Consider the following 93,030-nt stretch of genomic DNA (forward strand, 5'->3'; position numbering starts at 1 on the left):
GTTTTATATTAATCGGATTATTGATTACTACTTTAAGCCGAATCTTTTTATTTTTTCTTTTTAAAGAAAGAGTAGTGCAGACGCCAGATTTCTGGTATATTTTTCCAATCGGTCTTCGAATGGATTTGATATTGCTTTGTTATTTGTCGTTTCTTCCAGCATTGCTAATTACTTTTCTGCCGAATAAAGCGATAAAGTTTACCAATAAATTTCTGGTAATTTACAGTTTTCTGTTTCTGTTTTTAATTCTTTTTGTAGAATTAGCATCGCCAGATTTTGTAAAACAATATGACACACGTCCAAATAAGATTTTCTTAGATTACCTTATTTATCCAAAAGAAGTAGTTGGAATGCTTTTAAAAAGTTATCTGACTTCAATCATTGTGACTTTTCTAATTCTTGGTGTTGTACTGTATTTTGCTTTCAAAAAAGGAAAACAACTTTTCTACACTACTAATACAGAATACAAATTCAAATTAATGGTATTTCCATTAGTGGCTTTTTTATTGTTTTTTGGAGCACGTTCAAGTCTGACTTCAAAACGTCCTATTAATGCTAGTAATGCTGTTTTCTCAACAGATCAGCTTACAAATACTTTGGGATTAAATTCATTTTATACAGTAGCTTTTGCGGCTTATTCAATCAAGAATGAAGGAAATACAAAAATGTATGGTAAAATGGATGAAGCCGAAGCGATTGCTCGTGTAAAAAAATACATGATCGCAGGTCCAAACGATTTTACCGATAAGGATATTCCGTTTTTGCATGTTCAGCAACCAGATTCTGTCATGAAAAAGCCATACAATTTGGTGATTTTTCTACAAGAAAGTTTAGGTGCAGAATATGTTGGGATTTTAGGAGGAAAACCATTAACTCCTGAATTTGATAAATTATCTAAAGAAGGATTACTGTTTACGAATTTGTATTGCACAGGAACTAGAAGTGTCCGCGGAATTGAAGCGGTTGTGACTGGATTTTTACCTTCACCATCAGAAAGTGTTGTAAAGCTTGGAAACTCGCAACAAGGATTTTTTACATTGGCAGACGCATTAAAACAAAAAGGCTATGACACGAGTTTTATTTATGGTGGAATGGCCAATTTTGATAACATGGCTTCGTTTTTCAACGGAAATGGTTTTACAGATATCGTAGACCAATCCGATTTTGAATCAGACGGGAATAAATATGCTTTCAAAGGAACTTGGGGCTATTCTGATGAAGATTTAGTTACTAAAGCCAATCAGTATTTCAAATCAAAAGGAGACAAACCGTTTTTCTCTTTAATGTTCTCAACTTCAAATCACGAGCCTTTCGAATATCCGGCAGGAAGAATTAAACCTTATGATAAAAAGCCTAATACGGTGAACAATGCCATGAAATATGCCGATTTCTCAATTGGGAAATTCTTTGAAATGGCAAAAAAAGAACCGTATTTTAAGAATACGATTTTCATTGTAATTGCTGACCACAATACAAGAACGTACGGTAAAAATTTAGTTCCAATCAATAAATTCCATATTCCAGCATTTATCATGGGACCAGGAGTTCCAAAAGGAGCTATTTATGATAGATTGGCAAGTCAGATTGATATTCCACCGACATTACTAAGTTATTTAGGACTTCCATTCGAAACTCCAATGGTTGGAAGAAACTTAAGCAAATTGGATCCGAAAGTTCAAGGAAGATCTATTATGCAGTTTAATGATATCAATGCATTTAGAGTGGAAAATCAAGTTGTGATTATGCAACCAAATTTGAAACCGTTGCAATTTGAAATCAAAAATGATACAACTTTAGTTCCTGTAAAACTAAACGAAGATTTAGCAAAAGATGCTTTGGCACACGTTATTACAGCAGGAAATTTGTATAAAGAAAGCAAATATAAGCTTAGAGCTAATAAAAAATAGGCTCAAAGGCTCAGAGTTACAAAGGTTCAAAGGTTTTACTTTGGACCTTTTCTTTTTTAGTGAAATTGATATGCTTTGTGGGTTCTCGACTCCGCTCGAACTGACAAGATTGAGTATAGAGATTGTTGAGGTATTAAAAAGAGCAAAGCGACTTTTTTCTACTCTGAACCTTTGTCACTTTGAGCCTTTGCACCTTTATTAAAATACAATTTTAATAACTCAGAAGCAGCGGCAAAAGATGAAATTTCATTGTTTTGCACTGCTTTTTTGTTTTCTTCCAATAAAGAAACAATTTCAGGCTGATTATAAAAATTCTGTTTCAATTGTTCGTTGATCGTTTCCATCATCCAGAAATGGTTTTGTTCATTTCTTTTTTCTTGGAAGAATCCTGTTTCTTTGGTCATTTCAAAATAATCAGAAATTGTATTCCAAACTTCAGAAATGCCATCTTTTGTGAGTGAACTGCAAGTCGTCACTTTGGGTTGCCAGTTTGATTTTTTGGGAGGAAATAAATGCAAAGCGCGATTAAATTCTACTTTCGCCTGATTAGCTTTTTTTACATTATCGCCATCAGCTTTATTAATGACAATTGCATCTGCCATTTCCATAATACCGCGTTTAATGCCTTGAAGTTCGTCGCCTGCACCAGAAATTTTCAAAAGTAAAAAGAAATCGACCATGCTATGAACAGCAGTTTCGCTTTGGCCAACACCAACAGTTTCAATAATAATAGTATCAAAACCTGCGGCCTCACAAAGAATTATAGTTTCTCGGGTTTTTCGAGCTACACCGCCTAAAGTTTCTCCAGAAGCACTTGGTCTGATAAAAGCATTTTCATCTTTAACCAGTTCTTCCATTCGGGTTTTATCACCCAAAATACTTCCATGAGAAAGCGAACTGCTTGGGTCAACTGCCAAAACCGCTACTTTTTTTCCTAATTGTGTCAGATGTTTTCCAAATGCCTCAATAAAAGTGCTTTTTCCCACTCCAGGAACTCCTGTAATTCCAATTCGAATTGATTTGTTGGCATGAGATAAACAGCCTTGAATGACTTCGCCTGCTTTATCAAAATGGTCAGGATTAGTGCTTTCAATTAAAGTAATCGCACGGCTAAGAGAAGTTCGGTTTCCTTCTAAAATACCATCAATTAATTCTTGAGAAGTAGGCTGTTGTCTGCGTTTGCTTTTAATTTGATTGATAGCCGAAATATTGGTGATTTCGGGTGGTGAAATTCCAGCTTTTTCAGATATGCTGCCAGTTTGTTTATTAGAATTTGACAAAACGCACTTTTTAGAAATGTAAAAGTACAGAAAACAAAAACAGTTTCAAAAAGTTAGTTTGCCATGAATTACACGAATTTCCGCTAATTTGTTATTCTCGAACGACGTAAAAAAGTTTGCCACGAATTCACGAATTTTCTTTTTAAAATCTTTGTCTAAATATTATTCGAATTAATTCGAAAAAATAATCTCAAAGATTTTAAAAATAAAATTCGTGAATTCGTGGCTGAAAAAAATTAGTAACCCGCGGTAAATCTAACTTGATGATGTTTTGGAGTTTCTACTTCATCAGCAATAACCACCGCTAAATCTTCTACAGATAAAATACTTCTTTGCTCGTCATTGAAAACAGGATTTTCTAAGCCTAAACGGTATTTTCCAGTTCTACCTGTTTTAGTTCCAGCATGCATTTCAAAAGCAGGACTAAAGAACGCCCAGTCTAAATCTTTTTCTTCTTTGATAATGTTTAAATAATGTCTCGCTGCATTAGCTCCTGGGAAAATCTCTTTTGGAAAATCTGGAGTGTCAACTGCTTGTAAGTCTGGAGCAACATATAAACTTCCAGCTCCACCAATAGTGATAAAACGTTTAACGCCTGATTTTTTAACCGCTTCCTGAATAGCTTTAGAACCTGCTAAAAAGTCATCGTAAATATTAGGATTAGTCCAACCTGGATTGTAAGCATTGACAACAGCATCGTGACCTTTTAAAATTTCTGCCAAAGCGTCAACATTAAAAATATCTGCAGTAACCCAAGTAGCGTTTGAGGTGTCTTTTGGAGTTCTTGCAATAGCAGTGATTTCATGTTTTCTGTCTGCTAATTCATTTAAAATTGCTGAGCCAACAAATCCTGTAGCTCCGATAAGTGCGATTTTCATAATATATAAATTTATTTAGTAATAAAAAATGTTACAGTTTAGGTTAAAAAAATAGTTTTAAAACTGATTCGAAAAATCTTCCAATGAAATTCCTTCCAGCTGTTTGCTGACGTTTTGATTCATTTCGCTGTATAAAACTTCCAAATGCTGATTGATGTTTTTTCCAACAGGACAATCAGGATTCGGTTGATTTTTTGCAAAACCTAAACCAATGGTTTCAAAGGTCATTTCGAATATTTGTTTTAAAGTCAGATCAGCAGCGTTAACTGCCAATTTTGTACCGCCATTTTTTCCTTCTTTACTTTCTACTATATGATGCGCTTTTAGGTTGGCAATTTCTTTTCGAACCAAAACAGGATTTAGATTAATACTTCCCGCAATATATTCCGATGACAGATAATCATTTGGGAATTTATGGAGCAAAGTAAGAATGTGAATCGTTATGGCAAATTTACCTGAAATCATACTGTAATAAAATATGTTACAAATTTACATCTTTTTGTAACTCAAAAAACAATTTTAACTTAAAATTAATTAAAGTAATTCGAAATATAAAATAAAAGAAAATTGCACATCATTAATTATCAATGATGTGCAGTTTATTTATTGACTATTTTGATTTTTGATTGATTCCTAGTGAAGAAAAATATACCCATGCTATAAAAAGAAGTTGCATAGGTATCCTAATCCATAAATACGATACGCCTTTGCCGGTATAGTCGGCACTCTGTAAATTGATATTATGGCTTGCGGCATAAATGTTAGCTGGAAGCAATAAGATAAAAAATAAAATCAGCAGTTTTCCTGTAAGGACTTTGGTATTTGGCAATAGGAGTCCAATTGCAGCAATTAATTCTATGATTCCTGTTACCAAGACAATAGCATTTGCCCAAGGCAAAAAAGAGATCATCATTGCCATTCCTTTAGCAAAAACAAAATGTCCAATAGCAGTAAATACTAGCATAACTGCCATAGCGACTCTGCCAGCAAATGCTAATTCAAGCCGTTTAGCTGTGAGCCAGATAATAAACAGTGTTGCGATAAAAACTCCAAAAAGTATAATTAAGGTTTCCATATTTCCATATCTTTTTTTATTGTACAAAGTTGCACAGGAAAGAAACCTTAAACAATGAACTTGGGTTAATAAATACGTTTTCTGATTCGGCTTAAAGCTTGCGGAGTAATACCAATATAAGAGGCAAGATATTTTTGCGGAATTTTTTGTATTAAGTGAGGCTGTTCGGTGAATAAATTAAGATAACGCTGCTCAGCAGAATCGTTTAGCAAAGACAGTTCTCTTTTTGATTTTTTAATAAATAATCCTTCGCTTGCCAATCGGCCAATGGTATTGCCAATTTTAGTTTTGGCATAGATGTCTTGAAGATCATTATAAGAAATGCGCCAAAGTACTGTGTCGGCAAGAGTTTCGATGGTATAGTTTACAGGTAATCTTGTAATAAAAGAATCATATCCACTTGTAAATTCGCCATCAAATACAAAAGTAAAAGTTAGGTCTTTATTTTCGGAAGGAACATAATATCTAAGAATTCCTTTTTCTATAAAAGAAAGATAATTTTCTATGTGGCCGGTTTGAAGTATTGCTGTTTTCTTTGAAAATTCCTGACGAATAAGTTTTGAGGAAAAGATGTTCCAGTCTTCATCAGAAAGTTTGGTCATTAGTTCAAGATTATCCCTTATTTGTTGCATAGATTTTTTAGAATTACATATTAAAAGTAACAAAAAACTCAAAGAGAGGCGATAATTTGTTCAGCGCATCAATATATAATTTCCTATTTTTGTCTTGAAGCCATGATATGAACAACTTTATATTAATATTTCTCTTTCTTTCGCTGGGTTTAGCTCTACAGCACGTAAAGCAGTTTCCTACTCATATCTATAAGACGTTCAATAAAATTGTTATTTATGTCTGTCTTCCTGCAATTACTTTATATCATATTCCGAAGATAAAGTGGAGCAGCGAATTGCTATTTCCGATTGGAGCGGGGTGGATTACTTATATTCTGGCTTTTATTTTTTTTCATTTTTTAGGAAGAAGAAATGGCTGGTCTAATAAATTAATCGGATGTTTGATTTTAACGGCTGGCTTAAGTAATAGCTCTTTTCTTGGATATCCGATTATCGAAGCTTTATTTGGAAAGAAAGGTTTAGAAACGGCCGTGTTGGTTGATCAGCCAGGAACTTTTGTGGTGGTTTCGACACTTGGCGTTTTCACCGCGGCTTTTTATTCTAAAGGAAGTCCGAATGCATTAGGGATTTTCAAAAAAATCATCACGTTTCCGCCATTTCTGATGTTTGTTTTGGCATGTATGATGAATATTTTCGATTATAATTTAAATGAAAACTTTCAATCTGTATTATTAAAAATCGGAAGTTTGGTAACGCCTTTAGCTTTGCTTTCTGTTGGTTTACAACTGACTTTTGATCGAAAAAGCCAACATTGGAAATTTTTGCGCCTTGGACTTTTCTTTAAACTACTTTTAATTCCTTTTGTAATTTTTGTGCTCTATGTTTTCATTTTTAACCAGCATTCTGAAGTTATAAAAATCACGATTATGGAAACTGCTATGGCGCCCATGATCACAGGAGCAATCTTAGCTTCAACTTATGGATTAAAACCAAAATTAAGCAGCATGATGATCGGTTTCGGAATTCCTATTTCCTTTGTAACTCTTGCGATTTGGTACTTTGTAGTAAGTTTTATTTAATCTATTACTTATTTTTTTAATCTCGCAAAGACGCCAAGTCGCTAAGTCTTTTCTTTTTAAGTTTTTCTTTTTTTTAATTTTTTATAAAACTTTGCGTCTTTGCGTCTTTGCGTCTTTGCGTCTTTGCGAGCAATTTTTACTATGAAAAAGAGGCTTATAAAATAATTCAGGTAACATTACAAAATCTATGTTTCTATGTGCTAAAATCAGATTAAAACACTAACTAGATAGAGAATGTAGAATTTTAACTTTTTTTTACCTTTTGAATGTTTTCTAAATGCATTTTTTAGTTAATTTTAGATGAACTAAAAAAATGAAATTATGTCAACATTACGATTAGGCGATATAGCTCCAGACTTTCACGCAGAAACCACGCAAGGACCAATTAATTTTCACGAATGGTTAGGTGATTCGTGGGGTGTTTTATTTTCGCATCCAGCAGATTTTACACCAGTTTGTACAACTGAATTGGGAACTGTGGCGAACTATGTGCCAGAATTTAAAAAAAGAAATACTAAAGTTATTGCTCTGAGTGTAGATGGTTTAGACTCGCACAAAGAGTGGATTAAAGATATCAACGAAACTCAAAATACAGAAGTAAATTTCCCAATCATTGCAGATGAGGATAAAAAAGTAGCAAATTTATATGATATGCTTCATCCAAATGCAAGTGATAAATTTACAGTTCGTTCTGTTTTTGTTATCGGGCCAGATAAAAAAATCAAATTAACGCTGACTTATCCAGCTTCAACAGGAAGAAATTTTGATGAATTGCTTCGTGTAATTGATAGTTTACAATTGACAGCAAACTATAGCGTTGCTACGCCAGCAAACTGGAAAGATGGAGAAGATGTTGTAATTGCACCAGCAATTCCAGACAGCGACATTCCAGCAAAATTCCCAAAAGGACATACACCAATAAAACCTTATTTGAGATTGACACCGCAACCGAATAAGTAACTTTAAGTGACAAAGGTTCAAAGAGTCAGAGGGACAAAGTTTAAAGGTTGGGATTTTTCCATTTGGAAAAATCCCAACCTTTTTATTTTCTACGAGATCTTTGAACCTCTGTCTCTTTGAATCTTTGCACCTTCAAAAGCCATCAAAGCATTCATTTTTTTCTTATCTCCTACAACCCACAGAATATCATTTTTCTCTAAGATCAAACTAGATTCTGGATTTAGGATACGGTTTCCGTTTCGTTCAATTCCTACGACCATTCCGTCTGTTTTGGCTCTGAATTGTCCGATGCTTTTTTGAATAAACTCATCTTGAGAAACTTCAAGCTGTCGTAAAACAATATCGGTTTCTTCTACTTTTGTAGGAGGTTCGGTTTCGTTTTGAGTTAAGAATTTGGTGAATTCTGCAATTTGTGCGTCAGTTCCAATTACACAAATTTCATCGCCTGGAAATAATCGTTCTGTTTTAGTAGGAATCGGAATGGTGACTTCTCCTCGTTTTATGTAAGCAATATTAATTCCTAATTGCTCGCGGATCTTCAATTCCTGTAAAGTTTGGCCCACTAAATTAGATTCTTTTTTAATTTCGAAGAAAGACATGTGTCCATCCCAAGGCATCAAATTGGCATATCTTCTGTCGATCTTTTTGTTTTCACGATCGTTGAGGTTTTTCAAAAAGTGATTTTCAATTTTATGGTATTGCTCATTTAGTTTTTTAGGAAAAATTTGATAAGCTCCGATTGCAATAATCAGTGCTACGAAAGCCACTAAAGGAGAGAAGAAAATATTCAATAAAAACCCAACAAAGAATAAGCCAAGACTCATTCTTATCAAGATAAGCATTAAAAGTGCACCACGGTATTTGCGTTCTTCCCACAGTGCTTCAACTTCATCTACTTTTACGCGACGAAGCGAAAGTGCCCATAAAAAAGGTGCAATTACAACCAGAGTCAATAAAGCTGCCAGCGTATTTCCGAATCTTGTGTCGGCAACCAAAGGCGCTACAAATTTTGAAGACAATAATATAATGGCAGTAATAATGATTGTATGCAGAATAATTTGCGTAATCGAAGAGCGAAGTACAATCTGCCAAGTACTGACAGATTTAATTGCTTGGGCATTCACACTATAACGGTTAATATTTTTGACCCATCTTTTCGGCATTTTTGCTTCTAAAAAGAAAGCAAAGCGCTCTGAATATTTAATTAAGAAAGGAGTAGTAAATGTGGTAATTGCAGATACAGCAACGATAATTGGATACAAGAAATCGCTCGTAACTTTTAGTGACATTCCGAGAGTGGCAATAATAAACGAGAACTCTCCGATTTGTGCCAAACTCATTCCGGTTTGAACCGATTGTTTTAATGGTTGACCAGAAATCAAAGCTCCGATCGAAGAACTAAAAGCTTTTCCGAATATGGTCAATAAAGTAATTATAGCCACTGGAAGTGCATAATTTATCAATGTTACAGGATTGATTAACATCCCGACTGACACAAAGAAAACAGCACCGAAAAAATCTTTTACAGGCTGAATTAAATGTTCAATTTTTTCTGCCATCGTAGTTTCAGCGATAATAGATCCCATGATAAAAGCACCCAAAGCTGGAGAGAAGCCTACATTTGAAGCAAAAATTACCATCATTAAACATAATGCCAATGAAATAATCAGCAGCATTTCGTCGGTTAAGAGATGTTTTGCTTTTTTGAAAATAGTTGGAATGATAAAAATTCCGCCTAAAAACCAGATAATTAAAAAGAAGATTAGTTTTAAGACAGATTGCAGCAATGCAGTTCCCGAAACCTGATCGCTTACGGCAATAGTTGACAATAAAACCAACATTAAAATAGCAACAATATCTTCAACGATTAAAGCTCCGAAAACAATTCCAACGAACTTTTTTCCTTTTACACCCAATTCATCAAAAGCTCTGATGATAATTGTCGTGGACGAAATAGAAAGGGTGGCGCCCAAGAAAATACTGTCCATTTTCGCCCAGCCCATCCATTGTCCAACTGCATAACCAATTATGGTCATAAACATAATCTGGGTTATGGCGGTGACAGACGAAGTTCCTCCAACCTTCATTAGTTTCTTAAAGCTGAATTCGAGTCCTAAACTAAAAAGTAAAAATATAACACCAATTTCTGCCCAAACTTCAACACTTTTCATGTCGGTTATAGATGGGAAAAAATCAAAATGGTTTCCAGCCAAAAATCCTGCAATCAGGTAGCCCAAAACCAAAGGCTGTTTCATTTTTCTAAATAATAGAACGGCAATTCCGGCAGTCATTAGAATTAATCCTAAATCACTAATTAAAGGTTGTAAGTGGTGTGTAGTTTCTGCAGCGGCATTTAATGCAATCATATAAATACGTGGTATTTTTTTTCAGGAGCTTCATCCAGCTTTCCATTTCAAGCTTTTACTCAAAACGCATATTTTTTAAGCAGTTCCAGGAGCTTCCGTTGGTCGCTCTGTACCTGCAAAAAAATAATGCTTTTTTCGCAAAAGGCTTTCCATTTCAATCTGGGCTAGAAACACTATGTTAAATAAAAAAAGCTATCTCGATAAAGATAGCTTTTTTTGGTAAAATATTTAGTGTTTTTCTTAGATTCCTGTGTAATTACTAGGAGTTATAGCCAATAATTCTGCTCTAACAGCATCTGAAACTTCTAAAGTTGCAATGAAATTATGAATCGCATTTTTGTCAATTGCTTCATTAGTTCTTGTTAAACCTTTTAAAGCTTCGTACGGATTTGGATAAGCTTCGCGACGTAAAATAGTCTGAATCGCTTCAGCGACTACGGCCCAGTTTTTTTCTAAATCTTCAGCAAATTTGCTTTCGTTTAAAAGTAATTTGTTTAAACCTTTCAAAGTTGCCTCAAAAGCAATAACTGTATGTCCGAACGGAACGCCAACATTACGCAAAACGGTACTGTCAGTTAAATCACGCTGTAATCTTGAAATAGGTAATTTTGCTGCTAAATGTTCAAAAATAGCATTTGCAATTCCTAAGTTTCCTTCAGAGTTTTCAAAATCAATTGGATTTACTTTGTGTGGCATTGCAGAAGAACCAATTTCTCCAGCTTTGATTTTTTGTTTGAAATAATCCATAGAAACATACGTCCAGATATCGCGATCTAAATCGATGATAATAGTGTTGATTCTTTTTAAAGCATCAAAGAAAGCTGCAAAATGATCGTAATGCTCAATTTGAGTAGTTGGGAAAGAATGTTTTAAACCAAGATCAGTTTCAACAAATTTGTTTCCGAATTGTTTCCAGTCAATTTGCGGATATGCTACGTGATGTGCATTGAAATTTCCTGTTGCTCCACCAAATTTAGCTGCAAACGGAATGTTGAACAACAAACGCATTTGCTCTTCTAAACGCTCTACGAAAACCAAAATTTCTTTTCCTAAAAGAGTAGGAGAAGCAGGCTGTCCGTGAGTTCGTGCTAGCATCGGAATGTCTTTCCATTCAACGCTTAATTCTTTTAATTTTGCAATTACAGCAATTAAAGTTGGCATGTAAACTTGCTCAAACGCTTCTTTTGTAGAAAGCGGAATTGCAGTGTTATTAATATCTTGAGACGTTAATCCGAAGTGAATGAACTCTTTATATTGAGATAAACCTAATTTCTCAAAAGCATCCTTAATAAAATATTCAACCGCTTTTACGTCGTGATTGGTTACTTTCTCAGTTTCTTTAATCCAAAGTGCATCTTCAGTTGAGAAGTTTTTGTAGATGTTTCTCAAGCTTTCAAATAAACTAGAATCAATACCTTGCAATTGTGGTAATGGAATTTGGCATAAAGCAATGAAGTATTCCACTTCAACCAAAACGCGGTATTTTATTAAAGCTTCTTCAGAGAAGAAAGGTGCTAAATTTTGAGTTTTATTTCTATATCTTCCATCAATTGGCGATATAGCATTCAATTCGTTTAGAGTAGTCATTGTGATGTTGTTTTTTCGAAAGGTGCAAATATAAGGTATTGTTAAAACTTCTGAAAGCTATATTGACGCTTAAATTATGGTTTTGAAAATTTTATCCCAAATTGTAAAGTAAAAACCATAATTGTGAGACTCATTTTTATGATGATCATTATGAAATTTAGTGGTAGAAATCCATTTTGTAAAGTAATTGCTGTACCAGAAAGATGGAAAAATGTCTTTTTTTAAATGCCCAAATATTCCATAAGAAAGATTTAGAACCAAATAAATAATGATACTCAGATAATTAAACTTCAAAATTGTAATTAAAAATAGCCATATAAAACCAAAGCCTAGAGTTTCTATCGGATGAAGAACATACAAACTATACACGTTGGTTTCTACATGCGTGTGATGTAGTTTATGAATTGGGTAAAGCCATTTTAAGTGATGAACGAGAAAATGAAAAATAAACATGAAAAGATCCATCAACAAAATCAATAAAAGCGTATCAAAAACGATAAGTTTGAGAGATGCAGAAAAATCTACTTTCATAATTCCGTAACGATACAATTCAAATCCGATTAAAGTGATGAAAGTGTTGCAAAGTAGGGTAGAAATTACCCATTTTTGATCTTTATGCTTTAAAAAAGTGTTTTCAGGTTCCAGTATTTTTCCAATCAAAACGGATAAACCAATCAACACCGAATTTTCTATTAAAAAGAAAACAAAGAGCCAGAATATATTAAACGGAAATAATTGCTGTAACCAACTTTCAAAAATCATGTTGTTTTTTCTAAGTTCAATAATTTTTCTCTTAAATCGGCAACTCCTTCAGAAGCAAATTTGGCAATCGTTTCGACTTTATTTCTAAGATTCGGAATCGAAATAGGTTTTGGATCAATATAAAAAACGGGCGTTGTACTTGGCGTATAAGCAATTAATCCAGCAGCGGGATAAACTTGCAAAGAAGTCCCGATTACAGCAAAATAGTCTGCAGTTTCGGTAATGTCAATAGCTTCTTCAAGTGCAGGAACTTCTTCACCAAACCAAACAATATGTGGGCGCAATTGATGTCCGTTTGCATCCAAATCTCCTGTAAGCAAATCTTCTGTCCAATCTAAAATCAGGTTTTTATTTTGAGTGCTTCGCACTTTTAGCAATTCTCCATGCAAATGCAAAACGTTTGTGCTTCCTGCACGTTCATGAAGATCGTCAACATTTTGAGTGATAATCTGCACGTCGAAGTCTTTTTCTAATTCAGCCAAAATCGTGTGACCAAGATTCGGATTTACTTCTTTTAACTGTTGGCGTCTTTTGTTGTAAAAATCTAGAACCAATTCCTGATTTTTATGCCAGCCTTCTGGCGTTGCAACTTCCATCACATCATGTCCTTCCCATAGACCATCGCTATCGCGAAATGTTTTTATGCCGCTTTCGGCGCTGATTCCTGCTCCTGTTAAAACAACAAGTTTCTTTTTCATTTTAGTTTTATTAAAAGATAAAAATAGTGATTTCTTTATTCAAATGTTTAGTAAATAGTAAGGATTGCCAATGCTTTTTTTAGATAAAAGAATGGGGGTTTATACGCTTTGTCTCTCTTTCTGAATTATTTAATTTTAATGTTCTATTTGGTAAAAGCGTTTCTAAATGATTTTAATTCAATTTACAGGGCTTTCTGGTTCAGGAAAAACGACTTTGGCAGAAAATGTCAGGCATCTGCTGCTTCAGAATAATTACGAAGCAGAAATAGTAGATGGCGATGTTTATCGGCAGACTATCTGTAAAGATTTGGGGTTTTCTAAAGAAGATAGATGCGAAAATGTACGACGTCTTTTTAACGTTGGGCGAAGCTTGATTGAAGAAAATAAAATTGTTCTGATGTCAGTTATAAATCCGTATGAAAATGTTAGAAGTGAACTAAGAGCTTTTGAATTTGTGAAAACAGTATTTCTAGATTGTTCTATTGATAATTTGATTGAAAGAGATCCGAAGGGTTTGTACAAAAGAGCTTTATTGCCAGACCATGATCAAAATAAAATTAGAAGTTTTACGGGTATAAGTGATGTTTTTGAAACTCCAGAAAAAGCGGATTTAATACTAAAAACAGATTCAGAAACGGTTTCGGTTTCTGCTGATAAACTTTACAATTTTATAATTAGCAATTTAAATTTTTAAGGCTATGAATTCTTCTTCTTGCCAACTTCCGATTTCTTTTTCGATAGAAAAACTGCAAAATGATTTACAGACTTGCGAGACTAATTTGTGGACACCGCATTTTAATACCTATCGATACGAAGGAAAATGGACAAGTGTTTCTTTGCGGTCGCAATCAGGTTTAGAAAATGATATTCTTTCTTTTCCAGACAAAGAATATAAAAATACGCCTTTGCTCGAAAGCTGTCCTTATTTTAAAGAAATAATGGATTGGTTTAAATGCGAAAAAGAAGCAGTGAGATTATTAAGACTTGGCCCAAATAGTGAGATTAAAGAGCATGTTGATAATGATACTTCATATGAAGATGGTTTTTTCAGGATTCACATTCCTATTATTACCAATTCTGAAGTTTATTTTTATGTAAATCATCAATTAGTTCCAATGAAAATGGGAGAGTGCTGGTATGCCAATTTTCAATTGCCGCACAGTGTTCAGAATAAAAGTTCAGAATCTAGAATTCATTTGACTTTGGATTGCATAAGAAATGATTGGTCTGATAAATTGTTCTCTAAAATGGGTTTTGATGTGAATTTTGTACCCAAAATAAAGTATTCAGATGAGGTAAAGCATAAAATTATTGCAGAGCTCTCAAGAAATCCATCAGAAACGAATGCTAAAATTATCGCTGAACTTCAATCGCAAATGAACTCATAAAAATGGAAAAAATACCACATCTTATTTCTAATTGGCTTCCAATTAAATTGATTGAAAGTGAGAATGAAGTTTATTTTGAGTGGCTTTATTTGTCAGATATCCCTTTTGCAGATCCTTTTTTTGAAGAAACGATTGCGAAATGCAGAAGTCATAGTTATAATTCAAAGCGGTTTAAATTAATAAGCACTGCAGAAAATCTGATTGATTGGTCGAAAGAATTGGATTTTGTTGACTTAAAAGGATTGGTTTTTCATGTATCAAGATGCGGATCTACGATGCTGAGTCAGTCTCTTGCAACTTCACCAGAAAATATAATGGTTTCTGAAGCTCCTATTATTGATGAGATTTTAAGGAGTGATGCTTTTGATGAGGATACAAAAACAATTTTGCTCGAATCGGTTATCAGATTGCTTGGACAGAAGAGATTTCCAGAACAAAAGAATCTTATTATAAAATTGGATGCCTGGAGTATTTTTAAAGCTTCTTATTTAAGATCGGTTTTTCCTGAAATTCCATTTGCTTTATTGTATCGGAATCCGGGAGAAGTTTTAAGATCGCACCAAAAAATGGCAGGAATGCATATGGTTGCAAGTATAATTCCGCCAAGTGTTTTCGGAATTACTTCTAAAGAGATTGAAGAAGTGAATTTTAGACAATATCAAGCTTTGGTTTTAGAAAAATATTTTCAAGGTTTTTTAGATTTTTATGAAATTGACAACAACGTGATTATGCTTAATTATAATGACGGAATGAAAAACGTTATAGAGCGATTTATATCTTTTATCGATGCCGATTTTTCCGAAAGCGAATTAAATATAATGCTGGAACGTCTTAAAAAACATTCTAAAAATGAAAATGCTGTTTTTATTGGAGATTCATATAAAGATGATGTTTTGTCTGTCGATTTGAATGAAGTGAATTTGCTTTACGAAAAACTTAATGCTAATTTTAGGAAAGATTTGGTAGGCTTAAAAAACAGTTGAAGTCTTCTTTCTCTTTTATTTATTATTTTTGGCATCAAATAATAAAGAATGCCTTCAGAATTAAAAGTAAAGATTAAAAGAAGTCTTTTAGATAATTATCAAAGAAGTCTCCATCTTCATCCAGATTTTATCAAATTTGAAGATAAAGATTTAGCTAACGATGGTTTTACATTTTTTAAAGCAGATGAAATAAAAGAATTTCGTTATGGTATTACCTTTTACCAATACAAATTTGTTTTTGGAAGAGAATACCAATTATTTATTAAGAATTTTGACAATCAAGTTTTAAAAATAAATTTCAACACTTATTTAGGTATAAAGAAATATGAATGTCATGATTTATATTCTAATATACTAAGTTCTCTTTGGGATTTATATTTTAAAGATAAAACAGTTTCTTTTATTGAAAAATTTCAAACCGGTGAATCTTTTTTTATTGGAGATGTAAATGTTAATTCGGAAGGTGTTATTATTGAAGTTTCTCGACTTTTTAAACAAGAAAAAAAACTTATTCGTTGGCATGATGTTGCTGTAAAAAAATACAGTACGTATATCTCTATTTATTCCAAAGAAAATCCTTTAGACTTTAATCGTGGCTATTCATATAAAAATGATTGGAATACCTTTGTCTTGTATAGCGTTATTAATAATATAATTGAAAACAAAAACACTAATAATGATTGATTTAGATTACCTCGCATTCTTAGAAAACATATTAACTGATAATAGAAAAGCTAATTTTTTAAAAGTACTAGAAAATAGAACAAAACATTTTACAGTTGCAGTAGAAGATGTTTATCAGATGCATAATACAAGCGCGGTAATGCGAAGCTGCGAAGTTTTTGGAATTCAGGAATTGAATGTAATCGAACAGCGTTTTGGAAAAAGAATCGATAAAGAAATTGCTTTAGGTGCACAGAAATGGGTTGATATTAATCGATTTGATTCAGTTTCAGGATGTCTTTCTGATCTAAAAAGTAAAGGATATCAAATTATTGCAACAACACCTCATGAAAAAGATTGCATGTTGGAAGATTTTGATATTACAAAACCAAGTGCTTTATTCTTCGGAACTGAAAAAGAAGGTTTATCAAAAGAAATTATGGACAATGCCGATGGTTTCTTAAAAATACCGATGGTTGGTTTTACAGAAAGTTTAAATATTTCGGTTTCCGCTGCAATTATCATTCAAAGCTTAACTAACAGACTTCGTAGATCTGATATCGATTGGAAATTAACCGATGAAGAAATTTTAGCAAAACGCTTGGATTGGGCTAAAAATTCGATACGAGATATAAAACGAATTGAAGAACGTTATTACCAAGATAACCCAAGATGATTTTTTTGAGGTTCTGGGGGACTAAGGAGCTAAGGTTCTAAGAAAAAAAACTTAGTATCTTAGAACCTTAGAATCTTAGCATCTTAAAATTTACTTTTTCAGGAAAAGAACAAAACCTAAAATACTAGCAATTAGAATCGACAACGCAGCTAAAACTGTTGCCAGATCGCGAATATTTTTTCCAGCCCAATCCATAAATAGAAATTTATGAAGAATGGCAAAAGAATAGCCTTCAACCCGATTTGAATTATTGACAACTGCAGCCAATCGTGATGTTGAAGTTTCAATAAAGTAAGTTGTTCTTTCTGGCGTATCATAAGCCAATTTCACGACAGGAAGCCTTTTGTTGACAAAACCATATTCTCGGCTATCAAAATCGGTTAGCACTTTTGATTCCAACAATTTTATGTTTTCGAATGAAGGTTGAGAATCATCTTCAGAAGTGTCGATCATTTCACAACAAGAAGCTTTTGGCGCTCCATCGGTAAAATAATACGCTAAAAATTCAGCATATTCTAAATCCAGATTTGGTGCAACTTTATTTGTTGTTGCATTAATGTAAACCGCTTCAGATTTTGAATCTTCTTTTTTATTCCATTTTGAATCTGATTTAGGTATTTTGAACCTTTTTGTTTCTTTTTCAAGCAGTTGACATCTGTAGTAAGTAGTGTCATTCAATGTAATTAAACTGATATTTTGAAAGCGAGACCAATCTAAATTTAAATCATTATTTGCTCTAGGAATTTCTTTGGTTACAAAAGTTGGTTCGTAAACCATTTGCGATAACGTGTAAGGTGCCCATTTTGTAGTAGCATGATAAGCACCGCTGAAAGCAAAAGTCAATGTGAAAAGCGAAATCCAAATTCCAATTTGGCGATGGTATTTTCTCAAACCTTTTTTGGGCGTTATACTATCAGTTTTTTTGAATTGTTTCCAAAGCAAACCATAAATTAAGATACCGCTCAAAGCAGAAAATCCAATAATTGACAGCAAAAAAATCATCGTAATAATTCGGATGCTATTGTTGCTTATGGCATCGATAAAAGACCAGTTATGAAAAGTATCAAAGAACCAAATAAATGCTTGTCTAGAAGTTGGATTATAAGTCGCCAGTTTGCTAGATGAGGTTTCTACATAAATTTGCATGCCATCGGGGCGGTCAAAACTTAATTTGTAAACTGGCAAATAACGGTTGACATATTTGTATTGCGACGTAAATTCCGTTACAACTTCGCTGTTTTTTATTTTGCTTTTTTGGTCATCTAAGAAATAACGAGAAAGCCATTCGGCGTATTTCTGATCTCCGTTTTCCAGTTTTTTGGCAGTCAAAGCATCATAATACCAAAGTTCGCCAAGAATAGTTTTTACTTGATAATAAGTTGAATTATTAAAAGTGACAATTCTAAAATTTTTGAATTGAGATATTTCATTTTTCAGTAAAACCTCTTGAATAGAATAATGCAATTGGCTTTTATCAATAATTGATTGTTCAATTTTATCATGAGCAATTTCAGGTTTGAAAAAGTGCGCCATAAAAGGATGCATCAAACCAGAAAATGTCCAGAAAATTACAGGAACAATTGTAATCAATCCAATAACACGATGCCATTTGTACATGTGTTGTTTGATTTTTTTGATGAATTTTGAATCTTTCTTTTTAGAAGTTTTTCTATTGATTTCTTTACTCATAGTCTAAATTTTTTGTCGCAGATTTAAAAGATTAGAAAAGATTATTTAATCTGTGTTAATCATTTTAATCTGTGGCGAAATTTTATTTTATTTTTTTAATGAGAAATTATATTGGATTCCGAATACAAAAGTTCTAGGTGCTGCTGCAGTATAAGTTGGCTGTGCATTGGCAACATTAGTTCTGGTAACATTGTAAGCATATAATTTGTCAGTAAGATTTAAAACGTTTCCATAAACCTCAATTTTTTTCCATTGATAACCAATTCGGGCATTGAAAATATTATAGCCATCATATTTCACGGTATTGATTTGATCTTGATAATAGCTGCCTACAAGTTGCCATTCCAAAGACGTTCTTAAGTTTGGAAGCCAATTTGGATAATAACTAACTTCTGAATTTCCTGACCATTTTGGAGCTGAAGGCATTTCTTTTCCGTTTAAATCCTGAATAGGATCTGATGGTTTGTCCGAAAGTTTAAAATCGATATACGTATGTTGCGCATAAGTACCGCCAAGTCGAATATTGAATTGTTTTGATGGTTTGTATGACGCGCCAAACTCGATTCCTTTATGGCGTGTTTCTCCAGCCGAGCGATAATCGGTTGAATTGTCTGGAAGTTTGACGTTTAGTAATTCATTTTTGCCTTCCATATAATAAAAAGCATAATCAAAATTTAGTTTGTTTTGGAAGAGAGAAAGCCATCCGCCAATTTCATAATTATTGAAATCTGCAGGTTTTAGATTGTAATAAAATTGGGCAGGAACGCCTGATGTACCGCCAGTTCCTGGTTTAGCTCTAAAAATTGAAGTAATTCCCGGAGGAGCAAAACCTTGAGAGTAATTGCCGTAAATACCAGCAAATTCTACAGGATTATAATTGGCTCCAGCTTTAAAAGTAAATTTGTCATATACTTTGCTTCCTGTAGAAAGATCAATTGCATTATCATAATTCACTTTCATATTGTCATAGCGTCCTCCAAAAGTGATAACTAATTTTTCAATAGGATTAAAACTAATTTGCGCATAACCCGCAGTGTTAAAAATATCAGCCGTGTAATCCGAAAGTTTAGAGTCTGGATGTTCGGCAATGATTTCATACGAATCTACTGTTTGTTTTCCTGGCTGTCCTGGATTCAAATTGGCTTTTAAATCAATTACATACGACCAATAAGTTACAGGAGAATAATCATATAAGGCGCCAGCAACAATTTTGGTATTCAAGAAATCAAATTTTTGAGTGTGTTGTCCGATTGCACCATAACTTTTAAAGTTGTTCGAATTTACTTCGCCTTTAGCCGTCGTAGGATTTACAGTTGGACTCCATTTAATTCCGTATGATGGATTTTGTCCTAATTTATTGTCGCGCAAATAAGCGGTAATATAACTGCTAGAATTGCTGTTCCAGTCATGTTCTAATGTTAAACGAGTTCGTAAAGCATCCGATTTTCTATACGTGAAATCAGAAGTGCTTTTGTAAGTTCTGTTGTTGAAAGCTTCTTCATTGACAGTTCCGCTCATGTCTGAATAATATTTTCCGTACATTGTATTGCTGATCAATCGGGTAGAAGGCGAGATGTTGTAGTCAATTCTTGCATTCAGATTATCTTTATTGTAATCAGAATAGGTCATCCAGCCATTTTCCTGTAAGCTTGAAATTCCTGCAACATGAAAACCAACTTTTCCAATTGTGGCGCCACCTGCGGCTTGAAATCTTCTGTAGCCATAATTGTCAGCTTGAATTCCGAATTTAAACTCAGGATCAACAGGAGGTTTAATCGAAATTAAATTGATAGTTCCGCCAACAGCTTCTGGTCCGTATAAAGAAGAAACTGGACCTTTTACAACTTCAATACTTTGCAGATTGTATTGGTTTATTTCCAATAATGCATTGTGATTGAAAATTCCCATTGGGCGAATTGGCAGTCCATCTTCCAGATATAAATAATAAGCATTTGTGGTCATAGGCTGACGAATAGACATCATATGCTGTTCGTTTCCTAGGTTTACCATTAAGACTCCAGGAGTTTTATTTATGATTTCGTAAACTGCTGTCGCTTTGGCTTCGTTAATTGTTTTTGCTGTCAATTTACTTATGGCAACTGGAGTTTCCTTTCTTAAAGTTGCCGTACGATTTGCCGTTACAAAAACATTTTCAAGTTCTTGTTTTGTTGTGTCTTGCGCTGTTTTGTTTTGTGCAAAAACACATTGCCCTATGATTAATAGGGTAAAGTATATTTTTTTCATTTTGAATTATATAAATTAAAGCTGTTAGCTATAGGCTTTAGGCCGTAAGCGAACTGCAAGTCTTAGAATTTTGACTTTTTAAAATTTATATAAAATAGGATGGAGGGTGAAAAATTGAATTTGCGATTGCAATAGGCTTTTTATCAAACGAAGCGAAAATTTTTGCTTTTGATTCAATAATGCCCGTTAATTTGAAATTGTTTAAGATTGAAGTCTGAATGTAAACTACTTCTGCTTTTTCTTTCAGATTATTTTGCATTCTTTTTTCGTTGTCTGCGTATTTTTTTAAGCTTTTTTGAAGTTCACAACGACCATTACAGCTGTTGAAAACCATTTTGCGCTGTACACAGATTGTTTTAGAAATTTCTTCCTGATTTAATTTGAATGAGGTATAAACAAAGAAACTGCCAAAAGAAGGGACTAATAGCATGCAAGAAAGAAATATGACGAAAAGTCGTTTCAAAATATGTTTCGTTGTTTTCGAGAGCAAAAATACATTTTAAATTTATTTACAAGAACGATTTTTGTCATTTAATGTAAAAAAAGAACAACTGGAGGCATTAGAAAAGAAAAACCCGACAGATTTTTGAGTTCTATCGGGTCTACTTATGTTTACTATTTGAAATAGAGATTATTAGTTAATTAAAATCCAAGTTCCTTCAGCAATTAAAGCTTCAGCTTTTTTGTACTTCATTGTTTCTGTTTTACCAGTAGCAACTTCTTGAACTACAACAGTATCGTTTCTGTTGATTTTTGGCATATCTCTAACGATAGTTTCAGTAACTTGACGTTGTTGAGTTTCTCCAGCCTCACGATTCATGCTTTCGCTATTTGGAATTTCGTCTTTACTTAATTGTAAGTTTTCTTTTTGACGAACTTCTCTTGCTTCGTGAATTTCAGGAACGTTTTGAGCTGGTAAATCACCTTTGAATAAGAATGAAATAACTTCTTTGTTAACGTTGTCTAACATTCCTCTAAACAAATTGAAAGCTTCTAATTTGTAAATAAGCAATGGATCTTTTTGCTCGTGAACAGCCAATTGAACAGATTGTTTCAATTCGTCCATTTTACGTAAGTGTTTTTTCCAAGCTTCATCAACAATAGAGAGAGTGATGTTTTTCTCGAAATCAGCAATTAATTGAGCACCTTCGCTATCGTAAGCTTTTTTCAAGTCGGTTACAACATTCAAAGTTTTGATTCCGTCTGTAAATGGAACGACAATTCTTTCAAAATGATTGTTTGGCTCTTCGTAAACTCCTTTGATAATTGGGAAAGCTTCTCTTGCGCTTCTTTCTGTTTTTTCAGTGTAGAATGCTAAAGCTTCTTTGTATACTTTTCCTGTAACTTCGATATCGTTTAATTTTGCGAAATCAGCTTCAGAAATTGGAGATGTAATTCCGAAATAACGAATTAAATCAAATTCAAATCCTTTAAAATCATTAGCCACTTTATTGTTGCTTACGATTAACTCGCAAGTATCATAAAGCATGTTCGCGATATCTAGTTTCAAACGCTCTCCGAACAATGCGTGACGACGACGTTTGTAAACTACTTCACGTTGAGAGTTCATTACGTCATCATATTCTAATAAACGTTTACGAACACCAAAGTTGTTTTCTTCTACTTTTTTCTGAGCACGCTCGATAGATTTAGTCATCATAGAATGCTGAATAACTTCACCTTCTTTCAATCCCATTCTGTCCATTACTTTAGCAACTCTTTCAGAACCGAATAAACGCATTAAGTTATCTTCAAGAGAAACGTAGAATTGAGAACTTCCTGGATCTCCTTGACGACCAGAACGACCACGTAACTGTCTGTCTACACGACGAGAATCATGACGCTCTGTACCCACGATTGCTAAACCTCCAGCAGCTTTTACTTCTGGAGACAATTTAATATCGGTACCACGACCAGCCATGTTTGTTGCAATAGTTACAACTCCAGCTTTACCAGCTTCTTCAACGATTTGTGCCTCTTGCTTGTGCATTTTAGCATTCAATACGTTATGAGTGATTCCTCTCATTTTAAGCATACGGCTTAATAATTCTGAAATCTCTACAGAAGTTGTTCCAATCAATACTGGTCTTCCAGCTTTTGATAATTCAGTAACATCTTCGATTACAGCGTTGAATTTCTCACGTGTTGTTTTATAGATATAATCTTCTTTATCGTGTCTTGCAATTGGACGGTTTGTCGGAATTTCAACAACATCTAATTTATAGATTTGCCATAACTCACCAGCTTCAGTAACAGCAGTACCTGTCATACCAGCCAATTTGCTGTACATTCTAAAGTAATTCTGTAATGTTACAGTAGCAAAAGTTTGAGTTGCAGCTTCGATTTTTACATTTTCTTTTGCTTCGATCGCTTGGTGAAGACCGTCTGAGTAACGACGTCCGTCCATGATACGACCTGTTTGTTCATCGACAATCATAATTTTGTTGTCCATGATAACATACTCTACATCTTTTTCGAATAAAGCGTAAGCTTTTAAAAGCTGAGTAAGAGTGTGGATACGCTCGCTTTTTACTCCAAAATCTTGGAATAATCTTTCTTTAGCTTCCGCTTCAGCGTCCTTGTCTAATTTTTGTTTTTCAATTGCAGCGATTTCTGTTCCAATGTCTGGTAAAACGAAGAAATCTGCATCTGTATCTCCAGAAAGGTATTTGATACCATTGTCTGTCAATTCTACTTGATTATTTTTCTCCTCAATCACGAAGTATAAAGCCTCATCAACTTTATGCATTTCGCGATTGTTATCCTGCATGTATTGATTTTCAGTTTTTTGAAGCAATTGTTTAATTCCTTCTTCACTTAAAAATTTAATTAATGCTTTATTTTTAGGTAAACTTCTGTAAGCTCTCAACAATTGGAAACCTCCATCTTTTGTATTACCTTCTTTGATTAATTTTTTAGCTTCAGCCAAGAAACCATTTGCTAACTGACGTTGTTGCGCAACTAAGTTTTCGATTTTTGGTTTCAATTCGTTGAATTCATGACGATCTCCTTGAGGAACTGGTCCTGAAATGATAAGCGGTGTTCTAGCATCATCAATTAGTACAGAGTCAACCTCGTCGACAATGGCGAAATTATGTTTTCTTTGCACTAAATCGCTTGGCGAATGCGCCATGTTATCTCTTAGGTAGTCGAAACCAAACTCGTTGTTGGTTCCGTAAGTGATATCAGCATCGTATGCTTTCTTTCTTTGCTCTGTACTTGGCTGGTGGTTATCGATACAGTCAACAGATAAACCGTGGAATTCGAATAAAGGAGCTTTCCACGTGCTATCACGTTTTGCCAAGTAGTCATTCACAGTTACTAAGTGAACTCCGTTTCCTGTCAAAGCGTTTAAGTAAAGCGGAAGCGTAGCAACCAAAGTTTTACCTTCACCCGTTTGCATTTCGGCAACTTTACCTTCGTGCAATACCATACCACCAATTAACTGAACATCATAGTGAATCATGTCCCAAGTGATATCTTTTCCAGCAGCATTCCATTTGTTTGCCCAGATCGCTTTGTCGCCATCAATAGTAATATATGATTTTGTTGCAGAGAATTCGCGGTCTTTTGGAGTTGCCGTAACTTCGATATGAGAGTTTTCTTTAAAACGACGAGCCGTTTCTTTTACAACAGAAAATGCTTCTGGAAGAATTTCCAATAAAGTTTTTTCAGAGATTTCATAAGCCTCTTTTTCAAGAGCATCTATTGCATCATAAATATCTTCTCTTTTATCGATGTCTTCGATGTTTTCTACTTCTGCTTTAAGCGAAGCAATTTTAGCATCTTTATCAGCTCTAGCTTCTTTGATTCTATCTTTAAAATAAACCGTTCTTCCTCTTAACTCGTCGTTTGAAAGACTCATTAAAGGAGCTTCGAATGTTTTAATTTTGTTTAAGTAAGGTTGTAAAGCTTTGACATCTTTCTGCGACTTATCGCCGACAAAGACTTTAATAATACTGTTTATGAAACTCATGATTTATTGTATTTCTTTATTATATAATATGTATTTGAACCAAAAAAAAAGTCTCTATGATGAGACTTTTTCCTTTGGTTTATTTTTTAATATTCATCCTCATTCCAAAGATAATCTTCGTCTGTTGGATAATCAGGCCAAATTTCTTCCATTGATTCATATATCTCGCCTTCATCTTCAATTGACTGAAGGTTTTCTACTACCTCTAATGGAGCACCAGCTCTAATGGCGTAGTCAATAAGTTCGTCTTTGTTAGCAGGCCATGGCGCATCACTTAAATAAGATGCTAATTCTAATGTCCAATACATCTGTTATCTGTTTAGTTTGTGCAAAAATAAATTTTTTACTGAAAAAGACAAGTAAATTTTGATTTATTTTAATAAAATTTAAGAACGTCCTTATTAGTAATCAGTTTTCGGTGCCAGTTTGCAGTATGAAAACCGATGTTTGCTACTAATTACTGTACTTTTAAGTATTCAGTTTTCTTGTGAGTTTGCAGTTTGAAAACTGAGATTGTTTACTTACGCGGTATCCATTTCACTTCCTCCGCTTTTAAGTCTGAGGACAACTTTCGTGCCAAGACAAAAAGGTAGTCAGAAAGTCGGTTTAAGTAGGTAATTGCTATTTCTGGAACATGTTCATTATGACTTAAATGCACGGCTAAACGTTCTGCTCTGCGACAAATGCAGCGTGCTATATGACAATGTGACACAGTTGGATGCCCTCCAGGTAAAACAAAATGAGTCATTGGCGGAAGGCTTTCGTCCATTCTGTCAATTTCATTTTCGAGTAATTCAATATCCGAATCAATTATGCCTAGGTTTTCTAAACGAAGTTTTCCGTTTTTTAAAACTTCTTTCTCTTGCGGAGTTGCCAAAATGGCACCAACAGTAAAAAGGCGGTCTTGAATTTCAATTAAAATGGTTTTATAATGCGAATCCATTTCCTGATCACGGATTAATCCGATGTAAGAATTTAGTTCGTCAACAGTTCCGTAACTGTCAATTCTAATATGGTCTTTCGGTACGCGAGTCCCTCCAAAAAGAGATGTTGTGCCTTTGTCGCCGGTTTTGGTATATACTTTCATTTTTTTTAAAGGTGCTGAGATTCTAAGTTTTTCTTTGCGATTAAACGATTAACCAAATAAACGGTTAAACAGTTTTTTTCGTGTCACTTTCAATTAAACCATCTCTTAAACGAATAATTCTATGTGCATAAGCAGCAATATCTTCTTCGTGAGTTACTAGAATTACAGTGTTTCCTTGCGCATGAATGTCTCCAAAAAGCTTCATGATTTCTACAGAGGTTTTACTGTCTAAGTTTCCTGTTGGCTCATCGGCCAAAATTATTGAAGGTTTGTTTACCAAAGCTCTTGCAACTGCAACACGCTGACGCTGTCCTCCAGAAAGCTGATTCGGTTGGTGATCCATTCTGTCTGCTAGGTTAACCTGTTTTAAAACTTCGGTGGCACGAGCCATTCTTTCAGATTTTCCATGACCAGCATAAATCATTGGCAGGGCAACATTATCTAAAGCAGTTGTTCTGGGTAAAAGATTGAAGGTCTGAAAAACGAAACCAATTTCTTTATTTCTGATTTCAGCCAGTTCATCATCTTTCATTTTGCTGACATCTTTTCCATTTAAAATATAGCGACCAGAAGTTGGTGTATCTAAACAGCCTAATAAATTCATTAATGTAGATTTTCCTGATCCAGATGGTCCCATTAAAGCAACATATTCACCTTTTTGTATTTCTAGATCTATTCCTTTTAAAACATAAACGATTTCGTTTCCTAAAGTAAAATTTCGTTTAATGTCGGTTATTTTAATTAATGGTTCAGCCATTTTAGTTTACAATTTTGGATTTAAAAGTACAAAACACTTTTGAATAAGTAGTTGATAATCGGTTTTTGTTACAAAAATCACTTTGATTATAAAAGCTTAGAATCGCTTTCGTAAAATACGTTTCTTAAAAGTAAATCAGTTATATAATTCAGGTTTAAATTTGTTTAATTCTCATTATTTTGTGTGTTTTATAGTTTTAAAATGTTTTTTGTTTTTAAAATATGATAATAATGTAATTTTTTGATTTATGGTTTAAGTAAATTTGATATGTAATTAATTAAATAACTAAGATTATGAAAAATATAAAAATAGCTACAGGAATTGCATTGTTAGTATTAGGGCTTACATCGTGTAAAGATGAAAAGCAAGAAAGAGCTCAGAAAACAGTAGAGAGTTATGTTACATATGTCGACTCTGTTAAAAATGTCGCAGCCACAGATTTGAAAGACAATTGGAAAAGTGTAGAAGCCGAATATGATAGAAGATCTCAAGAAGCTCAAGCCGCTTTGGCAGATATTAAAGACAATGTTGCCGCAACTGAAAAAGTAAATGCAAGTAAAATTAAATACGAGGAATTTAAAAATGAAATGACCGCCCAATTTGCCCCTCCAGCTCCTAGCCCAAAACAACAATTAAGAGATGCTTTGTTTGGTGCAGGAAAAATTGGTGATGATATGAGTTTTAGTTGGGTTAACGCCCAAAACATTCATAGCGTTTATCAGCAGTTTGTTCATACTGTAGAAAATAATAAGGACAAATATTCTAGAGAAGACTGGGATGAAATTAAATTAATGTACGAAGCTCTAGATAGCCGTAAAAATACAGTAGAAAAAGAAGGGCTTACAGCTGAGGATAACCGAAAAATTGCTGGTTTGAAAATCAAGTTTGCACCAATGTATAAGATAAACAGAATGGGAGCTAAATCTGAAGAAAACAAAGAAGCTAAGAAATAAGATTTTTAAATTTTTGAATTAGAAATAAAAAGAAAGCCGATCATTAATGATCGGCTTTCTTTTTATACTCGTATTGTAAAATGCTCTTTCGGCTGTTCTCTTCTAAAGAATACAAATCCCCATTGAAAAGTATCAATTGTGACTTTTACTTGAGGATGATTTTTGATTATCTCCCAAGCCTCTTCCATATCTTCTGACCAATGAATGTCATCGAAAATCCAAACAGAATCATTATCTATAGTTGGCAATAAAAGTTCAAAATATTCTAAAGTTGCTTTTTTAGAATGATTTCCGTCAAAATATATCAGATTATAATTTGTTGCTTGAATGTTCTCAGAAATTAAAAAAGATTCAAACTCGGAAATTACATTTTCTACATTATTACAATTAAATTCAGCCAATTGATTTTGAGCAACATTTGCGGTATTTGGACAACCTTCAATTGTAACCACTTTTGCTTTCGGATTTCCTAAAGCCAACGCGGAAGTTGCTAAACCTAAGGATGTTCCTATTTCGAGTATGTTTTCTGGCTGAAAATAATTGGTAACTCGAAACAATAATTCGGCTCGTTTTGGCGAAATTCCTGCTGTTTGCGCAATTTTAGAAATCTGTCTTCGATTGGATTTGAAAACTCTGGAGCCTGCTCCAAAATCAGTCACTTCTATAAAGTTTTTATTTTCTAAAAGAGATTTTCTGTATTTTTTTAAAATTGCATATTCCGATTTGGTTTTCTTATCATAAAAACATTTTGTGAGCAGACTGAAAACAAAGGGCGAATGAACTGCGTGTTCGTTTTTAGAATGCCAAAGAAAGGTTAGATAAGATTTAATTTGAAACAGCATTTTTACTTTTCAGATTGCAATATTAATTTACTGAAATTAGTTCAATGTCAAAAATAAGTACAGAACCCGCAGGAACACCTCTTGGGTCGTCATAACTTCCATAACCTAAATGTGATGGTATCAGCAAAATTCCAGATCCACCCTCTTTAAAAAATGGAATTCCTTCTTTCCAGCCTTGAATTACTTTATTTAATGGGAAGGTAGCGCCAGCTGCATCTTTACTCTGGTCAAATGTTTTTCCAGATGTAAAATATCCTTTGTATTTAACAGTTACAGTAGATAGTATACTTGGCTGTTTTCCTGTGCCTTCTGTTTTGATTATGTAATATAATCCTGTGCTTGTTTTTGTTGCTGTTAAATTGTTTTTAGCAAGATAATCGGTAATTTCTTTGTCATTTTGTGCCGTATAATCCTTTGGTGGTGGTAGGATATCGTCAGGAGTTGGACTAGAACATGAAACGAAAAGTGTCAATGTAAATAATGCGATTAATAATTTTTTCATGTGGTATTTATTTTAAAAGCTGTAAATATATAAATTAGTTTTTGAGTCGCTGTGATGGTTTTTAGATATTAACATTAATTGCTGAAAATCAAAAGTATAATCTATCCTTCCAATTTAGCAGATAGTTCAAACCAGCGTTCTTCTTTTGCGTCTATTTTATTAATTATATTTTGAAGTTCATTTGCTTTTTTCTCGATGTCAGCATCGGCAACTTTTCCGTCAGAGAATAACTGCTCGATTTTAGCTTTGTCAGCTTCAAGGTCTTTAATTTCTCTTTCAATTTTCTGATATTCCTTTTGCTCGTTGAAAGTTAAGTTTCCAGATGTATTGTTCTGTTTCCAATCTTTCTTTTCAGCTTTGGTTTCTTCTTTTGCAACAGATATGTCCGCACTGTCTTCGTAAGCTCTGAAATCAGAATAGTTTCCTGGGAAATTCTCGATTTCTCCTTGACCTCTAAAGACAAATAAATGATCGACAATTTTATCCATAAAGTAACGATCGTGAGAAACTACCAATAAACATCCTGGATAATCTAAAAGGAAACTTTCTAAAACGTTAAGTGTCACAATATCCAAATCGTTTGTTGGCTCATCAAGAATCAAAAAGTTTGGATTCTGAATCAAAACTGTACACAAATACAAACGTTTTAATTCACCTCCACTCAATTTTTCGACATAATCGTATTGTTTTTTCGCATCAAAAAGAAAACGCTCCAATAACTGCGAAGCTGAAATAATTTTTCCTTTTGCCAATGGAATATATTCTCCGTATTCTTTAATGACATCGATAACACGCTGTCCCGGTTTTGGATTAATCCCAGATTGTGTATAATATCCAACTTTTATAGTATCACCTTTTACAACGCGACCACTATCTGGCGGAATTGTTCCTGTCAGCAAATTTAAGAAAGTCGATTTTCCTGTTCCGTTTTTACCAATAATTCCAATTCTTTCACCACGTTGAAAATCAAAGCTGAAATTGTCTAGAATAACGCGGTCTTTGAATTTTTTTGAAAGTTTATGAAGCTCAATAATTTTGCTTCCCATTCTTTCCATATTAATTTCAAGTTCAACTTTATTTTCTTTTCGTCGGCTTTGTGCTTTTTCTTTAATAATGTAAAAGTCGTCTTGACGAGATTTAGATTTGGTTGTTCTCGCTTTTGGCTGGCGGCGCATCCATTCTAATTCTTTTACAAAAAGGTTTTTTGCTTTGTCAACACTGGCATTTTCAGAAGTGATTCTTTCTTCTTTTTTCTGCAGATAATAAGAATAATTTCCTTTGTATTGATACAATTTTCCGTTATCCAATTCGATGATTTCGTTACAGACACGTTCCAAAAAGAAACGGTCGTGCGTTACCATAAACAGCGTAATGTTTTCTTTAGCGAAATAACTTTCAAGCCATTCGATCATTTCTAAATCCAAATGGTTGGTTGGCTCATCCAAAATCAATAAATCTGGGCGATTGATTAGAATTATGGCTAATGAAAGACGTTTTTTTTGTCCTCCAGAAAGATTTTTCACTTTAAGTTTAAAATCTTCCAGTTTTAATTTGAATAAAATCTGCTTGTATTGAGTTTCAAAATCCCAAGCATTATGCTGATCCATAGCATCAAAAGCTTTTTGATAGGCTTCTTCGTCTGAAGGATTTTCTAAAGCTTTTTCGTAAGCTTCAATAACTTTCAGCGTTTCATTGTCTGAAGCAAAAATACTTTCTTCAATCGTAAGTTCATCCTGAAGTTTATTGTCTTGTGAGAGAAATGCCATTCTGATTCCCTTTCTTAAAACAACTTGACCTTTATCTGGTTCTTCCAACCCGTTAATGATGCTCATCATGGTGGTTTTTCCAGAACCATTTTTAGCAATAAAAGCGATTTTTTGATCTTTGTTGATCCCAAAAGAAATGTTGTCAAAAAGGACTCTTTCGCCAAATGACTTTGATATATTTTCTACAGATAAGTAATTCACTTTGTAAGTATAAGTTATAAATTATGAGTTATGAATGTTTCTAAAACATAACTTTCTGCAAAAGTAAACTATTATCTTGCATTTGCGAATTATTTATGGAGATACAAACTGAGGACAGAACTCAAATCAAAATAATGAATTTGCTGCGGATTATTTAAAATAGGTTTTCGAACCAGAGATTCATTTGTAATAAAGTAGTGAAGTCCATCTTTTGTTGCGATTCCTTCTATTTGATGAAAGGGAAGTTTTATATCTATTCTTCTTTTGCTTCCAGATAAAAAATCATAGTTTTTAAAATCGTAAAGCAGATATAAAAACGGTTTTCCAACTTTAGTATAGCCGCACAAAGTAATTAGTTTTTTATCTTCTAAATAGGTTGCGCCAGTAACCAAGCCTTTGGTGTCGAGTGTTGCTTTAAATTTTGCAGTTTGCGTTCCTTCCTGTTTGGGCAAAGCATAAATATTGGTTTTAGACGATTTCCATTGTTTGGTAAACAGATAAATACTGTCTTTAGAAACAATAAAAGCCTCACAGTCAAAATCGGTTTTGTTGGGTTTTGAAGGAGAAAAATCAGTTTGATCCGAATAAGAGAATGAAATCGTTTCAATAGTTGGACTGCCTTCCAGAAAAGATTTTTTTTCGATTTTGAGAATTTTCAAATCCGATCGGTTTCCAGAATAGTTGTTTCCAAAATCTCCAATATAAATATGAGTGTCATCTTGCGAGATTTCTTCCCAGTCGTGATTTACCGCTTGTTCCAAAACGATTTTCTTTTTAATTTTTCCTAAAGAATCTAATCCGTAAATAGTTTTATCGTGATCGTCGTTGTGTGTCCAAAGCAGATTTTTGAAAGCGATCAAACCCGAAGTTTCTTTTATAGAATCGCTTAGTTGAAAAGAATAGTTGGGTTTTAGCTTCAGTTTTTTTTCATGAATTTGAGAATAAACGGAATTCGTGATTATTAAAAAGAAAAATAAAATTTTTAGCATGAGCGAAATGTTAAGTATGCATAAGATAAAAGTAAAGTTTTAAATAATAGAAAGAAATAAGTATTTAAAAAATATAATTTAAGTGTTATTTTGCATCACTTTAAGTGTAAAAGTTTTTTTTATTCTTTTGGATAAAACGAAGCCACGCAATGAAAATTTTACAAAAATTATCGCACTACCGAATTTCTCGTTATTACAAGCTTTTGTTTGTAGTTGTTGATGTTGTATTGTTAAATCTTGCGACAATTCTTTCTGCATTGGCTAGATTTGGCAATTTAGATAAGCTATTATCTAAAGACGAAAGAACCATTTCGCTTTTAGCCATTTTTATATGGGTTGCTTTACTGCTTCAAAAAGATTCTAATCGAAGCGTGAGAGTTGAACCGATTGAATCAATATTATGGAGAACAATTAAAAAGATTTCTATTCATGCCGCTTTGGTCTCGATATTTGTCGTTTACTTAAAATACGTTGATATTTCAAGACTTCGTTTGGTTTATTTTTATCTGATATTTTTTGGACTCTTGATGATTTCGAGGTATTTATCAATGAAGCTCTTAAAATACGTTCGAGCAAAAGGATACAATTTTAAGACTTTTATCATTGTAGGAGCCAATAAATCGGGTGAAAAAATTCGTAAAGTGCTGGCAAAAGACTTAACGTTTGGTTATCGTTTTTTAGGTTTTTTTGATGAAACAAATAATAATCAAGATGTTGATTCAGATTTGATTATTGGAAAATTCAATGACGTTGAAAAGTTTGTTATCGACAAAAAAATTGACGAAATGTATGTGGCATTGCATATTGACAATATCGAAATCATTAATGAATTGACCAGAATTTGCGAACAAAATATGATTCGTATCAAATTCATTCCAGATTTTCAGCTTTACACAAAAGCTAGCAAAGTAGAAGTTGCTTTTTATGAAAATACGCCCGTTTTAATGTTTCGTCCAGAACCTTTAGAATTTGCTTCAAACAGACTTTTAAAGAAGTTTTTTGATATTTGTTTTTCTGGACTTGTCATTTTGCTCATTTTTCCTTGGCTGTTCCCGATTATTATGCTCATTATAAAATTGGAATCGCCAGGACCTGTTTTTTTTAAACAAGAAAGATCCGGAAGAGACAACAGATCTTTTATGTGCATAAAGTTTAGAAGTATGCATGTAAATGGTATGGCTCATAAAAAACAAGCTGAAAAAGGTGATAGCCGAATTACCAAATTTGGAGCTTTTATCCGTAAAACAAGTATAGACGAACTTCCTCAGTTTTTTAATGTTTTTCTAGGAGATATGTCTGTCGTAGGACCAAGACCTCACATGGTCAATCTTACAAAAGAATATAGTGATCTTATCAATAATTATTTGGTGCGCCAATATGCAAAACCCGGAATTACAGGCTGGGCGCAGGTAAACGGTTTTAGAGGAGAAACAAAGGTTCTAAGCGATATGGAAAACAGAGTGGAATATGATATTTGGTATATCGAAAACTGGAGTTTTCTGCTTGATATTAAGATTATCGTAAAAACGGTTATCAATATTTTTAAAGGTGAAGAAAACGCCTATTAAGTTTTCTTAGAATTTAAAAAACTGATTATTCTTAATGACGTCTTTTAAAGAATCAATATTTTTAATTTTTATTTTATCGTCAAGAGCTGCAATATGCTTTTTATGATGAACATCGGTTCCGCAAAAATCATACATTCCTTTTCCTAAAAGTTCATCAACTATTTTGGCGATTGGAGCTCCATAATATTCTACAGTAGAAAGCAGATTCAGTTGAAAAACACAGCCCGCATTTTTTAATTTTTCATATTCCGAAAACTTGTTGTGGTAAAAAACATATCTTTCAGGATGTGCCAAAACTGGAATGTAGCCCGCTACTTGTATTTCAAAAATGGTTTTGTAAATATTTAAAGGCGCACTTTGATACGACATTTCCACCAAAACATAATTGTCTTTTAAAGTAAGAAGTTTTTCTTCTTTAAAATGATTTTCGAACCAGCTATCTATAAAATATTCGGCGGCAGCTTGAACAGACATTTTAATTTTATTTTCTTCTAATGCTTTTTGGGTTTCCTGAAGTTTAGATTGAATAATTTCAGGAGAATTATTCCAAACATGATGCTTGATGTGTGGAGTTGTTATAATTTGAGAAACCCCAAGCTTTTTCAAAGCCGAAACCAGTTCACTTGATTTTATTATGTTCTGAGCTCCGTCATCAATTCCGGGTAAAATATGAGAATGGATATCTACAAAACTGCCGTCAAACAGTTCTTTTAATGCGGGTTTCGATTTTAGGAATGAAAGCATGTAACAAAAATGTATAAATCAGTTTTATATCGCGCAAAATTAATCGAGAATTTGTAACAAGACATTTTAGAATTATGCTATATTTGATTTTTAGTAAAAAAGTAAAAAATTATGAAAATAAAAGAGAATTTGTTTAATAAGCGTATTGTTTCTATTGATGCTTTGCGCGGAATTACCATTTTTGTAATGATTTTTGTAAACGAACTTGCGAGTATTCAAAACGTACCGCAATGGATGAAACACATGCCCGCTGATGCCGATGCAATGACTTTTGTTGATTTAGTTTTTCCTGCTTTTTTATTTATTGTCGGAATGTCTATTCCGTTTGCTTTTAATGCCAGACTCATAAAAGGTGACAGTACAAAAACAATTTGGATGCATACTCTAAAAAGAGCCATTGCGCTTATTGTAATTGGTGTTTTTATGGTCAATGCCGAATATGGTTATGATGCTGCAAAAATGATTATCAAGCCTGCATTTTGGGCACTTTTGGCTTATAGTATGCCAATTCCGATTTGGAATAAATACCCAAAAGATTTTCCTTTTTGGTTAAAAAATGTATTGCAATACGGAGGTATTTTAGTTCTCATCACGCTCTATTTTATATACATTCAAGATACGGGAGATCGCGGAATGACGCCAAAATGGTGGGGAATTCTAGGATTAATAGGTTGGGCATATCTTTTTACAGTAATTTATTATTGGTTGGTTTCAGGAAACTTATGGGCAATGATTGCTTTTTTAGTTTTTGCCGTTGCTATGAATTCTCTAAATTTAACAGAGAACTCTTTTGTTAGAAACACTTCTTGGCTGAGTTTTATAGCGGGACATCTTACACATGTTTCTCTAACTTCCGCAGGAATTATAATTTCTTTATTGTTTTTTGATCGAAAAATAAGTTCCAAAATCAACTGGCCAGTAATTGGTTTTATTGCTTTATTTACTGCAACTGCAATTTTGCTTCGTCCGTATTTCGGAATTTCAAAAATAAAAGGAACGCCATCTTGGACGATGTTTTCTGCGGCAATTTGTACCGCTTTGTTCTATTTTCTTTATTGGCTGATGGAAGTTAAAAAACAAACCAAATGGAGTGAATTCTTCATGCCAGCAGCCGCAAACCCATTATTGATTTATATCTTGCCGGGCGTTATTTATTATTTCTGTAAAGCTATTAATTTTCATATTATACCAGGATATTTCAGAGTAGGTGTTCCTGGAATTTTATGGTCTTTGGTGTTTTCAATAATTATGCTTTTTGTTATGAAGCTTTTGAACAAATATAAAATTCAGCTGCATCTTTAGCGCTTTAGTCTCGTCACAGTTTTTGAGTTTTCAGTATGTAAACTGAGACCGAAAACCGCAACTGAAAACTTTCCTTAAAAACGACCTTAATATTCTTAATAAAATTTTAAATTTGTAAGAGACGGTTTTTAAGATATTGTTTGTGAGTGGTTTAAAAATTAAATGCATCTTAATTTTACTTTTAATAGGATCGTTTTGTCAGGCTCAAAATGATAGTACAGCTGTGGGAACTCGAGATATCTTAGATGTTATTCATAAAATTTTTGATAAACAGGATACTATTCGTCCAGATAGAAAACGAAAACTAACTTTTTCCTTATTGCCAGTTCCCGTTGGCGTTAATTCCAGCAATGGTTTGGTTGTTTCTTTTCTGACTACTTTTTATTTAGGAGATGCCGAAAGAACCAAAATGTCGCAGATTACCTTTTCGCCTTATTTCAGTTTCAGCAATCAATTTGTATTTCCGATCCAATCTTATATCTATACAAGTGATAATAAATGGAATCTTATCGGAGATTATCGTTATATGATTTATCCGCAGGATACTTACGGATTGGGAGAAGAAAATACAAAAAAGGAAATCTCTACGCTCGATTATCAGCAATGGCGTTTTTATCAATTTATAACAAGGCAAATTGTTGGAAATTACCGTTTGGGAGTTGGTTTTCTTTTCGATAATTATAAAAATATTTCTGAAGAATCTTATATAGACGGAGAAACAGATTATTATAAATATATGAATGGCGATTATTCTGATGAGACTTCGTTCGGATTTGCCATTCAAGGTTTGTACGATTCGAGAGAAAACATAATCAATCCAGAACAAGGTTTGTACGTCGAAGCCGATTTACGACTCAATACCAGTGGAGTAGAAGGCGATAAGTGGCAGTCTATATATTTTGATGCTCGTAAATACCATTCTTTCAGTAAAACCAAACATCGGGTTTGGGCATCAAGAGCATTTTTCTGGTCAACTTTTGGAGGAAAACCGCATTATCTGGATTTGCCGAGTATTGGCTGGGATCGTGAAGGAAAAACGGGTCGTGGATTTACTAAAAACAGGTATAGAAGCAATGCTTTAGTTTATTTTGAAACCGAATACAGGACCGATATCAGTCGTAACGGATTTTTTGGTGCTGTTTTTTTTACTAATATTTCTTCGGTTTCCAAACTTGACACCTATGAATTTAAAAAATGGAATCCTGCCGTTGGAACAGGAATTCGCATTAAATGGAATAAACGCAACGGCAGTAATTTGGCTTTGGATTATGGAATCAGTAAAAACGATTGGTCGTTGCGCCTAGGGTTATCAGAAAATTTCTAACTTCGGCCAAAATCTACAGACTCAATTATTCATGCAATTATCGGTTGTTATTTTAAATTACAATGTGCGTTACTTTCTCGAACAATGCCTTTTAAGTGTTCAGGAAGCAATTGCGTCAATCGATGCAGAAATTATTGTAGTTGATAATAATTCATCAGACGAAAGTGTTTTGATGATGAAAGAAAAGTTTTCAGACGTAAAACTGATTGAAAACAAAGAAAATTTTGGTTTTCCAAAAGGCAATAATATTGGTGTTCGTCAAGCGAAAGGAAAGTACGTTTGTATTTTAAATCCTGATACTGTTGTTGCAGAAGATACCTTTACAAAGATTCTGGCTTTCGCCGAAAGGCAAAATAATCTCGGAATCATTGGTTGCAAATTAATTGACGGAACTGGAGAATTTCTTCCAGAAAGCAAACGCGGCATTCCAACGCCTTGGGTTGCCTTCACTAAAATTTTCGGATTGTATAAAATATTTCCCAAAGTAAAACTTTTTAATAAATATTATGCTCAGCATTTAAGCGAAAATGAAAGTGGAAAAGTAGCTATTCTCGTAGGAGCTTTTATGTTTTTAGAAAGAAAACTATATGAAGATTTAAACGGTTTTGATGTAAACTGTTTCATGTATGCCGATGATATTGATCTGTCGTATCGCGCTTTACAAATGCAAAAAAGGAATTATTATTTTCATGAAACTACCGTTTTGCATTATAAAGGAGAAAGTACAATAAAAGACGAAAAGTATATGATGCGTTTTCAGGAAGCCATGAATTTCTTTTATCAAAAGCACTTTAAGAAATCATGGTTTTTTAGTTTTTTTATTCAAATTGGCGCTTTTTTGTTTTCAAGTGCTAAAATGTTTCTAGGAAAACCAAAAGAAAACCCATTGCCGGAAAGTTATTTTTTATACTCCGAAAATGAGAATTTCGCTAAAAAACTGGCTTCGATTTTGGAAAATAAAGTTGGATTTTTAGATTTCAAAGGAGAAAAAATGGTAAATTCGTGCCTAATTTTAAAGGGTAAAAAGGCAGAGATCATTTTGGATAATCACTATGTTTCATTCAAAAAATGTATCGAAATCATAGAAACTCTTAAAGATAAGCGGGTTACTTTTAAAATTTTTCCCAAAAATACGGGTTTTATTATTGGAAGTAATTCAAGGAATGACAGAGGGCAAATCGTGAAAATTGAGTAAAAAATTATATTAAATGAAATTTATATTTAAAATTTTCATTAATTTCGCAATCTGAAAATCAAAAACATCTTTTAGATTAACAATATGGCAAGATTTGAATTAAAGCTTCCTAAAATGGGAGAAAGTGTCGCTGAAGCAACCGTAACAAACTGGTTGAAAGAAGTTGGAGACAGAATTGAGGCTGATGAAGCCGTACTCGAAATTGCAACAGATAAAGTTGACAGCGAAGTGCCTAGTGAAGTATCAGGGATTTTAGTTGAGCAATTGTTTGGTAAAGATGATTTAGTGCAAGTAGGACAAACCATTGCTATTATTGAAACTGAAGGCGGAGAAACAGCAGCGCCAGAAACTGTAAATGCTGTTCAAGAAACTGCCGCTCCTGCAGAAGTTGCCGAAATCGAAAAAACAATCGAAGCGGTTAAAGAAACGGTAGCTTCTCAAGATTTTTCAGGATCAGATAAATTCTTTTCTCCATTAGTAAAAAATATTGCAAAAGAAGAAGGTCTTTCTTTAAACGAACTTGAAAATATTGCAGGTTCTGGAAAAGACGGACGTGTGACTAAAGAAGATATTCTAAAATACGTAGAAGATCGTAAATCGGGTGCTGTTCAAGCTCCTCAAACAGTTGAAGCTCCAAAAGCAGTTGCTGAAACTCCGAAAGTTGAAGCTCCGAAAGCAGTTGAGCCAATTGTTCAAAAAAGCCAGCAAGCGGTTCCAGTTTCTGTAAACGGTGCTGACGAAATTGTAGAAATGGACAGAATGCGTAAATTGATTTCAGGTTATATGGTAGCTTCGGTTCAGACTTCGGCTCACGTACAATCTTTTATTGAAGTTGACGTAACAAACATTGTGAAATGGAGAGATAAAGTAAAAGCTGCATTTGAGAAAAGAGAAGGCGAGAAATTGACTTTTACTCCAATTATGATGGAAGCGGTTGCTAAAGCTTTAAAAGATTTTCCTGGAATGAATATATCTGTTGACGGAGATTATATCATTAAAAAGAAAAATATCAATTTAGGAATGGCGGCAGCGTTGCCAAACGGTAATTTAATTGTTCCTGTAATTAAAAATGCAGATCAGTTGAATTTGGTTGGAATGGCAAAAGCGGTTAACGACTTAGGAAATCGTGCGAAAGCTGGAAAACTAAAACCAGATGATACTCAAGGCGGAACTTACACGGTGACAAACGTTGGTACTTTTGGAAGTGTTTTCGGAACGCCAATTATCAACCAGCCACAAGTAGGTATTCTAGCTCTTGGTGCAATTCGTAAAGTGCCTGCTGTTATTGAAACTCCAGAAGGTGACTTTATCGGAATTCGCCAAAAAATGTTCTTGTCGCACTCATATGATCATAGAGTTGTAGATGGGGCTTTAGGAGGAAGTTTTGTGAAAAGAGTAGCAGAATACTTAGAAGCTTTTGATGTTGATAGAGATTTCTAAAATCATTTGAAAAATAAAATCAAATCCGATAGGTTTAAAACTTGTCGGATTTTTTTTCTTTTGTAAGAAAAGAATTAAGTGGAAATGCGTGGTAAGGTTGTAGGCTTATTTTAGAAAAAGTTAAAATCACGAATTGAAAGCTTTTTTTGGGCAAAAAAACTCAGAATAAAGGAAGATATTCCGCTTTAAAAATTACATTTGTAAACTTATAAAAATTAGAAATGGAATTAAAACTTAACAAACCAATTTGCTTTTTTGATCTCGAAACAACGGGAATTGATATCGGTAAAGATAGAATCGTAGAAATTTCAATATTCAAAGTTTTTCCTAACGGAAACAAAGAAAGTAAAACCTGGCTGGTAAATCCAACAATTCCAATTCCTCCACAAACAACTGCAGTTCATGGTATCACTGACGAGAAAGTGGCCAATGAACCAACTTTTGCAGAACTTGCTCCGCACATTCACAATATGATAAAAGACAGTGATCTTGGCGGATTTAATTCAGATCGTTTCGATATTCCGCTTTTGGCAGAAGAATTGCTTCGCGCAGGAGTCGATTTTGACATGAAAAATAAAGTTTCTGTAGACGTTCAAACAATTTTTCACAAAATGGAAGAGCGTACATTAAGTGCGGCTTTAAAGTTCTATTGCGGAAAAAGTTTAGACAATGCGCATTCGGCAGAAGCTGATACCATGGCGACTTACGAAATCTTGAAAGCGCAGTTAGATCGTTATCCAGAACTGGAAAACGATATAAAATCTTTATCTGAATTTACAACACGTAAAAAAATAGCAGATTTTGCCGGAATGATTGCTTTTGATAAAGATGATGAAGAAATTTTTACTTTTGGAAAACATAAAGGTGCAAAAGTGGAGAAGGTTCTAGAAACAGAGCCAGGATATTTCAGCTGGATCCAAAATGCCGATTTTCCATTGTACACCAAAAAAGTTTTGACAGCAATTAAATTAAGAAAATTAAATACGAAGTAAGCTTCTAAGGTGCTAAGTTTCTAAGGTTCTGAGTTTTTGCCTTAGAAACTTAGCGTCTTAGCATCTTAGAACCTTAAAAGAAATGAAAATCATTTGTGTCGGCAGAAATTATGCCAATCATATAGAAGAGTTGAAAAACGAACGTCCCAGTGAGCCTGTTGTTTTTATGAAGCCAGATTCTGCGGTTTTGCTGAAACAGCATCCGTTTGTTATTCCCGAATTTTCCGAAGATGTTCATCATGAAGTTGAAATAATCGTAAAGATTAACAAAGTCGGAAAATATATTGAACCAAAATTTGCTCATAAATATTATGATGAAATTAGCGTAGGAATCGATTTTACAGCACGAGACTTGCAAAGTAAATTGAAAGAAAAAGGACTTCCGTGGGAAAAAGCCAAGGCATTTGACGGTTCTGCGGTTATTGGAGATTTTTTGCCAAAAACTGATTTTGTTTCTGTGGAAAATCTTAATTTTGAATTAAGAAGCAATTCAGAAGTGGTTCAAAAAGGAAACTCAAGTATGATGCTTTGGAAGATTGATGAATTAATCGCTCACGTGTCTCAGTTTTTTACTTTAAAAATTGGAGATATTATTTTTACAGGAACACCGGCAGGTGTTGCGGCTGTAAAACCAAATGACATTTTAGAAGGCTTTTTAGAAGATAAAAAATTATTCAGAATACAAGTAAAATAATGGCTTTAAAGTACAACCTTTCGAAAGTTTATGCGCTTTCAGATAACGATCCTGAATTTGTAAATCAGATTTTAACTTTATTTGTTACAGAAGTTCCGGAAGATTTAAAACAAATTAAAGAAGGAATTAAAAAGAAGGATCATAAATATGCATATTCGTATGCGCACAAAATAAAGCCAACATTAGATTTAATGGGGTTAAATGTAGCTTTTGAAGAAATCTTGCAAGTAGAGGCGTGGACAAAAGCTGAAGGCAAGAAAAAAGATATTATTGAAACTTTTAAAAGTATTAAAGTACAAGTAAAAGAAGCGATAAAAGAAATTAAAAAAGATTTTGATCTTTAATATAAAATTTGACTTATTCCTGATTTTTTTAAAATTAAGGAATAAGTCAAAATCATTTTTTAAATTTTGTAAGCGGCTTATAGTCTGTAAAAGCTGTTAATACCTTCCTCCAAGACAAAATTTAAATTTTCTACTTATAAATTATAGTCTTGCTTAATGTAAGAATCAAAAAATATTTTACTGATATGAAAGCAGCAATTATTACTATTGGAGATGAAATCTTAATTGGCCAAATCGTCGATACAAATTCGGCTTTTATTGCTAAATCACTCGATAGAATTGGAGTTGAGGTGGCAGAAATGCTGTCGATAAGCGATGATAAAAAACATATTTTAGACACTTTTGCGCAATTGCAAAACAAAGTTGATGTTGTGATTGTAACAGGTGGACTAGGTCCAACAAAAGATGACGTTACCAAGAAAACATTCTGTGAGTATTTTAATGACGAGTTGGTTGTAGATCAAAAAGTTTTAGCTCACGTTACAGAACTGATAGAAGGTTTTTATAAAAGGCCAATTTCTCAAATGAACAAAGATCAGGCTTTGGTTCCGTCAACTTGTACGGTGTTGCATAATAAAGTGGGGACGGCTCCGGGAATGTGGATGAAGAAAGAAAATACCGTTTTTATTTCGCTTCCAGGAGTTCCGTATGAAATGAAATATTTGGTAGAGGAAGAAATAATTCCAAAAATTGTCCGAGAATACAAACGCCCTTATATTATTCACAAAACCATATTAACGTATGGTCAAGGCGAAAGTTTAGTTGCAGAACGTATTGAGCAATGGGAAAACAATCTTCCAGAATTTATAAAATTGGCTTATCTGCCAAATCCAGGACGAGTTCGTCTCCGTCTAACAGCCCGTGGAACGAATAAGGAAGACTTAGAAGAGGCTATAGAAAGTAATGTGCAATCATTGGACGCCATAATTCATGATATAATTGTGGGCTACGACGAAAATGAAACTATCGAAACCGTAATTGGCAAATTGCTTTCTAAACAAAATAAAACAATCTCAACTGCAGAAAGTTGTACAGGAGGAAGAATTGCTTCCCTGCTGTCGTCTGTTCCGGGTTCGTCAAGCTATTTCAAAGGTAGCGTTGTGTCTTATGCAACAGAAACGAAAGTAAATGTTTTAGGGGTAGCTCAAGATTTGATAGACCAGTTTTCGGTAGTTAGTGCTGAGGTGGCATCAGTTATGGCTTTGAATGTTAAAGCGTTGCTGAAAACCGACTATGCGCTGGCAACGACGGGTAATGCAGGGCCTTCTAAAGGAGATTCTGATGCCGAAATTGGCACTGTTTTTATCGCTTTAGCGACGCCAGACGGAGTAATTGTGGAAGAATTTAACTTCGGACAACCGCGTGAAAAAGTGATAGATAGGGCAACTGTTAAGAGTTTGGAAATATTACAGAAAGAAATTTTAAAATTTGTGCAATAATTTTTTGCTACAATGGTTTATTTTTCTTTTCTTTGCACCCTGATTTTGAATAACGATAAAAGATAAGTATAATGTCAAGAGTTTGTGACCTTACAGGTAAAAGAGCGATGGTAGGAAATAACGTTTCTCACGCTATGAACAAAACTAAGAGAAAGTTTTCTGTAAACTTAGTTAAAAAGCGTTTTTATCTTCCAGAAGAAGATAGATGGATTACTCTTAGAGTAGCAGCATCTACGATAAAAACAATTAATAAAAATGGAATCACTGCAGTTTTGAAAAAAGCGCAGTCAGAAGGATTTATCAAATAATCTTTTCCTAAATAAATATATAGCAAGATGGCAAAGAAAGGTAATAGAATCCAAGTAATTTTAGAATGTACTGAGCACAAAACTTCTGGTGTTCCAGGAACTTCTAGATATATTACAACTAAGAACAAAAAAAATACTCCAGATAGATTAGAGATTAAAAAATTTAATCCAATCTTAAAAAGAGTAACTGTTCATAAAGAAATTAAGTAATAATTAGAGATTTTGATAAAATCTCAAATGGTTTTTCATTTGAAGATTTATTGAATTTCAAATAACATTTGAATCATGGCAAAGAAAACCGTAGCATCGTTACAAACAGCTTCTAAGAGATTGTCAAAAGCCATCAAAATGGTAAAATCTCCTAAAACTGGTGCATATACATTCGTAGAATCTATTATGGCTCCTGAAGAAGTTGATGAATTCTTGAAAAAGAAATAATTACAATTACATTATATAGAAAAGCTACTTTCATTCGGAAGTAGCTTTTTTATTACCTATATTTGTCTAAAAATTTAAAGAATCGTAACAATTGGCTCTTTTTAAGGAAACCATTGCACTTTCTTTAAAGATTTGGATTTCTTGTATGGAAATCGAGAAATCTAATAATCTAATAAACTACAAAAAATGAGTTTTTTTAAAAAATTATTCTCTAGCGAAAAAAAAGAAACTTTAGACAAAGGTCTTGAAAAAACAAAAACTACTTTTTTCTCAAAATTAAGCAAAGCCGTTGCTGGAAAATCTAAAGTTGACGATGATGTTTTAGATGATCTTGAAGAAGTTCTGGTTGGTTCTGATGTTGGGGTAAATACAACATTGAAAATCATTCAAAGAATTGAAAAACGTGTTGCTGAAGATAAATATCTAGGAACAGACGAATTAAATCAGATTCTTCGTGATGAAATTGGCGCTTTGTTGTCTGAAACGAATACAGGTGAAGCAACAGAATTCGAAATTCCGAAAGATAAAAAGCCATATGTTTTAATGGTTGTTGGAGTAAATGGAGTTGGAAAAACAACTACGATTGGTAAATTGGCTTATCAATTTAAAAAAGCAGGTCATAATGTAGTTTTAGGAGCTGCAGATACATTTCGTGCGGCTGCGATTGATCAGTTGCAGGTTTGGGCAGATCGTGTAAATGTGCCTATTGTAAGACAGCAAATGGGTAGTGATCCTGCTTCTGTAGCTTTTGATACTTTGCAATCTGCTGTGGCTCAAAATGCAGATGTTGTTATTATTGATACTGCTGGCCGTCTTCATAACAAGATCAATTTGATGAATGAGCTTACAAAAGTAAAACGTGTAATGCAGAAAGTGGTAGCAGACGCGCCTCATGACGTACTTTTAGTTTTAGACGGATCAACAGGACAAAATGCTTTTGAACAAGCAAAACAATTTACAGCTGCAACAGAAGTTACTTCACTTGCTGTAACTAAATTGGACGGAACTGCAAAAGGAGGAGTTGTAATTGGTATTTCTGATCAATTTCAAATTCCGGTGAAATACATTGGTGTCGGCGAAGGAATTGAAGATTTACAAGTCTTTAATAAATATGAATTCGTTGATAGTTTCTTTAAATAATTTATAATGAAAAATATATCGGCTCTAACGTTCTATTTTGCTAGTGTAATATCTTTTGTTCTGGCAAATGTTTTAAAGGATAAAAATATTTCAGTATACTATATTCTATTGGTTTTGGGTATTGTTTTATTCTTTTTAGGAGTTCTTAAAAGAATAAAAAATAACCGATAGGTCGTATGATTCAAAAAGAAAAGAGTTTTGGAAAACTAAAGTTTGGACTGCTTTTAATTTTTCAAAACTCTTTTCTTTTTGGTTTGTTTTTTTTGTTTGAATATATAATAAAAGTTTACTTTCTTTCGAATTTATTCTTTTCAAGTCCTTTTAATAATGGATGGCTAAAATCTTTATTAAGTTCCCATTTAGTACCATCAGTAAAAACGATATGATAAGCTCTGATTTCAATGATTTTATCTGCATCTGTGGAAAAATCTTCCCAAAATTCAGTTCTCAATTGACCAGGCTTTAATAAATGGGTCGAATTTTCTGTAAATCTTCCTTCTCCATAAAAAGACCTTCCACTTGCAGGTTCTTCAAATGAATTGATGCAGAACCATTCAAGTTTAATGGCTTTTATACTTTTTTGTCCTGTGTTTTTAAAAATTAAACTAATATCTTTATGTTGGGAATAGTCATTTTTGTGCAGTGTTGCTCTTATGATTTTTATTGGTGATGTCTGATTGTTTTTTTTAGCCAGTGTATCTTTGGGTTTTAAAATTGGTGTACTATTGGTTAGGCTTTTTGCTAATTTTGAATTTTTTTGATCTTTTTTTGGCTGTATTGGTTTGTTGCATCTTATAAATAGAGCAAAAATGCTAAAAAGCAGTATCAATATGTTTTTCATTTTTAATTCTGAAATTTAGGTTTGGGTTGTGAATTTATTTTTATGGTAAATTTGATGATTTATTTTTGAGACTAAAGTTCTCTAAAATTTATTGAGATTTTGACTCTTTATAAGTTTTTATACTGTTAGAATAAGTTTTTTTATTATGAAAAAGTTGTTGTTTTCATGAAATAATTAATGAGTAAAACATTTTATTTGATAATTATAAAATTACCTTTGTAGTTCAAGAAAAATTTCTTTTGAAAACGGGAGCCCTAGTCCTGATGGGAGCGGCATCCTTTTGTGTCCGCCGCGCCGGATACAAAAGATACAGCGGACAGCAGGAATCAGCTCCTAAATCTTCAATTTCATTTTTAAAGAAAAAAGAATAAATTTTATGAAAAATGCTTTCATAGTTTTGTTTTGTTCGCTTTTGTTTGTGAGCTGTAAACAGGAAATAAAACCTACGGATATTGCTAAATTGAATGGCTATTGGGAAATTGAAAAGGTCGTTTTTGAGAAAGGAGAAGAGAAAGAGTATAAAATGAACGAGACTTTTGATTTTTTTCAAATTAAAAATAATAAAGGTGTCCGAACGAAAGTGATGCCGCAATTTGATGGCACATTTTTGACAACAGATACTTTTGAGAATGTATCGGTTCGTTTTGCTGGAGATCAAGTTTTCTTAGATTACAAAACGAAATATGCCAAATGGAGCGAAGAAATTATTTCGCTTTCTGATGACAAATTAGTGGTGAAAAATCCGCAAAAAATAGAATATCATTATAAAAAAGCTGGACCAGTAAATCTTTTAAACGATGGCGAAAAGACTAAATAGCGAAACAACAATTGGTGCTGTTTTACAGCAAATTATTCAGGTGAATAAATTACAGCCTGGAATGGATCAAATCGATGTTCGTGAGGCTTGGAGGCAGCTTATGGGAAATGGTGTAAATACGTATACTAGAAATGTTGTTCTGAAAGGCAGTACGCTTTATGTTGAGTTAGGTTCTTCTGTTTTGCGTGAAGAGTTAACTCACGGAAAATATAAAATCGTGAAAATGATCAATGAAGAATTGGGCCGTGAAGTGGTGAAAGACGTAATTTTGCGGTAGTTTTTTTAGTAAGATAAATTTTAAAAAATAATTAACACTTCTATTGTGAGGTGTTTTTTTTTACGATACATTTGGGCAGTTATTTCTTTAAAATAACATCTTTTTTATAAACCCAAAACAATAAAAAATCAATGAAAAAAATTTTACTAATTTTAACCGTACTATGTACGTTAACTGGTTATTCACAAAAGAAAAAAGTTGCCGTTGTTGCTTTTTACACTGACAAAACAATTGATCTTTCAGATCTTGGTTTAAGTGCTGTTGCTGCAGTAACAGATTTAGGAAACAATCCAAATTTTAACCTGCAACCAATTTTGGAAAAGTATCACAATGCTTTTTTTAATGATTATTCTAAAAAGTTTCCATTCGATTTGCTTCCTGAAACAGATGTAACTCAAAAACAAGAGTATATTGATTATGTTCCTCATTTTGATAGAGAGGGAGAAAAGGGAAAATATATTATCAATTACCCTGGATATAAATATATCTATGAGGGAATAAATGGTTCTGCAAATGAAGTAGCGACAGCTACTATGTTTAAAGATAATGCAGATGGTGTTTTGTTTACAGAGATTCACTTTGCTGTGGTAAAAGGATTTGCAGTTGGTGGAACCGGAACTATTAAAATGAGAGCTTATGCAAGAATTGCTTTGTATGATAAAAATGGAAAGAAAGTTTTTGCTTTTAACGAAGGAGCAAATTCAAAGAAAACTGGAACAATAGTAGGGGGAATTCCTGTTTTATCTTTTGATAAAGTATTACCTATGTGCGAAAGTGCATTAGAAGAGCTTTTAAAAGATTTGGATGGCAGAGTTGAGAAAATGGTAAAGAAGACTTCAGAGAGTCTTTAATTATTTTAAGTAAATAAAAAAAACCGCTTCAGTTATGAAGCGGTTTTTTTATGATTTAAGAAGTCTTAGAATTGCTCTCTTCCTGCAAAGTGGAATGCGCTTTCGATAGCAGCGTTTTCGTCGCTGTCAGATCCGTGAACTGCATTTTCTCCGATTGAAGTAGCGTATGCTTTACGAATAGTCCCTTCAGCAGCTTCAGCTGGGTTTGTAGCACCGATTAAAGTTCTGAAATCTTCTACTGCGTTGTCTTTTTCTAAAATAGCCGCAACAATTGGTCCACGAGACATGAATTCAACTAATTCCCCGTAGAAAGGTCTTTCTGCGTGTACTGCGTAAAATGCTTTAGCATCAGCTACAGTTAATTGAGTTAATTTTAATGAAACGATTTTGAAACCACCATTAGTAATCATTGCTAAGATATTCCCGATGTGTCCGTTTGCAACAGCATCTGGTTTAATCATTGTAAAAGTTCTATTTGTTGCCATTTTATATTTTATTAAATTTTGTGCAAAAGTATACTTTTTTTATGAATTGATTTTAATAAAATCATAATTAAAACGGTTTAGAATGATGTTTTGGATAAAAATTGTGTTTTTTGGTGATTAGTAGATGTGGAGATGCATTGCAGTGCATTTAAAGGCGAATAAATGATGGCAACGAAAAGACACTGCGTCATCGGCGGCGGCTCCGTCTCTACATATATGGTTAAAAATTTAAACTTTAAAGATTAATTTGTTTCTATAGAAAATCCATAAAATGAACGTCCATATTGCAACATAAGTTAATGCTCCAGCTAAAGAAGCTGTCATCGCATTGCTAAAAAATGGCGCAATACCAAATCGGTACAAATAATCTAATAAATTGATTTGTTCGCTTGGAAGTGACGGATTTTGAAAACGAATCATTACCAAAGCCTGCGGAATAATCTGCGAAGCAAAGAAGACAATCATTGGGTTTACTCCCCAGATTACAAATAATTTGAATCCTTTTTTGTATTCGGCAATGTCTATTATGTAATACAATACGGTTAAACATACTGTTGCCAATCCTGTAGTATACAAAACATAACTGCTTGTCCAGATGGATTTGTTTATTGGGAAAACTAAATCCCAGATTAATCCAAAAAAGATTAATGATGTACCAATCATTCCCATTCTTTGAGCTTTTTGGATTTTGGTTACATTTAAAAGTAAAATTTGACCAATAAATAAACCGATAATTCCATTTACAATTGAAGGAATTGTGCTTAAGATTCCTTCTGGATCCCAAGTTTTGGTTTCGTGATACATATGTCCTTTTAATAGAACACTGTCAATCCATGCTGCTAAATTGGTTCCTTTTTCTAAACTGGCTTCCCCAAATCCTGGAACAGGGATTAAAGTCATAATAGCCCAGTAGCCAAAAAGCAAAACGATTCCTGTAATAAGTTGTGTTTTTCGAGATGTTTTTAAGTATAAAAGCGAAACTACAAAATAAACAATAGCAATACGCTGTAATACTCCGGGAAGTCTAACATCTGCGTAATTTTCAAAACCTCCGTAAGCTAGAACGAGATATATAACTAATATGCTAAAGGCAAAAATGTTTTTTAGTTTATTGCTAAAATTTCCCATTAAAGCATAACCAACTGCAAAAGTAATAACCAATCTGCCGATTAAAAGTGGAATTCCATCTAAACCAAATAGCTGAATCTTACCAAAGAAATTAAAGAAAATACCTAAACAGAACATTCTTAAAGAACGAATCAGGATTTTGTTGAATGTTGTTTCGTCGTATTTTTTTTCTGGCATTGCAAGCGGTACGGCAACTCCCATTATAAAAATGAAAAACGGAAATACAAGATCTGTTGGCGTACAACCGTTCCATTGTGCGTGTAAAAGCGGCGGATAAACATTTCCCCAATCACCGGGATTGTTTACAATAGTCATCAATAGAATAGTCAGTCCGCGAAAGACATCAAGCGAAATTAGGCGTTCTCTTACCATTAGGTTAGTTCATTAAATAGGTTATAAAATATAATTCTATTTGGTTTGAGAGAGCAATAATTTCGGAAATGAGCTGGTTATTTGTTCCTAAATTATCGCTTTTGAATTTCTAAAGATAATTATTTTAGATTATTATGATGTCAAAATTATGTTCTAAAGGTTTTAATTTCTGAATTAAAAGCGGGATCAATTGTTCTCCTTTTTCTAAATAAAATTCAGAAAAATTCGCTTGACGTTCTTGAAGACTATTGTTTGGAAATAATTCGCATTGCAAATCGGTAACACGTTCCAATTGATCTGCTAGTTTTCTTTTTTGTGCTTTTAATAAACGCTTTTCTAGATTTTCTAAGCCTTTCTTTTGTTTTACTTCTTGTGCTTTTACAGCGCCAGAGAAAGATTTATCTGTTTTTTCGGCCAATTCAAAAAGATAAGCAAACTGTTTTTCTAGCGTTTCTTTTTGAGGAGTTAAATCTATCGGGAAAGGAGAAAGTTTATGAGTGATTTCATTAACTAAATTCTCTGATTTACCGAATAAATCTTTCCAGCTTAAACCTAAATTATCTGCTTTTTTTGCTTGTTTTTCGGTTGCTAAAAGAACAGAATTTCGAACTAATAAAATTGGAAAAGTAATATTTACAGCCTCAAAAAAAGCTTTTAGTTCTAACCAATAAGCAATTTCTCCACCTCCGCCAATGTAACAAAGGTTAGGAAGAATAATTTCCTGATACAATGGACGCATAATTACATTTGGACTGAACTTTTCAGGACTGCTTTCTAGTAATTTGAAAATTTCATCCTTAGAAAATGAGATTTTGGTGTTGTTCACGAAATATTTATCATTCTCAAAAATGATTCTTTCGCGCAGTTTATCTTCAATATAAAATAAATTAATCTCACGCGGATTTACCTGAACGGTATAATCGGCAAGTTCTTCAATAGATTTTTGAACTGCTTTAAACGAAGTTTGATTTTCCAATTCTTCTTTTGCAAACGGAATGAAAGCACGTTTTAAATCGGCATCATCTGCATCTATAATGACCAAGCCGTAATTTGCGAAAAGGGCGTTGGCTAAATAGCGCGTTGCATCGGCAAGATTTGAATGTTTTAGATAAGCATCTTCAAAAAGTTTTTTAAGCGCATTTGCGTTTGTACTTGACCCTAATTCTTTAGAATAAACTTCAAATAAATCTTCTAAACCATCAGTTGCAAGTCTTCCGACTGGACCAGTGCTTTCAGCGTTCCAGCGGATTTTTTTTCCTTTAAAATTAAAATAATTAATTTCCTCAAAATCGTGATCTTCTGTCGCCATCCAATAAACTGGAACGAAATTGTACGAAGGATACTTTGACTTTAATTCTTTAGTCAAATTAATTGTTGAAATAATTTTATATAAAAAATACAGCGGCCCACTAAATAAATTTAGCTGATGTCCAGTTGTGATGGTAAACGTATTTTCGAGTGCTAAAAGCGAAATATTTTGTCTGGTCAAATCAGAAATTTCAATGTCTTGATATTGCTTATGCAAAGTGTCAACCAATGCTTTTCGGTTGCTATGATCAAAATTGGCTGATTTTTCAGCAATCTGTTTTTCGAAATTTTCTAAGGTCGGAAAATTATTGTACAGCGGTTTTAATTCTGGCTTTTGATCTAAATAATCCTGCATTAGTTTAGAGAAATATCCAGAAGATTGAAAGCTGATACAGTCGGTAGGCATAATTTTAAATTTATTTTTGACAGCTGTAAATTTAATGAAAATATATAGTTAAAAACGCTATTAACAATTGCTTAAGAATTGATTTTTTTCTGATGCTTTTAAAAACGTTGTAATCAGGATTTTAAATTTTGATTATATGCGATCGTAGAAAATTGAAAATTTAGATAATTTGTTAAAAATATAAAGTAGTGCTAAAAGTAATTTGTTTAAATATGAATTATTAATAATGAAACTCTATTTTTGCAAATAAAAAAGATATCAGTTTTCATGAAAAATAACCCGAATAAAAAGAATTCTTTAAAACATGTTCTTTTTGGAAGCCTTATAGGCACTACAATCGAATTTTTTGATTTTTATATTTATGCCAATGCGGCCGTATTGGTTTTTCCGCAATTATTTTTTCCAAGTTCAGATTCGACGATGGCGACCTTAGAGTCTTTAGCAACATTTTCTATCGCTTTTTTATCTCGTCCGTTAGGTTCTGCTTTTTTTGGGCACTACGGCGATAAAATTGGACGTAAATTTACTCTTGTTGCTGCTTTGTTGACAATGGGAATTTCTACAGTGACGATTGGCTTTCTGCCAAGTTATGAAAGTATTGGAGTTGCAGCTCCGTTGTTATTGATGCTTTGCCGATTCGGACAAGGTGTTGGTTTAGGAGGAGAATGGGGAGGAGCTGTTTTGTTGGCGATAGAAAATGCGCCACCAAATAAACGTGCATGGTACGGAATGTTTCCGCAATTAGGCGCTCCAATCGGATTATTGCTTTCTGGAGGAACTTTTCTATTGCTTACCGATTCGATGAGTAATGAAGATTTTATGAATTATGGATGGAGAATTCCATTTATTGCAAGCGCGCTTTTGGTAATTGTTGGCTTTTATATTCGAACAAAAATTACTGAAACGCCTTCATTTGAAGAGGCTAAAAAGCATGAAGAAGAGGTAAAAGTGCCATTTTTAGAATTGGTGAAATCCTATAAAAATCAGTTGATCTTTGGAACTTTTGCTGCAATTACAACATTTTTGGTTTTCTATTTAATGACAGTTTTCACTCTAAGTTGGGCAACCTCGGATTTAGGAATTGCGAAAAGAGACGGATTATTAATACAATTATTTTCAGTATTATTTTTCGCGCTGTTTATTCCGGTTTCGGCTGTAGTTGCTGATAAAATTGGACGTCGAAAAATGCTGATTTTAGCGACAGCAGCTATTGCTATTTTTGGATTTTTCTTTTCGTTTTTCTTAAATGAAGGTAATATTCCAATGGTTGCTATATTTGCCTGTATCGGAATGTCTTTGATGGGATTTACATACGGACCTTTAGGAACTTTTCTATCAGAACTGTTCCCGACAAACGTTCGCTATTCTGGAGCTTCTTTAACTTTCAATATGGCTGGAATCCTCGGAGCGGCTTTTGCGCCAATGATTGCAATTTGGCTAGCTAAGACATATGATGTAAGCTATGTAGGTTATTATTTGGTTACAGCCGCTTTTATTTCTTTGATTTCATTTTTGGTAATTAGTAAAGATGAACATAAGTTTTAAAGCTTGATTAAGATTCTGATAGCTGTCATAAAAAATATTAGAGTCCGCAATCTATAACAATAGTTGCGGACTTTACTTTTATAATTATCTTTTCAAACTAAAATGCCCTCGAAATTCTGTTCCATTTATTCTGGTTGCAGTAAACCAATAATCTGATGCTGGCAGCTGATTTCCTAGATAAGTTCCGTTCCAAGAAGTATTTAATGCCAATTCTTTAATTAATTTTCCATAACGATCAAAGATTCTAATAGACGAATTAGGAGCCAAATAATCAGGATCGATCATCCAAGTGTCATTGTGGCCATCACTATTTGGAGTAAAGAATTTTGGATACGGAATTTCATTAACCAAATGAATGCAATCTCCAGCTGTTGCTTCTAAAATGTTTATTGTAACAGGAATTCTATCACTTTCGCAATTACTGATTGTTTGAGTCGCATAATATGTGATTCCATCTTCTAGTGAAGTTGATTCGGATAAATTACTTGTTGAGGAAGAACTTTCATACCATTTAATATTTTGACCACCAATAGTAATATCACTAATTTTTGAGCTTTTCTGAATACAGAATTGCTGCAGAGAATTGGCAATTGGAATTTGAGTGTCTTGAATTTTTACCGTAATTGCGAATCTTTCGCTTTCGCAGTTATTTAGTGTTTGACTGACATAGTACTTCCCGTTTTTTAATAAAGTTGTTTCTTGTAAAGAATTTCCATGTACAGGAGCATCATACCATTTGAGTGCAGTTCCAGCTATATTTAGATTTTCAATTGTTGCTATTTCATCAATGCAAAACTGCTGATTATTATTTCCTGTTGGCAAAGGTGTGTTATATACATGAACAAGAATTGGTGTTCTGTCACTATCACAGCCAATTGTTTGTGAAGCATAATAGGTTCTGTTGTTTTCTAACAAAGTGGTATTGAGTAATGTTGATGCAGACATCATGGTATCAAACCATTTTATGTTTTGCCCCGTAATTTGAATGTCATTAAGCGTTTTGTTTTCTTGCTTGCAAAATGATTGTTCTGGATTTCCCGATGGAGCTGAAGGAGTATTTACGATTGAAACCCTAACCCCAAATCTAGGGCCTTCGCAATTATTTATGGTTTGAGAAGCAAAATAGGTTTTCCCATTTTCAAGCGTAGTTGTTTCTGCCAATAAAGATCCATTTGTTAATGCATCGTACCATTTTATGGAAGTTCCTATAATTTCGATATTGGCAATCGTTGAATTTTGTCCTGTGCAAAATTGCTGATTTGTATTTCCCGTTGGAGCTAATGTATTCTGAATATTAATAGTTACAGGAGTTCTTTCGCTTTCGCAACCATTTACAGTTTGAGAGGCATAATAAGTTATTCCATTTTGAAGTGGAGTTGTGTTAGACAAAATTGTTCCAGCAGATTGTGTGTCGTACCATTTTATATTTTGTCCAGTAATTTGAATGCTTCCTAAAGTTGCATTTTGCTGTATACAGAAAGATTGTGGAGAATTACCTGCAGGATTTTGCGGTTTAGTAATTATAATTAGTTTAAAATCTTTCTCTACAAAACAAGAGGGATTTGTTCTGAAATAACTTTTTACAGTTATAATTTCTTCATTTTTTACAGAATTTGTGTAAGGATTTGGTAGCGGACTTGGCAAAGAGACTCCATTTTGATTCCTATATTCTACAATTAAATCTGATTGATTTCCTATCACGGTTGAATGTATGCCAGAGGTGTCAAAAGAATTTGAAATGCCAGATCCAGAATTTGCTTCGCAAGAATAAATAGAGTTTAGCGTAAAGTCATTAGGACTATTGGTAATTTTGATTTCCTTAGTTATAGTTTGAGTTTCGCTTCCGCATTTTATTGCCGCAGTAACATTGTATGTTCCTACAGCAGTAAATTGATGCTGAGGATTGTTTATTGCTGCAGTATTGTTTCCATTTGAATTTGGATCATCGAAATTCCAAAGTATCGAATCAAATGTACCTTTCACATTAAAATTAACAGCTTTATTAAAACAAGTGTTTTCTGCTAGTATTTCACCTTTATTAGGCGGAGATGTACTGGCTTTAAGCTTATAAAGCAATCCATTTGCTTCATTGTTTCCGCTATTGCCATAAATAACAGAATTATTAATTATTAAAGGCTCGCTTTGAAAATTTGCGGTTAAAAACAAATCATCTTTGTCAAATCTAATTGGTCCCGCCGCATCTAGAGAAAGGCTATTAGCATAATGGTTTGTACCAGATGATTTTAGAATATACTCTGGTTCAAAATTATCTAAATTCATTTTAAAGAGGACGAGATCTTCGCCCCAGTTCCTTGATGTAATAGTTGCATTAGGAAAAATCATTGTATTGGAGAAACTGGTAAAAACAAACAATTCATTACCTTTTCCAGCCATATATGCTTTGTTTAAACTACTTGGTCGAAGATTGGCTTCTCCAGGATATTCAAGCATTGAATTGTTATTAATTTGTTTAAATCGTTCCAAATTTCCGTTAGAAGGATCAAATTCTGTCAAAATAGATTGTGTGACATCATTTCTTGGGGAATTTGTATTAAAGGTATTTCCCATAACATTTACATCTCGATCAAAACAGCCCCATAAATATAATTTGTCATTTATTGGGTTATAATGTAATATCGTTGGTCTATAAACGGTTTTATTAAGGACATTACCATTATTAGAAATCTCTTTACTCCATACCATCTCTAAGTTTGAATTGATTTTGAAAATAGTCGAAGAAGTATAGTTCGGACCAATTTTACCAAAATATATATTTCCATTTTTATCGATTTCAGAAGTTTTAAGAATCTCTAAACCAGATCCATATTTTTTAGCATCAATTAAATTTCCTCCAACATCAAATTTCGCAACAAAAGCTCGTCCATAATAAGCATTATCACTTAATAAAATTTGATTATTGATATTGATAGAATTATTAAATGAGCCGGTGACATAAATGTAGCCATTATTGTAGTAAACGTTTTTTGCTAAGTTGTTCATTATGCCAATTTTGCGATTCCATACAACATTTCCGCTTGGAGATAATTTATAAAGTGTAACGCCAAAATAAAAGTCTAAACCATCAAGAACAAATGGCTCTCTCCCAGAATTGTAATTTCCTCCTAAAAGTTCTTTTACTAAAACGTACGAATTTCCCTGATCATCAGCACAGAAATAGTCAGCAATTGTATAATTAGGAAATTCCTTTTTCCAAAGAAGATTACAATTTAAATCATATTTGTAAAGTCCTGGCCTGTCGGTTCTATTGGCACCAGATAAGTGGGTTCCTATAGTTACAAACACGGCATTGTCTGTTTTTTCTAAATCAAAAACAGCACCTCCAATCCAACCAGCATATACTTTTGCGCAATCAAAACATTGACTTTGCATTAAAAAGGAATAAAAAAGAAAAAAGAAAAGTAATTTTTGTTTCATAAAAGAAAATTAAGCCATTTCAAATGTAATTAAATATCTACAAATCCAAATTAAAAAGTCCGAAGTGAAGTGAATAAAATCTTTTCAGTAATAAATCCACAATATCCCGTATTTTTGCAAAAAAATAATTTCCTTTTGAAAACAAAACTTTTTGTAATTACACCGCCTTTTACCCAACTGAATACACCGTATCCGGCAACGGCGTATATAAAAGGTTTTCTGAATACGAAAAATATCGAATCGGTTCAGGCTGATTTGGGTATTGATGTGATTTTGGAATTGTTTTCTAGAAAAGGACTTATTGATTTGTTTGAAGTTTCAGATTCCAAGTTTCAAGCTGATTCTGAAATCTCAGATAATTCTAAGCGAATATTTGCTCTTCAAGACGAATACATCAAAACGATTGATTCTGTAATTCAGTTTTTGCAGGGAAAAAATCCGACTTTGGCTTTGCAGATTTGTCAGGAAGATTTTCTGCCAGAAGCTTCTCGTTTTGCACAATTAGAAGAACTCGATTGGGCTTTTGGAACAATGGGAACTCAAGATAAAGCAAAACATTTAGCGACTTTGTATCTTGAAGATATTTCAGATTTTATTGTAGAATGTGTCGACGAAAATTTTGGTTTCAGCCGCTATGCCGAACGATTAGGGCGAAGTGCAAATTCTTTTGATGAATTATATGAAGCTTTGCAGCAAAAAACAACTTATATAGATTCAATTTTAATTTCGCTTTTGAAAGCTAAAATTGAAGCTGTAAAACCGACTTTGTTTTTAATTTCTGTTCCTTTTCCAGGGAATTTGTATAGTGCATTTAGATGTGCACAATGGATAAAACAAAATCATCCTGAAATAAAGATCTCAATGGGTGGCGGTTTTCCGAATACAGAATTGCGTTCGCTTTCAGATAAACGTGTTTTTGAGTTTTTCGATTTTATTACTTTAGACGATGGCGAAGTGCCAATTGAGGAGTTAATTTTCAATTTGGAAAATCCAAATTCCAACTCTTTTAAAAGAACATTTTTATTAGAAAACGGAGAAGTCGTTTACAAAAATAATTCTTTAAAGCACGATTATAAACAATCGCAAGTTGGAACACCAGACTATTCAGATCTGCCTTTGGATAAATATATTTCGGTTATCGAAATTGTAAATCCAATGCATAGAATGTGGAGTGATGGTCGTTGGAATAAACTCACAATGGCGCACGGATGTTATTGGGGAAAATGCACTTTCTGTGATATTTCTTTAGATTATATAAAAGTTTACGAACCTGTTGCCGCAAGTCTTTTATGCGACAGAATCGAAGAACTAATAGAGAAAACAGGTCAAAACGGATTTCATTTTGTAGATGAAGCTGCGCCGCCAGCTTTAATGCGTGCTCTAGCGCTTGAAATCTTAAAAAGAAAACTAGCTGTAACTTGGTGGACAAACATTCGTTTTGAAAAAAGTTTTTCAAAAGATTTATGTTTGCTGCTAAAAGCTTCTGGATGTATTGCCGTTTCAGGCGGTTTAGAAGTAGCTTCAGATCGATTATTAAAATTAATTGACAAAGGAGTTACAGTAGAGCAAGTGGCAAAAGTAACCCGAAATTTCACCGAAGCAGGAATTATGGTTCATGCCTATTTGATGTATGGATATCCAACGCAGACAATTCAAGAAACTGTAGATAGTCTTGAAATGGTTCGCCAATTGTTTGAAGCTGGAGTTTTGCAATCAGGATTTTGGCATCAGTTTGCTTTAACCGCTCATAGTCCAGTTGGATTATATCCTGAACAATTTGGCGTGACTAAAAAAACGGAAGCGATCGGAACTTTTGCAAATAATGATATTGAATACACCGATGCAACGGGAATTAATCACGATAAATTTAGCTTTGGCTTAAAAAAGTCACTTTTTAATTTCATGCATGGAATTTGTTTTGATTACGAATTGCAGGAATGGTTCGATTTCAAAATTCCGAGAACTAAAATTCATCCCGATTTTATTTTTAATGCTTTAGAAGAGCAGAATGATTTCAATACAAAACCAAATGCAAAAGTGGTTTGGCTTGGAGGAAAACCTACTGCGGAAGCCTTTACGAAATCAAAAAAAGGAAGAAGCTGGGAAATGATGTCGCTAACTTTTCATGATAAAAAAGAAAGTTTCGATATTCAGACTAGTAAAGAGGAAGGTGAATGGCTACTTTCAATTTTGTCAAAAATAGCCGTTTCTGGTTCTAAAGGTTATACTTTTCAAGAAGTCAAAAATGATTTTGAAACCGAATTGGAAGATTTCGAATTATTCTGGTATTCTAAACCTGTAAATACTTTGCGTGAGTTTGGGTTATTGGTACTTTAATATTCAATGCACTCACCATCATTGGGAATAGAAGTCTTAGTTAAAAGTCCATGATCTGAAAGTGCAGTTCTTAACTGTAAACGAGTTGTTGGACAATGATTCAAAGCTTCTAAATGATTGGCAAGAACTTTTCCTGGAGCAAGTGTCACAAACTTCAAAATATCATCCATTCGCATTAATAAAGGCTGGCCAAAATCTAATCTTGCAGTTCCGCAAGCAACAATCGAAATATCGGGTTTAAATTGTGTCAGAACTTTTTCGACGTGTTCTGTGTAAATGGTGTCTGAACTAATATAAATAGATTTTTGATCTGCCAATTCGATAAGAAATCCCATTACATTTCCCATTAATTTGGCAACAAATCCGTAACCGTGTCTTGCTGGAATTCCTGTAATTTTTCCGTCTAGAAATTTTTGAGGTTCCCAATATTCTAAAGTCTGAATTACGCTTAATCCTCTTTGTACAAGTGCCTTTTCATCTTTAGAACTGCAAATAACCGGAATGCTTTTTCTTCTCAAAAAAACTTCGCCAGCTTTATCAATATGATCAGGGTGTAAATGTGTAATCAAACAATGTGTTACACGACTCAAGATATCACGACTGTTTTTTGGCAAAGCCACTAGCGGATTTCGTTTGGGTTTATATCTGAAAATAGTAAAAGGCGGAATTGTTTTTCTTTTACCTAACATTGGGTCAACTAAAATGACATGCTTTTCTGTTTCAATTACCAAAGAGGCATTTCGCAAATGATGTAATTTCATATCCAAGAAAATTAGATATTAAAAATACAAAGTTTTTCGAAGAATAATTTACAGATTTTTCTTTATTTTTAGCAGAATTGTTATTATTTGAATTTATGCATTTACAAGAGGGTTTTCATACGTATTTTATTTATATTTTGACTAATAAAGCAAAATCTGTATTTTATGTTGGGGTTACTAATAATTTGAAAAATAGATTAATAAAACATAAAGACAATATTGCTTCTCGGAACAACACTTTTGCTTCAAAATACAATGTTGAGTTTTTATTATACTATGAAAAATTTACTTGGATTCAGGAAGCAATTGCAAGAGAAAAAGAGATAAAAGGCTGGAGAAGAGAGAAGAAAATTGCTTTAATTAAAACGATGAATCCTAATTTAGAATTTTTAGATTATTAATTGTAGACAAAGTATTTCAAGTCTAGTTTGTCATTCGTGACAGATCTTTGTGGTTACGGTATGTTACGTAAAGTATTCAAGGCTAGTATGTCATTCCGAGGAACGAGGAATCTCCGTAAGAAGCTCGCCAAAGATTAGAATCACTTTGCGGAATCTCCGTAAGAAGCTCGCCAAAGATTGGAATAGCTTTGTAGAATATTGTCGCGGAGATTCCTCGTTCCTCGGAATGACAAAACTTTGTGGTTACGGTATGTTATGTAAAGTATTTCAAGTCTAGTATGTCATTCCGTGGAACGAGGAATCTCCGTAAGAAGCTCGCCAAAGATTGGAATAGCTTTGTAGAATATTGTCGCGGAGATTCCTCGTTCCTCGGAATGACAAAACTTTGTGGTTACGGTATGTTATGTAAAGTATTTCAAGTCTAGTATGTCATTCCGAGGAACGAGGAATCTCCGTAAGTAGCTCGCCAAAGATTGGATTGACTTTGCGGAATATTGCCCCGGAGATTCCTCGTTCCTCGGAATGACAAACTGTACGTTTGTAGAACTCAAGAACGTTTTATCCTATAGAAAATCTAAATCCAATTCCGTGCAGGTTTTCTATCGAAATCCCTTCTTCGTTTGCTAAGATTTTACGCAGACGCGAAATAAAAACATCCAAACTTCTTCCCATAAAATAGTCGTCTGTTCCCCATAAAGAAGTTAAGATTTGTTCCCTTTTCAAAACAGAATTTTTGTGATCCAAGAAAAGCTTCAATAATTCTGCTTCACGTTGTGTTAATCCTACTTTTTCTTCGTTATTAAAAAGAATAAAGTTTTTGGTGTCAAACTGGTATTTGCCAACTTCATAAATAGTTTTAGCAGTCGGAATATTTTTCTGAGAACGTTTTAAGAAAATCTCCACCTTTAAAAGCAATTCTTCTATACTAAAAGGTTTAACCAAATAATCATCGGCACCTAAACGAAGACCTTTTATCCGATCTTCTTTTAAAGTCTTAGCCGAAAGAAAAATAATAGGAACATCAAGATCAATTTTTCGAACGGCTTCGGCAAGTTCAAAACCGTCCATTTTTGGCATCATAATATCAAAAATGCAAATATCAAATTCTTCTTCTTCAAAAATTTTCAAAGCTGATTTTCCGTCTGAACAATGAATTACTTCATAACGGTTTTGCTCCAAATTGTCTTTGGTTAAAAACGCTAAGGTTTCATCGTCTTCGGCATATAGTATTTTGAAATTTCTCATTTTTTGTAAGGAATTGATAAAGTTATAGTGATACCTTTTTCTTGATTATTTTCGGCTTTTATTTTCCAGTTCTGCAAACTGCAGATTTCTTTTACATAATATAAACCAAGTCCAAATCCGTTAACTTCGTTACTTTTTTCATTCTGAACTCGATAAAACTTATCAAAGATAAAAGATATTTTTTTAGGATTAATCCCAATTCCGTTATCAATAAATTCTAGTTTTAAGCAATTATTATTTTCGCTAATTTTTATAGTAACTTCTGGCTCTTCATTACAGTACTTTATCGCATTATCCAATAAATTGTAAACTAAATTAGCAAAATGAAAAGTATCAGTTTCAAGTAAATATTCTCTAGTAACAGTCTCAATTGTAATTGTTGCCTCAGGATACTTTAATTTGATATTTTCTATCGCCTCTTCAATAATCGGAACAATTAAAACAGTCTCTTTTTTAAGTTCTAAAGGAGCATAATCGGCTTTTGCAACGTTTAGTATTTTTTCGATATGACCATTTAATTTATTTCCCTGATTGATAATTATATCTGTATAAGTATACAATTTTTTATCTTCTTTAATTGGTTTTTGCTCAATCAAATATTTTGAAGCAATTAATATAGAAGCCAGCGGAGTTTTAAACTCATGCGTCATATTATTGATGAAATCACGCTGCAATTCCGAATATTTTTTATGCTGTAAGAGGGTAAAAATCGAGTACACATAAATCAACAAAATCAGAATTAATGCGGTTGAAAGTACAAACCAAAAACGCATCGAACTAAAAAGATAAGTCGTTTCGTTTGGAAAACGCACAGCAAAATAATAAACCAGATTTTTATGTTTAGGGAAATAAACGGTTTTCTTGCATTCTGCTTTTTTCTTATAGAGCGAAATATAATCACCATAAATCATTTCGTCGCTTTGGCAATTATACATCGCATATTCAAAGTCGGTGGTGATATTCATTTTTTTGAATTCTGTTTTCAGATAAAATTCTAAAATATCGGGCTCAAATTCATTGTCGACATTTACGATATAATAGTCATTTGCAATTTTCTGAACTGGATTCTGGACAGGCAATTCATGATTAGTTCCTTCATATAATTTTTTAGCTACTTCCAGTAACGCAATATGCGCTTTCTGGCTGAGCTTTTTTTGTTCTATAGTAAAAGCCTCTTTTGTCCATAGCAATTGCGCTACCAAAATACTAATGATAGCCACTAATCCTAAGAGAATGATGCTGTTGAGTTTATTAATTTTCAAGAATAAAAAATTTTGAGAGTGTAATATTAATCAATTTTAGCCTAAAAACGGGCGGTTAACAAGTCATTAACAAACGTTTGAAACCAGTTAACAGCGACTTGAATTTGTCTGAATTACCTTTGTAATATCAAAATGAACTATAAACCATTTTAAATATATCAGTTATGAAAATGATCAAAATTTCGATGTTAGCTCTGGCTTTAGGCCTAATGTCTTTTTCAGCAATTGCTCCGGTACAATCTTTAGTTTCAGAAACAGAAGTTTCAGAACTTGCAGGATCTACAATTGCTTGGAAAGCAGAAACAATTGATGTTGGACAAATTCCGCAGGGAACTCCAAAAGCGATTGTTTACGAATTTAAAAATACAGGAAAAACGGCTGTAGTGATTACAAACGTTCAAGGTTCTTGCGGATGTACAGCTACAGATTATACAAAAGAGCCAATTCAGGCTGGAAAATCTGGAAAAGTTACTGCAACTTACAATGCTGCAAATAAAGGTGCTTTTACAAAAACTGTAACAGTTACCACTAGCGCAGAAACTACACCAAAAGTACTTACTCTAAAAGGGACAGTTATTTAATTAGAATTTTAATAGGTTGGTTATATGGCGAAAGCTCCAGACATGCAAATTGTTTGGAGCTTTTTATTTTATTAACCGGTTAAACTTCAAAAAAATAAGGTTTAAGATTTATTGTTGAGTGCTTTGTTTTAATAGAATTTTTTCTACTTTTAATCAAAAATTTTGAGTTATGAAAATCTGGTATACGCCTATTATTGCTATCGTTTTTTTTACTGTTTTTTCGTGTAATTCGAAAGCTGATAAAAAAGAGGAAAACTCGATAAAAACGGTTGAAAAAGTCCCTGAATTAAAACTTACCATTGACAGTGTTCGCATTGCGAAGTTTTATGAAAATTATCCAAAACTGGATAAATTTAAATATGATGTAACTGCTTTGTATCAAAAAAATAAGTCGACTCAATTGTGGCAGGATAATAAAGGAATTGTTGAATTTGCTAATACACTTTTCAATCAATATAAAAATCTGGATCAGGAAGGATTAAAAGCCAATTATCCTTATAATGAGCAGTTAAGTGCTGTTTTTGATAATAATGCCAATACTAAGCTTTCAAAAGAAGATACCGATTTACTGCTTTCTAATTTATATTACTATTATGGTGAAAAAGTAGGAGGCTTTGACGAAAAAACTGTAGTTTCTTTAGAATGGCTTTTACCCCGTAAGAAGCTCAATTACCAAGTGCTCTCAGATTCTATCTTTAAGAAATCAACCATTTTGGATGATAAAAAAAGAAAGATGTTCAGCCAGTATTACAAACTGCGTGACGCACTGAAAGAGTATAGAGAAATTGAGAAAAACGGTGGTTGGAAAACTATTGAAACAGATGAAGATTATAAAAGCCTGAAAGTAGGAGATTCGTCTGCTGTTGTGGCGCAAATCAGAGAGAGACTTTTTGTGACCAAAGACATTAAAGAAGACAATAAAAGTGCTATTTGTGATACAACCTTAATCAAAGCCATGAAAAACTATGAATTGCGTCATGGTTATACTGCAAAGAACACGATTCTTCTGGAACATATAAATGATTTGAATATTCCTGTCTCAGATCGTATCAAGACCATTATTGTTAATATGGAGCGCTGTCGTTGGATTGATCCAGAATTAGAAAAAGGGCAGAAGTATATAGAAGTTAATATTCCTGAATTTAGACTGTATATAGTCGAAGATGGTAAAATTGCTTTTGTGTCGCCAGTTGTTGTGGGAAGAGCTATGACAAAAACCGTTATTTTCAGTGGAATGATGAGCAATATTGTTTTCAATCCGTATTGGAATGTGCCGCCAAGTATCATCAAGTCGGAAATTAAACCTGGAATGGCCAGAGATAAAAACTATTTGCAAAAGAAAAATTTAGAATGGAATAATGGTGCTGTTCGTCAGCTTCCAGGAAAAAATAATTCTTTAGGATTGGTGAAGTTTTTATTTCCAAATTCAAGCAATATTTATCTTCACGATACGCCATCAAAAAGTTTGTTTGAAAGAGAAAGTCGAGCTTTTAGCCACGGTTGTGTGAGAGTAGCAAAACCAAGAGAATTAGCTATTGAATTATTAAAAGTCGATCCGCAATGGAATCCCGAAAGAATTGATAAAGCCATGCATGCTGGAAAGGAAAGCTGGTACACGCTTAAGAAAAAAGTTCCAGTTTATATTGGCTACTTTACTGCTTGGGTTGATAGACAAGGCAATTTAAATTTCTATAAAGATATTTACGGAAGAGATGAAAGTATGATTAAACTCTTAACTGAAGAATAAAAACTTAAATTCCAATTTTTAAATTCCAAGTTCCAAAACCGAATCTATTCAATTGGCATAAAAAAAATTAAAGCCACAGATTAAAAAGATTAGCACAGATTTTTTGTAATCATTTCTAATCCTTTAATCTGTGGCAAAAAAAATAAATTCGTGAATTGCTTCGCCAGTTCGCTATCGCTCGGGTCGTGGCTAACAGAAACTATTCCGACAAAACATCAACACATTTATAAAAACGTTTAGTGTAATGTTCTGTATCAAGAGATGTTATAGTTACTTGCTGTGCTTTTCCTGAAGAAGCATGAATAAATTTTGACTGCATTCCGTTGGCTTCGCAAATTATGCCAACGTGACCAACTACATTTCTGTTTTTATATCCATAGAAAACCAAAACATCTCCAACCTTAAAATCTTCTGGCTTTAAAGCTTTACCTAAATTTTTATAACCGCTTGAACTTCTGGGAAGTGTCATTCCAAAATTTTTAAATACATAACTCACAAAACCCGAACAATCAAAGCCTTTTTCAGGATTACTACTGGCATATACATAAGGAGTTCCTAAATACTGTTTGGCGTAAACAATAATAGAATCTCGATTGATTTCGGTTTGAGATGGATTGTTTTGAATTTGCTTTTTTTCTTTTTTTAAGTTGAAAGAGGAAAGAGTGATAAAAAACAATAAAGAAGTTATGGCTAAGGTTTTCATTTTGACAGATTGTAAAAGTATAAAACGGCAAAGATAGATCTAAATTGTAATTTCTTTTTATAAATGTAAGAATTGACATCTGTAATTGTCCGAATGATGGGTTTATGTGGTGTTTTTTTATTACTTTTTGACATTTTAGTATCTTTTTGGATAATCTCTTTCCAATATATTTGTGAATAGTATTTATATTTTAACAAATAAATTATGTTTCCCAAAAAAATGGCACTTTTAATTTTGTTTTTGCTGATTTCGACGGTTTCGAATTCGCAAACTCAAAATTCTAATAAAACTTTTTTATATCAAGGACGAATTGATAAACTTCAAAATGATCAGGTTATTTTAATCGGAACTGCTTCTTCAGTTTCTTTTAATTTTACAGGAAATGAGTGTTCTATTTCATTGCAAAGCCTTGAAGATCATCATAATTATGTTCAGCTAGTTTTGGATGGAAAATATATTGGGAAGATTAGAATAGAAAAAGGAGCTGTGCAGTTATTTCCAATAAAAGTGACTTCGAATAAAAAAGAGCATCGATTAGAAATCTACAAAAATACAGAAGCGCAGAGCGGAAATATTTTGTTTGCTGGAACAACTGCAAAACTGATTCCGACTTCATTTAAAAAGAAAAAGAAAATTGAATTCATTGGCGATTCCATTACTTGTGGCGCAGCAAGCGATCCGTCTGATGTTCCTTGTGATATAGGCGAATATATGGATCATCATAATGGTTATTATGCTTATGGACCAACACTTTCCAGAGCAATCGATGCTGACTATTTAATGAGCTGTGTTTCGGGAATCGGAATGTACAGAAATTGGAACGATGAGCATAAAGACGAAGCCATAATGCCAGACGTTTATCCTAATTTATATCTGACAAAAGATGCTTCAAAACCGAAATATAATTTTGCGTTTCAGCCAGAGATTATCAGCATTGCTTTAGGAACAAATGATTTTTCTGGAGGAGATGGAAAAAAAGAACGTCTGCCTTTTAATGCTGAAAAATATATTTCAAATTATCTCAATTTTATAAAAATGCTTTACAAACACAATCCGAATGCGCAGATTGTAATTACAAACAGTCCGATGGTTGGCGGAGATAGAGCAGTAGTTTTTGAAGATTGTTTGAATAAAGTTAAAAACGCTTTCGCGAATGATAAAACACACAAACCAATTCAGATTTTCAAATTTAAACCGATGACTCCAAATGGATGTTCTGGTCATCCTGATGTGGCAGATCATAAGGTTTTGGCAGAGGAATATGGCCCATTTTTAAAGAAGTTGCTAAATGAAAAATAATATTTTTAAGTTTGTTTTCTTTCTATTGATTTCCAGTACTATGATGGCAAACGTTTCGCTTCCGAATATTTTTAGTGATAATATGGTTTTACAACGCAACTCTGAAGTGAAAATTTGGGGTTGGGCAAATCCAAAAGAAGAAATTAAATTGGTTTCGAGCTGGAATAATCAGGAATATAAAACCGTTGCCAATAATCAGGCAAAATGGGAAATTACGATTAAAACTCCTGAAGCAGGCGGTCCTTTTACCATTTCGATAAAAGGCTACAATGAAGTAGTCTTAAAAAATATTTTAATTGGCGAAGTTTGGCTTTGTTCGGGACAATCAAATATGGAAATGTCTGTAAGCTGGGGAATTGACGATGGGGAAGAAGAAATGAAAAATGCCACAAATCCAAGCATTCGATTTTTTACTGTTCCGAAATTGACAGCTGAAAATGCGCAGAATAATTTACTGGGAAATTGGACAGAATCGACTCCTGAAACCATGAAATATTTTAGCGCTGTTGGTTATTTTTTTGCGAAACGTCTACGCGAAGATTTAAAAAATGTCCCAATCGGATTAATATCTTCTAACTGGGGAGGAACTCCTGCAGAAATATGGATGTCACAAGAAGTTGTAAACAGTGACCCTGTTTTATTAGAAAACGCTAAAAAACTCAACGAACAAGAATACGGACCAAGACAACCTGGACGAGCTTACAATGCCATGATTTATCCAATAATCGGATTTAAAATTGCGGGAACGCTTTGGTATCAGGGCGAGTCGAATGTTGGTTCTTTGGTTTATGATAAAACTTTGGGAGCTTTAATAACTTCTTGGAGAAAAGAATGGAAAGACGAATTTCCGTTTTACTATGTTCAGATTGCGCCATTTAAAACGGGAAAGAATAATTTCTCAAATGTAACAGTTAGAGATTCGCAGAGAAAATTATTGAAAGAAGTTCCGAAAACAGGAATGGTGGTCATCAGTGATATTTCGGATATAATTGATATTCATCCAAAAAATAAAAAATCGGTGGGAATTCGTTTGGCGAATTTGGCTTTGGCTGACATTTATAAAACCAACAATAATTTAGTTAATGGACCACTCTTTAAATCCATTAAAATTGACGAAAATAAAGTAACCGTTTCTTTTGACTACGGAGACGGATTATATTTCAAAGACAACAAATCGAATCAATTTGAAGTTGCGGGAACAGATGGAGTTTTCTATTCAGCCGAGGCTTCAATTCAAAATAACGAAGTGATTTTGAAAAGTAAAAAAGTGGCTTCTCCAACAAAAGTGAGATTTGCATGGGGAAATACAACGCAATCGGATTTGTTTAATAAAGTAAATTTGCCGGCTTCTTGTTTTGTTTCTGAGTGAGTGTTTAAAGAATAAAGAAACAAGATTTTAGATTTTAGTTTTTTTGTCAGGCTGAGCGAAGTCGAAGTCCCGCAAAGTGATACGCAAAGTTTGTCATTTCGAGGATCGAAGGATCACACTCGGGATTTGACAAAGATTGGTGAATTTCTGTGTGGAATTTCTAGTGTGATCCTTCGTTCCTCAGGATGACAAGATAACCAAAAACGCTCTTTTGAAAACGATTTGCGTGAGGGATAGAGGCGGTATCCTTTTGTGAAGAGAAACGGAACAAAAGATATAGCCGAAAGCCCGACCCGCCTTTTTCGGCGGGACACGCCCAAAGGAAAACTTAGAATCTCAGTATCTCAGAACCTTAGCAACTAAAAAAAAAACTAACTAAACCACTATATGAAAAATAAACAAATACTAATTATTGGGGTATTTTCCCTTTTTACTGTTGGAAATATGAATGCACAAAAAAAGCCATATCTGGATAAGAATAAAACTGTTGAGCAGCGTATCGATTTGCTTTTGCCGTTTATGACGCTTGAGGAAAAAGTAGGGCAAATGAATCAATACAATGGTTTTTGGGATGTTACAGGACCAGCACCAAAAGGTGGAACGGCGGAATTAAAGTATGAACATTTAAGAAAAGGATTAGTCGGATCAATGCTGACAGTGCGCGGTGTAAAAGAAGTGCGTGCCGTTCAGAAAATTGCGGTTGAAGAAACCCGTTTGGGAATTCCGCTGATTATTGGTTTTGACGTAATACATGGCTATAAAACGTTAAGTCCGATTCCGTTGGCGGAAGCAGCGAGTTGGGATTTGGAAGCGATTAAGAAATCTGCGGCGATTGCGGCAGATGAAGCTTCGGCATCTGGAATTAACTGGACTTTTGGGCCAAATGTTGACGTGGCAAATGATGCCCGTTGGGGACGTGTGATGGAAGGTGCTGGAGAAGATCCGTATTTAGGAAGTAAAGTGGGTTATGCCAGAGTAAAAGGTTTTCAAGGGGAAACTATTGCCGACTTGGCTAAAGTAAATACGATTGCAGCTTGTGCCAAACATTTTGCTGCTTACGGTTATGTTGAAGCGGGATTGGAATATAATATTGTGGATATCAGTAATTCTAAATTATATAATTCGGTTTTGCCTCCTTTTAAAGCAACTGTAGATGCTGGAGTTCGTACGTTTATGAATTCGTTTAATACTCTGAATGGCGTTCCGGCAACTGGAAATGCTTTTTTGCAAAGAGATATTTTGAAAGGGAAATGGAAGTTTGACGGATTTGTAATTTCAGATTATGCTTCGATTCGTGAAATGATTGCACACGGTTATGCAAAAGACGAAGCCGATGCAACGGCAAAAGCGGTAATCGCGGGTTCTGATATGGATATGGAATCGTATCTATATGTGGCAAAATTGGTTGATTTAGTAAAATCAGGAAAAGTAAAAGAATCTTTGGTTGATGATGCGGTTCGCAGAATTCTTCGAGTGAAATTTGAATTGGGATTATTTGATGATCCGTACAGATATTGTGATGAAAAACGCGAAAAAGAAGTTGTGGGAAGCAAAGCCAATAATGAAGGCGTTTTGGATATGGCAAAAAAATCTATCGTTTTATTAAAGAACGAAAAGAATTTGCTTCCGCTAAAGAAATCTGGACAGAAAATTGCTTTGATTGGCGCTTTGGCAAATGATAAAAATAGTCCGCTAGGAAGCTGGAGAATTGCAGCTTCTGATGATACTGCGATTTCGGTTTTAGAAGGAATGCAGCAATATAAAGACAATCAATTGACTTTTGAAAAAGGTGTTGATTTGTTGAAACAAAAAGCAACATTTTTAACGGAAACGGTTTTCAACACTACAGACAAAAGCGGATTTGAAGCGGCGAAAAAAGCAGCAAAAAATGCCGATGTTGTGGTAATGGTTTTGGGCGAATATGGTTTCCAAAGCGGTGAGGGAAGAAGCAGAACTGATTTGAACTTGCCAGGATTGCAACAGGAATTATTAGAGGAAATCTACAAAGTAAACCCGAATGTAGTTTTGGTTTTAAATAATGGCCGTCCGTTGAGCATTCCGTGGGCGGCAGAGAATGTTCCGGCAATTGTAGAAGCTTGGCATTTAGGTACTCAGGCAGGAAATGCAATTGCGCAGGTTTTATACGGAGATTATAATCCGAGCGGGAAACTTCCAATGTCGTTTCCTAGAAATGTAGGTCAGGAGCCAATTTACTACAACAAATACAGTACTGGAAGACCAATTGACAGCGATAAAAATGTTTTCTGGTCTCATTATATGGATGTGGAAAAAACGCCTCAATTTCCGTTTGGTTTCGGATTGAGTTATACAACTTTCGATTATAAAAACTTGAAATTGAATAAAACGGCTTTCGAAAAAGGTGAAAAAGTTCAAGTGAGCGTTGAGGTTACAAACTCTGGAAATTATGACGGGAAAGAAGTAGTACAATTGTATATTCATGATGAATACGCAAGTATTGTTCGCCCAATAAAAGAATTGAAAGGTTTTGAATTGGTTGATCTGAAAAAAGGAGAAACTAAAACGGTAAATTTTACTTTGACAGATAAAGAACTTGGTTTTTATAATAACGAAGGAACTTATTTAGTTGAACCGGGAACTTTTAAGATCATGGTTGGAGGAAGCTCTGATAAAGGGTTGCAGAGTGGGTTTGAAATTAAAGAATAGTCGTTAGTTTTTTTAGGAGCAAAGGGACAAAGTAACAAAGGTTCAAAGTTTTTTTTTCGCCACGAATTCACGAATTAATTGATTTATAATTCGTGAATTCGTGGCGACTTTAATTTTGCTTATTGTGATAGTAAGTGTTTATATGTCAGTATTTTATTGTTTAAAACGGTTTTGCTTTAAGCTTTTGTCTTATCTTTGATAAACAGCCATTTAAATGGTTTTAATTGGTGATTTAAGGTAAGCTGAAAACTTTATAGAGTAGGCAAGATTTTAAAACAGTATTATGGAACATTCTTTATTTAAAAAAGTGAAAGCAGCAATTGATTATTGGTACATTCCGTTATTAGTGGGAATACTTTTTGTAATCATCGGATTTTGGTCTTTTGCCACACCTCTAAAGGCATATTTAACGTTGGCCTTTTTATTTAGTGTGTCATTTTTGGTCAGCGGAATTTTTGAAATTATTTTTGCACTTTCAAACAGAAAGAAAATTGATAATTGGGGCTGGACACTAGTATCTGGTATTATAGGTTTAGGTGTCGGGATAGTATTAATTGCTAATCCGTTAGTTTCAATAACACTTTTACCACTTTATGTTGGATTGGCCATTTTATTTCGTTCTGTAATGGCTATTTTTATGGCTTTTAATTTAAAAAGCTATTCTGTGCCAGATTGGAAAAATCTGTTGGGATTAGGGATTTTGGGAGTGTTGTTTTCATTTCTGTTATTATGGAACCCGGTTTTTGCAGGACTTTCAATAGTATATTGGACTGCTTTTGCTTTCATTGCAAGCGGATTTTTCTATATTTATTTTTCTTTCAAGCTGAAAAGAATACATGATCTAGGTTAAAAAAATAAGATTTGTTTGAACTTTTTACTATAAACACAAAACCCGAAAGGTTTTAAAAACATGTCGGGTTTTGTGTTTATGTTAATTGAATAAAGAAAGGGCTCTAACCAAACTTTGGAGTTTTGGCTAAAGCCCTTTTGATTGTCTTATATCTTCATCCAGCTAAAGCTGGACGCTATTGATTTTTTTGTTTTCTAAAAGCTAATGCTCCAAGAATATGCTCTTTCTTTAATTCAGGAAAATCCTCAATGATTTCTTCAAAAGACATTCCTGTAGATAACCATGAAAGAATATCAGAAACACAGATTCTAGTTCCTGTAATTATAGGTTTGCCAAACCGAATATCTTGGTTTATCGAAATTAAATTTTGCCAGTTATTTTCCATAATTTTATTATTTAAACAAATTTACAAAAATTAAAATGAATGATATTTTTAATTTTCTCGCAGATTCGCCAGATTTTTTTATCTCCTAAATCCGCTAAATCTGCGGGAGTTTTTTGTATTTTTAAAATCTATTAAAACTCCAACTTTTAAATTAAAACAATGAAATATAATAGATGTGGAAAAAGCGGTTTGCTGCTTCCTGAAATTTCTTTAGGATTATGGCATAACTTCGGTTCAGTTGATAATTTTGAAAATGCCGAAAGTATTGCTATCGAGGCTTTTGACAAAGGAATTACGCACTTTGATTTAGCGAATAATTACGGACCAGTTCCAGGTTCTGCCGAGGAAAACTTTGGTAAAATCTTATGGCATAATTTTCAAGGAAATCTTCGTGATGAAATCGTAATTTCTACTAAAGCGGGCTATACCATGTGGAAAGGGCCTTATGGAGATTGGGGCTCGCGTAAATATCTTTTATCTAGCTTAGACCAAAGTTTAAAACGAATGAGTATTGATTATGTCGATATTTTTTATTCACATCGTCCAGATCCAGAAACTCCGATTGAAGAAACTATGATGGCTTTAGACCACACTGTTAGAAGCGGAAAAGCTTTGTATGTTGGAATCAGTAATTATTCTGCAGAACAAACACGTGTTGCGGTTGATGTTTTGAAACAATTGGGTACGCCATGTTTGATTCACCAAGCAAAATATTCTATGTTGGAGCGTTGGGTCGAAAATGGTTTATTGGATATTTTAGAAGAAAAAGGAGTAGGGTGTATAGCGTTTTCACCTTTGGCACAAGGACTTTTAACAGATAAATATTTAAACGGAATTCCTGAAAATTCTAGAGCGCATAATCCGAACGGGCATTTGAGAGAAGATGAGGTTACGCAAGAACGTATTCAGAAATTAATTCAGCTAAATGAAATTGCTCAAAATAGAAATCAGTCTCTGGCACAAATGGCTTTGGCTTGGTTGCAAAAAGATAAACGAATTACTTCTGTGTTAATTGGAGCGAGCTCTGTAAAACAATTGTGTAATAATATTGATTGTTTGCAGAATACTGAATTTTCGCAGGATGAGTTGAATGCGATTGAGAGTATTTTATCTTAATATCAAACCTAACAGGTTTTTAAAACCTGTTAGGTTTCTACTTTCTTTCTTAATTATTTAATAATCATCGCCAATCCACCACCGCTTGCTAAAGGATATTTTACTTTAGTTGTCGAGTCAACGGTTATGATTTCCTTTTTATAATCGGTTGCAGCTTTATCTGCGTTTAGTCCGTCGGAGAAAACTTCGGCTTGGAATTTTTTGCCTTTTTCAAGGAAAGAAAAATCTATTGTAATAGCTCTAGAATCCCAATTCGTTATTGCACCCAAATACCAAGTGTTTCCTTTTCTTCTGGCAATTGAAACGTATTTTCCAACTTCGCCATCAAGAGCAACTGTTTCATCAAAAGTAGTTGGAACTTTTGCTATAAAATCAGTGCTTTCCTGCTCTTTCATAAAAGCGGTCGGGCTGTCGGCCATCATCTGCAATGGAGCTTCAAAAATCGTGTAAAGCGCTAATTGATGGCATCTTGTTCCCTGACTCATTGGCGTAGAATGACTTGGCTTGAATTCGCTTTTTGTAGCATTTCGCATCGCGCCTGGAGTATAATCCATTGGTCCAGCCATCATTCTAATAAACGGAATTGTTACATCGTATAGCGGAACATCATCATTTGGTGTCCATTTATTGTTTTCCAGACCTTTTACACCTTCAAAATTTAAAATATTTGGATAGGTTCTCTGAATTCCCGTTGGTTTATACATCCCATGAAAATCAATTATCAATTTATGATTGGCTGCTTTTTGCGCAATATCATAAACCGAATTGACCATTTTAGCATCGTCACGATCTATAAAATCAACTTTGAAACCTTTTACGCCTAATTTTGCATAATTGTCAAAAACGGCGTCTACTTTATTGTTTATTGCCATCCACGAAGCCCACAGAATGATGCCAACGTTTCTTTCTTTCGCGTAAGCAATCAAATCTTTCAAATCTACATTCGGATTGTGTTTCATAATGTCCGCTTCAACACTCCAGCCTTCGTCCAAAACCACGTATTCAACTTTATTTTTAGAAGCAAAATCAATATAGTATTTATAGGTCTGCGTATTGATTCCTGCTTTAAAATCAACGTTGTAAATATTCCAGTCGTTCCACCAGTCCCAAGCTACTTTTCCTGGTTTTATCCACGAAATATCTTTTATTTTTGATGGTTCGGCTAATTTCTGAACCATATCGTTATTGGCTAAAGCGGCATCATTTTCAGAAATTACAATTGCTCTCCACGGAAAAGTTCTCGTTCCTTTGGTTTTAACCAAATAATCGGCTCTTTCGGTAATTAATTTGTTGAGGTAATTAAATCCGCCATTGGTTTCTTGTGTTGGATATTTCGAAAAACGAGATTCAAAACCTGTTTTGTTTTTATTGTTCGTTACAAATAATCCAGCATAATCTTCGAGATCAGCTTCTAAGAAAACGGCTTTTTTATGGTTTTTATAATCAATTAAAAATGGAAGAAAAGCTAAAGTATCTTTTGCAAACTCACTTATTTTTTTGCTCTCATAATGCGATTCAAATGAAGAAATAAACTGATCTTTCGGATTTCTTAAATCTCTCACATATGGCATTAAAGTGTTGTAATCTTTATCGAAATTTAAAACCACTTCTTCATCATTAACCGTAATCTCTTTTTTCTTTTTAGTTGTAAAACGATAAGCCGCGCCATCATCAAAAACACGAAATTCGATAGCAAAATCATTTTTAAAATTAATGGTCAATTTATTGTATTGATCTTTTACATTTTTCTTTTTGTAAAAAGGTGTTTCAAAAGAAGTATTCACACTTTCTTTCTTTGAATTTAAAACAATCGGATTTTTTCCTAAATCCTCATTTTGATTTAAAGTCATTGACATTTCAGACGGAGCCAAAATCAAATCTTTTTCGTGTGAAATAGACCAAGAGATTTTATCATTTACAGCAATTTTAACTTGAATTTTTCCATTAGGAGAAATTACTGCAAAATCTTGTTTCTTTTGAGAAAAAGAGATGTTCAGAAATAAAAAACAAAAAAGAATGAGTGTATTTTTCATGTTGTATTTTTTATCAAATTTCGATTTTGTTATTCTGTAGAGACGCACAGCAGTCTATGGCCAGTTTACATCGTATATATTCGTTGAGCATAAGACGCACTGCAGTGCGTCTCTACAGAAAATTGGAATGAATGATTCTTTTATTTCTTTAATTCTGAATTGTATTTTTTGACAATTTCTAATGTCGATTTATCTTCATTAAAAACAGAATTCAGCCCTTGAGGTTCTTGCGGTGGATCTGTTGTGAAAGGTTCTCCGGGATTCCATTTTCCGTCTGAGTGAATTGCTTTTCCCTCACCGCCAAAACCCCAGAAATTGGCAGCTTGCAACGGGCCGCCGCTTTTAACGCTTTCTGCAACTCTTCTAAAAATATAACTGTAGAATTTATCTCTGTAAACCGAAGGAGCTCCAGCATTTAGATTTTCATTTTCTCTCGGAAGTCCGAATTCTTCAATAATTATTGGACGTTTTAAATTATTAGCAACTTTAATATGATCATCAATGTATTTGCCAGCATTTTCAATAGTTTTAGGCATTGTAGCCTCAGCATTATCAGCTTTAAACCAATTCCAGTTTTTAGGCCAAATATGCATCGTCAGATAATCGATATTCGGATTTTGATGTGTTCTTTCGAAGATTTCCATGCTGTCGTTTGAACTGTTTTTTCCTTCAGAGCCTGTAGAAACCAGATGATTTTTATCTAAACTATCAATCAAATCCACAATATTATTAAGCCATTTTGTGAATTTTGCCTCGTTTTCAACTGTAAAAAGTCTAGGTTCGTTTCCAACTTGCCAAGACATAATCGTATTATCTTCGTTGTATTTCTTTTTAGAATACGCATTTGTTCTTCCAATAATAAACTTCACATGATTATTTAAAGCTTTCATGCAAGGCTCACAGCTATGAAATTGCTCTGTATACGACATAAATTGCGGCCAAGTATTCGGCGGAATATTCGGAACCGGAACTGGACCTTTGCCATTCCATTCCAAATATTGCGACATTCCACCAGACCATTCCCAGTTATTAGTCAGATATAAAACGGCATACATATTTCGTTTGCCCATTTCGCTAATCAGAAAATCCAATCCGTCCAATAAATCTTCGTCATATTTCCCTTGTTCATATTGCAATGCGGGACGAACTGTAAAATCATATTTTCCGCCATCGGCACCAACCAAAACGCGCAAATTATCGATTCCGTTTTTCTTCATTAAATCCAACTCGCGCAAAAGCCTTTTGCGATCGCCTATTTTTTTAGAAGCCAACATACTTCCGTACCAATAATTGGTTCCAATGTAAGCGTACGGTTTATCACCTTTGTAAAATTCATTTCCTTTTACGGTTATTCTTTCCTGCGCCTGACAAGCAATTGCAGTAAAAATTAAGGCCAATGAAAGTGTTTTAAAAAATCTGTTTTTCATAATTTATATTTTAAGGAGCTAATCCCGCTATCCGTTCCAATCTTTTTGTGCTGAACCCCAGCACAAAAAGGATTTCCACTTCTATCGGGGCTAGGGCTATACGTTCTGTAAGACGTTTTGATTTTTATTTGAAACCTTAATTCTCAATTCGATGAATAAGCTCTAGGCAAGCACGGCCATTATGATACGGACATTTCCAAAATCCAGCTTTGTCTTTTTTCATTACACTATAATCCTCAGAAACTCCCCAAAACCATTCTCCATTCTGCAGATCTATGATGTGTTTTTTTATGAATTTCCAGTTTTTGTAAACGATATCCAGATATTCTTCTTTTTGGGTTAATTGATAAGCATTATAAAAACCAATTAAAGCTTCTGCCTGTGGCCACCAATGCTTTTCAGCGATTAATTCATTTTTTTCAGGATCAAATTCATACCATAAACCGCCATCAGAATCAAGACCTTTTTTGGTAGCCTCTGCCATCTGAATGGCATATTTTTGATAGTTGGCAATCAGAGTTTCATTTCCTGAAATTTCGGCGCATTGCTGTAAAAGCCAAGCTGCTTCAATATCATGTCCGTATGAAATAACATCTGGTTTTTCTTTCCAGTTTTCATCAAAAAACAAACGCAAATGTCCTGTTTTGGTATTGATGAAATACTTTTCGATGGTTTCAAGTAATTCGATTATCGTAGCAAGCAATTTTTCATCTTTCCAAACCTTGTATAAATTCGCATACCCTTCAATAATATGAAGATGCGTATTCATAGTTTTCTTTTCGTTGGCATCTTTTGCGCTTAAACGTAAATCTTCAATGGGTTGCCAATCTCTCGTGAAAGCTTCCAAATAACCTTTATTTACAGGATCGTAACTGTATTCTTGAATTTTTAGATATAAACTTTTAGCTATTTCTAAAGCTCTTTTTTCATTTGAAATCGAATAATATTCAGACAATCCATAAATCGCAAAGGCTAAAGCATAAATTTGGTTTTTGGTATCTTTTGGAGTTTTATCCTCATTTATGCTCCAAAAAAGACCTCCAAATTGTGTGTCATAAAAATAAGCTGCAAGAAACTCAAATGCCCTTTCTGCCAGTTTTTTGTGGTTTTCATTTTTTGTTGTTTTGTAGCTGGCAGAAAACGTCCAAAGGATTCGGGCATTTAGAACCGAACCTTTTTCTGCATTGGCAATCAGATGATCGTTAAAATCAATTTGCCCAACAAAACCTCCATTTCGATCATCAATAGTACGTTCTGACCAATAGTCTAGAATGGAATCCAGTTCTGCGGTTAATTCTGATTTTAAAAGCTTGAGTTGTAATGACACGGTATTTTAAATTGCGTTATTTTTTTCGATTTGATTAATGATAGTCTGCACCGAACCAGCAGAAACAAAAGTATCTGCAGGCGTGTTGATTACATAATCGACTAATTTGTCCACGGTTGAAACGGCCACGTGCATTCTCGTATCAGATGAAGCGTAATAAATGTAAACTGTTCCGTTTTCGTCCTCAATCCATCCGTTAGAGAATAAAACATTCGAAACGTCGCCAACTCTTTCGATTCCTTCTGGTCCCATAAAATGTCCAGCAGGAACGTGTGTAACTTTCGAAATATCATTCAAATCGGTCATAAACATATATAGAGTATAGCGTAATCCTGCAGCAGTATTACGAACACCGTGTGCTAAATGTAACCATCCTTCTGAAGTTTTAATTGGAGCAGGACCCAAACCATTTTTCAATTCATAAATAGTATGATATTGTTTTCCGAAAATGATTTTCTCGTCTTTAACAATTGGGTTTTTCATGTCTTCAACATAACCCAAACCAATTCCGCCTCCAGAACCAACATCGATAAAACCATCTTGCGGACGCGTGTATAAAGCGTATTTTCCGTTTACGAATTCTGGATGTAATACCACATTTCGCTGCTGTCCTGTATTCGAAATCAAATCAGGAAGTCTTTCCCAGTTTACTAAATCTTTAGAACGAACAATTCCCGCATTGGCTACAGCCGAACTTGTGTCGCCTTTTGGAGCATTTGGATCTTTTCTTTCTGTACAGAAAATTCCGTATACATAACCGTCATCGTGATTTATTAAACGCATATCGTACACATTTGTATCAGGCTCTTCGGTTTGTGGGATTACGCAAGGTTTATCCCAAAATTTGAAATTATCAATTCCGTTTGGGCTTTCTGCAATGGCAAAAAACGATTTTCTATCAATTCCTTCTACACGAACGGCAAGTAGATATTTTCCGTTCCATTTCATTGCGCCAGCGTTGAAAGCGGCATTTACACCGATTCTTTCCTGTAAAAAAGGATTTGTTTTTTCGTTAAAATCAAAACGCCAGTTTAACGGAATATGCGCCGCAGTAACAACAGGATTTTTATAGCGCTCATAAATGCCATTTCCTACAGTTTCCTGCGGCTCGTTTTTTTGTTCAATAAGTGTTTTATGTTCGTTTTCTAATGCCGATTTTCTTTCTTGAAAATTGACTGAAGATGTTATTGTTGTCATATAAATTGATTTCTTTGTCTTTGGTTTTTTATTGATTTTGATCTCTCTTTTCGTTTAAATCCTGTTCTATAATCTGTAATTTTTCTTCTGATAAAGGGTAAAATGCGATAAAAGCTACTGATATTGCGGCCGCAATTGCAGGTAGTATACTTAACATTAATTGAATTCCGTTTTGTGCTGTTGCAGTTTGTTCAACATTAGCTTGAAAACCGAAATAACCCAAAAGCCATCCAGCTCCAGCACCGCCAATGGTCCAGCCAAATTTTTGAGACATTGAGGATGCTGAAAATACTAATCCTGTCGCTCTGCGTCCTTGTTTCCATTCCGAATAATCGGCGCTGTCGGCATACATTGACCAGATTAATGGGAAAATACATCCCGCACAAATACTGATTAAAACTTGGAAACTCATGATTAAGAAAACATCTTCTTTTCCGAATAAATAGAAAATAAGACTTAAGATTGCTGCCAAAGCCATTGCACCAAAAAAGGTTTTCTTTTTACCGATTTTATTGGCAATAGGAGTTGCAATAATGACTCCGATGATGTTTGCTGCTTGTCCTAAAACCAAATAGATTGACGTTGGCGTCATATGAAAATCAGTTCCGAAAAGCGAAAAATCAAAGTTTACAGAACTGCTTACATAATATTTAAAATAATAAACCGCCGCTCCGTCGCGAATAGAATTGAATACTAAGGCTCCGATTCCTGCTCCAAGTAGAATCCACCACGGTTTATTTTTCCAAAGATCTTTTAAGTCTTCCTTTAAATAATTTTGTTCATCTGCAATTGGTTTGATTCTTTCTTTGGTGAATGCAAAACAAGCCCAGAAAAATATAGTTGTAATGAATCCGAAAACGGCAATTGTTGCCAGCCAGCCCGATTTAGAATTTAGATTTCCTCCAAAATAATTTACCAAAGGTTCAATTAGCCAAAGCGCCAATAAACTTCCTCCGAAAGCAAAAACCATACGGTAAGATGAAAGTGTGTTTCTTTCTTTTCGATCAGAAGACATTACGCCCAAAAGTGATGCATAAGGAACATTGATTAAAGAATAAATCATCATCATTAAAGAATAAGTCACATAAGCGTAGATGATTTTTCCTTTTTCATCAAAATCTGGAGTGTAGAAAGTTAAAACTCCAATCACGGCAAAAGGTATGGCAACCCAAAGAAGATAAGGTCTGAATTTTCCCCATTTGCTTTTGGTTCTATCGGCTAGAATTCCAACAATTGGGTCAAAGCAGGAATCCCAGATTCTAGTAATTAAAAACATGGTTCCCACTACAGCAGGTGCCAATCCGAAAACGTCGGTGTAGAAAAATAGGAGATACATACTGAAAATTTTCCAGAACATAGATGAGGCGGCGTCTCCTAGTCCGTAACCGATTTTTTCTTTTAAACTAATTTTGTCGTACATTGGTTATTTTTTAAGGTTTTAATTTGTTTTGGGCGGTTATTTTAGTTTTTTCGGAATGTCTTTTTCAAATATAGTCTGATCTAAATTATAGAAATCAACAAAATCTTTTTCGCTTACTTGTTCATTAAATGGCACGTAATAATGCATTTTCTGTTCTTTTTCCTGCCAGCCGTGATTCCTCCACAACAAAACATAAGAAATTTTATAATCTCCAATGGCTTTTAATAAAGTTCCTGTCCACCATTTTGGATCTGGAATAGCTTCGTAACCAGCTTCTGCCAATGCCATTAATTTATGCTTTTTTACGATGATCTCATTTAGTATTTTGAATTGATTTTGAACTTCTCTGATAAATTTTTCGCCATTTGGATCATCATTATTTTGATAAGTGTCAAAACTTAAAATATCAGCATAATCATCTCCAGGATAATTGGCTAAGAAATCGGCTTCACTGCCAAAACTTCCTGTGTTGTAGATATAAATTAGATTGTGAACGCCTTTTTTCTGTAAATAATCAACTGTAAATTTCCAAGCGGTTTTAAATTCTTCGGGAGTGCAATTTCCTTTTCCCCACCAGAACCATCCTCCTGTAAGTTCATGAAAAGGTCTAAATAGAATAGGAACATTTTTTCCGTTTTTATCTTTTAAAGACAAAAAGAAAGCCGCAGCTTTATCTAGCCAAGAAGCGAATTTTTTATGGTTTTCGGCTCCTGGTAAAATCGTTTTTAGAGAATTAGGAACGTTATCCCAAGCATTTTTTCCTGTGGCAGGATTATCAAAATGCCAACTGATAGTTGAAATTCCGCCTCTTGCATTGGCCTCTATAATATATTGTTTCATTTTAGCGAAAGGAACACCATCAATGTTATTGGGTTTGTCATTTTCTAAACCTGCAATGTCCCATCCATAAATTGCTGGATAATCGCCGACAACATCTTTTACATCACTTCGCCCGTCTTCATATTTCCATTTTACACCATAGGCCAAATCGTCTTGATGTCCAAATAAGAATCCTTTTTGAGATAATGTATTTAAGTTTTTATAAAGTGATTGAGTTTCGGGAGTGGCTTTTTTATCTGAAAGTGATAAAATAGTATTACTGTTGCTTTTTTGCGATTCGCACGAAGCGCTTATAAAAACAGCAGTTAGAAGCATGATAAAATGTTTTTTCATTGTCAGGTTATTGATTATTAATGGCGTTAAATGCTAAAGTTACAATGATTTATGATTCTAAAATCTATTGGTTTTTTATTGGAAAATTCTTTAGCGATTTGTCTTTAAAATTATTAAAACTATAGAAAGTTATTTGATAAAAAATGATTAATGTTTATTATTAATATTCTTTTTAAAGAAATGATAATTAATTTTTTCAAAGATAAACGGATGATTAAACTGTAATTAATATTATTTTATCAATTATATATCATATTATTGCAGTCAAAAAAAGAATATCATCTTTCTGAAAAATACTTTTTAATATGAGTACTACGAAAAATTTTTATAGAGAAATAGCGCCGCTTGCTGCAAGTGACAGTTTTTTGGTTTTTGACCGCGTAAAAGATAGTTTCGATTTTCCAGTCCATTACCATCCAGAATTTGAGATTAATTTTATCTTAAATGGAAAAGGAGTAAAGCGAGTTGTGGGGGATAATATTGAAGAAATTGATAATGTAGAATTGGTTTTGATTGGGCCAAATTTATATCATGGATGGGAGTTAAATAAATGCACGAATAAAAAGATACATGAAATAACCATACAGTTTCATAATGACTTATTTCATGAATCTTTGCTTGCAAGACGTATTATGAATCCGATTCGAGATATGTTTAACCGATCTATTCATGGGATTTTATTTTCAAAAAAAACTGCCGAAGAATTGATGCCAAGGCTTGTGAGGCTTTCTAAACTAGACGGTATGGATTATTTTTTGGAGATCACTTCTTTATTATATGATCTGGCCAATTCTAGAAATCAACGTTTGCTTTCTACATATACAGTGGACTATGATACGTTTGATGATTACGATAAAATGAAATTGGTTTACGAGTATGTGCAGAAAAATTTTGCAGAAAAAATTACTTTAGAAGATGCGGCAAATGTAGCGAGCATGTCTATTATTTCTTTTAACCGATTTATTAAAAAACGTACGGGAAAAACTTTTGTCAATTATATAAATGATATTCGAATTGGCTATGCTGCTCGCTGGCTGGTGGAGAAAGATATGAGTGTTTCTGAAGTTGCTTTTAAATCTGGCTTTAACAATATTGCAAACTTCAATCGCAGTTTTAAAGCGACTAAAAATTGTACGCCAAGTCAATATCGTGAAGAATTTTCAGGTTTGAAGCGTATTTTATAGTGATACTTTTTTATCACAAATAAATATTATTTTTAACGAAAACGTTTGCTTTTCGAGATTTCATTGGTTTTTATTCATTGTTTAGGTTCTTTTTGAGGAGTGTAATTGCGAATAATTTAATTTTTATGTGATTTTATTTTCATATATGTTTTTTTAATCGCTTACAGTAAAAATATTATCATTAAATGATATAATATTATCGATTTGATAATTCTCTCTGTTATAGATTTGTTAAATAATTTAAAAGTAAAAATTATCCAGGCATTTTACTTTTCAGATTATGCAATAAACAAATTTAACTAACCAAACATTATTATGAAAAAACTAATGACTAACTTTCTTCATTGGAATGCTAACCACAGAGCGGTTCCTTTGATTTTATTCTTGCTTCTGACTAGTAATTTTATTACTGCTCAGGTTAAAATAACAGGAGTGGTGTCTGATGATAAAGGAATGACAATTCCTGGAGCCAACATTTCTGTTGTTGGATCTAAAAATACTGCATCCTCAGACTTTGACGGTAAATATAGTATTGATGCTCCTTCAAATGGGACTTTGGTAGTGTCATTTATCGGTTTCGATTCCCAAAAAATTGCCATTGCGGGCAAAACTAAAATCAATATTTCTTTAAAACCATCTTCAGAAGACTTAAAAGAGGTTGTTGTAATTGGTTATGGAACTCAGAAAAAGAAAGATGTAAACGGTGCTATTTCTTCTGTTCGATCAAAAGATATTGAAAACTTAAAGCAGGTTTCTATTGATCAGATGCTTCAGGGGAAAGCTGCCGGAGTTTCGGTAACAAATAACTCTGGCCAGCCGGGTGGTGCAGCTTCTGTGAGAGTTCGTGGAACGACTTCTATTACAGGAACAAATGAGCCTTTGTATGTAATTGATGGTGTGCCAATTTCTGGAGATGCAACTGGTAAATCTACGAGCGGACAAACTTTGGCTGGTAAAGACGGATTTTCTGCTTCTGGAGGAAGCGGTAATACAGCTATGAGTCCGCTATCTATGATTAATCCAAATGATATTGAATCGATGGATATTTTGAAAGATGCCTCTGCAACTGCAATTTACGGTTCTCGCGGTGCAAATGGTGTTATTATTATCACAACTAAATCTGGTAAAAAAGGAGGCGGAAAAGTATCGTATGAGAACTATACTTCTTTTGCAACAGTAAGTAATAAATTGGATGTTTTAAATTTATCAGAATATGCAACTTTAAAAACCAATCTGGCTAAACAATGGGGTTTTCAGACTCGTCAGGAGTTTTCTCATCCGGAATTGTTAGGAGCTGGTACAAATTGGCAGGATGAAGTATATAGAACGGCTATTTCAAACAGTCATCAGCTTTCGTTTTCTGGTGCAAAAGATGGAACAAGTTATTATTTGTCTGGGAGTTATTTAGATAATGAAGGAACTATTATCAATTCTGGATTAAAGAGATATACTGTTAGATTGAATTTAGATTCAAAAATTAAATCTTGGTTAAGAGTTGGTGGAAATTTAACTGGAGGTATTACAAACGAAAGAATTACAGTAAACCAAAGCTATTCAGGATTAATTTCAAATACATTATTGCAATCTCCTGATATTCCAGTTAGAAATATTGATGGCTCATTTGCAGGTCCGCCATCTTCTGAACAAAGTGTAACGTATTACAATCCAGTGGCAGAGGCATTGACGAGAGATAATAAATTGGTTAGAAAAAATTTCTTAGGAAATGTTTATGCTGAGGCAGATATCGTTAAAGGATTAAAGTATCGTATTGAAATTGCGGCAAATACTGAGTTTTCTGAAAATGATGACTTCAGACCATCTTATGCATGGGGAAGCCAAGTGAATTTATTAGCAGATTTAGACGTAAGAAGACAAAACTGGTACTCTACAAATATTAAAAATTTATTGACTTACGATAGAACTTTTGGTAAGCACAAAATTACGCTTTTGGCAGGTCAGGAAGCAAATGATTCTCATTGGGAAGGTTTGATTGCATCTGCGCAAGGGTTTAAAACCAATTCAATTCATACCATTAATTTAGCTGATGTTGATAATAATACCATAACGCAATATAAAGGAAGCGCTTCGCTTTCGTCTTTATTTGCTCGTGTTATTTACGATTTTAATGATAAATATAGTATTACGGCTTCTATCAGACAGGACGTTTCGTCTAAATTTGATCCGACTACAGATAACCAAAAAGGAGTTTTTAATGCTATTTCAGGTTCATGGAAATTGTCTAACGAATCTTTTATGGAAGGAACTCGTAAATATGTAGACAATATTAAATTTAGAGTTGGTTATGGAGAAACTGGAAATCAGCAGATTCCAAATAACAGTTACTCTGCAATGTTAGGAACTCAAAACTCAGGTTTAGGAAGCGGATTCTTGCCGTCAAATTACCCAAATCCAGATTTAGTTTGGGAGTCTTTGAATCAGACTAACTTAGGTATTGATTTTACATTGTTGAACAATAAGCTTTCTGCAAGTTTTGATGTTTATGATAAAAAATCTAAAGGATTCTTGTTTCAAGTGCCATTGCCTTTATATCTGACAGGTGGTGGAGGTCAGTACGGAGGAGTTTCTGCTCCATATTCTAACCTAGGAACTATGAGTAATAAAGGTTATGATATTACGGTTGGATATGATTTAAGATCTTCAGGAAACTTTAATTGGGACGCATCTTTAGTCGTTTCTCATTACAAAAATAATCTTGACGAAATCGCTAACGGAATTGTGCTAACTCAAGAAGTTAATACTAACGGATATCAGCCAGTTGTGGTTACCAATACTACAATTGGAAATCCAATTGGATTGTTCTATGGATATAAAACAGATGGAATTTTTAAAGATCAAACGGTTTTAGATAATGCACCGCTTCAATTTGGTCAAGCAGTTGGAAATGGAGCAGGAGAAACAGCTTTAGGCGATGTTAAATATGTGGATGTAAATGGAGACGGAAAAATTGATGCAAATGATAAAACATTCATCGGAAATCCGCATCCAAAATTCACTTATGGATTTACAAACAATTTCAAATATAAAAACGTAGATCTTTCTATTTTTCTTCAAGGTTCATACGGAAATGATGTGATGAATTTGACTAGAAGAGCCGGTACAACAAATGCGTCTTTGTATGATAATCAATTAGTGGAGGCAATGGATTATTATTCTCCAACAAATACAGCAAGTAATAACCCAAGACCAATTGCAGACTCTTCAAATAATAATCTTCTTATTTCAGATCGTTATGTTGAAGATGGATCATACTTAAGAATCCAGAATGTTACACTAGGGTATTCTTTGCCACAAGATGTAATTTCAAAATATAAAATATCAAGATTAAGATTGTACGGGTCTGCTCAGAACCTGTATACGTTTACAAATTATTCAGGTTACGATCCAGAGATTGGTTCATTTAATCAGAATGTGCTTTTATCAGGAATTGACAACGGAAGATATCCGGTAGCGAGAACATTTTTAATTGGACTTAACCTAGAATTTTAAAAATTAAAGAAAAATGAAAAAGAAATCTTTTTTAAATAGATATAGCCTGCTTTTTATAGCAGTTGCATTTTTGACTTTCGGATCTTGTCAGGATGATTTTACCGACAGGCCTTCTGAAGATGGAATAAGTTTGGATTCGTATTACAGCACAGATGACCAAGTATCGTCGGCAACAAATGGTATGTATAGCAGAACTTGGTTTCAAATGTATAATAAATTCTGGTGGGCGCTAGAAGTAGGATCTGGAAACATGTATTCTGGTTCTCCTGACGTAAGCGGATTAAGAACTTTCTCTTTAAACGGAAGTGATCCAGAATTAGTAAACGGCTGGTCGTCTTTATGGGCAAACGTACAGCAGTCTAATATGATTATTAATTTTCTTGCTGCAAGAGTAGGGCCAGGAGTTTCTAAAGATGTCTTAAATAATACTATTGGAGAAGCTTATTTTATGAGAGCTACTGCGTATTTTGATTTAGTAAGGCTTTGGGGACCAGTGCCAATTATTGAAAACCCATTAGACTACACGAGTAATCCTTATGTAAATACAAACCCAGTTGAGGATATTTATAAATTAATCACGTCAGATTATTTAAAGGCGATTGATTTACTGGTGGCAAAAAACAGAGGAACAAATTATGCAAATAATGGACATGTTTCTAAAGGTTCTGCAAAAGCAATGCTGGCAAAAGTGTATTTGTATCAAAAAGATTATGCAAAAGCACGAGCAATGGCAGAAGAGGTGATCAATAGCGGTGAGTTTAAACTTTTAGGAGGAGATCAGCTTCCTGGGAAAAGCTTTGGCGATTTGTTTACGTATGCGAACAATAATAACGAAGAATCGATTTTTGCTATACAATGGAAAGGAGATGGAGCTTACGGATCTGCAAACAATTGTAATACACAATTCGGATTTCAAGATGGTACATTATCAACTTCTAATGCATCTTATGCTGGAGTTTTTGGCCCAAGCCAAGAAGTTATACTGTCTTTATATGGTGCTGGAGATTTAAGAAAACATGAAACGGTAATGATTGGCGGCGATACTTATCCAAATATTAAAACTACACAAGGAATAGGGTTTACAGTTCCGTCTGGTAAAGATCTTGCTCAGGCGTCTGGAGGAGCAATTAAAAAATATTGCATTGGAGTGGTTAACGGAAATGTTACAGGCCAGGCAGACGGATGGGCAATGATGGATAACAATACTTATGTAATGCGTTACGCAGAATTGCTATTAATTCATGCTGAAGCAGTTTTAGCGGGAGGAGCAAGCACATCAGATGCAGCGGCTTTAAGCTCAATCAATGCGGTAAGAAAGAGAGCTGGTTTGGCCGCTTTAGCTTCAATTACTTTTGATGATATATTTTTAGAAAGAAGAAAAGAATTATGTTTTGAAGGAGATTATTGGTTTGATCTAGGACGTATAGATAAAGCGAAAGCAATCGCTATTATGTCGGCGCAAAATAGAGGAGATAGATACGGAGAACGCCACTATACACCAGTTTATAGTGAAGATCACGCAACAAATGATTTCTATATGGACTATCCAGATAATGAAGTGGCTAAAAACCCGAAGTTGTTGCAGGCTCCAGTTCCGTATACTTTTAAATAATTCCTAAAATTAGATTAATATGAAAAATATAAAAATAAAATACCTTTTGCCTTTCATCGCAATGGCATTTATGGTACTGGGCGTGTTTTCATCATGTGAGAATGATGATTCTTCAGGAAGTTCTGGAGCGCCAGTCATTACAAGTGTAGCAAAATCCGTTGAAGGTGATTTAGTTCCTGTCACAGTTGGAGATCCTAAAAACTATTATATTATTCAAGGGCAAGGACTTTCTGGTGTTACAAAAATTTACTTTAATGATTTTGATACCTATTTTAATCCTACACTAGTTACAGATACTGCAATTTTTGTTTTAATTGATGAAAAAACACCTTATGCAGATGCAAGCAATAAATTGAAATTGGTTACAAAGCAAGGAACAGTTTTATATGATTTTGTTATAGCGCCTCCAACGCCGAAGTTTGGAAGTTATAATCCGATAAATGCCGCAAATGGTGATGTGGTTACCATTTATGGAGATTATTTTCTTGATCCTATAGTTAAGGTTGGGACAGCGCAGGCAGAAATAGTTTCTTCCTCATTAACAGAGATTAAATTTAAAATGCCAGCAAATTCCGCAGATAAATATGTAAGCGTTACCAATATTTCAGGAACGACTATATCTGAAGAAGCAATCGGATCAGCCTTATATGATGATGTTCTTCAGGGTGATGCAGGACATTGGATGTGGAGCGGAAGTGATACTTTTGATACTAATTTTAAAGATGATGTAGTGCAAGGCCAAGCAGCGATTAAATTTGTTTTTGGCGGATGGAATGGAGCTGACATGAAATTTAACTCAAGAGATGTTTCTAAATACAAAGCCTTTAGAGTAAAAGTAAAAAGTGTTTCTACTAATACAGATGCCAGTGTGATATTTGTTTTTGGCGGATGGGCTTATCAAATTAAAAAGCCATTAACTAACAAATGGACTACTATTGAAATTCCGTTTTCTGACATTGGAAATCCAACAACATTTGATCAGCTTACACTTCAGGAATCTGGAAATTTTGGAGGAAATACAATTCTTATGGATGACATGGGATTTGTTTTAAAATAGAAGTAAAGAATCTATTTTGGTTTTAGTTTTGTTTCAAGTATTCCCTAATCTACTCAATTAGGGAATACTTTTTTATTATACATTTAAATTTAATTTTGATGAAAAGAATAATTTTATTGTTCTCTCTGTACTTTTCAGTTTTCAGTTTCGGTCAGGGAAATACGCATAAACAATCAGGAGGAAAATACGAAGGATTAGCAATGACTCCGCCAATGGGCTGGAATTCGTGGAATACTTTTGCAACAAATATTGATGAAAAATTAGTAAAAGAAACTGCCGATATTATGGTTTCTTCGGGGTTAGCTGCTGCTGGTTACAATTATATTGTATTAGATGATGGCTGGATGATGCACGAACGTGATGTAAACGGCGATTTACTGCCTGATCCTGAAAAATTCCCAAGCGGAATGAAAGCTCTTATTGATTATGTTCATAGTAAAGGCTTGAAATTTGGATTGTATAATTGTGCCGGAACCAAAACCTGTGCAGGTTATCCAGGAACAAGAGGATATGAATATCAGGATGCCAGATTTTATGCAAAACTTGGAATCGATTTTTTAAAATACGATTGGTGTAATACAGAAGGAATTACTGCAAAAGAAGCCTACACAACAATGAGCAATGCATTAAAAACAGCTGGAAGGCTAATTGTTTTTAGTCTTTGCGAATGGGGAGACAATCAGCCGTGGGAATGGGGAAAACCAGTTGGAAATCTTTGGAGAATTTCGGGAGATATTTATCCGTGTTTTGACTGCGAATTTAAACACCCAGAAAATTGGTCGTCCTGGGGATTTATGAAAATTGCTGATATGAGAAAAGATATCCGTAAATATTCTGGCCCAGATCATTGGAATGATTTTGATATGATGGAAGTTGGAAACGAAATGAACGATACCGAAGATAAAACGCATTTTGCAATGTGGTGTATGCTTTCGTCGCCATTATTTACTGGAAATGATTATAGAAAAATGTCAAAAGAAACTTTGACAATTTTGACGAATAAAGAACTTTTAGCTGTTAATCAGGATAAGCTTGGAATTCAAGGTTTTAAATACACTGTTTTAGATGGAGTAGAAGTATGGGTAAAACCTCTTTCAGATGGTGCTTGGGCAGTAAGTTTTATAAATGGAACCGAAACTTCAAAAAAAATCATTTTCGACTGGAAGAAAAACAATATTAAAGATGCTGATTTTGGTTATGAAGCTGACTTTAGTAAAACCATCTTCAAAATAAAAGATCTTTGGAAAAACAAAGAAATTGGAAGCACAAAAAAGGGTTTTACAGCCGAAATAGCTTCACATGATGTTATTACCTTAAAACTAATCCCTTAAATCAATACATTATGAAATCAAAGTTTTGGTATGTCGCCTTTTTGCTTTTGTTATTTGTTAATATGTCAAAGGCTCAATTTGTAAAAAAGCATGGACAGCTGAGCGTTCTCGGAACTCAGCTTGTAGATAAAGATAATAATCCAATTGTACTCCGCGGATTAAGTTTTGGGTGGCATAGCATGTGGCCGAGATTTTATAATGAAAAAGCAGTTAGCTGGCTAAAAAAGGATTTTAATTGTAATGTGGTTCGTGCTGCAATGGGAATCGAACTTGGTGATTACTCCTACATAAAGGATCCTGAATTTTCTAAAGAGAAAATAGAAGCAGTTGTAAATGGCGCTATAAAATCGGATATCTATGTCATTATAGATTGGCATAGCCATAATATAAATTTGAAAGAGGCCAAAGAGTTTTTTGCAGAGATGTCAAAAAAGTATGCCAAGTATCCTAATATTATATATGAAGTGTTTAATGAACCAGATTATGAGACTTGGTGGGAAGTTAAAAATTACGCCGAAGAAGTAATTCGAGTAATTCGTGAAAACGATCCTAATAATATTATTCTAGTTGGCTGTCCCCATTGGGATCAAGATATCGATCTTCCAGCTGAAGATCCGATAAGAGATTATACTAATATAATGTATACCATGCATTTTTATGCCGCAACTCATGGCAAAGAATTAAGAGATAGGACAGACTTGGCTATCAAGAGAGGTCTTCCGGTTTTTATTTCAGAATCTGCTGGAATGGAAGCTTCTGGTGATGGACCTCTAAATTATAAAGCTTGGCAGGAATATATAGATTGGATGGAATCTAAAAAACTGAGCTGGATTACTTGGTCAGTATCAGATAAAGATGAAACGTGTTCTATTTTAAAAAACTCGGCTAAATCTGATGGAAAATGGAAAGATGAAGATTTAAAGGATTCAGGAATTAAAGTTCGTGAGTATTTAAGAAGATATAATAATGCGGAATAAGTAGTTAGGATGTTTTTTATAAAAGCCCGTTCATTTAAATGAACGGGCTTTTTTTGATTTTTTATATATGAATCATAATGCTTTTATAATCTTAATAGCGAAGTGTTTTGTAAGGTGTGTTTTTGTGAGAATTTATTTTGGTTGGAATTGATTTTTATCTTGTCTTTTATAATAGTGTTTGTAAAGTTATTTTTTTTTAATTTTTATAAATACCCCCATTTTTTATAGGGGTATAATTTTTTAATATGTTGTTTTTGATATTTTTGGTTTTGTTTTTGTAGTATTTTTTGTTTTAACCTGTGTAAAAAATGAAAATTTGTTCTAAAATTCGTTGTTGAATTTTCAAAAAGAATTATCTATAAATGTCAAATCACGATTATTGGTGACTTAATTTTTGTAATCCGTAATTCTTCATGTAAAACATCAAAAAACCAGTTTTGAATTATTCTACTCATACAAAAGTTAATAAATTCGCTAATGAAAATGATGATGATTTGAACGGCGTATGAAAGGTTTTAGAAATGACTTATACTATTAAATAGATATATAAAAGATTAACTAACCAGAATCAATTAATAACTAAAAACCAAATTAAAACATGAAAAAAGCATTTCACATTTTAGCCGCGATGTTAACAAGTTCTTTTGCCTTTGCCCAAGAAGAGGAAGCAGCAGCTCCGCCAGCAACCACATGGGGAGGTTCTGCAGATGCGTACTATAAATATGATTTTTCAAAACAAATGAATGGATTAACGAGCTTTACCAACTCACAAAATTCATTCGAATTAGGAATGGCATCGATTGAAGCGAGCCATACTTTTGGAAAAGCTTCTGTTTTTGTAGACTTAGGTTTCGGAAAAAGAGCAGCAGAATTTTCATATAACGAAACACCAGATAAAGATGCAAGCGCAAAATTTATGATTAAACAATTATTTTTTACATATAATTTGACCGATGAATTTAAAGTAGTAGCTGGTAGTTTCGGAACCCATATAGGCTATGAAGTATTAGATGCAGTAGATAACAAAAATTACAGTATGTCTTATGCGTTTTCTTACGGACCGTTTTTTAATACGGGGGTTAAAGCGCAATATACTTCTGGTAAATTTACAGCGATGTTAGGATTAACCAACCCAACAGACTTTAAATCGGCTATGGATGCAGGTTCGTATCAAAAAACGTTCATTGGACAAGTAGGATATATAGGTGATACAGGAAGCGCTTATTTGAATTTTACAACAGGAAGCACTAATCCAATACCAGGAAGTACAATTCCGGTTTCAGACGAAAATAAAACACAGTTTGATTTAACAGCATCTAAAACAATTTCAGATAGTTTTGCACTTGGGTTAAATGCAACGTATGCTAAAACGACAAATGATTTTGACAGTAATTTAGATGGAGATTGGTTTTCTTTGGTAGGATATGCTAATTATACTTTCAATCCAGCATTACTTTTAGCTTACAGAATGGAATATTTTGATGCTAAAAATGCAGCTCCAAGTTTAGGAACTTTAGCAGGATCAAACGTATTTGCAAATACAGTTTCTTTAAATTACAAAGTTGGGAAACTTACTATAATTCCTGAGCTAAGATACGATGCAGCCTCTGAAGATATTTTTTTAGATAAAGATGCATTGCCAACAGGCGGAAGTTTCTATGCCTTAATTGCAACAACATACTCTTTCTAGAGGTAAAGATTGATATTTTTTTTTTTTTTTGGAGCTGTCGAAACATATTATTGTTTTGGCAGCTTTTTTATTTTTTAAGAG

Annotated in this window: 79 protein-coding genes (1 of these 79 cut by a window edge); 42 read left to right on the top strand and 37 right to left on the bottom strand. The window is 33.7% G+C overall.

Annotation, left to right across the window (positions count from 1 at the left end; translation table 11 throughout):
• Window positions 1-1,907: the 3' portion of an LTA synthase family protein gene (locus DMB71_RS04170; protein WP_111363945.1), read on the top strand. Its footprint begins 34 nt before the window's first position; the window shows 1,907 of its 1,941 coding nt (coding positions 35-1,941); the start codon falls outside the window, past its left edge; the stop codon is at window positions 1,905-1,907.
• 158 nt (window positions 1,908-2,065) lie between these two features.
• Here DMB71_RS04170 and meaB read toward each other — a convergent pair whose 3' ends face one another.
• The 5 genes from meaB to DMB71_RS04195 all read right to left on the bottom strand — a co-directional run bounded on the left by meaB (window position 2,066) and on the right by DMB71_RS04195 (window position 5,772).
• The gene (meaB, locus tag DMB71_RS04175; RefSeq protein WP_111363947.1) at window positions 2,066-3,187 is read right to left on the bottom strand and encodes a methylmalonyl Co-A mutase-associated GTPase MeaB; all 1,122 of its coding nucleotides are present in this window, start codon (window positions 3,185-3,187) and stop codon (window positions 2,066-2,068) included.
• Window positions 3,188-3,423: 236 nt separating this feature from the next.
• Window positions 3,424-4,065, bottom strand: coding sequence for an NAD(P)-dependent oxidoreductase (locus DMB71_RS04180; RefSeq protein WP_111363948.1), 642 nt, complete (start codon window positions 4,063-4,065; stop codon window positions 3,424-3,426).
• 57 nt (window positions 4,066-4,122) lie between these two features.
• The gene (locus DMB71_RS04185) at window positions 4,123-4,530 is read right to left on the bottom strand and encodes an RrF2 family transcriptional regulator (RefSeq protein WP_111363950.1); all 408 of its coding nucleotides are present in this window, start codon (window positions 4,528-4,530) and stop codon (window positions 4,123-4,125) included.
• Between the two features lie 145 nt (window positions 4,531-4,675).
• On the bottom strand, window positions 4,676-5,140 hold the full coding sequence (locus DMB71_RS04190) for a DoxX family protein (RefSeq protein WP_111363951.1): 465 nt from the start codon (window positions 5,138-5,140) through the stop codon (window positions 4,676-4,678).
• 65 nt (window positions 5,141-5,205) lie between these two features.
• Window positions 5,206-5,772: a Crp/Fnr family transcriptional regulator gene (locus tag DMB71_RS04195; protein ID WP_111363953.1), complete on the bottom strand. Its 567-nt coding sequence runs from the start codon at window positions 5,770-5,772 to the stop codon at window positions 5,206-5,208.
• A 107-nt stretch (window positions 5,773-5,879) separates the two neighbouring features.
• Here DMB71_RS04195 and DMB71_RS04200 point away from each other — a divergent pair, with 107 nt between their 5' ends.
• Together DMB71_RS04200 and DMB71_RS04205 are read left to right on the top strand one after the other, a co-directional pair.
• The gene (locus DMB71_RS04200) at window positions 5,880-6,791 is read left to right on the top strand and encodes an AEC family transporter (protein WP_111363954.1); all 912 of its coding nucleotides are present in this window, start codon (window positions 5,880-5,882) and stop codon (window positions 6,789-6,791) included.
• A gap of 321 nt (window positions 6,792-7,112) precedes the next feature.
• Window positions 7,113-7,751 (top strand): peroxiredoxin, encoded by a 639-nt coding sequence (locus tag DMB71_RS04205; RefSeq protein WP_111363956.1) that lies wholly within the window; start codon window positions 7,113-7,115, stop codon window positions 7,749-7,751.
• A gap of 89 nt (window positions 7,752-7,840) precedes the next feature.
• Here the strand turns inward: DMB71_RS04205 and DMB71_RS04210 are convergent, their stop codons facing one another.
• The 4 genes from DMB71_RS04210 to DMB71_RS04225 form a co-directional block, all read right to left on the bottom strand.
• A complete protein-coding gene (locus DMB71_RS04210) occupies window positions 7,841-10,117 on the bottom strand; it encodes a cation:proton antiporter domain-containing protein (RefSeq protein ID WP_111363957.1) in 2,277 nt (758 codons plus the stop codon).
• Between the two features lie 240 nt (window positions 10,118-10,357).
• Entirely contained in the window at window positions 10,358-11,704 is a 1,347-nt protein-coding gene (gene purB, locus DMB71_RS04215; RefSeq protein WP_111363959.1) for an adenylosuccinate lyase, read from the bottom strand.
• A 69-nt stretch (window positions 11,705-11,773) separates the two neighbouring features.
• On the bottom strand, window positions 11,774-12,466 hold the full coding sequence (locus DMB71_RS04220; RefSeq protein WP_111363961.1) for a sterol desaturase family protein: 693 nt from the start codon (window positions 12,464-12,466) through the stop codon (window positions 11,774-11,776).
• Entirely contained in the window at window positions 12,463-13,164 is a 702-nt protein-coding gene (locus tag DMB71_RS04225) for an SIR2 family NAD-dependent protein deacylase (RefSeq protein ID WP_111363962.1), read from the bottom strand. Before DMB71_RS04225 ends, DMB71_RS04220 begins: the two co-directional genes overlap by 4 nt.
• A 166-nt stretch (window positions 13,165-13,330) precedes the next feature.
• Between DMB71_RS04225 and cysC the strand changes: the two genes are divergently transcribed.
• The 5 genes from cysC to DMB71_RS04250 are packed head-to-tail and all read left to right on the top strand — an operon-like array spanning window position 13,331 to window position 16,874.
• Window positions 13,331-13,858, top strand: coding sequence for an adenylyl-sulfate kinase (gene cysC, locus DMB71_RS04230; protein WP_111363964.1), 528 nt, complete (start codon window positions 13,331-13,333; stop codon window positions 13,856-13,858).
• Between the two features lie 4 nt (window positions 13,859-13,862).
• Window positions 13,863-14,552: an aspartyl/asparaginyl beta-hydroxylase domain-containing protein gene (locus tag DMB71_RS04235; RefSeq protein WP_111363965.1), complete on the top strand. Its 690-nt coding sequence runs from the start codon at window positions 13,863-13,865 to the stop codon at window positions 14,550-14,552.
• Between the two features lie 2 nt (window positions 14,553-14,554).
• Window positions 14,555-15,535, top strand: coding sequence for a sulfotransferase family protein (locus DMB71_RS04240; protein WP_111363967.1), 981 nt, complete (start codon window positions 14,555-14,557; stop codon window positions 15,533-15,535).
• Between the two features lie 48 nt (window positions 15,536-15,583).
• Window positions 15,584-16,219, top strand: coding sequence for a hypothetical protein (locus DMB71_RS04245; RefSeq protein WP_111363968.1), 636 nt, complete (start codon window positions 15,584-15,586; stop codon window positions 16,217-16,219).
• Entirely contained in the window at window positions 16,212-16,874 is a 663-nt protein-coding gene (locus tag DMB71_RS04250) for a TrmH family RNA methyltransferase (protein ID WP_111364061.1), read from the top strand. The genes DMB71_RS04245 and DMB71_RS04250 overlap by 8 nt, the downstream gene beginning before the upstream one ends.
• A 90-nt stretch (window positions 16,875-16,964) precedes the next feature.
• Here DMB71_RS04250 and DMB71_RS04255 read toward each other — a convergent pair whose 3' ends face one another.
• From DMB71_RS04255 to DMB71_RS04285, 7 genes are all read right to left on the bottom strand, one after another.
• Entirely contained in the window at window positions 16,965-18,563 is a 1,599-nt protein-coding gene (locus DMB71_RS04255; protein WP_111363970.1) for a PepSY-associated TM helix domain-containing protein, read from the bottom strand.
• A gap of 87 nt (window positions 18,564-18,650) precedes the next feature.
• A complete protein-coding gene (locus DMB71_RS04260) occupies window positions 18,651-20,807 on the bottom strand; it encodes a TonB-dependent receptor (RefSeq protein WP_111363971.1) in 2,157 nt (718 codons plus the stop codon).
• Between the two features lie 85 nt (window positions 20,808-20,892).
• Entirely contained in the window at window positions 20,893-21,237 is a 345-nt protein-coding gene (locus tag DMB71_RS04265; protein ID WP_111363973.1) for a hypothetical protein, read from the bottom strand.
• 204 nt (window positions 21,238-21,441) lie between these two features.
• Window positions 21,442-24,783 carry a preprotein translocase subunit SecA gene (gene secA, locus DMB71_RS04270; RefSeq protein ID WP_111363975.1) on the bottom strand — a complete coding sequence of 1,114 codons (3,342 nt, stop codon included), beginning with the start codon at window positions 24,781-24,783 and terminating at the stop codon, window positions 21,442-21,444.
• Window positions 24,784-24,869: 86 nt separating this feature from the next.
• Entirely contained in the window at window positions 24,870-25,091 is a 222-nt protein-coding gene (locus DMB71_RS04275) for a DUF2795 domain-containing protein (protein WP_007138072.1), read from the bottom strand.
• Window positions 25,092-25,300: 209 nt separating this feature from the next.
• Entirely contained in the window at window positions 25,301-25,870 is a 570-nt protein-coding gene (locus tag DMB71_RS04280; protein ID WP_111363976.1) for a cob(I)yrinic acid a,c-diamide adenosyltransferase, read from the bottom strand.
• A 64-nt stretch (window positions 25,871-25,934) separates the two neighbouring features.
• On the bottom strand, window positions 25,935-26,627 hold the full coding sequence (locus tag DMB71_RS04285; RefSeq protein WP_111363978.1) for an ABC transporter ATP-binding protein: 693 nt from the start codon (window positions 26,625-26,627) through the stop codon (window positions 25,935-25,937).
• 293 nt (window positions 26,628-26,920) lie between these two features.
• Here DMB71_RS04285 and DMB71_RS04290 point away from each other — a divergent pair, with 293 nt between their 5' ends.
• On the top strand, window positions 26,921-27,580 hold the full coding sequence (locus tag DMB71_RS04290) for a DUF6565 domain-containing protein (protein WP_111363979.1): 660 nt from the start codon (window positions 26,921-26,923) through the stop codon (window positions 27,578-27,580).
• 62 nt (window positions 27,581-27,642) lie between these two features.
• On the opposite strand, the gene DMB71_RS04295 is transcribed toward DMB71_RS04290, so the two are convergent.
• From DMB71_RS04295 to DMB71_RS04310, 4 genes are all read right to left on the bottom strand, one after another.
• The gene (locus tag DMB71_RS04295; protein WP_111363981.1) at window positions 27,643-28,422 is read right to left on the bottom strand and encodes an O-methyltransferase; all 780 of its coding nucleotides are present in this window, start codon (window positions 28,420-28,422) and stop codon (window positions 27,643-27,645) included.
• 22 nt (window positions 28,423-28,444) lie between these two features.
• Window positions 28,445-28,924 carry an FKBP-type peptidyl-prolyl cis-trans isomerase gene (locus DMB71_RS04300; protein ID WP_111363982.1) on the bottom strand — a complete coding sequence of 160 codons (480 nt, stop codon included), beginning with the start codon at window positions 28,922-28,924 and terminating at the stop codon, window positions 28,445-28,447.
• Between the two features lie 101 nt (window positions 28,925-29,025).
• Window positions 29,026-30,891 (bottom strand): ABC-F family ATP-binding cassette domain-containing protein, encoded by a 1,866-nt coding sequence (locus tag DMB71_RS04305; RefSeq protein WP_111363984.1) that lies wholly within the window; start codon window positions 30,889-30,891, stop codon window positions 29,026-29,028.
• A gap of 89 nt (window positions 30,892-30,980) precedes the next feature.
• On the bottom strand, window positions 30,981-31,880 hold the full coding sequence (locus DMB71_RS04310; protein ID WP_111363985.1) for a T9SS C-terminal target domain-containing protein: 900 nt from the start codon (window positions 31,878-31,880) through the stop codon (window positions 30,981-30,983).
• Between the two features lie 149 nt (window positions 31,881-32,029).
• Here DMB71_RS04310 and DMB71_RS04315 point away from each other — a divergent pair, with 149 nt between their 5' ends.
• Window positions 32,030-33,448 carry an undecaprenyl-phosphate glucose phosphotransferase gene (locus tag DMB71_RS04315; RefSeq protein WP_111363987.1) on the top strand — a complete coding sequence of 473 codons (1,419 nt, stop codon included), beginning with the start codon at window positions 32,030-32,032 and terminating at the stop codon, window positions 33,446-33,448.
• 6 nt (window positions 33,449-33,454) lie between these two features.
• Here DMB71_RS04315 and DMB71_RS04320 read toward each other — a convergent pair whose 3' ends face one another.
• Entirely contained in the window at window positions 33,455-34,192 is a 738-nt protein-coding gene (locus tag DMB71_RS04320) for a tyrosine-protein phosphatase (RefSeq protein WP_111363989.1), read from the bottom strand.
• 111 nt (window positions 34,193-34,303) lie between these two features.
• Here DMB71_RS04320 and DMB71_RS04325 point away from each other — a divergent pair, with 111 nt between their 5' ends.
• From DMB71_RS04325 to ftsY, 12 genes are all read left to right on the top strand, one after another.
• On the top strand, window positions 34,304-35,494 hold the full coding sequence (locus DMB71_RS04325) for a DUF5009 domain-containing protein (RefSeq protein ID WP_111363991.1): 1,191 nt from the start codon (window positions 34,304-34,306) through the stop codon (window positions 35,492-35,494).
• 142 nt (window positions 35,495-35,636) lie between these two features.
• The gene (locus tag DMB71_RS04330; RefSeq protein WP_239452922.1) at window positions 35,637-36,818 is read left to right on the top strand and encodes a BamA/TamA family outer membrane protein; all 1,182 of its coding nucleotides are present in this window, start codon (window positions 35,637-35,639) and stop codon (window positions 36,816-36,818) included.
• A gap of 31 nt (window positions 36,819-36,849) precedes the next feature.
• Window positions 36,850-38,013, top strand: coding sequence for a glycosyltransferase family 2 protein (locus DMB71_RS04335; RefSeq protein ID WP_111363993.1), 1,164 nt, complete (start codon window positions 36,850-36,852; stop codon window positions 38,011-38,013).
• A gap of 84 nt (window positions 38,014-38,097) precedes the next feature.
• Window positions 38,098-39,453, top strand: a complete 1,356-nt coding sequence (locus DMB71_RS04340) for a dihydrolipoamide acetyltransferase family protein (RefSeq protein ID WP_111363995.1) — start codon at window positions 38,098-38,100, stop codon at window positions 39,451-39,453.
• Window positions 39,454-39,674: 221 nt separating this feature from the next.
• Window positions 39,675-40,445 (top strand): 3'-5' exonuclease, encoded by a 771-nt coding sequence (locus tag DMB71_RS04345; RefSeq protein ID WP_111363996.1) that lies wholly within the window; start codon window positions 39,675-39,677, stop codon window positions 40,443-40,445.
• Window positions 40,446-40,527: 82 nt separating this feature from the next.
• Window positions 40,528-41,139, top strand: coding sequence for a fumarylacetoacetate hydrolase family protein (locus DMB71_RS04350; protein ID WP_111363998.1), 612 nt, complete (start codon window positions 40,528-40,530; stop codon window positions 41,137-41,139).
• Window positions 41,139-41,483, top strand: coding sequence for an Hpt domain-containing protein (locus tag DMB71_RS04355; protein ID WP_008468078.1), 345 nt, complete (start codon window positions 41,139-41,141; stop codon window positions 41,481-41,483). The genes DMB71_RS04350 and DMB71_RS04355 overlap by 1 nt, the downstream gene beginning before the upstream one ends.
• A gap of 185 nt (window positions 41,484-41,668) precedes the next feature.
• Window positions 41,669-42,922 carry a competence/damage-inducible protein A gene (locus DMB71_RS04360; RefSeq protein WP_111364065.1) on the top strand — a complete coding sequence of 418 codons (1,254 nt, stop codon included), beginning with the start codon at window positions 41,669-41,671 and terminating at the stop codon, window positions 42,920-42,922.
• A gap of 71 nt (window positions 42,923-42,993) precedes the next feature.
• A complete protein-coding gene (gene rpmB / locus DMB71_RS04365) occupies window positions 42,994-43,230 on the top strand; it encodes a 50S ribosomal protein L28 (RefSeq protein ID WP_008468080.1) in 237 nt (78 codons plus the stop codon).
• A gap of 27 nt (window positions 43,231-43,257) precedes the next feature.
• Window positions 43,258-43,440, top strand: a complete 183-nt coding sequence (rpmG, locus tag DMB71_RS04370) for a 50S ribosomal protein L33 (RefSeq protein WP_008253902.1) — start codon at window positions 43,258-43,260, stop codon at window positions 43,438-43,440.
• A 75-nt stretch (window positions 43,441-43,515) separates the two neighbouring features.
• A complete protein-coding gene (locus DMB71_RS04375; RefSeq protein WP_070261881.1) occupies window positions 43,516-43,668 on the top strand; it encodes a DUF4295 domain-containing protein in 153 nt (50 codons plus the stop codon).
• Between the two features lie 186 nt (window positions 43,669-43,854).
• The gene (ftsY, locus tag DMB71_RS04380) at window positions 43,855-44,808 is read left to right on the top strand and encodes a signal recognition particle-docking protein FtsY (RefSeq protein ID WP_111364000.1); all 954 of its coding nucleotides are present in this window, start codon (window positions 43,855-43,857) and stop codon (window positions 44,806-44,808) included.
• Between the two features lie 286 nt (window positions 44,809-45,094).
• On the opposite strand, the gene DMB71_RS04385 is transcribed toward ftsY, so the two are convergent.
• Window positions 45,095-45,649, bottom strand: coding sequence for a hypothetical protein (locus DMB71_RS04385; protein WP_111364001.1), 555 nt, complete (start codon window positions 45,647-45,649; stop codon window positions 45,095-45,097).
• A gap of 376 nt (window positions 45,650-46,025) precedes the next feature.
• On the opposite strand from DMB71_RS04385, the gene DMB71_RS04390 reads away from it, so the two are divergent.
• From DMB71_RS04390 to DMB71_RS04400, 3 genes are all read left to right on the top strand, one after another.
• Entirely contained in the window at window positions 46,026-46,466 is a 441-nt protein-coding gene (locus DMB71_RS04390) for a lipocalin-like domain-containing protein (protein ID WP_111364003.1), read from the top strand.
• Complete coding sequence (locus DMB71_RS04395) at window positions 46,447-46,743, top strand: DUF721 domain-containing protein (protein WP_111364004.1); 297 nt, start codon at window positions 46,447-46,449, stop codon at window positions 46,741-46,743. The genes DMB71_RS04390 and DMB71_RS04395 overlap by 20 nt, the downstream gene beginning before the upstream one ends.
• A 131-nt stretch (window positions 46,744-46,874) precedes the next feature.
• Window positions 46,875-47,594 carry a hypothetical protein gene (locus DMB71_RS04400; RefSeq protein WP_111364006.1) on the top strand — a complete coding sequence of 240 codons (720 nt, stop codon included), beginning with the start codon at window positions 46,875-46,877 and terminating at the stop codon, window positions 47,592-47,594.
• A 65-nt stretch (window positions 47,595-47,659) separates the two neighbouring features.
• Here DMB71_RS04400 and DMB71_RS04405 read toward each other — a convergent pair whose 3' ends face one another.
• From DMB71_RS04405 to bshC, 3 genes are all read right to left on the bottom strand, one after another.
• Window positions 47,660-48,079, bottom strand: coding sequence for a nucleoside-diphosphate kinase (locus DMB71_RS04405; RefSeq protein WP_012026941.1), 420 nt, complete (start codon window positions 48,077-48,079; stop codon window positions 47,660-47,662).
• Between the two features lie 228 nt (window positions 48,080-48,307).
• Complete coding sequence (locus tag DMB71_RS04410; protein WP_111364008.1) at window positions 48,308-49,579, bottom strand: acyltransferase family protein; 1,272 nt, start codon at window positions 49,577-49,579, stop codon at window positions 48,308-48,310.
• A 124-nt stretch (window positions 49,580-49,703) separates the two neighbouring features.
• Window positions 49,704-51,293, bottom strand: coding sequence for a bacillithiol biosynthesis cysteine-adding enzyme BshC (bshC, locus tag DMB71_RS04415; RefSeq protein ID WP_111364009.1), 1,590 nt, complete (start codon window positions 51,291-51,293; stop codon window positions 49,704-49,706).
• A 267-nt stretch (window positions 51,294-51,560) separates the two neighbouring features.
• On the opposite strand from bshC, the gene DMB71_RS04420 reads away from it, so the two are divergent.
• The gene (locus tag DMB71_RS04420) at window positions 51,561-52,838 is read left to right on the top strand and encodes an MFS transporter (RefSeq protein ID WP_111364011.1); all 1,278 of its coding nucleotides are present in this window, start codon (window positions 51,561-51,563) and stop codon (window positions 52,836-52,838) included.
• 84 nt (window positions 52,839-52,922) lie between these two features.
• Here the strand turns inward: DMB71_RS04420 and DMB71_RS04425 are convergent, their stop codons facing one another.
• Window positions 52,923-56,273: an Ig-like domain-containing protein gene (locus tag DMB71_RS04425; protein ID WP_111364012.1), complete on the bottom strand. Its 3,351-nt coding sequence runs from the start codon at window positions 56,271-56,273 to the stop codon at window positions 52,923-52,925.
• A 135-nt stretch (window positions 56,274-56,408) separates the two neighbouring features.
• Here DMB71_RS04425 and DMB71_RS04430 point away from each other — a divergent pair, with 135 nt between their 5' ends.
• Window positions 56,409-58,610: a B12-binding domain-containing radical SAM protein gene (locus DMB71_RS04430; protein ID WP_111364066.1), complete on the top strand. Its 2,202-nt coding sequence runs from the start codon at window positions 56,409-56,411 to the stop codon at window positions 58,608-58,610.
• Here the strand turns inward: DMB71_RS04430 and DMB71_RS04435 are convergent.
• Window positions 58,607-59,371 (bottom strand): MBL fold metallo-hydrolase, encoded by a 765-nt coding sequence (locus DMB71_RS04435; RefSeq protein WP_111364014.1) that lies wholly within the window; start codon window positions 59,369-59,371, stop codon window positions 58,607-58,609. The two genes, DMB71_RS04430 and DMB71_RS04435, sit on opposite strands and share 4 nt — an antisense overlap.
• A gap of 95 nt (window positions 59,372-59,466) precedes the next feature.
• Between DMB71_RS04435 and DMB71_RS04440 the strand changes: the two genes are divergently transcribed.
• Window positions 59,467-59,772 (top strand): GIY-YIG nuclease family protein, encoded by a 306-nt coding sequence (locus DMB71_RS04440; protein ID WP_111364016.1) that lies wholly within the window; start codon window positions 59,467-59,469, stop codon window positions 59,770-59,772.
• 558 nt (window positions 59,773-60,330) lie between these two features.
• On the opposite strand, the gene DMB71_RS04445 is transcribed toward DMB71_RS04440, so the two are convergent.
• Both DMB71_RS04445 and DMB71_RS04450 read right to left on the bottom strand, forming a co-directional pair.
• Window positions 60,331-61,017: a response regulator transcription factor gene (locus DMB71_RS04445; RefSeq protein ID WP_111364017.1), complete on the bottom strand. Its 687-nt coding sequence runs from the start codon at window positions 61,015-61,017 to the stop codon at window positions 60,331-60,333.
• Window positions 61,014-62,279 carry a sensor histidine kinase gene (locus DMB71_RS04450; protein ID WP_111364019.1) on the bottom strand — a complete coding sequence of 422 codons (1,266 nt, stop codon included), beginning with the start codon at window positions 62,277-62,279 and terminating at the stop codon, window positions 61,014-61,016. Before DMB71_RS04450 ends, DMB71_RS04445 begins: the two co-directional genes overlap by 4 nt.
• A gap of 164 nt (window positions 62,280-62,443) precedes the next feature.
• On the opposite strand from DMB71_RS04450, the gene DMB71_RS04455 reads away from it, so the two are divergent.
• Together DMB71_RS04455 and DMB71_RS04460 are read left to right on the top strand one after the other, a co-directional pair.
• Entirely contained in the window at window positions 62,444-62,860 is a 417-nt protein-coding gene (locus DMB71_RS04455) for a DUF1573 domain-containing protein (protein ID WP_111364020.1), read from the top strand.
• Between the two features lie 169 nt (window positions 62,861-63,029).
• Complete coding sequence (locus tag DMB71_RS04460; RefSeq protein WP_111364022.1) at window positions 63,030-64,607, top strand: L,D-transpeptidase family protein; 1,578 nt, start codon at window positions 63,030-63,032, stop codon at window positions 64,605-64,607.
• Window positions 64,608-64,806: 199 nt separating this feature from the next.
• Here the strand turns inward: DMB71_RS04460 and DMB71_RS04465 are convergent, their stop codons facing one another.
• Window positions 64,807-65,310 (bottom strand): C40 family peptidase, encoded by a 504-nt coding sequence (locus DMB71_RS04465; RefSeq protein ID WP_111364024.1) that lies wholly within the window; start codon window positions 65,308-65,310, stop codon window positions 64,807-64,809.
• Between the two features lie 219 nt (window positions 65,311-65,529).
• Between DMB71_RS04465 and DMB71_RS04470 the strand changes: the two genes are divergently transcribed.
• The 4 genes from DMB71_RS04470 to DMB71_RS04485 all read left to right on the top strand — a co-directional run bounded on the left by DMB71_RS04470 (window position 65,530) and on the right by DMB71_RS04485 (window position 71,513).
• On the top strand, window positions 65,530-66,609 hold the full coding sequence (locus DMB71_RS04470) for an SGNH/GDSL hydrolase family protein (RefSeq protein WP_239452923.1): 1,080 nt from the start codon (window positions 65,530-65,532) through the stop codon (window positions 66,607-66,609).
• Window positions 66,599-67,978 (top strand): sialate O-acetylesterase, encoded by a 1,380-nt coding sequence (locus DMB71_RS04475; RefSeq protein WP_111364028.1) that lies wholly within the window; start codon window positions 66,599-66,601, stop codon window positions 67,976-67,978. The genes DMB71_RS04470 and DMB71_RS04475 overlap by 11 nt, the downstream gene beginning before the upstream one ends.
• A gap of 387 nt (window positions 67,979-68,365) precedes the next feature.
• Entirely contained in the window at window positions 68,366-70,663 is a 2,298-nt protein-coding gene (gene bglX, locus DMB71_RS04480; protein ID WP_111364029.1) for a beta-glucosidase BglX, read from the top strand.
• 283 nt (window positions 70,664-70,946) lie between these two features.
• Complete coding sequence (locus tag DMB71_RS04485; protein ID WP_111364031.1) at window positions 70,947-71,513, top strand: HdeD family acid-resistance protein; 567 nt, start codon at window positions 70,947-70,949, stop codon at window positions 71,511-71,513.
• A 175-nt stretch (window positions 71,514-71,688) separates the two neighbouring features.
• On the opposite strand, the gene DMB71_RS04490 is transcribed toward DMB71_RS04485, so the two are convergent.
• Window positions 71,689-71,898 carry a DUF433 domain-containing protein gene (locus DMB71_RS04490; protein WP_111364032.1) on the bottom strand — a complete coding sequence of 70 codons (210 nt, stop codon included), beginning with the start codon at window positions 71,896-71,898 and terminating at the stop codon, window positions 71,689-71,691.
• Between the two features lie 159 nt (window positions 71,899-72,057).
• On the opposite strand from DMB71_RS04490, the gene mgrA reads away from it, so the two are divergent.
• The gene (mgrA, locus tag DMB71_RS04495; RefSeq protein WP_111364034.1) at window positions 72,058-73,014 is read left to right on the top strand and encodes an L-glyceraldehyde 3-phosphate reductase; all 957 of its coding nucleotides are present in this window, start codon (window positions 72,058-72,060) and stop codon (window positions 73,012-73,014) included.
• 53 nt (window positions 73,015-73,067) lie between these two features.
• Here the strand turns inward: mgrA and DMB71_RS04500 are convergent, their stop codons facing one another.
• The 6 genes from DMB71_RS04500 to DMB71_RS04525 all read right to left on the bottom strand — a co-directional run bounded on the left by DMB71_RS04500 (window position 73,068) and on the right by DMB71_RS04525 (window position 81,591).
• Window positions 73,068-75,047: a glycoside hydrolase family 97 protein gene (locus tag DMB71_RS04500; protein ID WP_111364035.1), complete on the bottom strand. Its 1,980-nt coding sequence runs from the start codon at window positions 75,045-75,047 to the stop codon at window positions 73,068-73,070.
• Between the two features lie 140 nt (window positions 75,048-75,187).
• Window positions 75,188-76,474: a glycoside hydrolase 5 family protein gene (locus tag DMB71_RS04505; RefSeq protein ID WP_111364037.1), complete on the bottom strand. Its 1,287-nt coding sequence runs from the start codon at window positions 76,472-76,474 to the stop codon at window positions 75,188-75,190.
• Window positions 76,475-76,610: 136 nt separating this feature from the next.
• Window positions 76,611-77,801 carry an AGE family epimerase/isomerase gene (locus DMB71_RS04510; RefSeq protein WP_111364039.1) on the bottom strand — a complete coding sequence of 397 codons (1,191 nt, stop codon included), beginning with the start codon at window positions 77,799-77,801 and terminating at the stop codon, window positions 76,611-76,613.
• A gap of 6 nt (window positions 77,802-77,807) precedes the next feature.
• Window positions 77,808-78,998: a glycoside hydrolase family 130 protein gene (locus tag DMB71_RS04515; RefSeq protein ID WP_111364041.1), complete on the bottom strand. Its 1,191-nt coding sequence runs from the start codon at window positions 78,996-78,998 to the stop codon at window positions 77,808-77,810.
• 28 nt (window positions 78,999-79,026) lie between these two features.
• On the bottom strand, window positions 79,027-80,418 hold the full coding sequence (locus DMB71_RS04520) for an MFS transporter (protein WP_111364043.1): 1,392 nt from the start codon (window positions 80,416-80,418) through the stop codon (window positions 79,027-79,029).
• A gap of 36 nt (window positions 80,419-80,454) precedes the next feature.
• Window positions 80,455-81,591 (bottom strand): glycoside hydrolase family 26 protein, encoded by a 1,137-nt coding sequence (locus tag DMB71_RS04525; protein WP_239452924.1) that lies wholly within the window; start codon window positions 81,589-81,591, stop codon window positions 80,455-80,457.
• Window positions 81,592-81,896: 305 nt separating this feature from the next.
• Between DMB71_RS04525 and DMB71_RS04530 the strand changes: the two genes are divergently transcribed.
• The 7 genes from DMB71_RS04530 to DMB71_RS04560 all read left to right on the top strand — a co-directional run bounded on the left by DMB71_RS04530 (window position 81,897) and on the right by DMB71_RS04560 (window position 92,949).
• Window positions 81,897-82,775: an AraC family transcriptional regulator gene (locus DMB71_RS04530; RefSeq protein ID WP_111364044.1), complete on the top strand. Its 879-nt coding sequence runs from the start codon at window positions 81,897-81,899 to the stop codon at window positions 82,773-82,775.
• 315 nt (window positions 82,776-83,090) lie between these two features.
• Window positions 83,091-86,282 carry a SusC/RagA family TonB-linked outer membrane protein gene (locus tag DMB71_RS04535; RefSeq protein WP_111364046.1) on the top strand — a complete coding sequence of 1,064 codons (3,192 nt, stop codon included), beginning with the start codon at window positions 83,091-83,093 and terminating at the stop codon, window positions 86,280-86,282.
• A gap of 13 nt (window positions 86,283-86,295) precedes the next feature.
• Window positions 86,296-87,894, top strand: coding sequence for a RagB/SusD family nutrient uptake outer membrane protein (locus DMB71_RS04540; RefSeq protein WP_111364047.1), 1,599 nt, complete (start codon window positions 86,296-86,298; stop codon window positions 87,892-87,894).
• A 19-nt stretch (window positions 87,895-87,913) separates the two neighbouring features.
• The gene (locus DMB71_RS04545) at window positions 87,914-88,951 is read left to right on the top strand and encodes an IPT/TIG domain-containing protein (RefSeq protein WP_111364049.1); all 1,038 of its coding nucleotides are present in this window, start codon (window positions 87,914-87,916) and stop codon (window positions 88,949-88,951) included.
• 98 nt (window positions 88,952-89,049) lie between these two features.
• Window positions 89,050-90,282 (top strand): glycoside hydrolase family 27 protein, encoded by a 1,233-nt coding sequence (locus DMB71_RS04550; RefSeq protein WP_111364051.1) that lies wholly within the window; start codon window positions 89,050-89,052, stop codon window positions 90,280-90,282.
• A gap of 11 nt (window positions 90,283-90,293) precedes the next feature.
• Complete coding sequence (locus DMB71_RS04555) at window positions 90,294-91,259, top strand: glycoside hydrolase family 5 protein (RefSeq protein ID WP_111364053.1); 966 nt, start codon at window positions 90,294-90,296, stop codon at window positions 91,257-91,259.
• A 598-nt stretch (window positions 91,260-91,857) separates the two neighbouring features.
• Window positions 91,858-92,949 carry an outer membrane beta-barrel protein gene (locus DMB71_RS04560; RefSeq protein ID WP_111364055.1) on the top strand — a complete coding sequence of 364 codons (1,092 nt, stop codon included), beginning with the start codon at window positions 91,858-91,860 and terminating at the stop codon, window positions 92,947-92,949.
• The last annotated feature ends 81 nt before the right edge of the window (window positions 92,950-93,030 follow it).

This window comes from Flavobacterium tistrianum (assembly GCF_003254545.1).
In the GTDB taxonomy this organism is placed as follows: Bacteria; Bacteroidota; Bacteroidia; order Flavobacteriales; family Flavobacteriaceae; genus Flavobacterium; species Flavobacterium tistrianum.

Bases quoted from the DNA above. Each gene is read 5' to 3' on its own strand.
- DMB71_RS04355 (WP_008468078.1), top strand. From the start codon at position 41,139: ATGGCTTTAAAGTACAACCTTTCGAAAGTTTATGCGCTTTCAGATAAC.
- DMB71_RS04220 (WP_111363961.1), bottom strand. From the start codon at position 12,466: ATGATTTTTGAAAGTTGGTTACAGCAATTATTTCCGTTTAATATATTC.
- DMB71_RS04540 (WP_111364047.1), top strand. From the start codon at position 86,296: ATGAAAAAGAAATCTTTTTTAAATAGATATAGCCTGCTTTTTATAGCA.
- DMB71_RS04345 (WP_111363996.1), top strand. From the start codon at position 39,675: ATGGAATTAAAACTTAACAAACCAATTTGCTTTTTTGATCTCGAAACA.
- DMB71_RS04185 (WP_111363950.1), bottom strand. From the start codon at position 4,530: ATGATTTCAGGTAAATTTGCCATAACGATTCACATTCTTACTTTGCTC.
- DMB71_RS04470 (WP_239452923.1), top strand. From the start codon at position 65,530: ATGGCACTTTTAATTTTGTTTTTGCTGATTTCGACGGTTTCGAATTCG.
- ftsY (WP_111364000.1), top strand. From the start codon at position 43,855: ATGAGTTTTTTTAAAAAATTATTCTCTAGCGAAAAAAAAGAAACTTTA.
- DMB71_RS04375 (WP_070261881.1), top strand. From the start codon at position 43,516: ATGGCAAAGAAAACCGTAGCATCGTTACAAACAGCTTCTAAGAGATTG.
- DMB71_RS04455 (WP_111364020.1), top strand. From the start codon at position 62,444: ATGAAAATGATCAAAATTTCGATGTTAGCTCTGGCTTTAGGCCTAATG.
- DMB71_RS04420 (WP_111364011.1), top strand. From the start codon at position 51,561: ATGAAAAATAACCCGAATAAAAAGAATTCTTTAAAACATGTTCTTTTT.
- DMB71_RS04520 (WP_111364043.1), bottom strand. From the start codon at position 80,418: ATGTACGACAAAATTAGTTTAAAAGAAAAAATCGGTTACGGACTAGGA.
- DMB71_RS04395 (WP_111364004.1), top strand. From the start codon at position 46,447: ATGGCGAAAAGACTAAATAGCGAAACAACAATTGGTGCTGTTTTACAG.
- DMB71_RS04530 (WP_111364044.1), top strand. From the start codon at position 81,897: ATGAGTACTACGAAAAATTTTTATAGAGAAATAGCGCCGCTTGCTGCA.
- DMB71_RS04525 (WP_239452924.1), bottom strand. From the start codon at position 81,591: ATGAAAAAACATTTTATCATGCTTCTAACTGCTGTTTTTATAAGCGCT.
- DMB71_RS04195 (WP_111363953.1), bottom strand. From the start codon at position 5,772: ATGCAACAAATAAGGGATAATCTTGAACTAATGACCAAACTTTCTGAT.
- DMB71_RS04390 (WP_111364003.1), top strand. From the start codon at position 46,026: ATGAAAAATGCTTTCATAGTTTTGTTTTGTTCGCTTTTGTTTGTGAGC.
- mgrA (WP_111364034.1), top strand. From the start codon at position 72,058: ATGAAATATAATAGATGTGGAAAAAGCGGTTTGCTGCTTCCTGAAATT.
- DMB71_RS04475 (WP_111364028.1), top strand. From the start codon at position 66,599: ATGAAAAATAATATTTTTAAGTTTGTTTTCTTTCTATTGATTTCCAGT.
- DMB71_RS04180 (WP_111363948.1), bottom strand. From the start codon at position 4,065: ATGAAAATCGCACTTATCGGAGCTACAGGATTTGTTGGCTCAGCAATT.
- DMB71_RS04190 (WP_111363951.1), bottom strand. From the start codon at position 5,140: ATGGAAACCTTAATTATACTTTTTGGAGTTTTTATCGCAACACTGTTT.
- DMB71_RS04295 (WP_111363981.1), bottom strand. From the start codon at position 28,422: ATGCTGTTTCAAATTAAATCTTATCTAACCTTTCTTTGGCATTCTAAA.
- bshC (WP_111364009.1), bottom strand. From the start codon at position 51,293: ATGCCTACCGACTGTATCAGCTTTCAATCTTCTGGATATTTCTCTAAA.
- DMB71_RS04205 (WP_111363956.1), top strand. From the start codon at position 7,113: ATGTCAACATTACGATTAGGCGATATAGCTCCAGACTTTCACGCAGAA.
- DMB71_RS04255 (WP_111363970.1), bottom strand. From the start codon at position 18,563: ATGAGTAAAGAAATCAATAGAAAAACTTCTAAAAAGAAAGATTCAAAA.
- DMB71_RS04235 (WP_111363965.1), top strand. From the start codon at position 13,863: ATGAATTCTTCTTCTTGCCAACTTCCGATTTCTTTTTCGATAGAAAAA.
- DMB71_RS04285 (WP_111363978.1), bottom strand. From the start codon at position 26,627: ATGGCTGAACCATTAATTAAAATAACCGACATTAAACGAAATTTTACT.
- DMB71_RS04210 (WP_111363957.1), bottom strand. From the start codon at position 10,117: ATGATTGCATTAAATGCCGCTGCAGAAACTACACACCACTTACAACCT.
- DMB71_RS04250 (WP_111364061.1), top strand. From the start codon at position 16,212: ATGATTGATTTAGATTACCTCGCATTCTTAGAAAACATATTAACTGAT.
- DMB71_RS04435 (WP_111364014.1), bottom strand. From the start codon at position 59,371: ATGAAATTACATCATTTGCGAAATGCCTCTTTGGTAATTGAAACAGAA.
- DMB71_RS04245 (WP_111363968.1), top strand. From the start codon at position 15,584: ATGCCTTCAGAATTAAAAGTAAAGATTAAAAGAAGTCTTTTAGATAAT.
- purB (WP_111363959.1), bottom strand. From the start codon at position 11,704: ATGACTACTCTAAACGAATTGAATGCTATATCGCCAATTGATGGAAGA.
- DMB71_RS04260 (WP_111363971.1), bottom strand. From the start codon at position 20,807: ATGAAAAAAATATACTTTACCCTATTAATCATAGGGCAATGTGTTTTT.
- DMB71_RS04225 (WP_111363962.1), bottom strand. From the start codon at position 13,164: ATGAAAAAGAAACTTGTTGTTTTAACAGGAGCAGGAATCAGCGCCGAA.
- DMB71_RS04535 (WP_111364046.1), top strand. From the start codon at position 83,091: ATGAAAAAACTAATGACTAACTTTCTTCATTGGAATGCTAACCACAGA.
- DMB71_RS04560 (WP_111364055.1), top strand. From the start codon at position 91,858: ATGAAAAAAGCATTTCACATTTTAGCCGCGATGTTAACAAGTTCTTTT.
- DMB71_RS04275 (WP_007138072.1), bottom strand. From the start codon at position 25,091: ATGTATTGGACATTAGAATTAGCATCTTATTTAAGTGATGCGCCATGG.
- rpmB (WP_008468080.1), top strand. From the start codon at position 42,994: ATGTCAAGAGTTTGTGACCTTACAGGTAAAAGAGCGATGGTAGGAAAT.
- DMB71_RS04385 (WP_111364001.1), bottom strand. From the start codon at position 45,649: ATGAAAAACATATTGATACTGCTTTTTAGCATTTTTGCTCTATTTATA.
- DMB71_RS04310 (WP_111363985.1), bottom strand. From the start codon at position 31,880: ATGCTAAAAATTTTATTTTTCTTTTTAATAATCACGAATTCCGTTTAT.
- DMB71_RS04280 (WP_111363976.1), bottom strand. From the start codon at position 25,870: ATGAAAGTATATACCAAAACCGGCGACAAAGGCACAACATCTCTTTTT.
- bglX (WP_111364029.1), top strand. From the start codon at position 68,366: ATGAAAAATAAACAAATACTAATTATTGGGGTATTTTCCCTTTTTACT.
- DMB71_RS04320 (WP_111363989.1), bottom strand. From the start codon at position 34,192: ATGCTTTCATTCCTAAAATCGAAACCCGCATTAAAAGAACTGTTTGAC.
- cysC (WP_111363964.1), top strand. From the start codon at position 13,331: ATGATTTTAATTCAATTTACAGGGCTTTCTGGTTCAGGAAAAACGACT.
- DMB71_RS04335 (WP_111363993.1), top strand. From the start codon at position 36,850: ATGCAATTATCGGTTGTTATTTTAAATTACAATGTGCGTTACTTTCTC.
- DMB71_RS04545 (WP_111364049.1), top strand. From the start codon at position 87,914: ATGAAAAATATAAAAATAAAATACCTTTTGCCTTTCATCGCAATGGCA.
- rpmG (WP_008253902.1), top strand. From the start codon at position 43,258: ATGGCAAAGAAAGGTAATAGAATCCAAGTAATTTTAGAATGTACTGAG.
- DMB71_RS04515 (WP_111364041.1), bottom strand. From the start codon at position 78,998: ATGACAACAATAACATCTTCAGTCAATTTTCAAGAAAGAAAATCGGCA.
- DMB71_RS04490 (WP_111364032.1), bottom strand. From the start codon at position 71,898: ATGGAAAATAACTGGCAAAATTTAATTTCGATAAACCAAGATATTCGG.
- DMB71_RS04350 (WP_111363998.1), top strand. From the start codon at position 40,528: ATGAAAATCATTTGTGTCGGCAGAAATTATGCCAATCATATAGAAGAG.
- DMB71_RS04315 (WP_111363987.1), top strand. From the start codon at position 32,030: ATGAAAATTTTACAAAAATTATCGCACTACCGAATTTCTCGTTATTAC.
- DMB71_RS04410 (WP_111364008.1), bottom strand. From the start codon at position 49,579: ATGGTAAGAGAACGCCTAATTTCGCTTGATGTCTTTCGCGGACTGACT.
- DMB71_RS04300 (WP_111363982.1), bottom strand. From the start codon at position 28,924: ATGAAAAAATTATTAATCGCATTATTTACATTGACACTTTTCGTTTCA.
- DMB71_RS04325 (WP_111363991.1), top strand. From the start codon at position 34,304: ATGAAAATAAAAGAGAATTTGTTTAATAAGCGTATTGTTTCTATTGAT.
- DMB71_RS04425 (WP_111364012.1), bottom strand. From the start codon at position 56,273: ATGAAACAAAAATTACTTTTCTTTTTTCTTTTTTATTCCTTTTTAATG.
- DMB71_RS04240 (WP_111363967.1), top strand. From the start codon at position 14,555: ATGGAAAAAATACCACATCTTATTTCTAATTGGCTTCCAATTAAATTG.
- DMB71_RS04460 (WP_111364022.1), top strand. From the start codon at position 63,030: ATGAAAATCTGGTATACGCCTATTATTGCTATCGTTTTTTTTACTGTT.
- DMB71_RS04485 (WP_111364031.1), top strand. From the start codon at position 70,947: ATGGAACATTCTTTATTTAAAAAAGTGAAAGCAGCAATTGATTATTGG.
- DMB71_RS04440 (WP_111364016.1), top strand. From the start codon at position 59,467: ATGCATTTACAAGAGGGTTTTCATACGTATTTTATTTATATTTTGACT.
- DMB71_RS04200 (WP_111363954.1), top strand. From the start codon at position 5,880: ATGAACAACTTTATATTAATATTTCTCTTTCTTTCGCTGGGTTTAGCT.
- DMB71_RS04445 (WP_111364017.1), bottom strand. From the start codon at position 61,017: ATGAGAAATTTCAAAATACTATATGCCGAAGACGATGAAACCTTAGCG.
- DMB71_RS04555 (WP_111364053.1), top strand. From the start codon at position 90,294: ATGAAATCAAAGTTTTGGTATGTCGCCTTTTTGCTTTTGTTATTTGTT.
- secA (WP_111363975.1), bottom strand. From the start codon at position 24,783: ATGAGTTTCATAAACAGTATTATTAAAGTCTTTGTCGGCGATAAGTCG.
- DMB71_RS04265 (WP_111363973.1), bottom strand. From the start codon at position 21,237: ATGCTATTAGTCCCTTCTTTTGGCAGTTTCTTTGTTTATACCTCATTC.
- DMB71_RS04505 (WP_111364037.1), bottom strand. From the start codon at position 76,474: ATGAAAAACAGATTTTTTAAAACACTTTCATTGGCCTTAATTTTTACT.
- DMB71_RS04290 (WP_111363979.1), top strand. From the start codon at position 26,921: ATGAAAAATATAAAAATAGCTACAGGAATTGCATTGTTAGTATTAGGG.
- DMB71_RS04500 (WP_111364035.1), bottom strand. From the start codon at position 75,047: ATGAAAAATACACTCATTCTTTTTTGTTTTTTATTTCTGAACATCTCT.
- DMB71_RS04340 (WP_111363995.1), top strand. From the start codon at position 38,098: ATGGCAAGATTTGAATTAAAGCTTCCTAAAATGGGAGAAAGTGTCGCT.
- DMB71_RS04465 (WP_111364024.1), bottom strand. From the start codon at position 65,310: ATGAAAACCTTAGCCATAACTTCTTTATTGTTTTTTATCACTCTTTCC.
- DMB71_RS04400 (WP_111364006.1), top strand. From the start codon at position 46,875: ATGAAAAAAATTTTACTAATTTTAACCGTACTATGTACGTTAACTGGT.
- DMB71_RS04360 (WP_111364065.1), top strand. From the start codon at position 41,669: ATGAAAGCAGCAATTATTACTATTGGAGATGAAATCTTAATTGGCCAA.
- DMB71_RS04405 (WP_012026941.1), bottom strand. From the start codon at position 48,079: ATGGCAACAAATAGAACTTTTACAATGATTAAACCAGATGCTGTTGCA.
- DMB71_RS04550 (WP_111364051.1), top strand. From the start codon at position 89,050: ATGAAAAGAATAATTTTATTGTTCTCTCTGTACTTTTCAGTTTTCAGT.